The sequence below is a fragment of the Herbaspirillum sp. ST 5-3 genome, from assembly GCF_004804275.1.
Taxonomy (GTDB): domain Bacteria; phylum Pseudomonadota; class Gammaproteobacteria; order Burkholderiales; family Burkholderiaceae_D; genus Noviherbaspirillum.
Window position 1 is genome coordinate 1 of sequence record NZ_STGI01000014.1, and the last position, 114,873, is coordinate 114,873.

General features: G+C 51.3%; 105 protein-coding genes, 3 tRNA genes and 1 pseudogene. 35 read left to right on the forward strand and 74 right to left on the reverse strand.

Going from position 1 to position 114,873, the window contains the following annotated elements:
- Positions 1–20: 20 nt before the first annotated feature.
- From E6W33_RS21760 to E6W33_RS21790, 7 genes are all read right to left on the reverse strand, one after another.
- Complete coding sequence (locus E6W33_RS21760) at positions 21–1,322, reverse strand: branched-chain amino acid ABC transporter permease (protein WP_136419474.1); 1,302 nt, start codon at positions 1,320–1,322, stop codon at positions 21–23.
- A 4-nt stretch (positions 1,323–1,326) separates the two neighbouring features.
- Positions 1,327–2,274 carry a branched-chain amino acid ABC transporter permease gene (locus E6W33_RS21765; protein WP_136419475.1) on the reverse strand — a complete coding sequence of 316 codons (948 nt, stop codon included), beginning with the start codon at positions 2,272–2,274 and terminating at the stop codon, positions 1,327–1,329.
- Between the two features lie 101 nt (positions 2,275–2,375).
- A complete protein-coding gene (locus E6W33_RS21770) occupies positions 2,376–3,620 on the reverse strand; it encodes a branched-chain amino acid ABC transporter substrate-binding protein (RefSeq protein ID WP_136419476.1) in 1,245 nt (414 codons plus the stop codon).
- Positions 3,621–3,938: 318 nt separating this feature from the next.
- Positions 3,939–5,183: a branched-chain amino acid ABC transporter substrate-binding protein gene (locus E6W33_RS21775; RefSeq protein WP_136419602.1), complete on the reverse strand. Its 1,245-nt coding sequence runs from the start codon at positions 5,181–5,183 to the stop codon at positions 3,939–3,941.
- Positions 5,184–5,263: 80 nt separating this feature from the next.
- On the reverse strand, positions 5,264–6,916 hold the full coding sequence (locus E6W33_RS21780; RefSeq protein WP_136419477.1) for a 3-(methylthio)propionyl-CoA ligase: 1,653 nt from the start codon (positions 6,914–6,916) through the stop codon (positions 5,264–5,266).
- A 122-nt stretch (positions 6,917–7,038) separates the two neighbouring features.
- Positions 7,039–7,614: a phosphohydrolase gene (locus E6W33_RS21785; RefSeq protein WP_136419478.1), complete on the reverse strand. Its 576-nt coding sequence runs from the start codon at positions 7,612–7,614 to the stop codon at positions 7,039–7,041.
- A gap of 27 nt (positions 7,615–7,641) precedes the next feature.
- Positions 7,642–8,418 (reverse strand): class II aldolase/adducin family protein, encoded by a 777-nt coding sequence (locus E6W33_RS21790; protein ID WP_136419603.1) that lies wholly within the window; start codon positions 8,416–8,418, stop codon positions 7,642–7,644.
- Positions 8,419–8,544: 126 nt separating this feature from the next.
- On the opposite strand from E6W33_RS21790, the gene E6W33_RS21795 reads away from it, so the two are divergent.
- From E6W33_RS21795 to E6W33_RS21820, 6 genes are read left to right on the forward strand one after another with little or no spacing between them, the layout of a single operon-like run.
- Positions 8,545–9,309 carry a Crp/Fnr family transcriptional regulator gene (locus E6W33_RS21795; RefSeq protein ID WP_168798715.1) on the forward strand — a complete coding sequence of 255 codons (765 nt, stop codon included), beginning with the start codon at positions 8,545–8,547 and terminating at the stop codon, positions 9,307–9,309.
- Positions 9,310–9,324: 15 nt separating this feature from the next.
- A complete protein-coding gene (locus E6W33_RS21800; protein WP_136419480.1) occupies positions 9,325–10,839 on the forward strand; it encodes a protein adenylyltransferase SelO in 1,515 nt (504 codons plus the stop codon).
- The gene (msrB, locus tag E6W33_RS21805; protein ID WP_136419481.1) at positions 10,836–11,234 is read left to right on the forward strand and encodes a peptide-methionine (R)-S-oxide reductase MsrB; all 399 of its coding nucleotides are present in this window, start codon (positions 10,836–10,838) and stop codon (positions 11,232–11,234) included. The genes E6W33_RS21800 and msrB overlap by 4 nt, the downstream gene beginning before the upstream one ends.
- Before the next feature lie 19 nt (positions 11,235–11,253).
- Positions 11,254–11,874 carry a septation protein A gene (locus E6W33_RS21810; protein ID WP_136419482.1) on the forward strand — a complete coding sequence of 207 codons (621 nt, stop codon included), beginning with the start codon at positions 11,254–11,256 and terminating at the stop codon, positions 11,872–11,874.
- Positions 11,871–12,155 (forward strand): BolA family protein, encoded by a 285-nt coding sequence (locus E6W33_RS21815; RefSeq protein ID WP_136419483.1) that lies wholly within the window; start codon positions 11,871–11,873, stop codon positions 12,153–12,155. Before E6W33_RS21810 ends, E6W33_RS21815 begins: the two co-directional genes overlap by 4 nt.
- A 53-nt stretch (positions 12,156–12,208) precedes the next feature.
- Complete coding sequence (locus E6W33_RS21820) at positions 12,209–12,985, forward strand: peptidylprolyl isomerase (RefSeq protein ID WP_136419484.1); 777 nt, start codon at positions 12,209–12,211, stop codon at positions 12,983–12,985.
- A gap of 90 nt (positions 12,986–13,075) precedes the next feature.
- Here the strand turns inward: E6W33_RS21820 and purL are convergent, their stop codons facing one another.
- Entirely contained in the window at positions 13,076–17,095 is a 4,020-nt protein-coding gene (purL, locus tag E6W33_RS21825) for a phosphoribosylformylglycinamidine synthase (RefSeq protein ID WP_136419485.1), read from the reverse strand.
- A gap of 214 nt (positions 17,096–17,309) precedes the next feature.
- Between purL and E6W33_RS21830 the strand changes: the two genes are divergently transcribed.
- The 4 genes from E6W33_RS21830 (at position 17,310) to E6W33_RS21845 (ending at position 22,027) form a co-directional block, all read left to right on the forward strand.
- Complete coding sequence (locus E6W33_RS21830) at positions 17,310–18,644, forward strand: amidase (protein ID WP_247869737.1); 1,335 nt, start codon at positions 17,310–17,312, stop codon at positions 18,642–18,644.
- A gap of 78 nt (positions 18,645–18,722) precedes the next feature.
- Complete coding sequence (locus tag E6W33_RS21835) at positions 18,723–19,448, forward strand: ParB/Srx family N-terminal domain-containing protein (RefSeq protein ID WP_136419486.1); 726 nt, start codon at positions 18,723–18,725, stop codon at positions 19,446–19,448.
- A gap of 217 nt (positions 19,449–19,665) precedes the next feature.
- A complete protein-coding gene (locus E6W33_RS21840; protein WP_136419487.1) occupies positions 19,666–20,919 on the forward strand; it encodes a D-amino acid dehydrogenase in 1,254 nt (417 codons plus the stop codon).
- Positions 20,912–22,027 (forward strand): NAD(P)/FAD-dependent oxidoreductase, encoded by a 1,116-nt coding sequence (locus E6W33_RS21845; protein ID WP_136419488.1) that lies wholly within the window; start codon positions 20,912–20,914, stop codon positions 22,025–22,027. The genes E6W33_RS21840 and E6W33_RS21845 overlap by 8 nt, the downstream gene beginning before the upstream one ends.
- Positions 22,028–22,081: 54 nt before the next feature.
- Here E6W33_RS21845 and E6W33_RS21850 read toward each other — a convergent pair whose 3' ends face one another.
- Both E6W33_RS21850 and E6W33_RS21855 read right to left on the reverse strand, forming a co-directional pair.
- On the reverse strand, positions 22,082–22,348 hold the full coding sequence (locus E6W33_RS21850; RefSeq protein WP_136419489.1) for a DUF2249 domain-containing protein: 267 nt from the start codon (positions 22,346–22,348) through the stop codon (positions 22,082–22,084).
- 67 nt (positions 22,349–22,415) lie between these two features.
- Complete coding sequence (locus tag E6W33_RS21855; RefSeq protein ID WP_136419490.1) at positions 22,416–24,692, reverse strand: nitric-oxide reductase large subunit; 2,277 nt, start codon at positions 24,690–24,692, stop codon at positions 22,416–22,418.
- Positions 24,693–24,908: 216 nt separating this feature from the next.
- Between E6W33_RS21855 and E6W33_RS21860 the strand changes: the two genes are divergently transcribed.
- Positions 24,909–26,438 (forward strand): NAD(P)H-hydrate dehydratase, encoded by a 1,530-nt coding sequence (locus E6W33_RS21860; protein ID WP_136419491.1) that lies wholly within the window; start codon positions 24,909–24,911, stop codon positions 26,436–26,438.
- The gene (locus tag E6W33_RS21865; protein ID WP_136419492.1) at positions 26,413–27,324 is read left to right on the forward strand and encodes a DMT family transporter; all 912 of its coding nucleotides are present in this window, start codon (positions 26,413–26,415) and stop codon (positions 27,322–27,324) included. The genes E6W33_RS21860 and E6W33_RS21865 overlap by 26 nt, the downstream gene beginning before the upstream one ends.
- 24 nt (positions 27,325–27,348) lie before the next feature.
- On the opposite strand, the gene E6W33_RS21870 is transcribed toward E6W33_RS21865, so the two are convergent.
- Positions 27,349–28,032 (reverse strand): ATP-binding cassette domain-containing protein, encoded by a 684-nt coding sequence (locus E6W33_RS21870; protein ID WP_136419493.1) that lies wholly within the window; start codon positions 28,030–28,032, stop codon positions 27,349–27,351.
- On the opposite strand from E6W33_RS21870, the gene E6W33_RS21875 reads away from it, so the two are divergent.
- Positions 28,031–28,684: an arylesterase gene (locus E6W33_RS21875; protein ID WP_136419494.1), complete on the forward strand. Its 654-nt coding sequence runs from the start codon at positions 28,031–28,033 to the stop codon at positions 28,682–28,684. The genes E6W33_RS21870 and E6W33_RS21875 overlap by 2 nt on opposite strands.
- Positions 28,685–28,858: 174 nt before the next feature.
- On the opposite strand, the gene E6W33_RS21880 is transcribed toward E6W33_RS21875, so the two are convergent.
- The 8 genes from E6W33_RS21880 to tig form a co-directional block, all read right to left on the reverse strand.
- Positions 28,859–30,790, reverse strand: a complete 1,932-nt coding sequence (locus tag E6W33_RS21880) for a SurA N-terminal domain-containing protein (RefSeq protein ID WP_136419495.1) — start codon at positions 30,788–30,790, stop codon at positions 28,859–28,861.
- A gap of 146 nt (positions 30,791–30,936) precedes the next feature.
- Positions 30,937–31,013: transfer RNA gene (locus E6W33_RS21885), tRNA-Asp, on the reverse strand.
- A gap of 34 nt (positions 31,014–31,047) precedes the next feature.
- Positions 31,048–31,123, reverse strand: a tRNA-Val gene (locus tag E6W33_RS21890).
- Between the two features lie 100 nt (positions 31,124–31,223).
- The gene (locus E6W33_RS21895; RefSeq protein WP_136419496.1) at positions 31,224–31,496 is read right to left on the reverse strand and encodes an HU family DNA-binding protein; all 273 of its coding nucleotides are present in this window, start codon (positions 31,494–31,496) and stop codon (positions 31,224–31,226) included.
- Positions 31,497–31,755: 259 nt separating this feature from the next.
- Positions 31,756–34,176: an endopeptidase La gene (lon, locus tag E6W33_RS21900; protein WP_136419497.1), complete on the reverse strand. Its 2,421-nt coding sequence runs from the start codon at positions 34,174–34,176 to the stop codon at positions 31,756–31,758.
- A gap of 280 nt (positions 34,177–34,456) precedes the next feature.
- Positions 34,457–35,725 (reverse strand): ATP-dependent Clp protease ATP-binding subunit ClpX, encoded by a 1,269-nt coding sequence (gene clpX, locus E6W33_RS21905; protein WP_136419498.1) that lies wholly within the window; start codon positions 35,723–35,725, stop codon positions 34,457–34,459.
- A gap of 160 nt (positions 35,726–35,885) precedes the next feature.
- The gene (clpP, locus tag E6W33_RS21910) at positions 35,886–36,512 is read right to left on the reverse strand and encodes an ATP-dependent Clp endopeptidase proteolytic subunit ClpP (RefSeq protein WP_136419499.1); all 627 of its coding nucleotides are present in this window, start codon (positions 36,510–36,512) and stop codon (positions 35,886–35,888) included.
- A 40-nt stretch (positions 36,513–36,552) separates the two neighbouring features.
- Positions 36,553–37,902 carry a trigger factor gene (gene tig / locus E6W33_RS21915; RefSeq protein ID WP_136419500.1) on the reverse strand — a complete coding sequence of 450 codons (1,350 nt, stop codon included), beginning with the start codon at positions 37,900–37,902 and terminating at the stop codon, positions 36,553–36,555.
- A 324-nt stretch (positions 37,903–38,226) separates the two neighbouring features.
- Between tig and E6W33_RS21920 the strand changes: the two genes are divergently transcribed.
- Complete coding sequence (locus E6W33_RS21920; RefSeq protein WP_136419501.1) at positions 38,227–39,606, forward strand: site-specific integrase; 1,380 nt, start codon at positions 38,227–38,229, stop codon at positions 39,604–39,606.
- Positions 39,607–39,656: 50 nt separating this feature from the next.
- On the opposite strand, the gene E6W33_RS21925 is transcribed toward E6W33_RS21920, so the two are convergent.
- The 8 genes from E6W33_RS21925 to E6W33_RS21960 all read right to left on the reverse strand — a co-directional run bounded on the left by E6W33_RS21925 (position 39,657) and on the right by E6W33_RS21960 (position 46,406).
- Positions 39,657–39,869, reverse strand: a complete 213-nt coding sequence (locus E6W33_RS21925; protein WP_136419502.1) for a hypothetical protein — start codon at positions 39,867–39,869, stop codon at positions 39,657–39,659.
- Complete coding sequence (locus E6W33_RS21930; RefSeq protein ID WP_136419503.1) at positions 39,862–40,134, reverse strand: hypothetical protein; 273 nt, start codon at positions 40,132–40,134, stop codon at positions 39,862–39,864. Before E6W33_RS21930 ends, E6W33_RS21925 begins: the two co-directional genes overlap by 8 nt.
- Positions 40,135–40,312: 178 nt before the next feature.
- A complete protein-coding gene (locus E6W33_RS21935; protein ID WP_136419504.1) occupies positions 40,313–41,029 on the reverse strand; it encodes a hypothetical protein in 717 nt (238 codons plus the stop codon).
- Positions 41,030–41,040: 11 nt separating this feature from the next.
- Entirely contained in the window at positions 41,041–41,730 is a 690-nt protein-coding gene (locus E6W33_RS21940) for a hypothetical protein (protein WP_136419505.1), read from the reverse strand.
- Between the two features lie 169 nt (positions 41,731–41,899).
- Positions 41,900–45,481: an AAA family ATPase gene (locus E6W33_RS21945; protein ID WP_136419506.1), complete on the reverse strand. Its 3,582-nt coding sequence runs from the start codon at positions 45,479–45,481 to the stop codon at positions 41,900–41,902.
- A 3-nt stretch (positions 45,482–45,484) separates the two neighbouring features.
- Positions 45,485–45,712, reverse strand: coding sequence for a hypothetical protein (locus E6W33_RS21950; protein ID WP_136419507.1), 228 nt, complete (start codon positions 45,710–45,712; stop codon positions 45,485–45,487).
- Positions 45,705–46,028 carry a hypothetical protein gene (locus E6W33_RS21955; protein ID WP_136419508.1) on the reverse strand — a complete coding sequence of 108 codons (324 nt, stop codon included), beginning with the start codon at positions 46,026–46,028 and terminating at the stop codon, positions 45,705–45,707. Before E6W33_RS21955 ends, E6W33_RS21950 begins: the two co-directional genes overlap by 8 nt.
- A 9-nt stretch (positions 46,029–46,037) precedes the next feature.
- A complete protein-coding gene (locus tag E6W33_RS21960; RefSeq protein WP_136419509.1) occupies positions 46,038–46,406 on the reverse strand; it encodes a hypothetical protein in 369 nt (122 codons plus the stop codon).
- A 412-nt stretch (positions 46,407–46,818) separates the two neighbouring features.
- Here E6W33_RS21960 and E6W33_RS21965 point away from each other — a divergent pair, with 412 nt between their 5' ends.
- Both E6W33_RS21965 and E6W33_RS21970 read left to right on the forward strand, forming a co-directional pair.
- Positions 46,819–47,082: a hypothetical protein gene (locus E6W33_RS21965; protein ID WP_136419510.1), complete on the forward strand. Its 264-nt coding sequence runs from the start codon at positions 46,819–46,821 to the stop codon at positions 47,080–47,082.
- Between the two features lie 16 nt (positions 47,083–47,098).
- The gene (locus tag E6W33_RS21970; protein WP_136419511.1) at positions 47,099–47,827 is read left to right on the forward strand and encodes a hypothetical protein; all 729 of its coding nucleotides are present in this window, start codon (positions 47,099–47,101) and stop codon (positions 47,825–47,827) included.
- Between the two features lie 100 nt (positions 47,828–47,927).
- Here E6W33_RS21970 and E6W33_RS21975 read toward each other — a convergent pair whose 3' ends face one another.
- The 4 genes from E6W33_RS21975 to E6W33_RS21990 are packed head-to-tail and all read right to left on the reverse strand — an operon-like array spanning position 47,928 to position 49,759.
- Positions 47,928–48,119: a hypothetical protein gene (locus E6W33_RS21975; protein WP_136419512.1), complete on the reverse strand. Its 192-nt coding sequence runs from the start codon at positions 48,117–48,119 to the stop codon at positions 47,928–47,930.
- Between the two features lie 7 nt (positions 48,120–48,126).
- Positions 48,127–49,059: a hypothetical protein gene (locus E6W33_RS21980; protein WP_136419513.1), complete on the reverse strand. Its 933-nt coding sequence runs from the start codon at positions 49,057–49,059 to the stop codon at positions 48,127–48,129.
- 35 nt (positions 49,060–49,094) lie between these two features.
- Positions 49,095–49,382, reverse strand: a complete 288-nt coding sequence (locus E6W33_RS21985) for a hypothetical protein (RefSeq protein WP_136419514.1) — start codon at positions 49,380–49,382, stop codon at positions 49,095–49,097.
- Positions 49,382–49,759, reverse strand: a complete 378-nt coding sequence (locus E6W33_RS21990) for a hypothetical protein (protein WP_136419515.1) — start codon at positions 49,757–49,759, stop codon at positions 49,382–49,384. The genes E6W33_RS21985 and E6W33_RS21990 overlap by 1 nt, the downstream gene beginning before the upstream one ends.
- A gap of 269 nt (positions 49,760–50,028) precedes the next feature.
- On the opposite strand from E6W33_RS21990, the gene E6W33_RS21995 reads away from it, so the two are divergent.
- A complete protein-coding gene (locus E6W33_RS21995) occupies positions 50,029–50,910 on the forward strand; it encodes a hypothetical protein (RefSeq protein ID WP_136419516.1) in 882 nt (293 codons plus the stop codon).
- Positions 50,911–50,936: 26 nt separating this feature from the next.
- On the opposite strand, the gene E6W33_RS22000 is transcribed toward E6W33_RS21995, so the two are convergent.
- The 3 genes from E6W33_RS22000 to E6W33_RS22010 all read right to left on the reverse strand — a co-directional run bounded on the left by E6W33_RS22000 (position 50,937) and on the right by E6W33_RS22010 (position 55,616).
- Positions 50,937–53,240 (reverse strand): type IV secretion system DNA-binding domain-containing protein, encoded by a 2,304-nt coding sequence (locus E6W33_RS22000; RefSeq protein ID WP_136419517.1) that lies wholly within the window; start codon positions 53,238–53,240, stop codon positions 50,937–50,939.
- Positions 53,241–53,261: 21 nt separating this feature from the next.
- The gene (locus E6W33_RS22005) at positions 53,262–53,615 is read right to left on the reverse strand and encodes a hypothetical protein (RefSeq protein ID WP_136419518.1); all 354 of its coding nucleotides are present in this window, start codon (positions 53,613–53,615) and stop codon (positions 53,262–53,264) included.
- Positions 53,616–53,753: 138 nt separating this feature from the next.
- Positions 53,754–55,616 (reverse strand): AAA family ATPase, encoded by a 1,863-nt coding sequence (locus tag E6W33_RS22010; protein ID WP_136419519.1) that lies wholly within the window; start codon positions 55,614–55,616, stop codon positions 53,754–53,756.
- 156 nt (positions 55,617–55,772) lie between these two features.
- Between E6W33_RS22010 and E6W33_RS22015 the strand changes: the two genes are divergently transcribed.
- Positions 55,773–56,144: a hypothetical protein gene (locus E6W33_RS22015; protein ID WP_136419520.1), complete on the forward strand. Its 372-nt coding sequence runs from the start codon at positions 55,773–55,775 to the stop codon at positions 56,142–56,144.
- 37 nt (positions 56,145–56,181) lie between these two features.
- Here the strand turns inward: E6W33_RS22015 and E6W33_RS22020 are convergent, their stop codons facing one another.
- A complete protein-coding gene (locus tag E6W33_RS22020) occupies positions 56,182–56,613 on the reverse strand; it encodes a hypothetical protein (RefSeq protein WP_136419521.1) in 432 nt (143 codons plus the stop codon).
- Between the two features lie 183 nt (positions 56,614–56,796).
- Between E6W33_RS22020 and E6W33_RS22025 the strand changes: the two genes are divergently transcribed.
- The 4 genes from E6W33_RS22025 (at position 56,797) to E6W33_RS22040 (ending at position 59,956) form a co-directional block, all read left to right on the forward strand.
- Entirely contained in the window at positions 56,797–57,792 is a 996-nt protein-coding gene (locus E6W33_RS22025; protein ID WP_136419522.1) for an ABC transporter substrate-binding protein, read from the forward strand.
- Between the two features lie 4 nt (positions 57,793–57,796).
- Positions 57,797–58,549 (forward strand): ABC transporter ATP-binding protein, encoded by a 753-nt coding sequence (locus E6W33_RS22030; protein WP_136419523.1) that lies wholly within the window; start codon positions 57,797–57,799, stop codon positions 58,547–58,549.
- Positions 58,550–58,553: 4 nt separating this feature from the next.
- Entirely contained in the window at positions 58,554–59,411 is an 858-nt protein-coding gene (locus E6W33_RS22035) for an ABC transporter permease subunit (RefSeq protein WP_136419524.1), read from the forward strand.
- Positions 59,412–59,710: 299 nt separating this feature from the next.
- Entirely contained in the window at positions 59,711–59,956 is a 246-nt protein-coding gene (locus tag E6W33_RS22040; RefSeq protein WP_136419525.1) for a hypothetical protein, read from the forward strand.
- Between the two features lie 46 nt (positions 59,957–60,002).
- On the opposite strand, the gene E6W33_RS22045 is transcribed toward E6W33_RS22040, so the two are convergent.
- Both E6W33_RS22045 and E6W33_RS22050 read right to left on the reverse strand, forming a co-directional pair.
- Positions 60,003–60,362 (reverse strand): hypothetical protein, encoded by a 360-nt coding sequence (locus tag E6W33_RS22045; protein ID WP_136419526.1) that lies wholly within the window; start codon positions 60,360–60,362, stop codon positions 60,003–60,005.
- 346 nt (positions 60,363–60,708) lie between these two features.
- Positions 60,709–61,197, reverse strand: a complete 489-nt coding sequence (locus E6W33_RS22050) for a hypothetical protein (RefSeq protein ID WP_136419527.1) — start codon at positions 61,195–61,197, stop codon at positions 60,709–60,711.
- Between the two features lie 170 nt (positions 61,198–61,367).
- On the opposite strand from E6W33_RS22050, the gene E6W33_RS22055 reads away from it, so the two are divergent.
- Entirely contained in the window at positions 61,368–61,583 is a 216-nt protein-coding gene (locus E6W33_RS22055) for a hypothetical protein (RefSeq protein WP_136419528.1), read from the forward strand.
- A gap of 42 nt (positions 61,584–61,625) precedes the next feature.
- On the opposite strand, the gene E6W33_RS22060 is transcribed toward E6W33_RS22055, so the two are convergent.
- The 21 genes and pseudogenes from E6W33_RS22060 to E6W33_RS22150 form a co-directional block, all read right to left on the reverse strand.
- Positions 61,626–61,916, reverse strand: a complete 291-nt coding sequence (locus tag E6W33_RS22060) for a hypothetical protein (RefSeq protein ID WP_136419529.1) — start codon at positions 61,914–61,916, stop codon at positions 61,626–61,628.
- A 134-nt stretch (positions 61,917–62,050) separates the two neighbouring features.
- Entirely contained in the window at positions 62,051–64,801 is a 2,751-nt protein-coding gene (locus E6W33_RS22065) for a DotA/TraY family protein (protein WP_136419530.1), read from the reverse strand.
- A gap of 371 nt (positions 64,802–65,172) precedes the next feature.
- A complete protein-coding gene (locus tag E6W33_RS22070; protein WP_136419531.1) occupies positions 65,173–65,490 on the reverse strand; it encodes a hypothetical protein in 318 nt (105 codons plus the stop codon).
- Entirely contained in the window at positions 65,487–65,915 is a 429-nt protein-coding gene (locus tag E6W33_RS22075) for a hypothetical protein (RefSeq protein ID WP_136419532.1), read from the reverse strand. The genes E6W33_RS22070 and E6W33_RS22075 overlap by 4 nt, the downstream gene beginning before the upstream one ends.
- A gap of 50 nt (positions 65,916–65,965) precedes the next feature.
- Positions 65,966–66,109, reverse strand: a complete 144-nt coding sequence (locus E6W33_RS27140) for a hypothetical protein (protein WP_168798716.1) — start codon at positions 66,107–66,109, stop codon at positions 65,966–65,968.
- A gap of 211 nt (positions 66,110–66,320) precedes the next feature.
- The gene (locus E6W33_RS22080; protein WP_136419533.1) at positions 66,321–67,916 is read right to left on the reverse strand and encodes a DUF5906 domain-containing protein; all 1,596 of its coding nucleotides are present in this window, start codon (positions 67,914–67,916) and stop codon (positions 66,321–66,323) included.
- 75 nt (positions 67,917–67,991) lie between these two features.
- A complete protein-coding gene (locus E6W33_RS22085; RefSeq protein ID WP_136419534.1) occupies positions 67,992–68,240 on the reverse strand; it encodes a hypothetical protein in 249 nt (82 codons plus the stop codon).
- Positions 68,241–68,928: 688 nt separating this feature from the next.
- Positions 68,929–69,582: a hypothetical protein gene (locus E6W33_RS22090; protein WP_136419535.1), complete on the reverse strand. Its 654-nt coding sequence runs from the start codon at positions 69,580–69,582 to the stop codon at positions 68,929–68,931.
- Positions 69,583–69,824: 242 nt separating this feature from the next.
- Positions 69,825–71,591: a zincin-like metallopeptidase domain-containing protein gene (locus E6W33_RS22095; RefSeq protein ID WP_136419536.1), complete on the reverse strand. Its 1,767-nt coding sequence runs from the start codon at positions 71,589–71,591 to the stop codon at positions 69,825–69,827.
- A gap of 111 nt (positions 71,592–71,702) precedes the next feature.
- Positions 71,703–72,098 carry an STY0301 family protein gene (locus E6W33_RS22100; RefSeq protein WP_136419537.1) on the reverse strand — a complete coding sequence of 132 codons (396 nt, stop codon included), beginning with the start codon at positions 72,096–72,098 and terminating at the stop codon, positions 71,703–71,705.
- Positions 72,095–72,526, reverse strand: coding sequence for a BPSL0067 family protein (locus E6W33_RS22105; RefSeq protein ID WP_136419538.1), 432 nt, complete (start codon positions 72,524–72,526; stop codon positions 72,095–72,097). Before E6W33_RS22105 ends, E6W33_RS22100 begins: the two co-directional genes overlap by 4 nt.
- An 8-nt stretch (positions 72,527–72,534) precedes the next feature.
- Complete coding sequence (locus E6W33_RS22110) at positions 72,535–73,026, reverse strand: type VI secretion system tube protein Hcp (RefSeq protein ID WP_136419539.1); 492 nt, start codon at positions 73,024–73,026, stop codon at positions 72,535–72,537.
- A 180-nt stretch (positions 73,027–73,206) separates the two neighbouring features.
- Positions 73,207–73,611, reverse strand: coding sequence for a hypothetical protein (locus E6W33_RS22115; RefSeq protein ID WP_136419540.1), 405 nt, complete (start codon positions 73,609–73,611; stop codon positions 73,207–73,209).
- Positions 73,612–73,682: 71 nt separating this feature from the next.
- A complete protein-coding gene (locus tag E6W33_RS22120) occupies positions 73,683–76,298 on the reverse strand; it encodes a DEAD/DEAH box helicase family protein (RefSeq protein ID WP_136419541.1) in 2,616 nt (871 codons plus the stop codon).
- A 7-nt stretch (positions 76,299–76,305) separates the two neighbouring features.
- Positions 76,306–78,189, reverse strand: a complete 1,884-nt coding sequence (locus E6W33_RS22125) for a site-specific DNA-methyltransferase (protein ID WP_136419542.1) — start codon at positions 78,187–78,189, stop codon at positions 76,306–76,308.
- A 130-nt stretch (positions 78,190–78,319) separates the two neighbouring features.
- Positions 78,320–78,961 (reverse strand): pentapeptide repeat-containing protein, encoded by a 642-nt coding sequence (locus tag E6W33_RS22130; protein WP_136419543.1) that lies wholly within the window; start codon positions 78,959–78,961, stop codon positions 78,320–78,322.
- A gap of 17 nt (positions 78,962–78,978) precedes the next feature.
- Positions 78,979–79,319, reverse strand: a pseudogene (locus tag E6W33_RS27650) (recombination factor protein RarA); the annotation flags it as partial.
- Complete coding sequence (locus E6W33_RS27655; RefSeq protein ID WP_247869743.1) at positions 79,308–79,892, reverse strand: hypothetical protein; 585 nt, start codon at positions 79,890–79,892, stop codon at positions 79,308–79,310. The pseudogene E6W33_RS27650 and the gene E6W33_RS27655, both read right to left, overlap by 12 nt.
- A 59-nt stretch (positions 79,893–79,951) precedes the next feature.
- A tRNA-Leu gene (locus E6W33_RS22140) sits at positions 79,952–80,038 on the reverse strand.
- 517 nt (positions 80,039–80,555) lie between these two features.
- Positions 80,556–83,660: an efflux RND transporter permease subunit gene (locus tag E6W33_RS22145; protein ID WP_136419544.1), complete on the reverse strand. Its 3,105-nt coding sequence runs from the start codon at positions 83,658–83,660 to the stop codon at positions 80,556–80,558.
- Entirely contained in the window at positions 83,657–84,844 is a 1,188-nt protein-coding gene (locus tag E6W33_RS22150; protein WP_247869742.1) for an efflux RND transporter periplasmic adaptor subunit, read from the reverse strand. Before E6W33_RS22150 ends, E6W33_RS22145 begins: the two co-directional genes overlap by 4 nt.
- Before the next feature lie 152 nt (positions 84,845–84,996).
- On the opposite strand from E6W33_RS22150, the gene hpnC reads away from it, so the two are divergent.
- From hpnC to hpnE, 3 genes are read left to right on the forward strand one after another with little or no spacing between them, the layout of a single operon-like run.
- On the forward strand, positions 84,997–85,839 hold the full coding sequence (hpnC, locus tag E6W33_RS22155) for a squalene synthase HpnC (protein WP_136419546.1): 843 nt from the start codon (positions 84,997–84,999) through the stop codon (positions 85,837–85,839).
- 36 nt (positions 85,840–85,875) lie between these two features.
- Positions 85,876–86,709 carry a presqualene diphosphate synthase HpnD gene (gene hpnD, locus E6W33_RS22160; protein WP_136419547.1) on the forward strand — a complete coding sequence of 278 codons (834 nt, stop codon included), beginning with the start codon at positions 85,876–85,878 and terminating at the stop codon, positions 86,707–86,709.
- Positions 86,710–86,736: 27 nt separating this feature from the next.
- Positions 86,737–88,050, forward strand: coding sequence for a hydroxysqualene dehydroxylase HpnE (gene hpnE / locus E6W33_RS22165; protein ID WP_136419548.1), 1,314 nt, complete (start codon positions 86,737–86,739; stop codon positions 88,048–88,050).
- 3 nt (positions 88,051–88,053) lie between these two features.
- On the opposite strand, the gene radA is transcribed toward hpnE, so the two are convergent.
- Both radA and alr read right to left on the reverse strand, forming a co-directional pair.
- A complete protein-coding gene (gene radA, locus E6W33_RS22170) occupies positions 88,054–89,424 on the reverse strand; it encodes a DNA repair protein RadA (protein ID WP_136419549.1) in 1,371 nt (456 codons plus the stop codon).
- A 13-nt stretch (positions 89,425–89,437) separates the two neighbouring features.
- The gene (alr, locus tag E6W33_RS22175) at positions 89,438–90,514 is read right to left on the reverse strand and encodes an alanine racemase (RefSeq protein WP_136419550.1); all 1,077 of its coding nucleotides are present in this window, start codon (positions 90,512–90,514) and stop codon (positions 89,438–89,440) included.
- A gap of 157 nt (positions 90,515–90,671) precedes the next feature.
- Here alr and lplT point away from each other — a divergent pair, with 157 nt between their 5' ends.
- Positions 90,672–91,934 (forward strand): lysophospholipid transporter LplT, encoded by a 1,263-nt coding sequence (lplT, locus tag E6W33_RS22180; RefSeq protein ID WP_136419605.1) that lies wholly within the window; start codon positions 90,672–90,674, stop codon positions 91,932–91,934.
- 31 nt (positions 91,935–91,965) lie between these two features.
- On the opposite strand, the gene E6W33_RS22185 is transcribed toward lplT, so the two are convergent.
- From E6W33_RS22185 to tsaB, 4 genes are read right to left on the reverse strand one after another with little or no spacing between them, the layout of a single operon-like run.
- Positions 91,966–92,931 carry a DUF1853 family protein gene (locus E6W33_RS22185; protein ID WP_136419551.1) on the reverse strand — a complete coding sequence of 322 codons (966 nt, stop codon included), beginning with the start codon at positions 92,929–92,931 and terminating at the stop codon, positions 91,966–91,968.
- The gene (locus E6W33_RS22190; protein ID WP_136419552.1) at positions 92,915–93,718 is read right to left on the reverse strand and encodes a uracil-DNA glycosylase; all 804 of its coding nucleotides are present in this window, start codon (positions 93,716–93,718) and stop codon (positions 92,915–92,917) included. Before E6W33_RS22190 ends, E6W33_RS22185 begins: the two co-directional genes overlap by 17 nt.
- Positions 93,715–94,206 carry a ribosomal protein S18-alanine N-acetyltransferase gene (gene rimI, locus E6W33_RS22195; RefSeq protein ID WP_247869739.1) on the reverse strand — a complete coding sequence of 164 codons (492 nt, stop codon included), beginning with the start codon at positions 94,204–94,206 and terminating at the stop codon, positions 93,715–93,717. The genes E6W33_RS22190 and rimI overlap by 4 nt, the downstream gene beginning before the upstream one ends.
- On the reverse strand, positions 94,203–94,892 hold the full coding sequence (tsaB, locus tag E6W33_RS22200; RefSeq protein WP_136419553.1) for a tRNA (adenosine(37)-N6)-threonylcarbamoyltransferase complex dimerization subunit type 1 TsaB: 690 nt from the start codon (positions 94,890–94,892) through the stop codon (positions 94,203–94,205). Before tsaB ends, rimI begins: the two co-directional genes overlap by 4 nt.
- 147 nt (positions 94,893–95,039) lie before the next feature.
- Between tsaB and E6W33_RS22205 the strand changes: the two genes are divergently transcribed.
- Both E6W33_RS22205 and E6W33_RS22210 read left to right on the forward strand, forming a co-directional pair.
- A complete protein-coding gene (locus E6W33_RS22205) occupies positions 95,040–95,237 on the forward strand; it encodes a YjfB family protein (protein ID WP_136419554.1) in 198 nt (65 codons plus the stop codon).
- Positions 95,238–95,360: 123 nt separating this feature from the next.
- On the forward strand, positions 95,361–95,792 hold the full coding sequence (locus tag E6W33_RS22210; RefSeq protein ID WP_136419555.1) for a thioredoxin family protein: 432 nt from the start codon (positions 95,361–95,363) through the stop codon (positions 95,790–95,792).
- Here the strand turns inward: E6W33_RS22210 and E6W33_RS22215 are convergent.
- Positions 95,789–98,047, reverse strand: a complete 2,259-nt coding sequence (locus tag E6W33_RS22215) for a xanthine dehydrogenase family protein molybdopterin-binding subunit (RefSeq protein ID WP_136419556.1) — start codon at positions 98,045–98,047, stop codon at positions 95,789–95,791. The two genes, E6W33_RS22210 and E6W33_RS22215, sit on opposite strands and share 4 nt — an antisense overlap.
- Positions 98,048–98,157: 110 nt before the next feature.
- On the opposite strand from E6W33_RS22215, the gene E6W33_RS22220 reads away from it, so the two are divergent.
- Positions 98,158–98,760 (forward strand): MarC family protein, encoded by a 603-nt coding sequence (locus E6W33_RS22220; RefSeq protein WP_136419557.1) that lies wholly within the window; start codon positions 98,158–98,160, stop codon positions 98,758–98,760.
- 127 nt (positions 98,761–98,887) lie between these two features.
- Here E6W33_RS22220 and E6W33_RS22225 read toward each other — a convergent pair whose 3' ends face one another.
- From E6W33_RS22225 to E6W33_RS22240, 4 genes are all read right to left on the reverse strand, one after another.
- Positions 98,888–99,262, reverse strand: coding sequence for a type II toxin-antitoxin system death-on-curing family toxin (locus E6W33_RS22225; protein WP_136419558.1), 375 nt, complete (start codon positions 99,260–99,262; stop codon positions 98,888–98,890).
- Positions 99,259–99,483: an AbrB/MazE/SpoVT family DNA-binding domain-containing protein gene (locus tag E6W33_RS22230; protein WP_136419559.1), complete on the reverse strand. Its 225-nt coding sequence runs from the start codon at positions 99,481–99,483 to the stop codon at positions 99,259–99,261. Before E6W33_RS22230 ends, E6W33_RS22225 begins: the two co-directional genes overlap by 4 nt.
- Before the next feature lie 224 nt (positions 99,484–99,707).
- Positions 99,708–100,466: a sulfite exporter TauE/SafE family protein gene (locus E6W33_RS22235; RefSeq protein ID WP_136419560.1), complete on the reverse strand. Its 759-nt coding sequence runs from the start codon at positions 100,464–100,466 to the stop codon at positions 99,708–99,710.
- Positions 100,463–101,155: a haloacid dehalogenase type II gene (locus E6W33_RS22240; protein ID WP_136419607.1), complete on the reverse strand. Its 693-nt coding sequence runs from the start codon at positions 101,153–101,155 to the stop codon at positions 100,463–100,465. Before E6W33_RS22240 ends, E6W33_RS22235 begins: the two co-directional genes overlap by 4 nt.
- A gap of 116 nt (positions 101,156–101,271) precedes the next feature.
- Between E6W33_RS22240 and E6W33_RS22245 the strand changes: the two genes are divergently transcribed.
- Positions 101,272–102,177: a LysR family transcriptional regulator gene (locus E6W33_RS22245; RefSeq protein WP_136419561.1), complete on the forward strand. Its 906-nt coding sequence runs from the start codon at positions 101,272–101,274 to the stop codon at positions 102,175–102,177.
- Positions 102,178–102,456: 279 nt separating this feature from the next.
- Positions 102,457–102,924 (forward strand): cache domain-containing protein, encoded by a 468-nt coding sequence (locus E6W33_RS22250; protein WP_136419562.1) that lies wholly within the window; start codon positions 102,457–102,459, stop codon positions 102,922–102,924.
- Positions 102,925–102,984: 60 nt separating this feature from the next.
- On the opposite strand, the gene E6W33_RS22255 is transcribed toward E6W33_RS22250, so the two are convergent.
- Entirely contained in the window at positions 102,985–104,334 is a 1,350-nt protein-coding gene (locus E6W33_RS22255) for a methyl-accepting chemotaxis protein (RefSeq protein ID WP_136419563.1), read from the reverse strand.
- Positions 104,335–104,491: 157 nt separating this feature from the next.
- On the opposite strand from E6W33_RS22255, the gene E6W33_RS22260 reads away from it, so the two are divergent.
- On the forward strand, positions 104,492–105,478 hold the full coding sequence (locus E6W33_RS22260; protein ID WP_136419608.1) for a zinc-dependent alcohol dehydrogenase family protein: 987 nt from the start codon (positions 104,492–104,494) through the stop codon (positions 105,476–105,478).
- 110 nt (positions 105,479–105,588) lie between these two features.
- On the opposite strand, the gene E6W33_RS22265 is transcribed toward E6W33_RS22260, so the two are convergent.
- On the reverse strand, positions 105,589–105,792 hold the full coding sequence (locus E6W33_RS22265) for a cold-shock protein (protein ID WP_088707577.1): 204 nt from the start codon (positions 105,790–105,792) through the stop codon (positions 105,589–105,591).
- A 331-nt stretch (positions 105,793–106,123) separates the two neighbouring features.
- Here E6W33_RS22265 and E6W33_RS22270 point away from each other — a divergent pair, with 331 nt between their 5' ends.
- Positions 106,124–107,791, forward strand: a complete 1,668-nt coding sequence (locus tag E6W33_RS22270) for an ATP-dependent DNA helicase RecQ (RefSeq protein WP_168798717.1) — start codon at positions 106,124–106,126, stop codon at positions 107,789–107,791.
- A 3-nt stretch (positions 107,792–107,794) separates the two neighbouring features.
- On the opposite strand, the gene E6W33_RS22275 is transcribed toward E6W33_RS22270, so the two are convergent.
- Both E6W33_RS22275 and E6W33_RS22280 read right to left on the reverse strand, forming a co-directional pair.
- Entirely contained in the window at positions 107,795–110,851 is a 3,057-nt protein-coding gene (locus E6W33_RS22275; RefSeq protein ID WP_168798718.1) for an EAL domain-containing protein, read from the reverse strand.
- Between the two features lie 216 nt (positions 110,852–111,067).
- Complete coding sequence (locus E6W33_RS22280) at positions 111,068–112,777, reverse strand: diguanylate cyclase (protein ID WP_168798719.1); 1,710 nt, start codon at positions 112,775–112,777, stop codon at positions 111,068–111,070.
- Positions 112,778–113,055: 278 nt separating this feature from the next.
- Between E6W33_RS22280 and E6W33_RS22285 the strand changes: the two genes are divergently transcribed.
- Positions 113,056–113,544: a hypothetical protein gene (locus E6W33_RS22285; protein ID WP_136419567.1), complete on the forward strand. Its 489-nt coding sequence runs from the start codon at positions 113,056–113,058 to the stop codon at positions 113,542–113,544.
- Positions 113,545–113,612: 68 nt separating this feature from the next.
- On the opposite strand, the gene E6W33_RS22290 is transcribed toward E6W33_RS22285, so the two are convergent.
- On the reverse strand, positions 113,613–114,536 hold the full coding sequence (locus tag E6W33_RS22290; protein ID WP_136419568.1) for a GIY-YIG nuclease family protein: 924 nt from the start codon (positions 114,534–114,536) through the stop codon (positions 113,613–113,615).
- Positions 114,537–114,873: the final 337 nt, after the last annotated feature.

Consider the following 114,873-nt stretch of genomic DNA (forward strand, 5'->3'; position numbering starts at 1 on the left):
CAATTCGAGGGCCAGCGCGTTCATGCTTCTGCCCTCCGGATCAGTTCTTCAATTTCGGTACTCACTTCGCCCCACGCCTGTTGAAATGCCTTCCTTGCATGCCATACGCCAAATCCGCCGATTGCCACCAGCACCAGCGCCGCAAACCAGCCGGACGGCGCAGCAGTGTCAACGATAAAACCGAATAGCTTCATCTCAGTCCCGTTGACCGATTCAAGTGTCAAGTGGTACAGCATCTCGATCATCATCACCACGCCAAGCAGCGCAACCGCTCCCATTGCGCATACTGCCCACAAATGCGGCCACACGCGCTTGAACTTGCCGTATTTTGCAAGTCGCAGATTGAGCATGAGAATGCTCGCGACGCCGCCCGGTGCATACATCACGATGATGATGAAGAACACGCCGACATACAATTGCCACGCATTGGTGTAGTCGGACAGCATCACAGTCAGGAACACGCCGATGATCGCGCCCAGGATCGGTCCGAAGAAAAAGCCGATGCCCCCGATGAAGGTAAACAGCAAAACGGCGCCGGAACGGATCGCACTGACGTTCTCCGCCGTGACGATTTCAAAATTGATCGCCGACAGGCCGCCCGAGATGCCCGCAAAGAACGCGGACAGGATCAAGGTCAGGTAGCGCGCCCATTGCGTGTCGTAACCGATGAACTCGACGCGTTCCGGGTTGTCCCGCACCGCATTGATGATGCGTCCCAACGGCGTCTGCGTGAACGCATACATGCCCACGGTTGCCAGGAACAGCCAGAACGCAATCAGGTAATACACCTGAATCTGCGGACCATAAGTGATGCCGAGGAATGGCTCGCCATAAACCCGGTTGGTGGAAATGCCGCCTTCGCCGCCAAAGAATTCAGGGAACATCAATGAACAGGCGAACACCAGCTCCACGATCCCCAAGGTAATCATCGCAAAGGTTGTGCCGGACTTCTTGGTGGTGACGTACCCGAACAGGATGCCGAAGACCATCCCGGCCAGCCCGCCGATCAGCGGGATCATGCTCACCGGCATCCAGATCTTGCCGGCCGTCGCCAGGTTCATCGCATGGATGGCGAAGAACGCACCCAGGCCGGAATACACCGCATGGCCAAAGGAGAGCATGCCGCCCTGCCCCAGCAACATGTTGTAGGACAAGCCGAAAATCATCAGCGTGCCCATTTGCGACAGGATGGAAAGCGAGGCGCCCTTGTTGAAAATCAGGGGCGCCACGATCAGGATCACAGCGAACATGCCCCAGATGATCCAGCGCGCCAGATTCATCGGTTTGTAGGTCAGGCTGTTTGTCATTGCTAAAGTATTCATTGGTTCAGCCCTCACGCGTGCCCATCAAGCCACGCGGCCTGAAGATCAGAATCAGTACAAGCAGCAAGTACGGCAGGATTGCAGCGACCTGAGAAATTGTCAGTTTCCATAGTGGATATCCGAACGTGTCGCTGGTGATTTGCGCACCGACCAACGAAAACAGATTGATAAACGAATAGTCGAGAGCCACGGCAAATGTCTGCAGGACGCCGATCAGCAGCGAGGCGAGCAAGGCACCGACGAGCGAGCCCATGCCGCCAACCACCACCACCACGAAAATGATGCTGCCCACCGTGGCCGCCATCGCCGGCTCGGTTACGAACGCATTGCCGCCAATGACACCGGCCAGGCCAGCGAGAGCACAACCGCCGCCGAACACCAGCATGAACACGCGCGGAACGTTATGCCCCAGCGCCTCGACCATGTCGGGATGCGTCAGCGCAGCCTGGATCACCAATCCGATACGGGTCTTGGTCAGCACCAGGTAGATCGACAGTAGCATCAGCAGGGCGATCAGCATCATGAATCCGCGATAAGTCGGGAACGTGGTCGTGTAGAGAGTAAACAGCGGGCCGTCCAGTTCCGCGGGAATCGGATACGGTACGGCAGCGCGGCCCCATACCAGTTGCACCAGTTCGACCATCACATAGGACAGGCCGAAGGTGAACAGCAACTCGGAAATCGGGCCGTACTTGTGTACCGAACGCAACCCGTAGCGTTCGACTAGCGCGCCGATCAGTCCGACCGCCAACGGCGCAATCACCAGTGCCGGCCAGAAGCCGACCACCGAGCTGATCGCATAGGCGAAGTAAGCGCCGAGCATGTAAAAACTGGCGTGCGCGAAATTAAGCACGCCCATCATGCTCAGAATCAAAGTCAGACCTGCAGACAACATGAACAGCAAGAGCCCGTAGCTCAAGCCGTTAAGTAAGGTAATTAAAGTGAACTCCACGAAGCAACCCCTATTTCAAAATTCTTGTACGGCCGTACTATTTTCAACCCGCAAAAAAGCAGCGTGACGACGCATGCCGGCACGCTGCCCCAACAAAAAAATCAGGACGGACGTTTCATCTGGCAGGAGGTCGGCTGTGTCGCGACATAAGAGTCGAGTTTCACATCCGTCTTCCAGCCGTAGCCGGTGTTTTCCTGATCGTATTTCACATCCTTGCCATTCACCTTGGTCCATGTAGCGATATAAAGAGGCTGCTGCAACTGGTGATCCGACTTGCGCATTTCGACTTCACCATTCAGGCTTTGAACCTTCATGCCTTCCAGTGCGAACGCGACTTTCACCGGGTCGGTCGACTTGGTTTCCTTGATAGCCTTGCCCATCATCAGCAAGCCGGTGTAAGTCGCCATGACATAGTAATCGTCGTTGTACTTCTTCTTGTACGCTTCGACCAGGTCCTTGCCGACAAACTTCTCGTTGTTCACGTTCCAGTAGCCTGTATATTTCACGCGCTCGGCGCCTGCGGCACCCATCGCGGTCGGCACACCGGTGGTACTGGCATAGTAGGTGTAGAAGTTCGTCTTCAGGTCGGCTTCTTTCGCTGCCTTGATCAGCAACGCCAGATCGGCCCCCCAGTTGCCGGTGATGACCGTATCCGCACCCGACGCCTTGATTTTCGCCACGTATGGCGAGAAATCCTTCACCTGTCCGATGGGATGAAGGTCATCGCCCACGATCTGGATGTCGGGGCGCTTGCGTTTCAGGTATTCCTTCGCGGCGCGGGTCACCTGGTGGCCGAACGAATAGTTCTGGCCGATGATGTACACCTTCTTGATATTCGGATCCTTGGCCATGAAAGAGGTCATGGCCTCCATCTTCATGTCCGAATTGGCATCAATGCGAAAGTGCCAGAAACTGCATTTGCTGTTGGTCAGATCGGGATCGACCGCCGCATAGTTGAGGAACAGAACCTCCTTGCCGGGATTGCGCTCATTGTGCTTGTTGATAGCATCAACCAGCGCTAAAGCGACACCCGAGCCATTGCCCTGGATGATGTAACGATAGCCTTGGTCGATCGCCGACTTGAGCTGGCTGAGCGATTCCTGCGGGCTGCCTTTATTGTCGAAGCCAACAATTTCAAACGTGTTCGGGCCTGCCCACTTTTCGGCGTTGGCCTTCTCCGCAATGAACTGCCAACTCTTGAGGATGCCTTGCCCGACCGGCGCGAAGGCACCGGACAGCGGATCGATGAACGCCATCTTCACTACATCGGCACTGGCTGTCGCGGGGATGGCAAACGCGGCAGCCAATGAGACCGGAAAGATCAGGGATTTGAAGTGAGTAGCCATTTGTCTCTTCCTTATAGGTTTTGTGCGTACAGCTTATCGATGGATATACCCCGTGTAAAGCATTGAACTTTCGAGGTTTCAGCTAGTGTCTGTCATGGTCTTTTCCCTTCACGCGTACATCAGTATGGTGTGGTCTGAAAGGCCGTGAGCCGACCGCCGTATCGCTCCTCCCCGACGGCTGCATCGCTTGCATCGCAGTACCTCCTGAATATCAAGCGGCACTACGCGATAAGGTATGGCTATATTTTTTTGTCCGCTGCTAGACAGCGGAGATCGGCATGGACTGCTTCAGTACCATGCCGATTTTGATGTGAGAATTTAGGACGGACGGGCCGGACGCTTCATCTGGCATGAAGTCGGCTGAGTGGCAACATAGCTCTCGACCTTCTGATCCATGCTCCAACCGTAGCCGGTATTTTCCTGGTCGTACTTGACTTTCTTGCCGTCGACCTTGGCCCAAGTGGAGATGTAGAGCGGCTGCTGCAACTGATGGTCCACTGCGCGCATTTCAACGTCACCGTTGACCGCCTTGACCTTCATGCCCTCCATTGCAAATGCAACTTTCACCGGATCGACGGAATTGGTTTCCTTGGCTGCCTTCGCGACCATCTCGATAACCGTGTAGAGGTCGGAGACGTAGAAGTCGTCGTTGTACTTCTTCTTGAATGCTTCGACGATTTCCTTGCCGGAGAAGGATTCGTTATTCGGAATCCAGTAGGCGACCTGCTTCACCATGCCCGCAGTAGCACCACCCATCGCGGTCGGCACGCCCGAGGTGCCAGCATAGTAGGTGTAGAACTTGGCGGTCAGGCCTGCATCCTTCGCGGCTTTGACGAGCAAAGCGAGGTCAGCGCCCCAGTTACCGGTAATGACCGTATCGGCGCCGGATGCCTTGATCTTTGCGATGTACGGTGAGAAGTCCTTCACTGTCGCAATCGGATGGAGATCGTCGCCGACAATCTGCACATCCGGACGCTTGCGCTTGAGATATTCCTTCGCCGCACGCGTGACCTGGTGGCCGTGCGCATAGTTCTGGCCGATGATGTAGACCTTCTTGATGCTTTGATCTTTCGCCATGTAGGAAGTCAGTGCTTCCATCTTCATGTCGGAGTTCGCATCAAAGCGGAAATGCCAGAAGCTGCACTTGCTGTTGGTAAGGTCAGGATCAATCGCGGAGTAATTGAGGAAAACGATTTCCTTGCCCGGGTTACGCTCGTTATGCTTGTTGACTGCATCGATCAGCGCCAGCGCGACACCTGAACCGTTGCCTTGCGCAATATAACGATAGCCTTGATCAATCACCGTCTTGAGCTGGTTCAGCGACTCCTGCGGGCTACCCTTGCCATCGAACGCATTCACCTCGATGGTATGGTTGCCACCCCACTTCTGCTGATTGGCCATCTCGGTAAACATACGGAAGGTATTGAACTGATTTTGACCGATTGGAGCAAATGCGCCAGACATCGTTTCGATCATTGCGATCTTGATGGTGTCTGCATGGACGGACGGCGCAAATGCAGCTGCCACGGAAAACGCCAGTGCGAGGGGACGAATCTTTTTCATCATTTGTCTCTTTTCCTTACGAAGGTGCTTTTAGTTATGGAACGATGGCTGATTGGCTTCTGCTTTTCTACTTCATCATCTCAGGTAGTGGGTAGTTTGTACTCCTTGAATTGCTCGCGAATCCGGTTCTTCAAGACTTTGCCGGTGGCGCCGATTGGCAGAGCATCGACAAACGCGACGTCGTCGGGTGTCCACCATTTAGCGATCTTGCCGTCATAGAATTTGATCAGCTCTTCCTTGGTGACTTCCGCGCCGGGTTTCTTCACCACGACGAGCAGGGGGCGCTCGTCCCATTTTGGATGGAAGACGCCGATGCACGCAGCCTGTTGCACCGATGGGTGCGCCATTGCGATATTTTCCAGGTCGATCGAGCCTATCCACTCTCCCCCCGACTTGATCACATCCTTGCTGCGGTCGGTGATTTGCATGTAACCGTCAGGGCTGATCGTCGCGACGTCGCCCGTCGGGAACCAACCATCCTGCAGTACGTCACCGCCCTCCCCCTTGAAATAGCTGCTGATGATCCATGGCCCCTTTACCAGCAGGTTGCCGTAGGTCGTGCCATCCCAAGGCAGTTCCTTGCCTTCGTCGTCGACAATCTTCATGTCCACGCCGAAGATCGCATGCCCTTGCTTCTCAAGGATAGCCTGCTTCTGCTCTTCCGGCAAATCGTAATGATGTCCTTGTAATGTGCATGCAGTCCCGAGTGGAGACATCTCGGTCATGCCCCATGCGTGAACCACCTCAACCCCGTACTGATGACGGAAGGTTTTCATCATCGCAGGAGGACAGGCGGAGCCACCAATGACAGTACGCGTGAAGGTAGAAAACTTGAGGTTATTTTGTCCTACATGATTCAGCAAGCCAAGCCATACAGTCGGTACGCCCGCGGAGAACGTGACCTTCTCCTGCTCGAACAATTCATAAATCGATTTGCCGTCCAGAGCCGCTCCCGGAAACACCATCTTCGCTCCGGTCAACGGTACGGAATATGGCAGACCCCACGCGTTCACGTGGAACATCGGAACAACCGGCAGCACCGAATCCCGCGCCGAGACGTTCAGCGCGTCCGGCATGCAAGAGGCATAGGAATGCAACACGGTCGAGCGGTGCGAATAGAGTGCCCCCTTCGGATTTCCGGTGGTGCCCGAGGTGTAGCACAGGCTGGACGCGGAATTCTCGTCGAATACCGGCCATGCATACTGATCGGAGTTGTCGTTGATCAGATCCTCGTAGCACATCAGATTCGCGATCCTGGATTCCTTTGGCATGCGATCCCTGTCGCACATCATCACGAAGCCCTTGGTCGTCTTGCAGCTTGCGGCAAACGCCTCGACCAGCGGCAGGAAAGTCATATCGAAGAACAGGTACTGATCTTCTGCGTGATTGACGATATAGGCAATCTGTTCGGGATGCAGACGCGGATTGATGGTGTGCATGACAGCGCCGGAACCGGAGATCGCGTAATACAACTCCATGTGGCGATAGCCGTTCCACGCCAATGTCGCAACACGATCTCCCATCTTCACGCCAAGTCCGGTGAGTGCGTTCGCCATTTGGCGTGCACGCTTGTGGCAGTCGCGATATGTGTATCGATGAATATCACCTTCAACACGGCGAGACACGATTTCATTGCCACCGAAGTAGCGGTCCGCGTGCTGAATGATGCTGGAGATGAGCAACGGCTGGCTCATCATTTGGCCCATCAAGGGGCTCTTTACATACTGCGACATGCTGCCTCCTGCTTCTAGTTAGAGTGTTGCCACTAAATTTATAGCGTGATTTTTGAACGACCGTACTAATATCGTCAATGACTTTCGATGGTGCATCGCATCAATGTCCCTCACGCGACGTTTCATTCGGCAACTTTCTTGTAGATGGTATTTTTCGGGCGGGCCATTACGCGGCGCAGCATGGGCTCGAAAAAGTCCAACGGCAAGGTGTCGTATGCCGGGTCAAAAGCCGGTGCATCATACTTTTCACAAAACTCCAGCGTCGTGTCGTAAAGCGACTGGCCGGCGAATTGATCGCGAAGATTGCGATTCATACCGAGATGATGGAAGAAATAATAGCCCTGGAAAATGCCGTGCTTTTCCACCATCGCATGATTTTCCGGGCTCACAAAGGGCTTCAGGATCGCGGCCGCGATATCGGGATGATTAAAGCTGCCAAGGGTGTCCCCGATGTCGTGAAGCAATGCGCAGACGACGTATTCCTCGTCTCTGCCGTCGCGCCAGGCACGAGTGGCGGTCTGCAGGCTGTGCGTCAAGCGATCGACCGGGAAGCCGCCGCAGTCTCCATCCAGCAGGCGCAGGTGCGCAAGCACACGGTCGGGCAGCGCAGCTGCATAGGGTTTGAATTCGTCGGAAATGATTTTCCAGTCTTCCGCGGTACTCTCCTGCATGTCCCGGAATGCGGCGCGAGCGTGCATGTCTGTCTCCATGTTTTGTTTTCCTGTTCAAGTGCGATACGAAGGATCGATGCGATCCAGCCGTCGGAGCAAACCGGGCCAGGCCAGCATGCCTCCCTGGGATTTCGTCACAGTCTTTGCCTGCTGTTTTGCGCCGTTGATGATCTCCGCAGGGATGGGGATGAGGTCTCCTCCGCCGGACTGCGCGCGTATCTGGATCATGCAGGCCGCCTCGAACACATACATGTTGACAAAGGCATCAGCAACCGTTTTGCCCAATGTCAACAATCCATGATTGCGAAGCATTAAATAATTTTTCTCGCCCAGGTCGGCGACAAGGCGAGGCTTTTCCTCGGCGTTCAGCGCTACGCCTTCATAGTCGTGATAGGCGAGACTGGACAAAACAAAAATGGACTGCTGCGAGATCGGCAGCAATCCATTCTTCTGCGCGGACACAGCGACGCCGTTGATGCTGTGAACGTGCAGCACACACTGTGCGTCGTGCCTTGCCGAGTGAATCGCCGAGTGGATAGTAAAACCGGCCGGATTGACCGGAAATGGCGACTCGTCGAGTTTGTTGCCATCAAGATCGATCTTCACCAGCGAAGATGCGGTAATTTCGTCGAACATCAATCCGTAAGGGTTGATCAGGAACTGGCCCTCCGTTCCCGGAACACGCGCGGTGATATGAGTGAAAATCAAATCACTCCAGCCAAAATTCGCGACGAGCCGATAGCAGGCTGCCAGATCGACACGGGCCTGCCATTCTTCGGCGGAGACCCTGTCCTTGACCGACGGGATGGTAAGCGTTTCAGGTGCGTTCATATGGGTCGTGCCCTTCTCTGTCAAAATAACGTAAGGTGCCCTGGCTTGTTGACGACCAAGCCAAGGCGCTGAATGCAGTATCAACAGATAGCGCTACCCAACACTGTCAACTTTTTAACATTTCTCATGCCAATCAGAACCGTCGATGACATCGATAAGGCCGCCCTGCTGCGCAAGTCATGGCTCGCCGGCTTGCCTGAACAGGCCATCGCCGAAGCGGCGGATTGCGGGAGGCTTCGTGCAGTCGAGGACGGCACGCTCGTCCTCGCCCGCGGTGCTGCCGCCGACGGCCTGTACACGATCGCGCGCGGTTCGGTACGTTTTACCCGCACGACCGCTGACGGCCACGCCACGACAATTGCGGTATTCGATGCGCCCAACTGGTTTGGCGAAATGTCGCTGTTCGATGGCATGCCGCGTTCCCACGACGGACACGCTTTCGGACCGACGGTCCTCCTGTTTCATTCAAAGGCTGATTTCAAGCGCCTTGTGGCGCGCTACCCGGCAATCTGCGAGCGGTTTGCGAAGATTCTCAGCATGCGTCTGCGCGCAACATTTGACCTCGTGGAGGAAGCCTCGATCGCGCCCTTGCAGCAGCGCCTTGCCCGACGCTTGCTGGAACTGGCGCATATCAAGCCGTCGCCGATGAACGTGGCTACCATTCCGGGGGGACGCGAGGTGCCATTGACGCAGGAAGAGCTGGGACATCTTTTGGGAAAGTCGCGACAAAGCATTTCCAAATTGCTTCACATATGGGAGCAGAAAGGCCTGGTGCAGACGCAATATGGCCGCATCTCCATCAAACAACCGGAGGCCCTGAACAAAGTTGCCTATCCGGACCACGCTGCATCGGCCACCGCCAGGAAGCAAGCGGCGCACAAACGCGCCTGAGGACATGGAATCGCTATGAATGCACCTGAATGTAATATCGGCCTCCATCGCGTGGACACCTTGCCGATTGAAAACTCTTTCGCGCGATTGCCGCCGGCGTTTTATACGCAGCTGCGGCCCACCCCGGTTTCTTCGCCCTATTTGGTTGGAGCAAGTGCCCGCGCAGCCGAACTGATTGGATTGGACCCTGCCGAGTTCGCCAAAGAGAATTTTATCGAGGTGTTTGCCGGCAATCGACTGATACCCGGCTCCGCTCCGCTCTCGGCCGTCTATTCGGGCCATCAGTTTGGCGTGTGGGCTGGGCAGCTTGGAGACGGCCGCGCAATTCTCCTGGGCGACGTCCCAGTCTGCGACACGGACGAATCGGGCACATCGGGCCGCATGGAGTTGCAGCTCAAGGGTTCCGGGTTGACCCCCTACTCCCGAATGGGCGACGGCCGTGCTGTGCTGCGCTCGTCTATCCGCGAATTCCTGTGTTCGGAAGCGATGGCGGCGCTTGGCATCCCGACCTCGCGCGCGCTCTGCGTGGTCGGTTCGGACATGCTCGTGATGCGCGAACTGCCGGAATCCAGCGCGGTTGCGACTCGCATGGCGCCGAGTTTCGTTCGATTCGGCTCATTCGAGCATTGGTATTACACGGATCGCCACGCAGAATTGAAGACGCTCGCGGATTACGTGATAGACCGGTTTTATTCCGACCTGCGTGACGCGCCGAATCCTTATCAAGCCCTGCTCGCAGAAGTGACGCGTCGTACCGCCGAGTTGATCGCGCAATGGCAGGCAGTAGGCTTCATGCATGGCGTGATGAATACGGACAATATGTCGATCCTCGGTCTCACCATCGATTACGGGCCGTTCGGTTTCATGGAAGCCTTCGACTCGCGCCATATCTGCAATCACAGCGACCAGCAAGGTCGGTACGCCTATCACATGCAGCCGCAAATCGGACAGTGGAACTGCTTCGCCCTGGCCCAGGCGCTGCTGCCGCTGATCGGCGAACCCGACGACGCGCACGCAGTGCTGGAAAACTACAAACCAGCCTTCGACGCCAAACTGGATGATCTGTTGCACGCAAAACTCGGTCTGCAGACCCTGGAGCCGGACGACAGCGCTTTGGTCGGAGGCATGTTCTCGCTGCTGCAGAACACACATGCCGATTTCACCCTGTTCTTCCGCCGCCTCGGCGACCTGCAAGTCGACAATCCATCCGCCGACGAGCCATTGCGCGATCTGTTCATTGATCGCCCCGCATTCGATGCGTGGGCAATCCAGTACCGGGCGCGCCTGCGCAAGGAAAACAGCAAGGACACCGAGCGTCGCCAGCGCATGCATTCGGTCAATCCGAAATACGTGCTGCGCAACTATCTCGCCCAAATCGCGATAGAAAAGGCGCAAAATAAGGACTTTTCCGAAGTTGCAAAATTGTTCGCAGTGCTGGAAAAGCCCTTCGACGAGCAGCCGGAAAACGAAAAATACGCCGATCTCCCGCCCGACTGGGCCAGCGAACTTGAAGTGAGTTGTTCATCATGACCGACAAGAAAGTCGTCAAGACCGATGCGGAATGGCGCGCGACGCTCGATCCGCATGAATACGAGGTCACCCGACATGCCGCGACCGAACGCGCATTCACCGGCCGATACTGGGATCATCATGAGCACGGCATTTACACCTGCGTCTGCTGCGGCACGCCTCTCTTTGAATCGGATACCAAGTTTGATTCCGGCTGTGGCTGGCCCAGCTATTTCAAGCCGCTCAACCCGGAACATGTTTCCGAGCGCGTCGACCGCAGTCATGGCATGATACGCACCGAAATTCTGTGCAATGTCTGCGACGCCCACCTCGGGCACGTATTTCCGGACGGCCCTCCGCCAACCGGATTACGCTATTGCATCAATTCCGCATCCTTGCGTTTCGAACCCAAATGATGAAAGACCCTAACCCGACATGAAGTTTCTGTTCGATCTCTTCCCGGTCATCCTGTTTTTCTCCATGTTCAAATGGGGTGAAAGCAACCCGGATGCGGCCCAGGCGCTGGCGCAGCAATACTTGTCCGGCCTCGTGAACGGCGGCGTCGCCAGTGCAACGCAGGCGCCGATCATGCTGGCCACCGCCATTGCGATACTCGCCACGCTTGCGCAAATTCTCTATCTGCTACTCCGCGGCAAGAAAGTCGACACCATGCTGTGGGTGTCGCTCGCCATCATCACGGTGTTCGGCGGCGCCACGATTTACTTTCACAACGAAACCTTCATCAAGTGGAAGCCGACGGTGCTCTACTGGTGCTTCGGTGGCGCGCTCTTGGTGAGCCAGGCATTGGTGGGAAAGAATCTGATTCGCATGATGATGGAAAAGCAGATCAGCCTGCCCGATTCGGTGTGGCAGCGGCTCAGCCTTTCCTGGGCCGGCTTCTTTGGCGTAATGGGTTTGATCAACCTGTATGTCGCCTACAATTTTTCCACCGCCGCCTGGGTCAATTTCAAACTGTTCGGCTTCACCGGCATGATGTTCGCGTTCGTGATTGCTCAGAGTCTGTTTTTGTCGAAATATGTAAAGGATTCACGATGAGCGATCGTATCGAAAAAATGCGGGCCAAGCTGATTGCAACTTTCGCACCCCTCGAATGTCAATTGGAAGACGAATCGTACCTGCACGCCGGCCATGCAGGCGCCGCATCGGGCGCCGGTCACTATAAAGTCAGGATCGTTTCCGAGCGTTTTGATGGGTTAAATCGCGTAGCGCGTCATCGGCTGGTGTATGATTGCCTCCGTGACATGATGCACAGCGATATACACGCTCTCAACATCATCGCATTAGCGCCGTCTGAAGCGTCACAAGCATTAAAATAGACGCGCCCTTATTTCTCAACCTCATTCTTACACTGTAATTTTAGGAACAGATAATGACATTACAACCTGCTCGCTTGCTGATGCTGCTTGTTGCCGCCGTTGCGCTACCCGTCATGGCCCAGAACCTCGCCGTCGTCAATGGCAAGCCTGTCCCCTCTTCGCGTGCTGACACGATGATCAAGCAATTGGCAGCGCAGGGCCAGCCGGATTCCCCGCAACTGCGCGCGATGGTCAAGGAAGAGCTGATCAACCGCGAAGTTCTGATGCAGGAAGCGGACAAGCAAGGCCTGAGCAACAGCCCGGACGTCAAGAACCAGGTTGAGATCGCCCGCCAGTCCATCGCGATTCGCGCTCTGGTCCAGGACTTCCTGAAGAAGAACCCGGTCAAGGACGCCGAGATCCAGGCTGAGTACGACAAGTTCAAGGCACAGGCCGGCGACAAGGAATACCATGCACGCCATATCCTGGTCGAGAAGGAAGACGACGCCAAGGCGATCATCACAAAGCTTAAAGGCGGCGCGAAGTTTGAAGAACTTGCGAAGCAATCGAAGGATCCTGGTTCTGCCAGCAACGGCGGCGACCTGGATTGGGCATCGCCGGCCTCGTTTGTGAAGCCGTTCTCCGATGCGATGGTCGGTCTGCAAAAAGGCCAGATCACCGAAACCCCGGTCAAGACGCAATACGGCTATCACGTGATCAAGCTGGAAGATGTCCGCCCCGCAAAGATCCCGACGCTCGACGAAGTAAAGCCGCAGATCGCGGAATCACTGCAGCAGAAGAAACTGCAGGCATACCAGGAAGGCCTGCGCAAGAAAGCCAAGATTCAATAAGCTGTCCAGCCACGAAAAAAGGCGCTTCATTTGAAGCGCCTTTTTATTATTCTGCGATTAACCGGCAGCGTTCACCGCCGGCCATCAATCTCAACCCACCCACTTGCGCGCGTTGCGGAACATGCGCATCCACGGCGAATACTCGCCCCACGAATCCGGATGCCATGAATGCTGCACCGAGCGGAAAACCCGTTCCGCATGCGGCATCAACACGGTGAAGCGACCATCCGGCGTTGTCACCGAGGTGATGCCCTGCGGCGAGCCGTTCGGATTGTACGGATACGCTTCGGTGACCTGCCCCTTGTTATCGATCCAGCGCATCGCGACGATCGCCTCTTTGACATCGCCGGTCTGCGAGAAGTCGGCAAAACCTTCGCCGTGCGCCACGGCGATCGGGCTTTGCGTTCCCGCCATATCCTGGAAGAAGATGGAAGGCGAATCGGCAACTTCCACCATCGCGAACCGCGCTTCGAACTGCTCGGATTTATTGCGTGTGAATTTCGGCCATGCATGCGCACCGGGGATGATGGACTTCAGGTTGCTCATCATCTGGCAGCCATTGCAGATGCCCAGTGCGAAAGTGTCGTCCCGGTTGAAGAAGCCGGCGAACTGCTCGGCCAGCCTGGCGTGGAACAGGATCGTCTTGGCCCAACCCTCGCCGGCGCCGAGCACGTCGCCATATGAGAAGCCGCCAACCGCAATGAAGCCCTTGAAATCATCCAGTCGTGCACGCCCCGCGATCAGATCGCTCATGTGCACGTCTACTGCCGTGAATCCGGCCTTGTGCATGACGTAGGCGGTTTCGATATGCGAATTGACGCCCTGCTCGCGCAGGATCGCTACCTTGGGCTTGACACCGGTCGCGATAAACGGCGCGGCGACATCGATCTGCGGATCGAAGCTGATCTTCGGTGTAATGCCGGGGTCGGCTGCGTCGAGAATACGGTCGTATTCTGCATCTGCACACGCCGGGTTGTCGCGCAGGCGCGCAATGCGCCAGCTTGTTTCGCTCCACAAGCGCTGCAAATCGATGCGCGGCTGGTTGTAGATGACCTTGGCGTCGCGCGTGAATTCGATGACATCGCGGTTGTTGAGCTTTCCGATGATATGGCTGCAGGCACCGAGATCGTAAGAACGCAGCACGTTCATCACGTCGGATTTTTCCTCGGCGCGCACCTGGATCACTGCGCCGAGTTCTTCGCTGAACAACGCGCGCAGCGTCATGTCATTGCGACGCTCGGCAATCTGACCCGCCCAGTTCTTGGCCTCGCCTGAGTCGGAGGCATGCTCGCCTTCCATTGCGAGGATATCGAGATTGACCGACACGCCGGTGCGGCCCGCAAATGCCATTTCGGACAAGGTCGTGAACAAGCCACCGTCGGAGCGGTCGTGATAGGCGAGCAGCTTGCGCTCCTTGTTGAGCAGCTGAATCGCTTCAAAGAATGCCTTCAGGTCTTCCGCACTGTCGACATCCGGTACCTCATTGCCGATCTGCTGCATGACCTGCGTCAGCGCGGAAGCGCCCATGCGGTTCTTGCCGCGGCCGAGATCGATCAGGATCAAGGCCGTATCGCCAACATCCTTGCGCAATTGCGGGGTCAGCGACAGGCGGACATCGGACACCGGCGCAAAACCCGACACGATCAGCGATACCGGCGAGCTTACCGACTTGCTGCCTTCCGCGTCCTGCCACGTGGTGCGCATCGACAGCGAATCCTTGCCGACCGGGATGCTGATGCCGAGCGCTGGGCACAGTTCCATGCCAACCGCCTTCACGGTATCGAACAAGGCTGCATCCTCTCCCGGCTGGCCGCACGCGGCCATCCAGTTGGCGGACAGCTTGATGTCGGAGATATCGACAATCGGCGCCGCCGCGATATTGGTGATTGCCTCGCCAACCGCCATGCGGCCGGATGCAGCGGCGTTGATCACCGCCAACGGCGTACGTTCGCCCATCGACATCGCCTCGCCGCGATAGCCTTCGAGGCTCATGGTCGTGACCGCGCAGTCTGCCACCGGCACTTGCCACGGCCCGACCATCTGGTCGCGCACCGACATGGCGCCGACCGTGCGGTCGCCAATGGTAATCAGGAAGGATTTGTCAGCCACCGTAGGAAGGCGCAAGACGCGCTGAGCGGCTTCGATCAAGTCTATCCCGGTCAGATCGACCGGCGGATAGGCATTGACGACATGGCTGACATCGCGATGCATCTTGGGCGGCTTGCCGAGCAGCACATCCATCGGCATATCCACCGGGTTGTTGCCGTGTTCGGGGTCGATCACTTTCAACTGGCGTTCTTCCGTTGCCGTGCCGATGACGGCAAACGGGCTGCGCTCACGTTCGCACAAGTATTGGAACAAGGGCAGGCTTTCGGGTGCAATCGCGAGCACATAACGTTCCTGCGATTCGTTACTCCAGATTTCCTTCGGCGCCATGCCGCTCTCTTCCAGCTGCACCTTGCGGAGGTCGAAAATCGCGCCGCGTCTCGCATCGTTGGTCAATTCCGGGAAGGCGTTGGACAAGCCGCCCGCGCCCACGTCATGGATCGACAGGATAGGATTGTCGTCGCCCATCGCCCAGCACGCGTTGATGACTTCCTGCGCGCGGCGTTCCATTTCCGGATTGCCTCGCTGCACCGAATCAAAATCCAGATCGGCCGTATTGGTGCCGGTCGCCATCGATGAAGCCGCGCCGCCACCCATGCCGATACGCATGCCGGGACCGCCGAGCTGAATCAGCAGACTACCCACAGGCAGGTCATTCTTCCTGGTGTGCTTGTCGGAGATATTGCCCATGCCGCCGGCAATCATGATCGGTTTGTGATACCCCTTCACGGATCCAGCCACGTTCTGCTCATAGGTGCGGAAATAGCCACCGAGATTAGGCCGGCCGAATTCATTGTTGAATGCCGCGCCGCCGATCGGGCCGTCGATCATGATCTGCAAGGGCGATGCAATGCGGTCAGGTTTGCCGTAAATGCCGCTCTGGCCGTGCGAAACGCGCTCCGCGAGGGGTTCCGTCACATCGCGCGCGTTCTCCCATGGCTGAACAGAATGGGTCAGCATCAGGTTCGAGACGGTGAAACCGGTCAAGCCTGCCTTCGGCTTGGCACCGCGACCGGTCGCACCTTCATCGCGGATTTCACCTCCGGCGCCAGTCGATGCGCCCGGGAAAGGCGAGATCGCCGTCGGATGGTTGTGGGTTTCGACCTTCATCAGGATATGGGTCAATTCCTCCGATGCTTCGTACACGTTGCCGCTGGCCGCGCCACGCGGATAGAAGCGCGAGACGGTCGCGCCTTCGATGATCGACGAGTTGTCGCTGTAGGCGACGATCGTGCCCTTGGGTTGCAACTGGTGCGTGTTCTTGATCATCGCAAACAGCGACTTGTCCTGCCTCACGCCGTCGATGGTCCAGTCGGCATTGAAGATCTTGTGGCGGCAGTGTTCGCTGTTGGCCTGCGCGAACATCATCAGCTCCACGTCGGTCGGATTGCGCTTGGCTTGAGTGAACGCGTTCAGGAGGTAATCAACCTCATCGTCGGACAAGGCCAGGCCGAGCTCGGTGTTGGCCCGCTCGAGCGCATTGCGACCGCCGGTCAACACATCGATGAATTCCAGCGGCTTGGCGTCGAGCTCGCGGAACAAGGCAGAGGCATCGTTCGCGTTGCGCAGAACTGTTTCAGTCATGCGATCGTGCAGCAGATCGGCCACTTGCTGCGCGGCGGCGTCCGACAATTTCTTGCTTCCACCCAGCAGGCCGGATTTCATCTTCACGTGATAGGACACGCCGCGCTCGATACGCTTGATGTGCACCATGTCGCAGTTGTGCGCGATATCGGTCGCCTTGCTCGCCCATGGCGAGATCGTACCGAAGCGCGGGATCACGACAAACTCCTCGCCCTCGGCAGCGCCGGTGAAAGGTTCGCCATAGGTCAACAACGCATCCAAACGGCCAATATCATCCTGGCTGGGAGCGTTCGCAGCATCGATGAAGTGCAAAAAGCGCCCTGTGACACCAACGATAGCGGGCTCGACTTCTTGCAATTGTGACAAAAGACGCTGGGTACGGAAGGCAGACAGGGCATTGGAGCCCGGCAGAATCAACATGGCGATGAGAAATTTGAGGCAGTGCAAGCGTCCCGAAGCACGGCTTGACCGCGGGTTAAATCAGAAAGCGTGATTATACCGCGACGCTGCTCCATGGCAGCTTGCCAATGTTCGCCCTCGATCGCCATCCGGCACACACTCGGACCGCTTTCACGCCCTGCCCTTCATGCGATACGGTTCGTTATGCTATTGTTCCGCTGCCCCGACATCCTTCATGAGCATTCAGAGCATGGTACCTCCCGTCACCCAACCGATCCTCGCGCTCGCCAGTCAATCACGTCGTGCGTTGGTCGACACCTGCCTGACCGAAGCAGCGAAATCTTCCTCGGTATTCACCACACTTTACCCGGATGCCGCGCGTGCTGCTGCATCATGTGCCGATGCCATGCGCAAGGCCGGCGTGGAGACTTCTCCGCTGGCCGGGCTGCCGATATCGCTGAAGGATCTGTACGACGTTGCTGGCGAGGCAACGCTTGCGGGATCGACCGTCCTCAAGGGCGCCGCTCCAGCCACATCCGACGCGCCGGCTGTAAAACGCTTGCGCATGGCAGGCGCCGCGATTATCGGCAAGACCAACATGACCGAATTCGCCTTTTCGGGTGTCGGCATCAACCCGCATTACGGTACACCGGCAAATCCGGCCGACACCGAGGTGGCACGAATTCCGGGCGGCTCGTCGTCCGGCGCAGCGGTCTCGGTGGCGGCCGGTCTATGCGTTGCCGCATTGGGATCGGATACCGGCGGGTCGATCCGGATTCCGGCCGCGCTCTGCGGCATCGTCGGATTCAAGCCCACTGCCCGCCGTGTTCCCACAACAGGGGCGCTGCCCTTGTCGACCACATTGGACACCGTATGCGCAATGACACGCTCGGTGGACGACTGCATCCTTGTCGATAGCGTTATTGCCGATCAGGCCTTGTCGGTTCCGTCTCTGCCGTCACGCGGCCTGCGCCTCGCGGTTCCCGGCACGCTCATGCTGGACGGGTTGGACCCGCATGTCGCAGCCTCTTTTTCGGCGGCTCTCACGCGCCTGTCGGCATCCGGTGCCAGCGTCATCGAAGCACCGTTCAGCATGCTGGCCGACGCGGCAGGACTGAACAGATTTTCCAGTGCCGAGGCGTTTGCATGGCACCGCTCCTTGCTGGCCGATCATGAATCCGAATACGATTTTCGCGTTGCCAAACGCATCAAGATGGGCGCGGGAATGAGTGCAGCCGACTATATCGATCTGCACCGCAGACGGCGCGATTGGATAACGAGCATGGAAGCAGCGCTGGCTCCTTACGATGCACTCATCATGCCGACCGTACCCATCGTCGCGCCGCCGATTGCGGATTTCGAATCATCCGAAGACGAGTTTTTCAGGGTGAATGGGCAATTGCTTCGCAACCCGTCCACGATCAACCTGCTCGATGGATGCGCAGTGTCCTTGCCTTGCCATGCGTCCGGCACCCTGCCAGTGGGATTGATGATCGCCGGTCCCGCGATGTCGGATAGCAGAATCCTCGCAGTTGCACGCGCAATCGAACACGCCTTGCACGGCGGTTGACAATCGCCGCTTCGCAAAAGGACAAGTTTCGAACGACCTCGGATAATTCCGCACCTGCATAGATTTCAACGCCGCGCCATGCATCGAATTTCAACCCCTCTGCTGATGGCGATGGCCACCTGCGTCGCCAGCAACGTTCTCGCCGAGCCTGTCTGCAGCCGAAGTATTCCCGTTGATGCCAAGTGTGAAATCGCGCTCTCCGCGCTGCATCCCACGCAGCCTGCTGTCGGCATGATTCCGGTGGAAGAACGCGCGGCGCGATTCAAGGGCGATACCGACTTTGTCCGCTACACGAGCAAGCGGCCAATGCCGGTGGTGCAAGCGCCCGATGGCACATTTTATTTGACCGATGGCCATCATCTGGCAAGCGTGCTCTGGCGCGTCGGCGCGGACAAGGTCATGGCCCAGGTCATCGGCCGCATCGACAATCCGGCGACTTTCTGGCAAGAGATGCAAGCGCGGCACTGGGTCTATTTGCATGATCCGAAAGGCAATCCGATTCCGCCGTCGGCACTCCCGCAGAGAATTGCCGACCTCGCCGACGATCCGTACCGCGCACTGGCGACCTATGCGCAGGCAGCCGAGTATTTCAAGCGCACGGACGCCTATTTCATGGAGTTCGAGTGGGCCAGGTATTTCGGCTCGCATATGGGCTGGCAGCCGATCGATCGCATGAACCTGCTGGCAGCTATCCAGACTGCGGAACAGTTGGCCTGCCAGCCGGCGGCGAAGGATCTTCCCGGTTATGCCGGCCCATGCAAACGAGACAAGACCGGCGCGCCCTCCCTCGGTGAACAGCAATAAGCATGTTGCGGGAAAGATGCGATCGTCGCTGAACCGTATACGGAAATCCCCACACTTCCCGCCAAGAAATTAAAATGGTGCCCTCGAACTAGAAATGTGTCCGGCGGTCTACGATTCCTTGCGTTAAGGAAGATGAGTTCGCCGTGCTTTCAACGTATCCTCTCGTTCACAGCACATCGCGTGCTGCAATGGCGTTCCAAAGTAATCAGGTAAATAAGTGACACAAAAACAAGTGGCTGTAATCGGTGGCGGCGTGGTGGGCGTCTGCACCGCCTATTTTCTGGCTGCGGCGGGGCATGACGTCTCCGTGATTGAACGTCATCACAATGTTGCACAGGAAGCCAGCTTCGCAAACGCCGGAATCGTTGCGCCGGGCCATGCCACACCTTGGGCCGCGCCCGGCATGCCAGCGAAAATCCTGTCACATCTGTTCAGCGCCGAAGCGCCGGTAATGCTGAAGCCGACGCTCGACCGCGCACTCTGGCGCTGGGTACGCCGCTGGCTCGATGAATGCGAATTGGATCGTTACAGGATCAACAAGAATCGCATGCAACGCGTTGCCTTTTACAGTCGCGATATCCTGCGCCAATTGCGCGAGCACTATCAACTCGAGTATGAACAGACTCAGGGCGTGCTGCAGTTGTTTCGCACCGAGAAGGACGCACAGATGGCCGAACCGGCCATTGCCGCACTCGCGGAGAACGACGTGCCGCACCGTCTGCTCGATCCCGAAGGCGTACGTGCCATCGAGCCCGCAATCGCGGCGGATACGTCGTTGGCAGGCGGCCTGTATCTGCCGCAGGACGAAGCAGGCAACTGCCCGCTGTTTGCCAAGCGCATGAAACAAATCGCCGCTTCAATCGGCGTTCAGTTTCACTTCACAAGCGTCGTGCATGCCATCGAGCCGGAAAACGGGGGCGTCGCCTTGCAGATTGACGGTGGAAAATATAATGCCGACGCGGTAGTGCTCGCAGCGGGTGTCGATAGTGTTCAATTGCTCAAGCAGCTTGGCATTCAACTACCGATCTATCCGGTGAAAGGTTATTCGGCGACTGCGCTCATCAAGAATTTCGATCAGGCGCCGCAGGCCGCAGTCCTCGATGAAACCTACAATGCAGCGATCACCCGCATGGGCGGCCGCATTCGCGTGGCCGGCACCGCCGACTTTGCCTCGCGACCGGACGAGCAGCTCGAACGTGCATTGCGCACACTGATTAAAGTCGGTAACGACTGGTTTCCGGATGCCGCCAATTACGCACAGGCTACCTTCTGGACTGGCGCGAGCGCGATGCTGCCGGATGGTGCGCCCCTGCTCGGCGCCACTCCTGTTCGCAATGTCTACCTGAACGTGGGCCACGGATCATCCGGATGGGCCATGGCGGCAGGCGCCGGGAAGGTGCTGGCTGACATCATCTCCGGATACGCTCCGGATATCGACATGGATGGATTGACGCTGGCACGCTATGGATAAGCTCGACTGTGTGGTGATTGGCGCCGGAGCCGTCGGACTGGCGGTTGCAAGATCCCTCGCGATGGCTGGGCGCACGGTTTTCATCCTTGAGAAGCATCTCGCGATCGGCATGGAGACAAGCTCACGCAACAGTGAGGTGATTCATGCCGGGATCTACTATCCGACCGGTAGTCTGAAAGCGCGCTTGTGCGTTGCAGGCCGCGACGCACTGTATGCGTACTGCAATGAGCGCGCCATTCCCCATCGACGCTGCGGCAAACTGATTGTCGCCACCTCCGAGGCGCAAAGCGCCAGGCTCGCTACTCTGCACTCCCAGGCGCATGCGAACGGATGCAATGAAGTCAGCTTTCTCTCGGGACCGGAGGCTATGACGCTTGAGCCGGACTTGTCATGCGTTGCTGCCTTGTCCTCGCCGAATACCGGCATCATCGATAGTCATGCATACATGCTCGCATTGCATGGGGACGCGGAAAACGCGGGCGCCATGATTGCTTTCGGAAGCGAGGTCACGTCCGGTGCCGCGACCGAATCCGGCATCGTATTGCAAGTGACTTCGATCGACGGCACGCAAAGTGAGCTCCAGGCGCAGACCGTCGTGAATTGCGGCGGCCTGTGGGCTCCCCATATTGCCAGGCACATCGCAGGCCTGCAGAAGGAAAGCATTCCCGCCGCCTATTTTGCCAAGGGCAATTACTACTCGCTCGCGGGCAAGGCACCGTTTTCCCGGTTGGTCTATCCCGTGCCCGAACCGGGCGGACTCGGTGTGCATCTGACGCTGGACCTTGGCGCACAGGCGCGCTTCGGGCCCGATGTCGAATGGCTGGAAAACGTCGACGGCAACATTGATTACACCGTCGATCCACGGCGCGCGGAGCGTTTTTACCACGAGATCCGCGCGTATTGGCCCCACCTACCTGACGCATCCCTGCAACCCGCCTACTCAGGCGTACGACCAAAGATCAGCGGACCCGGCGCGCCGGCCGCGGATTTTCTGTTTGCCGCGCACGGCAGCGCACATTATCTCGGCTTGTACGGCATCGAATCGCCCGGCCTGACCGCATCGCTTGCGATTGCAGAATACGCAGCCAGTCTCATCGCGCAAAAATGAAAACGGGCATGCCGGGTTTCCCCGCGCATGCCCGAATCCCCGGCAAAACAGCGATCAGCCTGCGGTCACCAGGAAGTCGATCACGATTTCGCCCGGCTCGCGCTGCACGTAAGAAATCTTGACGCGCGGTCCGAAATAACCGTTGATCTGTGCCAGCAGCGGCAAGGGATCATGGTCGTTGCAGAAGCGCATCGTCTCGCCGGGCTCCAGCGCGTCAAGTGCGCCGAAGATCGCGGCATGGCGAAAACGCTTTGCGATGCCACGCGCATCAAACGGGTAGACGCCTTCGGAAACCATCGGACGGGAACAATCGTGTGCCATGTGAAAACTCCTTGTGTGAAATGAATTTGCCGAAGGGGCAATGCACCCCTTCAGCCTTTTACTGCAATCAAGCCCTGAACGCCTGCGTCACAGGAATGGTCTGACCTGCCTTGCTCTTGCCTTTCAACAGACGCAGCGCAAACAGCATCAGGAACACGGTGCCGGCGGCGAATACGATATCGCCAGGTACACGCAGCCATACCAGCGTCTCCATCAGCGGCGAATGCACCACTTCAGGCGAACGTGCATACCACATGCCGCGTGAAATGCTTGCCCAGGCCTGATAGATGCCAGCCGGGGTCAGCGACATGAACACCATCATCGCCAGGCCGATGTTGAGCAGCCAGAATGCCGGCTTCAGAAGGTTGTCAGCCCATGCCGCACGATCCGACAGCCCGCGCAGGCAGAACAGCATCAGGCCGATACCGAGCATGCCGTACACACCAAACAGCGCTGCATGGCCATGACTTGCCGTCATGTTCAGACCTTGCATGTAGTACAGCGAGATCGGCGGATTGATCGAGAAGCCAAGCAGGCCCGCGCCGATGGTATTCCAGAAGCCGACGGCGATGAAGTAAAGGATCGCCCACTTGTACGTCTGGACCCACGGAGCAACCTTCAGGCGCTGGTAGTTGCGATAGCCTTCAACACCCATCATGGTCAGCGGGACGACTTCTAGTGCCGAGAACATGGCACCCAGCGCGATCACAGAAGTCGGCGTACCGGTGAAGTACAGATGGTGCAAGGTACCCAGGATGCCGCCGAACAGGAACACGATGGTTTCCAGCACGATCGCCGTGTTCGCGGTTGATGCCCGGATCAGGCCAAGACGCGAGAACAGCAAGGCAATGACAGCCGTTGCAAACACTTCGAAGAAGCCTTCCACCCACAGGTGGACCAGCCACCAGCGCCAGTACTCGATCATCGAGTAATGGGTATGACTGCCCCAGGTCAGCGAGGTCGTGTAGAACAATCCGATGCAGGTGGCCGACAGGAATACCATGGACACCAGGCCACGGCTTTCCGACGGACGCTTGAGCGCAGGCATCAACGCGCGGCCCATCAGGAACAGCCAGATCATCAGGCCGACGAACAGCAGGATCTGCCACACGCGCCCCATGCTGGTGAATTCCAGCCCCTGATTGCCGATCCAGAAGCTGAATTCCGTGCCTGCATGCTGCAGGCTGCCCAGCCAGCCGGTCACGGTCGAGCCGACAACGATGAAAATCAAGGCCCAGAACAGCACATCAACGCCCAGTTTCTGGAACTTCGGCTCATGTCCGGACAGCGCGGGCGAAATGTAAAGACCCGTAGCCAGCCACGCCGTAGCGATCCACAACACGGCAAACTGCGTGTGAATCGTGCGGCTGATCTTGAACGGCAGGATATCGCCCAGCGGCAAGCCGAAGAAGCTTGTACCCTCCACGGAATAGTGCGCAGTGATTACGCCCATCGCGACCTGGGCAAGGATCAGGCCGATGACGACGAAGAAGTACTTCTTGGTGGCCTTCATCGAAGGCGTCGCTTTCAGGTCGAACAAGGGATCGGCCTTCGGCGGCGTCGGATCGCCCTCTTCGCCGTGCGTGCTATGGAACAGCACCATCGCGGCAATCGCGGCAATCAGCAGGACCACACTGGCGACCGACCAGATGCCGGTGCCGGCTGTCGGCGTATTGCCGATCAGAGGTTCATGCGGCCAGTTGCTCGTATAGCTCAGGTTTTCTTCTCCCGGGCGATCGGTTGCTGCCGACCACGACGACCAGAAAAAGAATGCTGCCAGCGCCTGACGATCCGCTGCTTCCGGCAAGGAGCCCGGCGTCATTGCATATTGCTCGCGCAGTTTGTTCAGCGAAGCTTCGTCGCCGAACAAGCCGATATAGTGCTGCGCCACTTGCTCAATGGCGGCGGCGCGCTCCGGCGACACGGTAATCGTGCCGGTCTGCGCATCGTAGGTATTGCGCCGCATTTCTTCCTTGAGCAAGCCGGTCAATTGCGCCTGCTGCGGAGCGGGCAGTTGGTCGAACGACTTGCCGAAATCGCGTTGCGCCCAGACGTCACGCAGCGCCACGGCTTCACGGTGTAGCCAGTCGGCGGACCAGTCCGGAGCAACGTAGCTGCCGTGCCCCCATACAGATCCAAGTTGCTGGCCGCCGGCCGAGAGCCACGCCTGCTGCCCTCGATCAACCTGCCCCTCCGAGAAAATGAGCTTTCCTTTCGTGCTGACGACTTGTTTCGGTATCGGCGGTGCCTTGACATAGATTTCAGTCCCGACCCAGCCTAGTACGGCAAAGGAAAGGACACAGATAACAGCCAGCCAAGTCCAGAGTCTTTTTGATGCGTGCATGGCAACAATCCTCCTGCAGGTTGGTATTGATACGCGTTAGTGGAAATTTTGAACTTAAGATTCATTTTAAATCCATCTTTTAAATGATGCAAACGAAATGTATGTTTTGGTGCAAACCGGGGAATCGTGCGCCTCGCACCGATACGTCAGATGGCATAAAATCAAGACACCTGTGAATTCCGCCCCCCCCTCACACAACTCCATGGACCTTCCACCATGCCTTCCCCGACAGCGATCTACTCTGTAGCGGAGATCCGTTCCATTGAACAGGCTGCGATGGCCGCGCTACCGCCGGGCACGCTGATGCAACGCGCCGGACTGGCAGCCGCCCGTCTGGCAATGACCATGATTCCGGAGCCGCATCGCGCGGCGACGGTACTGATACTGGCCGGTCCGGGAAACAATGGCGGCGACGCGCTGGAAGTTGCGCATCTGCTGGCAGACGCAGGCGTGGAGGTGGTGGTCATGTTGTGCGCGCCTGGCGCTTCTCACACGACCGATGCGCAACAGGCTCTGGAACGCGCCAGGCATAGTGCAGTGCAGTTCATCGAGGCGGATGTGACATCGCTTGATCAATCAAGCTGGCACCTCGTCGTCGACGGCCTGTTCGGGATCGGGCTGACAAAGCCGATAACCGGCGAGCTGCGGAGATTGGTCGAAGCAGTCAATGCCTTGCCCTGCCCCATTCTTGCACTCGATGTCCCCAGCGGGCTGGACGCGGACACGGGGAGTATTGTCGGCGATGAGGGCATCGCCATCCGAGCCAGCCATACAATCACCTTCATCGCAGACAAGCCCGGCTTGCATACGCAGTACGGAAGAGACGTCGCGGGCGAGGTTCAGGTCGCCGATCTGGAAATCGACCACGGCCATTATCGCGAATCGCATACACACCTGAATTCCGTCGAAGCGTTTTCAAGCTTTCTTCAACGGCGTCCCCACAATTCCCACAAAGGCAGCTACGGCGATGTGATCATTCTCGGTGGCGCGCACGGCATGGCGGGCGCCGCAATACTCGCTGCCAGGACGGCCGCAAAATGCGGCGCCGGACGCGTGTTCGCGGCGTTTCTCGCCGAGCCCCCCTTGTACGACAGCGGACAGCCGGATTTGATGTGCCGCGCTGCGAGCGAAATCGATTTGTCATCCGCCACAATCGTCGCCGGCCCAGGCCTCGGCATGTCGCGCCAAGCACATGACCTCCTGGCCAAGGCGTTGCACACACCGCAGCCATTGGTGCTCGATGCCGATGCGCTGAATCTCATCGCGGCCGAGGCCGGGCTACAGCAAATACTCTCGCAGCGCCGCGCAGCGACCTTGATGACGCCGCATCCCCTCGAAGCGGCACGACTGCTTCAACAGACAACCCAAGAAATTCAGGCCGACCGCCTGTCGTCCGCACGGCGACTTGCCCGGCAATTCAACGCCACAGTCATATTGAAGGGCACAGGTAGCGTCGTCGCCAGAGCCGACGGAGAAGTCATGATCAACACCACCGGCAATCCCGCGTTGGCGACCGCTGGCACCGGGGACGTCCTTGCGGGAATCTGCGGTGCATTGTTGGCGCAGCATTTTCCTGCCTGGAACGGCGCGCTTGCTGCTTGCTGGCTGCATGGGATGGCAGCCGACAATCTCGTCAACGAGGAAGTCGGCCCTATCGGGCTCACCGCCACCGAGCTGATTCACTCTGTACGCATTCTCCTGAACCGACTGACCGAACAGCATGCGCCACGTCACACCGCGCGCTAGTCTCTGGCTCGGCATCGCCTTTCTGGTATCCGGACAATGGACCTTGTCCTTGCTCGACACAGCCGGCAAGCTGTTGGTGCAGGCGGGTTATCACGTGGTGATGATCTCGTGGATGCGTTATACGATCAATACGCTCTTCATGGCCGTCACGCTCGCGCCCTATTACCACAAGCGTTATGGGAAAAGCATCCTCCACGCACGGCAGCCCGGCCTGCAGATATTCCGTGCAGCGCTGCTGCTCTTATCGACGATCGTATTTTTTTCGGTGCTCAAGATCGTTCCGCTGGCCGAAGGAACGGCGATGAATTTTTGTGCCCCGCTGATTGTTCTGGCGACCTCGCCCTGGTTGCTCAAGGAAAAGGCTTACCCTTCGCGCTGGGTCGCCGTTGCAATTGGCTTTTGCGGAATGCTGATCGTCATTCGACCCGGAGGCAGTATTGTTCCGGCCGGCGTCATGCTCGGGATTGCATCAGCGCTTGTCTTTGCCTTGGTCGTGGTATTGACCCGCAAGATAAACCAGTCCGATCACCCGATGGTGACCTTGTTCTATGGCGGCGTGGTGGGCATGGCCCTTAGCAGCCTGATAGTGCCTTTCTTCTGGTCTTCTCACATGCCCAGCCCGCGCGAATGGCTGATTCTGGCATCGACCGGTGTCACGAGCACAATCGGCCACTTTTTTGTCAACAGCGCCTACAAGCATGCCGAAGCATCGCTGCTAGCGCCATTCGCCTACTTGCAAATCATCTCGGCTACCACGATGGGTTGGCTCGTGTTCAATCAACTGCCCGACAGCCTGACTGCACTCGGCATCGCGGTCATCTGTGCCAGCGGCATGGGCATCGGCTATATCGAACATCGTCGGACCCACCCTGGTGGAACTGAATGAATTCGCTTCTGCGGCAGCCTTGGCTCAACGCAAGCGCCCCGCTGCGATCGTAATCGTCCGACCGCAGCGCGCTGCGATCAGCGGATCGTGCGTGACAAGCACCAACGTGGATCCGCGCTCCTCGTTCAGTTCGAACATCAGCTTGATCACCGCCTCACCCGTGGCGGCGTCAAGACTTCCGGTGGGCTCGTCTGCAAATAGAAGCGGAGGTTCCGTGACGAAGGCGCGAGCCAGCGCAACACGCTGCTGCTCACCGCCGGACAGAAATTTCGGATAGTGTCGCAAGCGGCTGGAAAGGCCAACTCGCCCAAGCATTGCCTCCGCCTTCTCCCTGGCGTCTTCATCGCGCCGCAATTCCAGCGGCAACATGACATTCTCCACTGCCGTCAGGTGCGCGAGCAATTGAAACGACTGGAACACGAATCCGAGCTTTGCTTGCCGCAGTACGGCACGCTGATCCTCGCTCAAGGCAAAGATATCGACGCCGTCGAGCTTGACAGTTCCATCGGACGGCACATCCAGCCCGGCGAGCAGCCCGAGCAAAGTCGACTTGCCGGATCCGGATGCGCCGACGATCGCCAACGTCTCTCCCGCCCGCACTGTAAAATCGATATCACTCAAAATGGTCAACTCACCCGTTGCATCCGCAACGCGCTTGCTCAGGTGGACTACTTCAATAGCGGCAGAAATCGAGGAAGGCTCAGGCATGCAGAATTATTGGAAGAAATATGGAAAAGAGATGCGCCTGTTCAGGTCGGTGTTGGCACTCTTGCTCGTCTCCTATGCAACGTGCGCCTATTCTGCATCAAAAACCGTGCTTGTGCTCGGAGACAGTCTCTCGGCGGAGTATGGCATTGCGCGCAGCACCGGCTGGGTCGCATTGCTTGGGAAGCGCCTGCAAGCCGACAAAATCGACGCAAACATTATCAACGCAAGCATCAGCGGCGAAACGACAAGCGGAGGGAAGGCGCGTCTGCCCGCGCTGCTCGAACAACATCATCCAGATGTCCTGATCCTGGAACTGGGCGGTAACGACGGCCTGCGCGGCTTGCCTCTCGCCAGCACGGAAGCGAATCTCCGAGCCATGATCAAGGACGCACAGAAAGCGAAAGCGAGGGTTCTTCTGGTCGGCATGCAGATTCCTCCGAATTACGGGCGCGACTATGCCGAGAAATTCTTCGGGCTGTACGCAAAGCTTTCCAGGGAAACGAAAGTTTCACTTGCCCCTTTCCTGCTCGATGGCGTCGCCGACTCGCCACAACTGCTTCAGCCCGACCGGATTCACCCACTCGCAGAAGCAGAGCCGATCATGCTCAACAACATCTGGCCACACCTGAAACCACTGCTGACATCGAAATAGTGCGGTCGGAAAATTCTGTGGCCCACGAGCGAACATGTATGCCGTTGCCTCCGACCAGGGCGCCGCAAGAATCCGCACGTTGAATCGAGCCCGATCCATGCTGGATACTGAAAAAAGCCCGAAAGAAAAAAGCCGCTCATTGAGCGGCTTTTTTCGTGCGGTCATCAGACGCAGCTATTTCTTCTCATTCGCCTCAGCGTCGCCCTTCTCGACGATCGGCTTGGTTACCTGCACCTTCGCCTTCTTCTTCAATACTTCAAGATAAGCCAGCGTTTCCTGCTGAGCCAACGCATTGGCAACTTGTTGTTGCTCCGCCTGACGACGCGCGGAATCGGGAGTGGCAGGCTGTGCAATCCTGTTGATCCGGAACACGCTATACCCCTGACCCGGCACTTCCACTCCGACATAGCTCGGCAGCTTGGATACATCGGCCTTCATCACCGCGCCAAGTGCAACGGCGTTCAAGCTCGCATTCTTCACGCGCGATACCGTCTTCGCTTCCGAAAAACTGCCTGCGTCACCGCCTGACTTCAATGCCGCAAGTTTGGCTTCCCCAGCCTTCCTGGCGAGATTTTCCGCCTCCGCCTGCGTGACGCGTTCGCGGATGACGCCCTTGACCTCTTCAAACGGGCGTTTGGTCACAGGCTTGTATTCAATCACATGTCCGGCAATCAGTGTGTTCGGTGCGACTTCAATCGCATCTGTATTGCGTTTGTTCTTGATGGCATCGTCTGCAAACAACGCTGCCAGAAACTTCGGCTGATTGAATGGCGCGTTCGGCGAGGCCGCCGGATTCGGTACGCGTGTCAGGTCGCTTGCTGTTTCGATCTTCAGCTTCAGCTTTTCCGCAACCGGCTTCAGACTCTCCGACTGCTCATACACCGTGTTGGTGAACTGCTCCGCCATTTCCGTGAATTTCTTGGCTGCCAGCTGCTTCTTGATGTCCGCAGCGATCTGGCCTTTCACCTCATCGAGACTCTTCGCAGCCGCCGGCTTGACCGCCGTCAGTTGAATAATGTGGTAGCCAAAGTCCGACTCAACAACATCGCTGATCTCACCCTGCTTCAGCTTGAAGACAACATCCTCGAACGGCTTGACCATCATTCCTCGACCGAAGAAATCGAGATCGCCGCCGCGCTCTGCCGATCCGGGATCCTGCGAGTACTCTTTTGCCAGCTTGGCAAAATCGCCCGGATTCTTGCGAACTTGCGCGAGCAGTTTTTCGGCCTTTTCCCTGGCAGCAGTCTTCGCAGCAGCCGACGCATTCTTGTCCGCCTTGATCAGGATGTGGCTCGCGCGGCGCTGTTCCTCCTCGGTGTACCGCTTCGCATTCTGCTCGTAGTAGGACTTGATATCTGCGTCGCTGACAGAAATCTGTGAAGCGACCGCGTCGCTGTTCAACACAACGTACTCGGCCTTGACCTGCTCGGGAATTTCAAACTGGCTGCCGTTCTTCTCGTAATAGGCTTTCAGCATCTCGTCCGTAACCTTGGTCTGCGCGGCAAAGTCTGAGGCCTTGAACAGCATTTCCTGCACTTCGCGCTCTTGATCATTCAGATCGGACAAGCGGCCAGCCACGGTCTTCGGCGCAAATGCGGTTGACTGAACCGCAGCATTGACTTGCTGCAGCGTCAGGTCATGACGCAGGCGTGCCTCGTACATCGCGGGCGTCATGCCTTGTGCGGCAAGCAGCGACTTGTAGCGTTCCACATCAAACTTGCCGTCGGCGCCGGTCAGGCCAGGCACTGCAAGGATCGTTTGCTGCAAGGTCTGATCGCTGACCGAAAGGAGATTGCGGGACGCTTCCGCTTCCATCACGCGCTGCGCGATCAAGCCTTCAAGAATGTTTTTTCTGGCTTCGGGCGTATCGAGCATTTTGGGATCGAACTTCCCCCCGAACATCTGGCGAAAGCGCTCCATCTGCTCGCGCTGGGCTGCATCAAACTCTTGCTGGGTGATTGAGCGGCCCGCCACTTTCGCAATTGAATTGTCGCCTTCGCGAAATCGCGAGTAGCCCTCAATCCCGAAGAACGTGAACGAAGGCAGGATTAACAGCATCAGCAGCAATTGCATCAAGCGCTGGTGCGTGCGAATAAATTCAAACATGGTCAATCACAGTTCCACAGATACGAAAACGCAGACCCAACGCGACACAAGTTGCAATGCACGGATTGTGAGCGTCGGCTGCAACCGAAGCAAAAGCGCCACCACATATGAAAAAAGGCGAACTCACGTTCGCCTTTTTCGTTTTTTGGCGGAGTGGACGGGACTCGAACCCGCGACCCCCGGCGTGACAGGCCGGTATTCTAACCGACTGAACTACCACTCCTGAAACTTCTGCTGCATCATAAGTCTGGCTGCTCTGGTGGGTGCTGAGAGGCTCGAACTCCCGACCTACGCCTTGTAAGGGCGCCGCTCTACCAACTGAGCTAAGCACCCTGTTCCACACTTAGTCAGCCAAACTCTTCAGGCGTTTGTCACCACGCCCTGAAAAAACAAAATTATATAGCATCTTTTATTGAGATGCACTATCTAATCACTAGTTGACGGCATCCTTGAGTGCTTTACCCGGACGGAACTTGGGTACCTTGGCCGCCTTGATCTTGATAGCATCGCCGGTGCGGGGATTGCGACCGGTACGTGCGGCGCGCTTGCCTACGGAGAAAGTGCCGAAGCCCACCAGGGTAACGCTTCCATTCTTCTTCAACGTGGTCTTGACTGCGCCGATCAACGCATCAAGTGCGCGAGTAGCTGCTGCTTTGGAAATGTCTGCTGTTCCGGCAATGTGATCAATTAGTTCGGTCTTATTCACTGACGCCCCCTCAAAAAAGTTGGATTCTGCGAAGCTTGCTTATTGCTCTTCTTGGTAGCACAAGCGACACAAAATGCAGAGAAGAAATTTTCTGCAGCCCGTATTAAACAAGTCGCAAAGCCTTGTGTCAAGCGGTTTCCCGGCCCGTCGGCTATTCGCAATCAACTTTTACAAATTAAATCCTTCGCATATTTTCATGTCTCGACGGAAATAAAAAAGCGCTCCGCAGAGCGCTTTTTCAGCCTGCGATTTGCTGCGTTTAATGTTTCACGACATTGGGATCGGTCTGACCCGTTGCCTGCGCAACTGCAGTATCAACCGGCGTATCAACATCCGTCAGTGCAACGGGGTGACGCTCCAGAGCGACTTCCAATACCTTGTCGATCCAACGAACCGGCACGATCTCAAGCTTGTTCTTCACGTTGTCAGGAATGTCCGCAAGGTCCTTCACATTCTGTTCAGGGATCAGCACGGTCTTGATACCGCCGCGATGCGCCGCCAGCAGTTTTTCCTTCAAGCCGCCGATCGGCAGCACTTCGCCTCGCAAGGTGATTTCACCGGTCATCGCAACGTCCGCGCGAACGGGAATCCCGGTCAACACCGAAACCAGCGCCGTCGTCATCGCAATGCCTGCGGATGGACCATCCTTCGGCGTCGCGCCTTCCGGCACGTGAATATGTATATCGCTCTTTCCAAACAACTCGCTCTTGATGCCGAGGCGTTTTGCGCGGCTGCGCACCACGGTGCGTGCCGCCTCAATCGACTCTTTCATCACGTCGCCGAGCGTACCGGTGCGGATGATGTCACCCTTGCCAGGCATCGTCATCGCCTCGATCGTCAGCAAGTCGCCGCCGACCTCGGTCCACGCCAATCCGACTACCTGCCCGACCTGGTTCTCTTTCTCGGCCATGCCGAAATCGTAGCGACGAACGCCGAGGAACTTGTCCAAGTTCTTCGCGCTGACAGTTATCTTGCGCTCTTTGTCCTGCTTCTTCAGCAGCAGCATCTTCACAACCTTGCGGCAGATCTTGGAGATCTCGCGCTCGAGAGAGCGGACACCGGCCTCGCGTGTGTAGTAGCGAATGATGTCGCGAATCGCGGACTCTGACACCGCGATTTCGTCGTCTTTCAATCCATTGTTGGAGATCTGCTTCGGCAGCAGATAACGCTGCGCGATGTTGGTTTTCTCATCTTCTGTGTAGCCTGAGAGACGAATAACCTCCATGCGATCCAGCAGTGCCGGCGGAATGTTGTACGAGTTCGAAGTGGCGACAAACATCACGTCGGACAAGTCGAAATCAACTTCAACGTAATGATCCGAGAACGTATGGTTCTGTTCCGGATCGAGCACCTCAAGCAGAGCGGAAGCCGGATCGCCACGGAAATCCTGGCCAAGCTTGTCCACTTCGTCGAGCAGGAAGAGCGGATTGCGCACGCCGGTCTTCGCAAGGCTCTGCAGAATCTTTCCGGGCATTGAACCGATATAAGTCCGACGATGGCCGCGGATTTCCGCTTCATCGCGCACGCCGCCGAGCGCCATGCGCACGAACTTGCGATTGGTCGCGCGTGCAATCGATTGACCAAGCGAGGTCTTGCCGACACCAGGAGGCCCAACGAGGCAAAGAATGGGGGCCTTCACCTTGTCGACGCGCTGTTGCACGGCGAGATATTCCAGAATGCGTTCCTTCACCTTATCGAGGCCGTAATGATCGCCTTCGAGCACTTTCTCCGCATTCGTCAGGTCGTTATTGATCTTGGACTTCTTCCTCCAAGGCAGGCTCAAGAGCGTGTCGATATAGTTGCGCACGACCGTTGCTTCAGCAGACATCGGCGACATCAGCTTGAGCTTTTTCAATTCGGACTGAGCCTTCTCGCGCGCCTCCTTCGGCATGCGCGCGGCAACGATCTTCTTCTCGAGCTCTTCGAGATCCGCGCCCTCTTCGCCTTCGCCAAGTTCCTTCTGAATGGCTTTGACCTGCTCGTTCAGGTAATACTCGCGCTGCGACTTTTCCATCTGACGCTTGACGCGGCCGCGGATGCGCTTCTCTACCTGAAGGATATCGAGCTCAGCCTCGAGTTGCCCGAGCAAGTGCTCGTGGCGCTTCGCGACGTTGAAGATTTCAAGAATGATCTGTTTTTGCTCAAGCTTCAACGGGAGGTGCGCTGCTATGGTGTCTGCTAGGCGGCCTGCGTCATCGATCCCTGCTAACGACGTAAGAATTTCCGGCGGAATTTTCTTGTTCAGTTTGACGTATTGATCAAATTGCTGAACGATCGCGCGGCGCATTGCTTCCACTTCCGATTCATCGCCCGGCTCGGATTCGATTGGGGTCAGTTCCGCAATGAAGTGCGTCTCCAGTTCGCTGATGTGATGAATGCGTGCTCGTTGTGCGCCTTCCACCAGGACTTTGACGGTGCCGTCCGGCAGCTTCAACATCTGGAGGATATTGGCGACACAGCCAATTTCATAAATGTCGTCGGCCGATGGTTCGTCCTTGGCTGCTGCTTTCTGGGCGGCGAGCATAATGCTCTTGCCTTGTTCCATCGCTGCTTCGAGAGCCTTGATCGACTTGGGGCGGCCAACGAAAAGCGGGATCACCATATGCGGGAAGACAACAACGTCCCGCAACGGCAATAGCGGCAGTTGGGTGTGTTCAGTTAGTGTTGTAGAAGTCGTCATGGCGAACCTTATTTAAGAGCTTGTTAATGATGTAGGCACGGCAGCCTAAAACTCAAGTCCAAGCAGCAACAAAAATCACTCCTCTTCAAAATACGTAATAAAAAAAGCCACACACGAAGTCGCCCTCGGGTGGCTTTGCGATGGTTACCTGAAGTGATTCCCGTATTTCAAATTGTACTGCTTCTAGGAAAAGAGCGGACTCGACAGGACAGCCATCTGACACATTTGCAGGCCTGGGGCGGTATCGCTTTCGCATCGTCCGCATCTTGAATACAGTTATCTACTTTGCTCCGGATACCTTTGGCTGCTCGTGATAAATCAACAAAGGCTTCGCTCCATTCAGGATGGTATTTTCATCAATTACCACCTTTGCGACATTTTGCTGGTTCGGCAACTCAAACATTACCTCCAGCAAAGCATGCTCAAGAATAGAGCGCAACCCACGTGCACCAGTCTTGCGTTCAAGGGCTTTTTTCGCAATTGCGTGCAATGCTGCTGGCCGAACTTCCAATTCTGCCCCTTCCATCTGCAGCAGCTTTGCATACTGCTTAATGAGAGCATTCTTGGGTTCAAGCAATATTTGGATTAGAGCTTCCTCGTTTAGTTCACTGAGGGTGGCAACAACCGGCAGACGGCCGACAAGCTCCGGAATCAAACCAAACTTGATCAAATCTTCCGGCTCTGCATCCAGCAGCATTTCACTTGCATTGCGCTCCTGCTGGCTCTTGACGCTCGCGGAAAAACCGATCCCACTCTTCTCCGAACGATTGGAAATGATCTTGGCAAGCCCGTCAAAAGCACCGCCGCAGATGAACATGATGTTGGTGGTGTCGATCTGCACGAAATCCTGATTGGGATGCTTGCGCCCGCCTTGCGGAGGTACCGACGCCATCGTGCCCTCGATCAGCTTCAGAAGCGCCTGCTGCACGCCTTCGCCCGAGACGTCACGCGTGATGGACGGGTTATCCGACTTGCGCGAAATCTTGTCGATCTCGTCGATATAGACGATGCCCTTTTGCGCCTTCTCGACTTCGTAGTTGCAGTTCTGCAAAAGTTTCTGAATGATGTTCTCGACGTCTTCACCCACATAGCCCGCTTCGGTTAACGTGGTGGCATCCGCAATAACGAAGGGCACATTGAGCATGCGCGCCAGGGTTTGCGCCAGCAGGGTCTTGCCGGAACCGGTTGGGCCAATCAGCAAAATATTGCTCTTGGCCAATTCAACATCGTCTTTCTTGCCGAGATGCTTCAGGCGCTTGTAGTGATTGTAAACAGCCACTGACAGGATGCGTTTTGCAGTTTCCTGGCCAATGACATACTGTCCGAGCAGCTCGAAGATTTCCTGCGGCGTAGGCAGATCCGACTTGGGTCCAGCAACAGATTCAATACTGGATGCCTCGTCACGAATGATGTCATTGCAGAGGTCGATGCATTCGTCACAAATGAATACGGACGGACCCGCGATGAGCTTCTTTACCTCGTGTTGGCTCTTACCGCAGAAGGAGCAGTAAAGCAATTTTTCGCCGCTGGAGGATTTTTTGTCAGACATAGAGCAATGTGTGGATGGAGATTGATCCGATATTACCTGCGAATTCCGAATTCGTCACGACGCCGCTCAAGAAATTGGGCAAACTGACAAAAATTCGTCGCCATAAAACAAAACGCCCGAACGGGCCTGCGTCCGGGCGTTTTCCGATTGGATAACCGTCTCAGACGCGGGTGGTCAGCACCTTGTCAATCATGCCATACTCTGCCGCTTCGGCAGCAGACATGAAATTATCTCTGTCTGTATCCTTGCTGATTTGTTCCACGGTTTTGCCGGTTTTTTCAGCAAGAATGTGGTTCAGCCGGTCTCGCAGATACAGGATCTCGCGCGCCTGGATTTCGATATCCGTTGCCTGGCCTTGTGCACCACCCAAAGGCTGATGAATCATGATACGCGAATTCGGTAAAGAGAAACGCTTGCCCTTCGCGCCTGCGGCCAGCAAGAAGGCGCCCATCGAAGCGGCCAACCCGGTGCACAGTGTCGAAACGTCCGGCTTGATGAACTGCATGGTGTCATAGATTGCCATTCCTGCAGACACCGAACCGCCCGGCGAGTTGATATAGAGCGAAATATCCTTGTCCGGATTTTCGCTTTCCAGGAACAGCATCTGCGCAACGATCAGATTTGCGGTCTGATCGGTGACCGGGCCGACCAGAAAAATAACGCGTTCCTTCAACAGGCGCGAGTAGATATCGTACGCGCGCTCGCCGCGGCCGCTCTGTTCAATCACTATCGGCACCATACCGAGCATTTCGGTATCAAGCGCTGAATTTTTCATCATGCGTGACATGTGCTTTCCTCATGGAGTGCGCACCGGCCGATCAAGCTGATCAGGCCTGCGCGTTGTTGCCCATCAATTCGTCGAATGCGACCGGCTTTTCAGCTACCTTTGCCTTGCCCAGCACGTAGTTAACGACGTTTTCTTCCAAAACAAGGGCTTCCACTTCCGCCAGGCGACGACGGTCGCTGTAGTAGAACTTGAGCACTTGCTGCGGATCTTCGTAGCTCTGCGCGAATTCTTCAACCTGACTCTTCACCTGCTCGGGCGTTGCATCCAGCTTGTTGGCCTTGACGACTTCAGCGAGGATCAATCCGAGGCGCACGCGACGTTCAGCCTGCGCCGTGAACAGCTCCGGCGGGAACGGCATGTCGTTGACCTTCATACCGCGTTGCGCCATGTCCTGGCGAGCCATTTCAATCAAGCGCTCAACATCCTGGTCGACCAGCGCCTTCGGCACGTCCAGTTCCGAAGCCTTGATCAAGGCGTTCATCACGCTGTCCTTGGTCTTCGACTTGACGCGGCCGTTCACTTCGCGTTCCAGGTTGACCTTGATATCTTCGCGCATCTTTTGCAGATCGCCATCTGCGATTCCCAGCGACTTGGCGAACTCCGCATCCACCTCCGGCAGATGCGCCCATTCGATCTTCTTCATGGTGATCGTGAACTCGGCGGTTTTGCCAGCTACATCCTTGCCATGGTAATCAGCGGGGAAATTGAGCGGGAAAGTCTTCGACTCGCCAACCTTCAGACCAATTGCAGCATTTTCGAACTCCGACAGCATGCGGCCTTCGCCGAGAACGAACGGATAGTCTTCCGCCTTGCCACCCTGGAATTCGACACCGTCGATCTTGCCGACGAAGTCGACGGTGACGCGGTCGCCGTTCTGTGCGGTTTGATCGGCACCGCCATCGCCATGCGCACCCTGCTCGCCTTTGACGTGGTAGTGCACACGCTGTTTGCGCAAGATGTCGATGGTCTTGTCGATTTCTGCGTCGGTAACCTGACTTGTGACCTTCTCAACCTCAACCTGGGACAGATCGCCAATCTTCACTTCCGGGTAGACTTCGAAGGTTGCATCGAAGGCGACAACGCCTTCGGGAGCTCCGTCGCCGGACTTCGGCTCGATCTTCGGGTAACCGGCTACCTTGAGGTTGTTTTCGCTGGCTGCCTCGTTGAACGCGCGTCCTACCTTGTCGTTCAGCACTTCGGTCTCGACCTGGTAACCATACTGCTGGGCGACCATTTTCATCGGGACCTTGCCCGGGCGGAAACCCGGAGCCTTTGCGCTACGGGCGCGAATCTTCAAGCGCTTTTCAACTTCTGCCTGTACATCCGCCAGCGGCACGGTAATGGTGATGCGGCGCTCGAGTTTGTCCAAAGTTTCGACTGCAGTTGCCATGTGAATCGTCCAAAAAATTAACTATTTTGTGGTGCGAGGAGGGGGACTCGAACCCCCACACCATTGCTGGCGTCAGGACCTAAACCAAAAGTGTTGAAAAATATAGTAGATGAAAAATCCCTTATTTTTCAACGGCTTACATCACATTTCCCAATTTTTCAAACCATTTTCCCAGACAAAATACCAAACTGGGACTAAAATTTGCCAATGGGACAAGTGGTGTAAACAGGTTCAGGGAGTCCCCTGACTCGTCGGCTCCCAAACTCCCTTCAGGGTTCAGTTTGGGAAAAGCTCGCAATTTTAACACATGATACCTAACGCACAATGGCAAACATAGCAAACCGATCACCTTGGCTCGTCACCTGCCCTGGATTGCCCGACAGCAAGATCCGGCTCAAGTCCAAAGCCCAAGCCTACCTTGACGGTCTCAAGAACCCATCAGCCAAGATGGTGCAGCTAGAGACAGCCTTTGAAGTTCAGATCAAGTTGAAAGACAAGCTTGGCAATGTGGTCCAGGACAGCAAAACCTGTAGCACTAAAGCTGAAGCCGAAGCATGGGCTAAAAAACGAGAAGATGAAATTCTTGCCTATAAAAAAACAAACGGTCACTTTGACATAGGCTATGAAACCATCTCGCTTGAAGAAGCGCTAAATAAATTAATGGAAGAACACTATAAGGGGAAATCTTCATACGAAGAGAATTCTTATCGTGTGCCTCACATTGTTCAATTTTTTGGCAAGAAAAAACTATTAAAAGATGTAACAACAAGAGATTGCCTGGACTACCGAAAATATTTAGAGACTGAAAAATATTCAGCCTCAAGCATCCGAAATTATTTTGTCGTGATTAATGTATTGTTCAAGCATGCCGTTAGCGAATGGCTCTACGCCATTCCTAACCCTGCGGCCGGCATCAAGTTGCCAAAGGTTTCCAATGCTGTGCAAAGATATTGGAAGGAAGAAGAAGAAAGAAAACTGGTTCTTGAAGCGGTTAAAAAATACCGTCCAAACATTTTAGATGCTGTTGAACTAGCCTTGCTGGTGTCGTTTCGCAAAGGTGAACTTGTCCCGAAAACGCTACTTGAGAAGCATGATGGGACAGGCTTGATGTGGGAAGGTGTCAATTTTAAAAATAATACGATCACCCTCTTCCAAGAAAAAAACGATCACAAGAAAAGAAATACAGAATACAAAGGTCGCACGGTTCCCATGCCCAAGAGAGCAAGGGAAATTCTTTTACGAAGGTATGAGGAAAGCCCAACTAAGAAAGGCAGGGTTTTTGAGTTTTCGGGAAATACTCTTTACCATGCTTTTAAATGGTGCTGCCGAAAGATTGGCATTGAAGACTTGAATGTGCATTCTTTGCGGAAGATTGCAACAGTAGATTTAGGGCACAAGGTTCAAAATGTTTTGCAACTGTCAAAAATGACAGGACATAAAAGCCTGCAAGTTCTAAATGATCGCTACTACAATCCTAGCATTGAAGAATTACAATCCCTATTGGTGGAAATTGACACCAATAATCCCATCTTAAAATGTATTTTAATTCTAGAAAAGCATGTTGGAAAAACAAATGCTCAGGAATTTTTGAAGTTTGTTCGCGAAGCTCCAATCAATGAACCAATAGATGAAAGCGAAGACTTATACGAGCAATTAAAATTAATTTCGGACAGCCTTGAGGAAGCTGAGGCTGAAGAAATCTAACCTCCAAAAAAACTAAAGCCCCGATGATGGGGCTTTTTTTATATCTTCAATCATGATGGCTTCTCAGTCATTCGCTCAAATACAAATTGGTTTATAAAATTTAGCTTGCCAATTTCCGTGAACATCTGCCCTTCTTTTTGAAGTCTTCTTATCTCCTTCCTGGCTTCAAGCTTTAACTTCTTCTTCGTATCAAGAAATGCTTGCACCTTATCAAAGGTATTTTTTTGCGGGCTTCGCATTGCCTCCATTTTTGTTTTATGCATTTTTAACGATCCTCATTCTTCTTTCAATCATCGCAAGCGACAAGGTCGTATTTGCCAACAACAAAATCTCTTTATAGTGCTGCTCGTTGTCACACTTTGATTTATCAATTAAAAGCTTATTAATGACAGGCACAGTATCAAGACATTTTGCAAACTGCTCATCCGTTTGATTGGCAAAATCAGCAGCAAGCATTGATTCAATAGTTATGAAATTATTTCCAAAATTATTCTTTTTAAACTGCGCTGGCGTAAAATTCTTTTTCATGTATATTTCCTTTTCTAATTATATAAATATTAGCATAAATTAATTTAAAAGGCCACCAATTATTGACATCAAATTTTAATTTTGCTACTTAATATATAAAGTTAATTTCAGCGGCCAGGCGATATGGACTCAACGACTTAAACAAGCCTCCTTACGGGGGCTTTTTTTATGTATTTAATTATGAAAACAACTTCATGAAACATAAACCACACATAACAACCGATCCACCTAATAAGAAATAAGCAAAGTTATGAAGCTTGTTCACGACAATCTTCTTGTTTTCAAATTCATTGTAGTAAGCCTTCTTCCTGAAATCGGAAAAATTTAGCTCACAAATTGACCTTAAAATCTTGTGTGTTTTTTCTTCAAATTCCTTGGTTTCCTTCGTAATGCTGTTGTCGCCTTTATTCCTGATTTCATTGCCCTGAACACTGACACGCTTTGCTTGATTCAATACACTCTCCAAGAGTTGAATAACTTCATCGTGCTTTGCAAGTGTCTTATTTTTAGCTTCCAATGATTCGCTTTTAAAATTTTCGTCAATGTCTGAACAAACATTTTTCACGGCATATGAGAAATCGTTCTCAACGCCCTGGATGAGCTTTTTATTCTTCACCAAGGCATCATTCATTAGCTCGTTAATCAGCATGATTTCGGCTATGTATAGAGCCTTCATCTTCATTGATGATGTGGCGAGTTGGGATAGTTCAGGAAGCGAATTCAGCCCCCTGCTTCCGAAAAGTTCGTTCACCACGCTTGCACCAAACACCTTTTCAAGCTCGTCCTTAACACCCTTGGAAAGCTGAATAGCCTGGTCGTTGCCAATGTGGTTGATTGACTCGTTCAATTTTGAGTGAATGATTTCTTCAATTTGCTTTGCATTTTCTAGTTTCATATATCTATCCATTAAAATAAGTGTTTAAGTGACATACCCATCAGGAACAAAGAAACACCGGCAATAACAAATAGATATTTGAACCCATCAAGTATTTTCTTATTCCTTTTATCCTGCTCCCTGTCAAGAAATTCCTCAAGATGCTCATCAAGATTCTTCTTAAAGCTCTTCTCCACCTGTCCATAGATATTTTTGGCTATCTTTAATTGCGCAGAATCCGAATCAATTAAAAGGTTTTCAGCCTTCTTCACAACATCAAGAATTTCTCCTTGCAGCCTTTTTATTTCCGCAATTTTTTTATCTAGGTCGGTATTGTTTGCGGAACCAAGTGACTGCCTTATATCCTCTGTGGCGCCACGGCTTTTTTCAATAATGCTAGACAATAAATTGTTATATTCCTTTTTCAAGCCTTCAAGATTATTTGCAATGATTTCTTTGGTTGCTTTGTCCAGAACCACGGCATGAAAATTCCTGGCTTTTATGATTTTCTGATTGATATTGAAAATTTTTAATTCATCGTCATCAAGTCTTCTTTTCGCCAAAGCATCAATGAATTCCGTGCCGCGCTCATCGGAAAAATCTTTTAAATTCTCTCCTGTGAATTCAATGTTACTTTTCTTTTCTGGACTCATCACACCATCAAACAAATCAAATTCGTTTTCAAAATCAAAATTGCTTTCATCGTTTGCTTCGTCGTTCATTTTCTTCCTCTCTTTTTATACTTATATTTATTTATAGCAAAAGGAAAGTCGTTGTCAATACGAAAGAGGGGAAAATTAAATATTTTTAGATCATGAATTCTTAAGCCTCAAAGAGTTTTTTGAACTATTAGGAAATGAGGAAATAAAAAAAGCCCCGAAGGGCTTTTTTTTAGATGGTCAGTGATTTTTTATTGTTTTGTGCTTCTTTTTGCTTATCTGTTAGCTTATCATCTTCAAATAAACTATCAACATTTGACAGATTTCCAATAGAGTCAAAACCGCTCGTCATCGCTAAACTAGCTTCACCATTGATGACAATGGATTGTTTCAACCTGATTTGCTGCTCTTCCTGCTTGGCTTCAAAGTTCCCAATTTTCTCCATCATGGCTGCAACACGCCTATCAAGAACCTTATAGTCAAATGTCGTTTTCTTGACCTCCAAGACTGTTGAGGCGATTAACAAGTTTTCATACTCGTCCATAGGATGCGATTCAATTTGGAAAAGCTCTTTCACTGCATATTTCTTGATAAAGTTCTTCGCTCTTGCATAGGACCAGTCTTCAACATTTGTGCCTGAATTCTTGAACTCAAAATTTTGATACTCAACATATTTTTTGATTAGTGCTATGTCTTCGGGTAGTGCTACAAGCTTCTTCCTTGCTGTGTCGTTAAGATCGCCTTTCAATCCATCGTGCAAGAAAAGCCCCATGTCCTTCTTGTGCCTGGATAGAGCAACCAACATTGGATTAAGGTTCTGAACCTTGGAGATCACAACCCCAACATAGTCTAAGCTCGCCCCTTGGCTCTTGTGGATGGAGTACGCATAGGCATGTGACATATCTAGCTTCTGATCGGTCGCTATGGTTCTCTCGGCGCCATCGCTCGTTTTGATGGTCATCTTATTGTTTTCAGGATCAACGGCTATCACTTCAGCTTGCTCACCATTCTTCAATCCAAATACCGTGTTCTTTCTCTGCTTGTGGTTTTTGATCACATTACCGAACTTATCAAAAGAGGTTGTTCCTGTTCCCAAGAACATGACCTTATCCCCCTTCATAAATTCTTTCTTACCAAAATCCACGGTTTCAACAGAGACTTCAACAGGCTTTTCTTTTAATTCAGATTTAATTTTCTCCCTGATCGCAATGTTCAACTTGTCAGCAACTTCATTGGTGTCAGTGATGACAACCCTACTTTCCTTGTATTGGGTATCAAAATATTCTTGAACGGCATTGGAAATAGCTCCGTCAATGTCCTTAGCCTTGTAGAACACTTTGCCTTCATCACAATATCTTTTGATTGCAATGTCTCCTTTTTTATCAGAAAGGTCTTGTGTCATCTGTCGTTGCCAATTCTCTTCCTGGCGGTTCACGATGGTTAATTTAGATGTGTTGTAGTTCTTACGGCTTAATGTAGTGAACCCCTGCCCTACCCCGACAGGAGTTAATTGCTCTGTCTGACCCATTGCAATTAGCTTTGGTCGTTGACCTTCGGGAAGCTCGTTGATGTGGTCGCTTAACCTAATCCACATTCTTAAATCGCACATGCCCATTTCATCGGCAATGATTACATCATTTGCAGTGAGCTTTCTCTTACCGCTATCCAAGTCAGTAAGAAGTTTTGCAATGTTTGCCGATTCGTTGGTATCAATGCTTTGTCTTAAATTCTCAGTATTTAATGCGCTTGTGCCAACTGCAATGATGTTGAAACCCTTCTGCTGATAGGCTTCTTTGATGACCTTGCTTGCAAAAGATTTACCTGTGCCTGGTAGCCCTTCAATGATTGCCAAAGCACCTTCCTTGGTGGTTGCATTCACTATTGCATTCACCTGTTCATGTGAAAGCTTCGGAAGCGCTGACTTCTCATCTTGTCTAAGGAAGGTGATTCTTTCCAATGCCTTCATTTTTTCATCTTGAGGAATGTCTTTCTTAATTTGTTCTTCAAGATGTTTGAGTTCATTGATGGCATCAACTTTTGCTGTTAAATCCTCAAAGTCCCTAATTGCTTTTGCCTGCTTCTTCTCATCAAGGGTAGCCAAGTATTCAGGTGTTAAGCGTGCTTTTGTTTTCTCAAACTTCTTCAAGGTGTCTTCAATAATTCCATCATTGAAGGACCTGATAAGCTTCCTAACATCGCTATCGGCAAGTAAGAAATCTTTAGCAAATCGTCTGCTTTCCCATGCTGCAATCATTCTCTTTTCGTTTTCAACCAAGACCTTATCCATAAAAAGAAGATCCTTTTTATATTTTAGCTGTGCATCTTCCTGCTCATCCAAAGAGAGTTTTTTATCTAGCAGCCTTTCATAGTGCTTATCTGCTTCATGAGTTAAGCAACCTGTGAAGTGTCTATCAAAGATTTCTTCAGCTAGTTTTTCAGCATCTATTCTATTGGTATAGGTGATCAGCTTTCTAACGAAGAAACCAACAGCGGCTTCTTCCCTGGTTGCTGCCTGTTTAGAATAGTCATGGAAGCTTTCAATCAATTCTCTTTCGAAGACCTCCATAGACTTGTTTTCATTAGCAAGAGCATCAATCAACCCTTGTCTATTTTTGTTGGTGTCCGCAAATGTCTGAAGTGATTTAAGGTCGTCAGCGGTAACGCCGTGTTCCTTACCAACCTCTCTCCAAAGCTTCTGAAGCTCGCTTAATGACATTTCTGTTTTGCCGTTCTTGGTCTTTAGTTGTGCCAATGCCTTAGCATCAATGCTATCGGTATCTCCGCGAAGTTCGGGACCGTCATCAACAATTGACCCATTCTCTTCCAGGTATTTAGCAACACCTTCATTAGCTTCAGCTTGGATTTCTTTTGATCTTTGACTGAAGGTTTCCACCAATTTTTTTAACTTATCTGGAATCTTGATGGTGTGGGTTAGAACACCTCTCTCAGTCTCTTTTTTGTGGGGGTTCTTCTCAACCTGGTCAGCTTTCACATATACAGCCTCAGTTTCAAACCCAAGCTCTTCCCTGTCCATTTCAGTAACCAATGAACAAAATAATTGGTTGTAGTAAGCCTTTCTTTTCGCAATAAGAGAATTATCTAAGGAATAGTAATTTCCATCCTTATCAATGGCTGTGTTCATCACAATTAAATGGTCGTGGTCAAAGGGCTCAGGAAGTCCACCTTTTGGCCCGCGATTTTCACCATGAGAATTTTGAACGGCGATGATTCCCGCGCCTCTCTGTTCTTTCGTAATCCCGTTCTCAGTTATTCGAACAATCGCATCCTTCTCCATTTCCTTGACAACCATAGCCAAAGCACGGCTCTTGATGGTCATCATCTTCTTGTAAAGCTCAGGATCAAGAATGGCGGCCTGGGAGGAAATAACTGAGCGTTCTTTGGTGGTGGTAAATAAAATTTCTAGTCCAACTCTTCTGTCGTCCTTCGGATCTGTCGGGAACTGAATTTCACCATTAACAACATCAAAAGCTTTATCGTTTAATTTTTTTGGATTGTTGCTTAGGTCTGCATTTGCCTCATAACCGGCACATAGCTTTCTAAAGCTTTCAGGATCGACAATCGCTCCCTCCAATCCAAGGTTTTCGGCAATCCTCCCGATGTAAGTAGGAGCAAGAGGATTCTTGGAAACCTTCTCTTGAACTTCAGGAAGCTTCATTAGCTCATCATCTGCCAGGCTGGCATGTTCAGGGAAAAGCTTCCTAGCATCTGCTATGAATTGTTTTTGGTAGTAGTCAATTTGGTCCATAAAATACTGACCTGACTTTATATTTTGATAGCCTTGAATAGTTGACATGATTTAGCCCCTTAAATGAATTTCCATAAGAAGGTTTAGAACCTTGTCTTGTTTTTCGTGCAAGCCCTCTAGCAGTCCCATTTGTTTAGAATACTTCTTATAAAACTTGAGTGCTCTTCTGATCGCCTCGGTTTGATTGGACATATCTTCTTTCTCCAACACAAAATCTAAAAGCTTGTCATCCTCTTTTGAGAATTTGATGTGGATGCTTCTTGTATTGTTGTTATTCATCTTCTGCTCCTGCTAATAAAAGTCCCTTAAGGATCTCGTTGTTTAATTTTTTTTCTGAACGGGTAAGCCTTACCTTTTGAACGCCTCGTATGTAAGCCCAAATTACATCATCAATGTTTGATGCTAACTCAGGGTATTTCTTAACTTCCCCGTTTGTTTCAAAGCATAGCTCTCCATTTTCCACAAGTATCTTTGCCGCCTCTAGCATGTCGCGGACCTGTTTTTCAGAGTAGTTCTTGGCTCCAAAATATCTGTCTAGACCGTCTATTGATTTTCGTAGCTCCCTAATCCTGGTTGGTGATGTTTCCTTCTTCATAGCCGTTCCTTACAGTTTTATTCTTTTTGTGATGGCTGCTTGCTTCACTGCCAACTCACTATCCAATTTATTCTTCAATCTCACTGATTCAAGAGAGTTAAGAAATTCTTCAGTGGTGCATTTCAATGCGCACTCAAAAAAAATCGGCAACTCATCATCCTCAAGCAAAGCGACGATTCTTGTTGCAAGTCTCGGCTCGATATCATCGAAGGCAGAAATGAAAATGTTATTTAATTTTTCCCTTAAAGTTCGGCCGGTATCTTCTTCAATTCTATTTTGAGCCACTGAGCATGTTAAATATATGTAGTCATGCACGAATGGTGTGCGCAATTTTTCAAGCTCTGACAAGGTAGTTAAAATTTCATTCAATTCATTCATCTTCATTCCTTTTTTTATTGTTCTTATTAAATTAATACCGGATTTAAAACAAAAATCAAGGTGTACACCTAAACATTTTTTAAAAAGAAGGTGTTCAGATAGGTTTTACGGGGCTTCGCAGAAGCACAATACGAGACACGAAGTGTATTGAGTAGGGTGCTGAGAAAAACAAATTGCCGTTGGAGCCGTTGGAAATTAATCCAAATGAAGTGGAATGAAACCAAATAAATTGAAATGAATATGAAATGAACTATAGATGAAGATGGAATGAACACAAAACTAAACCGAATGAACCAAAAATTAATTGCTATGAAGCGGCAATGAAGAAGAAATTAATCCAAATGAATTGACAATGAAAAAAAATCCAATATATTGATATAGAGAACAACTATAACAATAAAGGTGGGTAAAGATGAACGAATTGAAAACAAAGGTGGTAGGTGATGCGCTAAAAATAAGAAGTGCAAGCATCACTAAAATAATAAGGGATAACAAAATTTATTTGATTACACTGATTGAAGTGTATAAAGAAAACAGGCTCAAGCCTGGCTACTCAGGAAGTGTCTATAAATTGATTAGTGATGCCTTGGCTTATCGTGGCATCTATAAAAGAAGTGGTGAAAAAATCGGAGCGGAAGAACTTACAACGATATTCGCTAGACTTCGCAAAGAATAAAAAAGGAGAAACAAACATGAACTTCACTGACATAATTAATGAGGTCAAAGACCGAACAAAAATTGATGGTAGCCAAATCACTATCACAGAATTCTTCAATAAGCATTACGATGACCTGTCATGGCTGATCGAGGCGAGCCGTGCTGACAAGAGCATCTTGGTCATCGGTGACAAGCAACTGAAGGCATATGAGTTCATTGCACTGAAGTGTGAGGAAGCTGAAGACTTCCCCATGAAGAGGAAGGGTAAGCCCTTAACTGAGAGTGAGATATGCAAGTATCTGAACATCGCTCGTAGCAAACGAGGATTGGCAAAAAAACGAGGTGTGGCGGCTCCCCCTGCTCGTCATAGTGTGGTTGCACCTATGCCAAAGGCTCTAAACGAGGCTATACGGGCTTCAAATCCTGTTCCTGTCGTACCTGGAGCAACCTCCACAAAAACGGCTGTAGAGCCTTCTATGTCGTCCGTAATCGTGGCTAAGACAGTGGACCAGATCAGAGCGGAGGGAATGACAGATGTGGTGTGGGCTAAGCTGCTTGATGCGAAATACAACATTCATAAATCAACAAGCATCCCTTGGACACAAGAGCTAGCGGACTTCGAAACGATCCTCTATCACCATGCCCCGAAAAAATTCTTAGACATTTCTGATTCAACGGTAGGAAAAAATAAGGTTGGAGAATTTAGTTTCGCTGACATTTATAGATTTATCTGTAGAGTAAAAAAATTCAACGAAATTATATAAAAAAGATAAACCCCAGCTAAAACCAAGAAACCCTCCAATTGAGGGATTTCTTTTTAGGTAGAATTCATTTAAAAAAACCAAAGCCCCTTTCGGGGCTTTTTTATTTTAGTAGTCGTTTTTTCATGTCCTCCTTATCTATTGAACCGTCATCAAGCATCTTTAATAAAAGCCCTACCAATAACGATTTTGAAATGTACATCTCTTTTGAATATTTTTCCAAGACAGGATCAAAACGATCATCAACCTTAAGTGAAACAAACTTTCTTGGAGCATCTAGAATTGGTGTGCGCATAATAATTTCACTCCCAATTCAAGATTTCTTTTACGATGTGTGGGAAGCCATTAGGTCCAACAAATAATTTTCTAATTTTTGCTGAAAAAATGTCCTCTTTTCCATTCGCATATTCTTTAGGAATGTTTGCTTCAATCGGCTCATCTTCCTCCACATCGTAATAATGGGAAAACGGAATATTGTCATCTTGAATGGCTGTCAAAACCTTCGCATCAATGTATGCAGTTTTGAGCAATTTAAATCTATTTCCTAAAGCCGCTAATCTTTCATACTCTTCAGTCTGCAAGAATGCTTCATAGCTCAAAGATGGTGTGTCAGTCTTAGGGTTGTAGATGATGACGAACTTAAATCTTTCGTTTAGGCTTTCGTAGGTTCCTGTGAATGTGAAAGTGTCCAATGCGAGATTGATGCTCGTTAAGCTTTTCTCTTCGTTTACAGGAATCACAATCACATAGTCTTTTTTAGAACGCTTTAAAAAGAACGCCTTCTCATCATCAACAACTTCACCATCTACACTTTCCCCCTTCTCATAGAGATTGTTGAAGATAGTGATGCCCTGTCCTGGGAAGTCAAACCAAGATACAGGAACCTTCTTTTTTAGGCTTGCAATGAATTGCTCTTTGATCTCGGCGTGCTGCTCTTTTGAATAGCCGTTTTGGTTAAGAATGTCGAACTGTTGAACACCAAGCAAAGCATCTTGTTTTGATGGATTTTGCTCAGGTTTTCCAAAGCTATCTTTCTGCCCCATTCTATTTAATGTTGCGGTCGCTTTGGTATCCATTAGATAGGCAGCAGTTTCAATCGCTAACTTTCTTGATTGGTCAATGCCGTTCGTTGTTATGTGACTTTTTCCGCTTCCGCCCTGCTCAGAAAGAACAAGAACATTCACATTTCTTTCAGATAGCTTGTCCATCAGTTTGCTTAATAATTTTTTTTCCATTTCGTTTCTCCTATTTAGTTATTGTATGGATCGTCTTAATATTTAATTTTTTCTATGTTTTCTGGAATGAATGTTGGGTTTCCAATGCACATAGGAACATTTGTTTTTGTTTCATCCCAAGACCATTTCAAAGTTCGTTGGCAATAAATTTTGCCCTTGTCGCCAATGATCATTGGGGTCGCATCGCGGCATGTAGCACAAGCATTCAATTTAGGATTTGGCAAAGAATTCTTGAACAGTTCAAAGATCGGCAGAACCTTCTTTTCTAGTTCGTCCTGGATCTCTACCTGGTCTGTAGCCTTCTTCTCAGTGTTTTTATTCATTACTTATCTCCCCAATCGCTTTCAATCGCTTGCAAAACTGCTTCTTCAATCAAATACATTTGGTTGATACCAGTTGAACGCTTTTTATTTTTCAAGTGCTGTCTAATATCGTCGGGAAGATTCAGGCTGTGCCTATAGACCTTTGAGGTTCCAAAGTCTCTCTTCCCGTTGAACAGCTTCCAATCGTTTTCAATTGCAATGTCAAGAGCCGTGGTAATCAAAACTTTCATCGTTACACCCGACTTTTTGCACTTCTCTCGCAAACCATTTATAGCAGTCTCATGGAAAGAAAGATTATGGGTATATCTTGGGCTGTTATTTCGTTTGTATTTTTTCTCAACCAATTTATTCTCCTTTTTATCGTTGATTTTCTTCATCCTTTTTTAGTTATATTAAATTAAAATTATTTGTCAATACTTTAAAGGAGAAAATTAAATATTTTTTTGGTCGATAAAAATACCGCATTTGACAACTGATTTTATTCTGCTAATTTGTTCTTGCTATCACGGTTATTGTTATAAATCGTTTTTCCTTGTGTTCATGCTGATAGTAAAAGCCCCTTAATCGGGGCTTTTTTTATTTCGGGTTGAAATCAATTATTTATACGCTATAAGAAAAGAGTGTATTTAATAAAAAGGAGAACGACATGAATACATTTGATACTATAAATTTTGGAAAGAAAGATGGTGTTGAAGTCTTCCACGACGAACAAAAGAATGAAGTGGTCGTTGTGGCGCCGAACCAATACGACTTGATATGGCAATTGAAGGGAAAGACTGAAGACGGAACGCCCTATTCCGATCAGGTCGCTTGGAACAATACAGACAGGCTCACTGAGCTTTCATTCTTGGCTAAGAAGTCCGTAGATGAACTTCAGAAAAAAGCCGTGCTAGTCATCCCTGCGGGCAACCTTGAATCATCTGACAAGCAGAAATTCTTTAACAGTAAGGTCAACAAGACTAGGGAAAGGGTTCTAGAGGCTGCTACTGAATACAACAGCTTCTTCTATAGGAAGGACCAGGACGGAACCTATAGGAGCAAAACCACTTCGGATAAGGTCGAAGAATTTCTATATAAAGCAGCGTTTGAACAACCTGGTGAAAGGCAACCGTCCTTCCACTTCGCAAAAAATGACAAAGACAATCCTATTCTTTCAGGTGAAGTCGCTCATGTCGGAAAATATTATGTTGTTCTTTACAGTGGCTTTGGTGAAGACAAGATAAATTTTGATGTGGTGAATACGGGAAAATTTTTGAAGGGTGATCAACTAAAAGAACAAAACAGAGAAAAGGAAATGCAAAAAATTCTTTCTGTCGGTGAGAAAGTTTTCATTGATCGCGACAAGATGGGCAATGTCATTGAGGTTTCAAAAGAGCCTATCCCATTAGAAAAGAATCATCCTGAACTTGCGGCAGCCGCCAAAGTTGAAAAACAGACTGAGGAAATAAAGTTGAAAGAAGAAAAAGCTAAACAAGATCCCCCAAAAAAGGAGCAGAAGCAAAAGAAATCAACACGATTGAAGATTTAAAAAATAAAGCCCCTTTCGGGGCTTATTTATATAATTCTTCGTTCATTTATTCCCTGCCATTGATTCATCATGTTGGGCAAACTCGGCACTCTGTAAGTTTCGTTCAACCAATCCGCGCGTACTGGCTCACTTCGTTTCGGATAAGTCAGAAGTGGTATTTCCAAGAGAAAGACAGGATTTAATCCGCCGGCAATGTAGCAGTATTTGATTGTCTTGGTTGGCAAGTCCACCCCTAAATAATTGAACTCATCGGGCGTCATAACCTTATTTTGGAGTTCCTTGGGGCTCTCACTTGTGGACTTGCCCCCTGCTCCCCAAGATGTTGTGCGATCAGGTCGTTTGATTGTGGCTTCGCCAACTAACCTTGAATACTTCTCATTGGTTTCACCGTCATTTGTTCCTAACAAAAATATTGAGCCGACATTTGAAGTTAAGAAGTTTGTCCACTCTTTTTTGTAGGTATCTTCAAGTTGGGCCAAGTCCTGGAAGGCAAGGCTAACTGACACTCCGCGGCTACGGAAAAGAGCCAAAGCTTTAGAAGTGAACTTCTTGATGTTCCCGTAAGATTGGAATTCGTCAATGATCAAAAGAAATTGTCTTTTATCGCTGTCTTCCAACTCACCTAAAATAATACTTGAAGAATAGTCCAAGATACCTCTGATGAAGCTATCAGTAAGTGTCGGGAATGCTTCGGATGGCTTCAACACTAGAATCTTTTTTGATGGTTTTTCATCCAAAATCCAATCTCTAATGGACAACCTTTTTTGATTTTCAATTTCGTCCCATTGTTTAGCATAGTGGACGACATTCGCGCACAGATCAGCCCATGCCCTTACTACTTCACTGTTTGAGGCCACACCTTGAAATATTTCTTGTTCATCCTTATCCAATGTGTGTGCGGAGATGATTTTTTTAATTTGCTTCTCAACGGGCATTTCCAGATACTGAGCCAAGTGCTTCCATGCCCAAACCTTTTCTTTGCCAGCTTTGTTATTCAATGCCTTCACTAGACCTTTGAACATATTAGCTTTGAACTGTGCTTCGTTCTTGGATGGATTTCCTTTACCTTTGTTCTCTTCCGCTTCATCGTTATCATTTCTCATTTCATCAACGATAAAATTCAAATACAGATCACTTCTCAATGCTCGTGCTGTGGCTTGGTAGATAGCTCCTTTAATATTAAAGCCATCAAATACCCTTGAGATTTGAATTAAATCCTTAGTGTATGTTCCGATGTTGAACATGACACTTGATAGCGTTTCTTCGTGAGCATTAAGAATTTGCATTGATTCAGGGTAGAACTTTGTCAGTATCGGTTCTAGTTCTTCGCCTGACTTCATCAGCATGTAAGCAAGCATTCCTGCATTCCAGGCTTTAGGGGCAACACCTTGGAGGAACACGGTTGCACCTGTTCCCACTGCAATGGCAGCTTCCGGCCAAATATCAGCATTTTCACTGACAGGGATTTTTCCCCTCCAAAAAGATTCAGCGACTAGGTTGTTATAAATGTCCGCTGGCATATCCCAAGCAATAGAGCCCTTTTCATGGGGCGCCCATCTCCACATGTCTTCCTCAGCAAACAGGGTAGCGTAATCGCCTTTGGGCGTATCCGCGATGAACATCTTGACATTTTCCCCATTGCGAATTTTTTGGTATTCCTGGGAGACAAGAATATATTTGATGGATTGAGATTTACCTCTACCTGTTCCCCCTGTGAAGATGTGATGTTTTGTTCTTACATCTTCGGGAATTTCGATAACATCGCCTCTATCAACCTCATCAATGCTTGTCTCATTGGGGTTAAATTTTCCGCTACGGCTCGCAAGAATTAGCCTTGAACTAAATTGCTTTTTTTTCCCGATCATGCGGTCAAACGCTTGTTTGAGGAATTCAAAAGCCTCTAAGCCTTCTAGCTTTTTCTTACCTCTAATAACCTGAATTCCGGTTCTTACTTTGAATGCTGATTTGAAGACAAAGTAACCGCATATAAAGCCAAGAACCAAGGGAGTGAATACAAGGACCTGGTATGTCCCTGCGACCCCTGCAATCATCGCTTGCTTGTCCAGGGCGTTATAGACCCTGAAACCATCAGAGACAAAGCCGCTGCGCAGTAAGCCAAAGAAGAAATTCCAATAATGAAAAGCCATCAAAAAAGGATGTTCAGGGATTTGAACGGGATACATTCTTAATGTCAGCAACAAGGTAATTGAAACGACAAAAAAGAAAGTGGTTGACGAAAGATAGATTGCTGCCTTCAGGCTTCTAAATTTAATCGTTGGATCGCTCGGATCGTTTTCTAATGGATATACTATTTTTATTTGCTCTTTCATAGAGTCTCCTTATTATTTTTCTTAAATCTTAACTGCTAACTGTTTTTTACTTTCGCTTATGAGAAAATTTTCAAAACTAAATTTTATTAATGCTCGCTGAAGGTCTTGAAATATATCCAACCTTCTTAGCCCAATATCACATTCTTCTATTTTTTTATCAAGGGCATCAATTAAGAATTCCGTCAAACCCTGCTGACTTTGAATTGCTTTATTCACCTCAACGACATTTGAGTTGACCAAAATTTCTGTGATCAGTGAGAGGCATGATAAGAAAGGATTTTCATAAGCAACATCACTATCAATCACCCCGTAATGAGAAACTATGTTTTTTATTATTATTGTGTTATGCATGCCAGTCTGTCCAAATTCTTTCATAGCCCTTCCCTTTTTAATTTTATTGTTGCTAATATATTTATAGTAAATTAAAATTTATTGTCAATACTTTTTAGGGAAAAATTAAATATTTTTTACGGCACGGCGAAATAAAAAAGCCCCATCGTCGGGGCTTTGCTGTTAGAAACCAATTTTGTTTTTTGTTGGCTCTTTTGCTTTGTCAAAGTGGGACAGACTTACTTCTATTTTTTTATTTTCTTCTTGAAGCTTATCTAGTTCTTCCTTTGAGTGTTCAAGCAATACTTTTGACACTGCACTTGAGATTTTTCCTTTCGCAACCCTTGGAGCATCATCCAAGAGCCAAGAAACAACCTCTTCATTGAGGGTGTCCATGAACACTGAGCAATCACAGATTTCATTCTTGTAGATGTTCTGAATGATCTTCTTCTGTTCGTCCTGGTTGGGCCTCTGAATGTGGAAGATGCGGAATCTTGTTTGCAATGGATCAGGAAGGCTATCTAAGCCGTTTGCACAAGCGATGAAGATCATCGGGGATATGTCGACAGGACACTCTACAAACTCATCAACAAAGGCTTTAGCACTGCCCTCTTCTAGAAGCTGATAGAGAGCGTTTAAGGGGTTGTCGGCCGCGTCCTGTGATGACTTGTCCACCTCATCCAACAAAACGATTGGAGACGCTGTAGGGCTGTCTAACATCGCTTCAAATATCTTTCCTGGCTTGGCGCCCTTCCAAGATGAATTCAAGCCGTTTAAAACCCAATATGTTGATGTTGATGCCATGTCAACATAACTAAACCCTGTGTTCAGCTTGCTTGCTAAAGTTCTAGCAAACATGGTCTTGCCTATACCTGGTTCGCCGGTTAGCAAGATCGGTTGAAAGCGGTTCTTGTCTGCTAGGGCATTGAAGCGAAACTGAGACTTATAGAACTGAATGACTTCTCTGAAGTTTGGGAACTGATTCTCCAACTCATCAAATACTAATTCGTTTTGAGCAAATAACTTTTCCTTGACAGGATCGCTCTCTAAAATTCTTCTGTAGTGCCTTGATGAGTCTCCGTCCTCGTTATTCTTTGGAACCTTTGCAAGAATTCTTTTATCAAACCATTTATGGTAATTCTTCCCGACTCTAAAGTCTGCGATCGGAAGGCTAACTTCCATTCCTTGTGTCTCTTTTATATAGCACTCGGTTAAATACTCGGTTGCAATGCGATGCTGGTCTGGACTGTCTTCTTTAAAGGACTGTATGGCAGAAACATTTAGAAGGTGAAGACTCCTTGCCTTAGAAACCTGATATTTTTCTTCCAACCTGGCTTCCACCTGGTCAAGATAACGAATTATTTTATTCCTCAAAAAGTCGGGTGCGCTGCTATTGCCTTTGTAGAAGTCAACTATCTCATCCACATCTTTAAAGTCGAAATCATCCTCAAGGTAGGACTGAATATAATTTTTAATGCAGAACAAGCCGTTATCATCAGGATATAGGCGTGGCGGTTTGGCTGAATATTTCAATGCGAGTTCATCTACAGTCTTTTCCACATCATTAAATATTTTTTCCTCATCCTCAAGGATGCTTTCCAGCTTCACGCCAGCATTAGCGTTGTTTTCTTCTTTTTCTTCAGCCTCCATAAAGACATTTATTTCACTGTCTTCGCCATCATCATCATCATCATCGTCAGTTCTTTCCACTCTTTTTATAGCTTCTAATCTATACTCTTCAGCCACCATTTCTTCAGTTGTTTTATTTAAATCACCTGTCGTAGTGCTTTCGGTTTGATTTGCGAAGGTGTTAGTTTCTTGTTCTTGCACCTGGTTGAACAGATTGACACTGTTGCTACCTTCGATTTCTTTGTCCCTCTCATCATTCAAGCGGCGAAATTCTCTGTTCACATCATTGATGAAGGATACGATTAGGAAGAACCAAAAAAAGACGGTGTAACCTATCAAGTGAAGTATTACGGCATACAGTTTTTTAGATAAGTATTTTCTGTTGAGGCTTTCTAACTCAGTCGGCTTTGAAAACATATTTGCTCCTTTTGTTATTGTTTTGAATACCTATAGCAGATAGATTCAACATGTCAATACTTTTAAGGGGCAAATTAAATATTTTTGAAAAAATATTGATTTTGTTTTTTGAATTACTAATATAAGTATCGAGCACAACTACAATAAGGAGAAACGATGCTTAATAACGAAATTAAAAACGAAAAGATAGCCAAATATGTTGGTGAAAGAGATTTTGGGAGGGCGAACGAATTTCAAACCTATCTAAATTTCTTTATAGAAAACCATGATAAGTTTGAAGAGGTCTTGCTAGATAAAGAAAAGTTCTCGTTTGGGAATGGATTGAAGAAGTATGAAAGGCTCTCAGCTTATATTGCGGAAGAACATAATATTTGCTGGAAGGATGGCGAAAACATCCCTTCTTCCCTGGTTAGCAACCTACATAAATTGGCCCGAAGAGAAAAGGAAGCGAACATGCCTAAGAAAGTGAAGCTACCTGAGCATGATACGGTTTTCAGGATCTACCATCCCGACGATGATTGGGAATAAAAAAGAGCCCCTTTCGGGGCTTTTTCTTTTTCATATATCACCCTGCACAAACTTGATAACTTACATAGTATGGAATGCTCCATCCATAAACTGTGCAATCGCTAGACTGGAAATTTCTCACAGTTCCGGCTGGCATAGATGAAGTGTTATTCGCATAGCAGCTACTCCAAGTTTTCATTTCTGTAGTAGTGGCATATCTATATCTCATCTCATTCACAGTTTGATAGCTTGAGCATTGAACGGTTCCATTTTGGGTTACATAGGTTGTTTGAGTCGGCTGTGTTATATAAACAGTCTGATTAGGGATAGCTACAGCATGAGATACACCATTTGATCCTGTGCTTGATCTTTGTTGCATAGCCTGGTTAATACGAGCAAAATTTGGTGATGTGCTATCACCGGCTACAGGTGATGCCAAAACATTAGCTGATAATGCTAATGCGACCAACACGATAAATCTCTTCTTCATAACATTCTCCTTATTATTGTTGTTATATATATTATTTAATAAATTTTAATGGCAAAGTCAATATTATTTGGTTAAATATTTGCATATTTTGTCGTTTAGATTTTTTAATCAAATAATATTGACTTTCAAAAATCTTTTTCTTATAACTTAAAATGTTCATATAACAACTATAAGGAGAACAATATGAAAAGAACTAACAAATTAAAAAAAATCGCTTTATCTTTAGCATTGACAGGTTCATTCGTCGCGATGGGTTCAGCGCATGCTGAGACAGGCAAGGTTGTCTTTGCGTATCAAACAGGTTGGGCATACTTACCTATCCATGTGATGAATGAATTGAAATTGGTTGAGAAACATGCAAAAGCTCTTGGTGTGAATGTCACTACTGAATATAAAGCACTTGGCACACCTGGCATGATTAACGATGCGATGAATGCAAACCAAGTGGACTTCGGGACAGTTGGCATCCCTTCCTTAGTGACCCTCAACGACAAGACTAAGGGGCAATACAAGGCTGTAGGAGCAATCGTTGACTTACCTATGTACCTAAACACTACTGCGTCATACAAAAGCATCTGTGAGTTCAAAGAAGGCGACAAGATTGCTCTCCCAACTGTGAAAGTATCTGTCCAGGCAGTGACCCTACAAATGGCAGCAAAGCAGCAATGCGGCGACCCATACAAGTTGGACAAGTTCACCATCTCTTCTACCCATCCAGACGGTTTCACTTCTCTAATGTCAGGCAATGTGATTGGACACTTCACCAGCCCTCCATTCCAGTATTCAGAATTGAAAGACAAAAAAGTTAAAACATTGGTGAGTTCTTACGATGTTCTAGGAGGTAAGTCCTCATTCATCTCTTTAGTCGGAAAGCAGACTTTTGCAGATGCTAATCCAAAGGTCCAGAAAGCAGTATATGAAGCCTTAGTAGAAGCCCAAGAGTGGATCAACAAGAGCAAGATCGATGCAGCAAAACTCTACTTTAAAGTGGAACAGCCAAAGAATCAGACAATGGACGAAGTTCTAGGTCAGCTTACTGACAAAGAAATTGAATTCACAGCAGTTCCACACGGAATTGAGAAGTATTCAAAGTTTATGAATGAAATCGGCACTGCAAAGAGCAACGCAACTTGGAAAGACTTGACCTTCCCAGCAGTTCATAACAAGAAAGGTTCTTAATATCATGGATAAACGACTATCAACAGAAATACAAGAAAAATCACCTCTACTTCAGGTAGTTGGGGCGACAGTCGTTTATTCCACCAAGACTTCAAGAAATACGGCTAACTACCGTGTTTCCTTTGAAGTGGAGGAAGGGAATATTGTGATGTTTCTAGGTCATTCAGGTTGTGGAAAGACCACTTTACTCAATGCAATCGGTGGCTACCTTCCAACGGCAGAGGGCGAAATTCTTTTGGACGGTAAAAAGGTTGTTGGTCCTGGACCTGATCGCATGGTTGTATGGCAGGACACTAACCAACTCTTCAATTGGTTGACTGTTCTTCAGAATGTGGTGTTTCCTCAAGTTAGTAACGGCATATCAAAAGCCGAAGCGACGGAAAGAGCTGTCCATTTTTTGCGCAAGGTAAAGCTTATGGACCATCTGAAAAAGTATCCACATCAACTTTCAGGTGGTATGAAGATGAGAGTTGCGATTGCAAGAGCCTTGGCAATGAAACCGAAGATGCTTCTTATGGATGAGCCATTCGCTGCCCTGGATGCTCTAGCAAGAGAACAACTACAAGACGAAGTATTGAAAATTTCCAAGGAAGAAGGAACAACGATTGTATTTGTGACCCATGATATTAAGGAGGCCGTGAAAATGGCAGACAAAATTATTGTACTATCCAAGAATCATGGTCAGGTCAAAGCAATCTTCCGTGGCAAGCAAGAAGGACTAGAACAGAAAATAGAAGAACTAATAAAAGGAGAATAATAAAATGGATAAAGATTTAATATTTGACACTGAATCGGTAAGGATTGAAGACACAAGCAGAGAACTTAATTTTGTTGAAAAACTAAAAGAAAACCAAGTCTTCAGGAAGATGATGATTCTCGTTGTACTAGCAGGACTATGGGAGCTTGTAGCAAGATATGTGAACAATCCAATGATGCTCCCTACCTTTGTGGACATTACTAAAGCCCTAGTGGAGAGTCTCATGACAAAAAATCCTGAGAACGCCTTAGCGGGTTATTTCGCCAACTCAATGACAAGTTTATTTAGTGGTTTCGGTCTAGGGGTCTTAGTAGCAGTCATTGCTACAATTTTTGCAGTGAACTCTAGGATTGGCGAAGACATTTTGCACACCATAACAGCATTGGGAACACCACTGCCGGCCGTAGGGGTTCTGCCTGTTGCGATGTTGATGTTTGGCTTGACCTTCAAGATGGTTCTCTTTGTCGGTGCATGGGCGACCATGTTCCCTGTAGCACAGAACATGTTCATGGGCTTCAAGACCTCTTCAAAGACCATCTTGAATGTTGGGAGGAACATCGGCCTGACTGGTATCGCCTACACACTGAAGGTTCGCATCCCTGACACCCTTCCCTCCATCCTCACAGGCTTGAGAACAGGCTTCTCCAACGGTTTTAGAGCCCTGGTAGCCCTAGAGATGGTGATCGGCGCAGCAACAGGCTCAGGAGGCTTAGGATGGTTCATAATGAACGGAAAAAATCAAATGGATGCACCGACAGTCTTTGCAGGATTGTTCGCAACAATGTTCGTGGGTATTGCCATTGAAGCGTTGTTTGGATTCGTTGAAAAACACACCACAAAGAAATATGGAATGATGAACTAATCAAAGAAGCTAGAACGAATAGAACAGAGCCGACTTAAATAGTTGGCTTTTTTATTTCTCAAATATATTTAAATTTTTAACCAAATGATATTGACTTTGACTTTTTAAAGCGCTATAAGTATATTATAAAAACAACATAAGGAGTTAAAATGAAAAATTCATCACAGAACAAAATCAAATTCTATACTTTCGTTCTCTACGGACTCGCAACATTTGTTTGTGGCGTCGCTGGAACTGTGGCAGTTGAAATGATCCATAGAATTTAAAATAATCCATAACAAAAATAAAAGGAGATTAATATGTCAGAAAGAAAGGAAAAACCTAACGGGCTTCTATGGAACAACTACTACAATTCCCCATCAAACTTCAATGTGCTTATCGTTTCGGTTCTCGCTGGATTAGTGGTAATGGTGGGAACAATTGGAGCAGCCCGTTTTGCAGCTAATTATCATAGTGAGCAGGTAGCAAAGAAGTGGGAAGCGGAATATCGTGTTAAGGTGCAAAAAGAAGCCAAAGAAAAGGCTGATTTGCCTGCTAAGTATTAAGAACTAATTTTATTCCAATGAAAAAGCCCCGTTTGGGGCTTTGTTTTTATGTGTTCAACACCAGAGATAATTCTTTGACTCTAGTATGATCGATCTCTAGGTTCTCAAGCATAGAAATTAGAACCGAAGCGATTTTGTATGCTGGCTTCTTTAAATCTGCGGATAACCTAGCAAGCTTTTCCGCATCTTTTCGATTGGCGCCAATCCTGGTGTCCACCTGGTTCCTCATCTCAGGCAAAAGCTTCTTCACTCGCTCAACATCGATTTCACCACTCTCTACCATTGCCAACAAAACTGATATAACCTTATAAGCTGGAATATTCAACGCGACAGCCAATTTTGAAAGTGCGTCTTTGTCGTGGCTAGTCGCTCCAATCAGGGTATTTTTTTTATTATCCTTTCTCATCGTCTGCTCATCCCCTCTTATTTTGTTTGTGGCTACGCACATTCGTAAGCTGAAGGTCCAGGCATTGACAAATAATTGTGTTGACTGATAGCCCCGTTGATTTGGCAACATCTTGTAGTGTTTGTTTTTGCATCGGAGTGACACGAAGATTTAATTGAGCACTTCGCACCTCGCTTGGATTCTTATAGTTAGACATTTAATCTCCTTTTTTATTTTACTGTCTGAATAACTTATAAGAAAATGCCTTTTTAAAGTCAATAGTATTTGATTAAAAAAATGATAGGTTTTGCAGACAGCAAAAAGTAAAAAAGCCACCTCGCGGCGGCTCTTGTTGTTCCTTAAGAATTTACTTTGCGAACAATGGTATCCACTCGCTTTTTCTTTGCATGAAATCCGACACCGCACACAATGATCTGTGTTTGATTTGGAATGCTCTAAAAGAAAATTTAAAGGCATTTGCAAGGCATACCGTCGTAATCGTTAATGCACTTACGGCGCCCAATAAATTTCCATCAAATACATAGCCTAATCCTACCCCGGCACATGCAAGCGCAAAAACAACAGATACATAAAAAGTGATAACAAAATTATTGTAGTTCTTTTTTAAGTCCTCATCGGTTACGCCGTGTCTTTGAACAGCTTGCTCAAATGTCTCTTTACGGGCGTTCTCAATGTATTTTTTTGGGGTTAATACAAGTGATGCCATCTGCTTAAAATAGTTGTGATTCTGTTTGATTGCTTCTACACCGGCCGTATTTTTAACTGTGCCGACAATGCTTCTAATTTCATTGCGAACTGCATTTTTGGTAGTCTGAAAGATTTTTTTAAATATCATAATAATTCTCCTATAGTTATTATTATTTTCATATAACTAATATATTAAAATAAAATTTAAAGTCAATACTTTCTTGGGAAAAAAATAATACTTATTTGCACCATCTTCGTATTGACATTTTTTTTAAATCTAATATAAGTTATAAGCAATAACAAAAAAAGGAGATTAAAATGCATGACATTATTGAAGATGACGATATGATTGAGGACGAAAGCCCTGAAAGCGATCCTGATTTCGCAATCGCAGCAATTTATGTGGATATCGCTCTTTGCTTGAGTGATTTGAAGAATTCTGTTGATGGCGAGACTAGAAGAACGGCGAGAGAACTTGCTGAGTTGCTTGCAAAGCTAAGAACCTACATAGATGCGAAATCAAAAAACCAATAAAAAAAGCCCCTTTCGGGGCTTTACAATTTTCAACGAATTTTTTTACAGTGTTACGGTCGGCTGATTTTCACAAAGTTCTTTCATGACTTTTCTTGAATGCTGTGATTTCTCAGTAAATTGTGATTTACAGGCAGGATTTTCTATTGTGGTTTTCTGCTTCATGATTTCATCCACCATATGACCATTGTGGATTTTTTGGGCAACACAATAGAAAAGCACAAGACACAAGATAGAAAATAACAACCACTTTACTGTGGTGAAAGCGATCTCTATCATCTTGCCAATGCCAACTAGAATAAAATTCGGCTTATTCTTTATTGCTGCTGTGCTCATGTTATTGCCCTCCTTACTTGTACCCTAGCAAAAATCTATGTGCGCGTCAATACTTTTTAGAATGAAAATCACATATTTCTTGACTTCAAAGACAAGTAAAAAAGCCCCTTGCGGGGCTTCCTTAATTGATGCTTTTATTTCTTAAGCATTTTTTCTAAAGCTGTGTCCATCGCCTCACTCACACCAACATTGTTCTTCTCTGCATAACCTTTCACGATATTCAAAGAGTCACCGATTTTGTCCTTGATTTGTAGTGGTGATAAACCTTTCGCCTGGTAGAAGCCATGAACAGATTTAAGCTGTTCAACACCTTTTGTGAAGTCTGAACCGGCCAAGCTGCCATCTGATGCTTGTGATAAGTAATCCGCTGAACCTGCTCCAAATTTTTCATCTAGCGCGCCTGAGAATGCTTTTTGATGTGCTTCACCGAAAGACATGCCTTCGTCCAGGTTGCTGACTAGATTCTCCCTATAAGCTTCCGCATCAGAAGTATCTTTACCACCCAAAGTGTGATTTGCCTTGTCTAGTGTCGACTGTATCTGCTGGCCTTCTAGTGAATTGAAAAGCTGAGGATTAGGACCCGTAAATTTTCCAATGTTAGCTAAAGCTTTCCCCACTATGTTAGAACCGTTTGAACCAAGATTTTTGTTGATAGCGCTGGAAGTCGCGTCATGCTTTTCACCAACTCGTTCTAGCTCTTTGGCACTTCCTTCCATATTCTTTTGCTCATTCTTCTTCATCTCGTTATGCTCACCAAATTTCTTATTGGAGAGATTTTTCAAGCCACCACTTAAAGTGTTTCCAATATTATTGGTTGCCATGCCTATTGCACCTGAAGCAAGCGCACTTGCTCCGGCAGCACCATTCATTTGACTAGCTGAAGAACTGAAATCACTGCCTGAGTTAGTTACCCACTTCAAGACGCTATCAGGAATTTCATGAATGAGATTGAATATTCTCTTAATTACAGAGTATGTAACTATGCCGTATAGCACGCTTGCAAAGATTGTGCTTGTCAACATTACGAATATGTTTGAATCTTCAGATAGTGAAATGAATGTGTCGTTAAAGATTGCGGCAACATAATTCCCCATGATTGGCAATAGAATAATGCTCACCGCGGTTCCGAAAACAAGCAAGGTTGGTTTCAAAATTAAGTTTAACAACAAGCGGTAGCCTTGAGCTCCACTGCCAACCATGTCATCACCTTTTCCCGCAAGGTGCATAACTGCCCAAACAGGTGCGATTATGATTGCTTCGACACACATGACAATCCATCCGATGATTGCGGAAATCAATAAAATTGTCGGGGTGAACGGTATGAGGAATGAGCAAATAAAACCGCCCATACTCAGCATAGGAACAAACAACATTATTGTTGAGCCAATAGCAGCAGTAACCCCGCCTCCGATACCTGGTATAGCATTACCTGCCACCATAGCAACAACACCACTAGCATAGCCTGCCCCTGCCCAAGACAACATGCTGTTACCGATTCTCTTCAATGCCATCAAAGGATGCTCATTTGGCTGGAATAGCATTGGTGTTTCACCGCCTGTGAACAGTGATTTCACTGCTAAATTCCAATTGAAGTTTGGATTAATCATGTCAGTGACTGAAAAACCTGATCCCTGGTTGTTTGAACCTCCGCTTTCAAAAGATATTCCGTAAGCCTGTCCACGCTGGCTTTTGGTAATCACCGCCATCATGTTGTTATAAGACTGAATATATTGGTCTTTGAATACACCGCCATTGATGGTTGGTGCAGTTGTGGTTGGGACTTTTGCCATACTTCTTTGGATGAGATCGTTGAGTGAAGCCATCTTGACATAGAAATTTGCCATCCCAACAAATCCATCTTGGCTGGCGTTTTCTGAGACTTGTTTGAACTCGTCAATAGCAAGAATTTCGCTTGTTGCTTTGTCTCTTACTGCCAACTCATATTTATTGATAACCGCGTCTATAGCTGCTGGATCAACTGCACCACCATTCACAATCGATTGTGCCTGTGACTGCATTGAACCCATCATTATTGATAATTGGTTTAATTGTTCAGCATTAATGTTCGCTAATCTTTGCTTGCTTTCTGCAAAAGAGGTTGGAGAGGACCAAATTCCTGTTTTGACAGGGTATTCAAGTACATCTTTATCTTGCTGTGCCAAGACTGTGATTGTTCCGCAAGCGTCCTCTTTGAACCCTGCTCTTGCCTGGTCGCCAAATTGATAAACTGTGTTGCCTCCAACGGTAGTTTTGTTGATACTGAAACTGCTTCCACCGTTTACCCAAGTTGCGTCTGGATCTTTCAAAGCTTTTTTCATCGCTTCTACACAAACATAATTCTTTAGGATGCCATAGCCTAGCTGACTTGAATCCTGGCGAACTAATCCAACAGAAAGACTTTTGCCTATATTGTCGGCAGAAACGAAGGTTGCCCAAGCTTTGTCTGCCATACCAATAGACATTGCAATAACCCATCCAACGATAAGTTGCATTGTGCAATAACCCCCTCCCACGACAGGAAGAACTAATGCAGAACCGACTGCTGTTCTGATCGGAAACCATGCACTATGTAGTTTCTTGCCTAGAACCTCTCCATCATGAGCGGTTCCAATTATTCCGATGATTAGAGAATATGATGTTAGTAACCCACCAATAATTAGCACGGCAGAATTGAAATATTTGATGATAGCTTCCATCGGATCGCCGGCCGACGGTCCGAAGGTGCCTAGATTTCCGAATATGCTTGCAAGCAAGACCATCGCTTTTGAGCCTGCTGCGGGGGTGAATTGACTCATATCCCCTGCTTGAGCTTGAGCCATCATCGGCATTAGGCTAACTACTAAGCCTAGCGCGATAAGGGACATAACTTTTTTAAGATTTTTCATTGTTTCTCCTTTTATTATTATTGTTATACTTTTACTTATAGCAAAAGCAATATTAATGTCAATATTAAAAGGAGGAAAATTAAATATTTTTTTGATTTTGAATTAAAAAAGCCACCCCGAAGGATGGCTTAAAAAGGTATATGCTATTTAAATTTATTTTGATTGTTCTACCTCCTTTGTAAAGTTGAGTTTGCCTACGAAGTGATAAGCCATTAAACCTAAAAATAGGTATAGACCTAACACATAGAAATTTACAACCTCCTTCGGATAGAATTTTATCAGTGCCATTGCTGAGACAAGCACTAATGCCCTTCCTGGCGCCGACATATTTTTAAGTTTAGAAATTAAGTTCTTCATCATTTTAGATCTCCTTATTGTTTCTTGTTGTTTGTTTTTATTTTTAATTCTAGCTCTTCAAGCGAACATAGAATATCTATTGCGTCTCGCAATGTTGCGGGGTCGTTCAGGTCGTGTCCTTCCATTTCCATAATTACCGCTTTCATGTCGACGATTGATTTAGACAAATCTCGCTTGAACCGAAAGGCTCTTTGAACTTCTGCTTTCAGAATCATTTCGGGATCGACATTAAAGATTAGGTAAGCAAACGCTTGTTTAAAGCATTTCCAACGAACGGCGAACGGTGCTTTTCGCGTTTTGTCGTTTCTTTTACTTGTATAACTTGAACTCATATTTTTCTCCTTGTAGTTATTGTTTTTACTTGTTCTTTTCTTGACAGTGCTTCGTTCAGCATGTGTGCAAGCAATAATTTCTTATACTCTTCGTTGAGTGAACCTTTCACTCTAGCCTTGACCCCTAACTTTATCTTTTCAATTACATCAGCCATCAGGTACATTTTCATCATGTATTTTGGGTTGGCCTTTTGAAAGGATTTTGTAAGGTGAGGATTGAACCTTGTATATGATGGTTTGGGAAAGTGTTCCCGAATGACTCCATCGGTAAATATCTCTTTCAACTCTGTCAGAGTGATCGCTTCTTCTTTTTGAAGCCCAAGACTGTTCAGATAACTCAACCTAGCTTGGCTCTGCCTTCTCGCCTCTTCAATCCTTTTTTCCTTGTCTAATCGTTTTTGTTCTTTCTTAGTTATCTTCTTCATGGTTTGCCTCTATTTTTTTCTTATGTTAGCAATTCATGAGTGAAAAGCAATTACATGATTGATTCTTTGATTTCAGCAACTCTATCAATTGCAGCCTGAAGGCAATCAAAAAATACATTGGTCAATGCCTTGTTGCGATAGATGATGTAACCCAAGATTGTTGCTGTGGATAGAATTAAATATGAAGTAGTCATTTTGATTTCCTTTTTTATTATTGTTTATATAACTATTAAAGCAAAATAAATTTTAATGTCAATACTTTTTTGGCTCAAATTAAATATTTTTTACATAAAGAGAATTCTGAAGACCCTTAAAGAGTTCTTTGAGGGTTTTTCGCGTACATATTTACAGTGTTTGGACGAAAAAAAGCCCCAAACTTGGGGCTTAGTGTCTTCTAAAATTTAATTACCACTCATATTTTAGATTTACAAAGAGAATTTTTTGATTACGAATGGTTCTTCTTTGCTCATCGAGATCCCTCAGCTTGTTTCTTACCTTCTTCCAAAAATTCACTGAATTGTTTGCGTGGAAGCCATTCACTTCACAATATTCTGTATAGTCGGTGTAAACATCGCCTTTTTCTTTTTGATAGATAGGCTGTGAGGTATCTACCGCCAATCCAACATGCTTGATGAACTGAAGAACATTGTCACTTGCAACCTTCTTTTCTTCTTTTTGTGCATCAATCGCGCTTGTATCAAACCCCTCCCTTTCAAGCAGTCTCATCAAGCCGGTCAAACACCAATCCAACACAATACGAAGTTCACTCTTGATGATCTTCTTCTCAAGGTCACGGATGATTTCTTTTCCTGCAAACTCAACCTCCCATTTGAAGATTTGCAACCTTCTCCAAATGCCGTTGGTGTCATCCTGAAGGATTGGGAACTGATTACAGCTAATAATCCATTTAGCTGTAGGTCTGTAGTCAACAGAGTTCTCAAACAATGCTCTAACACTCAATAAATCGCCTGAGATGCATTTCTTTAGTGTTTGCTCATTGATCGCTTTCTTCGGTGTCTCAGGTGAGATAACAAGACTTGCTCCAATGAGCTTATTAAGTTCGGTCGGGGTCAGGTTGTCCAAGTCAACTGAACGAGAGTTCTTGTGAAGTGCTTCCATGATGGCGATGAGCACTGACTTGCCGTTTGAGCCATTGCCCTCCCAAACCTGGGCAACCTGGAACGGCAAGCCCTTCATCAAGGTATAGCCACAATATTCCTGTAGAAGTTCTCTTATCTGTGCATTGGGCATTGATGTCTCAATGAACTGCTTGAATAGCGATCCTTCGGGTAGCTGTGATGGTTTATAAATCTCAACGAACTTCTTTTTGCCGTTCTCGATCCTTTCTTCCATGCGTTCCGGCATGCTGAAGTATTCAAGTATTTCGTCATTGGCAGTAATGTCTAACACTTCGCATCTTTCAATGCTAATGTCTAAGGAATAATCAACAAAATAGTCCTTGGTGGGGTTGATCACCTCAATCTTGTAAGTGTCGGGATTCACTCTTAGCCAAGCATTTTTCAATGGAATGATGGTTTCAGTTGGCTCATCAGGAACTTCAGGAATCTCGTATTTCAAACAGGCCATGCAGCTTTTTGCATTTTTTTCGTTTGCATATGCCTTTTCTTTGCGCTTCAACCAATCCCAAGCGAAACCTTCCCCAGCCACTTCCTGAAGTCTGTTCCAAGAACTTCCTTGCCATTTATATAGTAGGGAATGCTTTTCAAAGGACTGTTTTCTCAAGTCCTCGCTATCTTTATGTGCTTCAACAAATTTGATTTGAACACTATCTTCTTTAGTGAACTTTTTGGCAGCAACTTTAGTTTTCTCTTTTTTAGCGTCGCTTTTTGTATTCGCATCTTTTTTGATCCCGAAACGAACTTTTGTCACTGTTCCAGCTTCAGGAGATTTTTCTTTTTTGACGGAAGAGCGAGTTTTTTTTGCTTTTGCTTTTCCAGTGTCGATATTGACAACAACATTTTTATTTGCTACATTTTCCATGTAATGCCTCTTTGCGTTCTATTTATATTTGTTCTTAAAAATGCGATCTGTCCAGGGTCGCATTTTTTTGCCTATTTACTTGTGAAGCTTTGCAAGAAGTTCCTTGGTCAACTCTTCTTTATGTTTTTCAACATAGGAGGTTACAAAATCTCCTGCTATCAACCCATCTTCGTTGTTTTCCAAAATTGCATCGATGAATAAGTTAAAAAGCGGCTGAATCTTTATCTTGCTGCTCTTTAGTTTTCTGTGCTTTTCTGGCTCAACCAAAACTTGAATGATTTTTTTTCCATCAGGTCGTATAAATCCGTTTTTATTTTCTTCCATATTAATTTCCTTCTATTTTATTTATTTAAATAATACGCCTTTATATATAAAAGTCAATATTTTATATAAAAATATATATTTTTAACTTTAAAATTTCTTTTGAAATTAATTAAGAAAAATTTTTGATTGAATGTCGGACAGGGTGGACAGGGTAAAGACAGGGTGAAAAAAATTTACCCTGTCCGGCAAAACCCTTATATTTATTGGTTCTTTTAGGGATGGACAGGGTAGACAGGGTAAATTCATCAAAAAAGGCTAAAGGAAGCAATTTTTTTAGAGTTTCGGTTGTTTGTAATTTTTATATGTTTACAGAGTAGTTAGGAGCATTTTACCCTGTCCACTCTGTCCGAAGGGCAACAAAGCCTGTAAGCATGCGGGTTTTCAGCGGACAGGGTGCCAAAAATTCACCCTGTCTTTACCCTGTCCGTGATGGATTTACCCTGTCCGAAGGATCGGTTCTCCATGTCCTGGTGCTCGATCCTCATCTGTCCGAAGGATTAGACCGTGAGGAACGATAGGAAGGCGTACAGCCTTCTCAAGTCGGGTCATGAAGTGCTGATAGGTCTTGAGCAAAAAAACGGCTTAAAACCCCGTTTAACGAGCCTGGGCTCTATTACTGCTATGCAGTCCAAAGACTTTAGGCGAAAAAAAACCACTCCGAAGAGTGGTTGGTTTGGCTTTTATTGCTTTAGGCCTGGGGCTGGTGTTGTTCTGCCTTCTTATTTTGGGGTTTGTGCTTGTTGTCGGTTTTTGCATGTCCCATCTTCTCGGCTTCGTCCTTGATCCAGTTGAGGAAGACAACAAATTTCATGTCGTTGTCCTTCAGATATTGGTCAACCGCTGCACCATCAGCCTTGTATTTCATCAGGTTGTCTTTCAGGTCGCCATCCATGAGGAACACTTTGAGAAGGCTTTCTTGAAGTTTCGGAGGGGTCTTGAAACCTTCGTGAATTTGGGTTGCCCTGCCGCGCTTGCCCTCTTCCTTGACTTCAAACAGGAGCAAGCCTTTGTCCGATGCTGGCGCAGTGGAACCTGCTTTTTTGGTGGAGGTCTTCTTGCCTGCCGTGTGCTTGATCAAGCCTGTCTCTTCCACATAGTGAGCCACTTCGCTCGGTGTGAAGAGGGATTCACCTTCAATCTTCAACCCCATGAATTCGGGGAAGCTGATGCCATACGATTTGACGGTCTGCAATGCCTTGGCGATGTCTGCATTTTTCTTGGCATTGGCTTTCTCTTCTTCGTCAACGATCTTGGACAGTTCAGCGAACAGTTCAGGGCTCACCTTGTTCTGTGCGAAAAGGTCCAGGATTTCCTGCTTACGGTTAGGCGATTTGGTGATCATTTTAATCCTCTAGATTTGTTAAATTGGAAGTTGAGCCAAGAAAAACAATCAACTTAGTTAGATATGTTGCGAGTTGATGAGATCATTTTAGCTAGAAGAATTTGGTGCGTCTATATATTTTTTGAATTTTTTAGGTATAAAAATTAAATTTTACCGGCATTTTTACATATAAAAGAACAAACATTCTTCTAAAAAAAGAAAAGCCAACATTTTTGTTGGCTTCGTGGGGGTGGTCCAGGCAGTTAAATTTTTATTCTTTTTGCTTGTTGCTGCTGCTGTTGGTCTTTGACAGCTAAATTTTTGTCCAAACTCTCTTTAAGTTGTCGTGCCTGGTTAAACTTCAAATACTCTTCATTTTCAAACTTATCGCCTTTGAACCTACCACCAATGAGGGTTGGCGCCCCTTCTAGGGAAGTTATCTTGTAGTTGTCCTGGCAAACGAAATCACCACTCACAGACTGAGGACCATCCTTCAACGAATCAAGGACATTGTATGCACAGTAAAAATGTCCGTTAATTTCTTTTGGACTTCCTTTCAATGAAGAGAGTTGGTTATACATGCAATAATAATCCTTGCTGACATTTTGCGGACCACCCTCCAAGCTGGTTATATGGTTCTCATTGCAAATGAATTCTCCAACTTTCTGAGGGCAAGCCTCTAGAGATTTAAGGATATTGTTAGAGCAATTGAATGTTCCCTCAATCGTCTTTGGGCAACCCTCAAGCGATCTAATCATATTTTTCTCAAGACAGTAATCACCTCCGACTTTTTCGGGGCTCCACTTTAGAGTGGAAATCTTGTTGTCTGCGCAGTAGAAATTCTCTCCAACCTCTCTTGGACAACCCTTCAATGATGTGAGGCTGTTTCCTGAACAGTCAAAATCACCTGAGACTTTGCCAAATTGGACAGGAATATTCATCAAGTCCTTGTTAGCCAAATTAACAGAACCATTTACATCAACGGTTAAGTCCTGGTTGATGGTGTAACCTTCAATGCCGTTTGACTCTAACCAAAATTTAATATCTTCCATGCCTTCTCCTTGTGTTTGTTTTTGTTTTAAATCCTGTTTGTATGCTTCTACATGACTTGTGACATGCTTGGTTGCTTCGGCTGCTAGACTAGATGCATTAAAAAGAAATTTCTTGTCATTCTTGAGAGCACTAATCCAGCTTTTCAGATAGAACTTCTGATTGTCATGTATAGCAGAAGTATAGGGAACTGAGAGCTCTTGACCTAAATACGCTGCTGACATTTCCGCAACCAATTCTTCAAAAGCATAGTCTGCACTTCCAAAGCGTCCTGTCTGATCCCTACCTAATGCCTTCCCCGTTGCATGCCCAAGTTCGTGAAGTTTAGTCATCGCATAGTCTTCTGAACTTCTGAAATATTCCTTTAATGGCATGTGGATTTTATCTTGCGATGGTGAATAGTAAGCCTCGGTCCTGGCTGAGTGCTCAATGTTCAAACCTGTTCTTGCCATCATCGCTTCACATGCGAACTCTACCGCCTCAAAGGTCTTTACTTCTTTATTTTCTTGAACTAGGGGGTCAATGCCGACAATTTGGGATGCGTTATAAACAGCATAAGGTTTCAGTCCAAATTTATCCTTGCCGTTTTCATCTTTAAGGATGATTGCCTTCCCATCTGCATCTTTTATAATTTCGCCGTCTTCGTTTTTGGCGTATGCGGGGATGACTCGTTGAATGAAGGTAGCTTCACTTCCCTTTTTTAGATACAGAGGCTTGTCCAACTTTTCGGACAATTCCTTTATCTGAACAAAGGTGAGCCAACGAGGATCAGCATAATTTTCTATGGCTAAGGCTAGTGAATTTGTGTTTTTATAAGGTTCGCCTGTTACGGCGTTGTATGGTCTTTGACTGAGTTTTTGAAATGGGCTCTGCCATTGCCCTGTTTGCTCGGAACTTTCAAGGAACTCAATAAATTTGTTGGTCAACTCCTGCTGATAGTCTCTTTTTTCTTTTTGTTCGTATTGTTTTTTCCATGCCATATTAGAGCTCCTTATTATTATTGTTATATATGGTAATTATATACTATTAATTTATAAAAACAAAATATTGGGATAAATAGGCAATAAAAAAACCCCTTTCGGGGCTTTTTTTTATTTGCAGACTAATTTTGCATCCATCGGAAGCTTCTTACTTTGTCTGACTTGCATTGTGCAGCTTGTAATCTTCGGGTTAAGTTTTAACTCTTCCCACCACTGAACATCATTACCATATTCACAAACGAACCACCTGGCGTTCAATGGCAGTTCCACATCATAGCCACCTTTGACATCTTTTCTTGCACCTTGTAGTTCGCCACCACCGTTAATTTCACCGATGAATGCGCTTGCATCCTTTAGTTCGGCTCGTCTTACGATTCCCTTCCCACTATGGTTGTAAGGTGTTTCTGTTAGGTGTGTGTCTTCTGATGGATAGAATTTTGGGCATTCTATCGTCTGAGCGCTTAAAGAAGACGCTAAAAAAATGCATGACAATACGATAGCTTTCATGTCACCACCACATAGAATTCATTGGCATTATCGCAGGGATGAACACCTTTTCGCTTCGCCTCTTCGGGTGCATAGGCAAGCTTGTATCTTTTGTCCACCGATTTTCCGCGCCATTGATCGATCATCCAAATTCTTACATAGCCACCCGACATATTTTTTTCGCCAAATTCGTAAAAGAGGCCGGCATGAAAAAAGTGTTCGTTGGGATATTTTAAAACCCCATTGACCAACTTGAAGTTTGCGATGACGGTTCCAGGGTTTAAGTATGCAAGGTCAACAACCCTGGGACCTGGCTTCCATTTTCCTGTCCAACCTACATCAGTCAAAGCTTGAGGAAGTTTGGCACATTCCCCATCCATATAGCTCTGTGGGGCATCTTTGGCTAGAAGGCTGTCTATGTCACCTTGATATATAGAGAAGTGAGGCATGGTTCACCTCATACGGGTTTGTTTGCCGCAGCATCCCAACCTCCCGAAGTGTTACCTTCCGATCCACCCCGAACACTTTGTTTTGTATAAGTGCTTTTGATCTTAGAGTAAGCTAAAGAAACCCTTTCAGTAAGAATTCCACCGTCATTGCTGTTTGGGCTGACAGTGGAAATCATCACATTCTCTAGCTCTAAAATAAAATATTTGATCGGTTCGCCATTGCCATCGGCGCGCATAAATTCAAACTTCACCTTAGGAATTGTTTTGCCCATTGCGCAGGTTTGAAAAAGGACTGGTGAAGCAAGGTCAGCCAATTTTTTAAACGATACTTCCGATAGTTCAGCTTTGCCGTTGGTGTGGCCGCCGGCAGTAGACACGGAAGATGAACGGGGCTGATGGACATTCCAATTTACAGCAAAGATTTCAATCCAATCTTTATGTTTGGAGTCGGAGGATTCCCCCTTGATTCCTTCAATTTGCATGTATGCGTCAATCGCCATAATGGGTCCTTAAAGAATAGTGGTAAGGACTTCACATATTGCTCTCACGGTAACTGAGGGGATTGGTTAGCATCAACCTGCACAGGTGTAATTGAGCCTGGTCATGTTTTGTTTAATTTGTGACGATGTGTTCAATCATAAAAAAATAGGCAATAAAAAACCCCCTTTCGGGGGTTGGTGTCATGCCTCAAGAATTTCTTTTACGGCCTGAAGTATTTTAGTCTCGGATTGGCGATAAGCTAGGCGGCCGTTCAGCAACATCTGTTCTTCTTCTAGATCTCTGATGCGCCTTTTGAGTTCACGAAGAGTTGACTCTACTTCTTTGGACCTGTCTTCGCATTCTCTTGCCTTCTCGTTTACTTCCGCAAATTTTTTCGCAAAGGTGGCCGGCTTGTCGCTCAGGAATTTAGTAAACTTATGAAGAATCTCACCAAAATCTTTTAGTTGGTCCAGAGCCTCATCAGAATCCGTGGCATCGATGGCGTCAGAAATTTTATCCATCAATTTATCTTTTGCCTGTTCCTGCTCATCTTTGGGCAAGTGTTTTATCTTGATGCATTCGGCTTTAAAATATTCTTTGTCCATCACTAAACTTTCTTGACTCTTGGTTTCTCTATAGTTCGCTCTGTGAACCAGCGAAGGAACTGCGACTGGCTTTAACTCACGATCTCTTCGAATGCGGCTTCGAACTCAGGCATCCTCTCCGTACTGTTATAGAACGGCAGTCCCCACACTACATGCTTCTTGTTTGAGAAAAGCTGTTCAACTTCAAAGCTATCCTTGATACTCATGAGGAATTTCTCTTTCCACTCGTCGGCCTTCAATAGATGCCCACCTTTCGGCTCAATGAAGACTTGATAGTGCATCGTGTTTGTCTTCTCTTTGCCTACCAGGTAAAGGACAAAGTCCGGCTCAAGAGGCCTTCCGTCTTCAAATGCATAAAGCTTAAAGTGCTTTTCGTTTCGGATCAGATAGGCTTCTGAATAAACCTTTGCAAGTTCGCTATACTTCTTATCAATATATTGAATCAATAGCTTTTCTTCTGAGGTTCCGAAGCAATCGTCAAAAGCAAACCAGGCTTTAGTGCTGAGATCCAAGTGATAAGCGGTCTCGGCTGGGTCGTTCATGGACCGGCCGAATTCCTTGTCGCCACCGTCATCCACCATGAAGTTCAGTGTCTTATCGCTGAACACATCTCGGATCATACGAGGCGAAAATTTCTTACTCCCCTTGTACTCAATCTTATCAGATGCGATTACTTCAGAAATGACCGTCAGCACCTGAGTGGTGGCATCTAATTTTTCGTCAGGGGTCAGATTTTTAATCTGATCGGGCAGTCCAGAGACTTCTACCTTGACACGGCCAAGATATTTGTCAGAGGTTATGAATTCCTGAACTGAAGTCAGCTTCGGCAGATAACCTTTCAGGTTAGAAAACTCATAAAATTCCAATCGTTGGATTGCCTTGCGAACGATAGCAATTCCGAAGTCCTTTAAAGCGTAGTCCATACTGGACTTGTCGGCTCCCTTGTCTCGATCAGGAGCATCAAACGCAACAATACTCTTCGTGTAACCGGTACGAAGCGAAACTTTGTGTGTCTGATTGATAATACTGCTGTCCAGTCCCTGAATGTCTTCACGGCTGTATTTATCGCGCTCATTTAAAAAAATGTGTCCTGCCTTATACAGGGAAGTATCTTTGAACGACTTTTTAAGATGAATCTTTCGTTCCCTTGTTTCTTTCGGCTTCAGACCTATTTCTTGCAGAGCAGTATTTAGCTCCTGAATATATTTGGGATTGTATGCGCTGTGGTAGAACAACTCTTCGCAAATGCGTAGCTCATTGTCTAAGTCTGAATCATATTTTCGACCAAATACAGGCTGATCGCCACTCAGTTGGAACGGACAGTAACGAGCACCACGCCCGATCAGCTGGGCTTCACTCATCGTTGTCTTACCGATGTTCCCCCCTTTGCTATCCCGTGTGTCATACAGACGAACGATATCAAAGAGGTTGAGGACATCCCAACCTTCGTTTAGCTTATCTACCGCAAAGACAGCCCTGAACTCATTGGTTTCCAGGGAGTTAACTGCCATCTGCTTGACTTCACTTTCTTCCTTGCTATTGACAGAAATTAGCTTCTCTTCCGAAAAGTCTTCCTTCAGTTCTGCAATTAGATTTTCAAGACTTATCTTGTTGGAATCCAGGTAGTCAAAAATCTTAAGAACAACCGGCTCGCTACTGCGATTTTTGATTGCCTCTAGGGACTCTGGCCGCAGTCTCTTCACGGCTTCCTTGAACTCTTCCAAGAAGGCTTGGCTGTCCTTGATAGTCTTTGATTTGAACAGGATCACAGGCTTAATGTGCTGCTTGTTCTTTTCGAAAATCTTACGCCGATATTGGCTCAACAAGATTGCCTGAAGGGCTCTATCAATGGGCGACAGGTCGGCTTGTAGAACTTTGACCTCTTTGGAGTATCCATCCTTTCGGAATTCTTTTAGTGGATAATCAAAAATTAGCTTAGGTCGATACTTGGCATTCAAGTTTTCGTCGGTAAAATCCACTGTCGCTGTGAACTCAAGCAAGACATTAGCGGGATTCGCTTTGAAGATTCGCTCAACCGTTCCTTCCCAAGAGACGATTTCGAATAGCTCGTCCTGATCTACTTCCTTACCTTTTTTTGTATCAGCATTGATATGATGCGCCTCGTCTGAGATCAGAACAATCTTTTGATCTTCAAAGTCTTCATAGGTGAGACTGTTTTCTCGCGGCATATTCAAGGCCATGTGCAAGCCTTGAATGGTTGAGAAAACGATGTTTATGTCATCATCATTTGCGCCTTGAAAGTTATCCACCTCCTTGACGGCGACTCGTCGGTCGCCGAAGCTGATCGTATCGGAAAATAGATACTTCTTTGAAGTGGCGTTCAGGAAGTTGTCTCTAGTCTTCTCAATGATGTTGCTGTTATTAACGAAGAATAGGAAGTTGCGGTAGCCCTTCTCATATAAATAAGAGATGAGTCCGGCCATCATCAAAGTCTTACCACTCCCCGTTGCCATATGGAACAGCAGTTGGTGGTTTTTGCGAGGTTTACCATCAAAAGCTTCTTGCCAGTAGTTCACAAAGAACTTAAAGGCCCGCTCTTGATAAGGACGCATAGGGAATCCAGGGTTTAAGTTGCCAGTGATAGACTCCGGCAACTTCGTTCCCTCAATTGTTCTTTTTCCAAGTTCCTCTATGAGAACTTGGAAGAGAGTTTTTTTCTCTACCATGTTGTCCTCACCCGAAGAATTTTTTGTTTACTGCCTTATCCGCTTCAGGGATCGCATATGCCCTGTCATCAATTTCAGAATGCGGAACATAGAGCATATTTTTATCTAAGACTTCCACAAGAAATCGCTTCTGGTCCGCCTGGCTCAACTTCGCGAAATCATCCTTCGATTCATCAATAATCTTTGGATTAACGCGGTAGGACAAGAAAGCCTTCTCCTGCATGTCTGCCCAGATTTTTGCAAGCTCTTCGGTTGTTTCCGCCGCTTCAATGGCGTCAACAAATGCTTGATTGGCTCGCGCAAGTTCACAGTAGATGAACCCGCTACCACCTTTCCAACCAACATCCTTAGACACTCCACCCTGCTCCCCTTTGGTCACTTCAACTAAACGAGGAAGAGTGAAGGTTTCAATGTAGTCCATTTGTTCAACGGCGATGAACTGCCGCTTCATTTTCATCGCTACGGCCGCAGTTGTGCCACTTCCGCTAAAGAAGTCAACGACAAGATCGCCTTCATGAGTTGCGATATCAAGGATCTTTTTGATTACCCTCTCAGGTTTCGGGGTCTTGAAAAGTTCACTCGTAGCCATTCCCTTGAAGAGTTTCTTTTGTTCATTCTTGGCTTGCCGAGTATGTCCTGTCTCATCAAGATCGAACCAAGAGCTTTCTTCTGGCAAATCCCAAAGTGTGGAGGGTGGCAGTGCCTTCTGCTCCCACAAGTAGGTAATTCTTTTGATCCCTGTTTGTTTTTCGTTGAAAAATATTTCGCCACTCTTCATCTTTTCTGCAAGAGTGTCGGGGTCCCATCTCCAGCCGTTTGGCGGAGGTTTAATAAAATTCCCGTTAGGTGTGGGAATTTCATACATCAAATTTTTACGAGGATTGGGTGAGTTGACAGGGTTTCCATCAAACCAAGGGCCGCGAGGATCATTGTCGGGGTTCTTAAAGTGGCCTGCATTTGCATCGCCGCGTTCTAGCTTTATGCTTTCCCAATTTTCATTATTAGAAAAAACAAGAATGTAGTTGTGGTCAGTGGAGAACTTCTTTGCATCGTTGTTGCTGTTGTCACTATGTTTCCAAACGACAGTCGCAATGAAAGATTTACGGCCGAACAACTCGTCACATAAAACCCTTAAATAAGCCTGTTCATTGTCATCGCAGAAGACAAAGATAGTGCCGTTCCGATCTAATAAGGTCTTGGCGACTTCGAGCCTGTTCCGCATGAAGGTTAGCCAAGTGGAATGCGTGAAGGTGTCGTTGTAATTAAAATCATCCCCTCCCGTGTTATAGGGAGGGTCAATGCAAATCAACTTGGCCTTGCCACGGTATTTTTTCAGTGTGTGCAGAACAAGTAGGTTGTTCCCTTTAATGAGAAGATTGTCTTGCTCAGCAATTTCATTAGGAAAGCTTTCCGCTTCGCCTTCAAATTTCTTGAATCTAACTAGTGCTTTCGGAGACAGAAGACGGTCAATCTGGTCGGGAGCTAGAGTCTCGTTCCAGAAGACCTCGTTCCTTCTTGCATCATCTCCGTCCTGGCCGCCTTCTAATACACAGTCCTTATATGGCCAGGCAAGAACAACTTCATTATTATCTGAGATGAAGTCGTCGCCGTTACTAAAGCCGATCTTGTTCTTGTATGCAGTAAAACTATCAGGCAAAAACTTCTTGTTGCTAACAAACCTTTGAAATTTTAATTTATCAAAAACCAGAACATTTTCCACTTCAGAAAAGAAATGGCTCTTCATGGATTCGCTTTTAAGAAGATGTCGAATCAATAAAGGATCAAGGCCCAGCGCAAGCTCAACTACTTTGTTTTTCATGAGTCGACCTTCGGAGACCAGGCGATCATCCGACGAAAGCAGTTCTGTTAGTTCTTGAAGTAGGTTTTGCATTTATGTTTCGTTTCCGTCTTTAGTTGTTTCTTTTCTTCATCACTGGACATTTTTAGAGTGGCGACTTCTTGCCAAGCTTCATCTACAAATATCCTGATGCTATTCAATACAGAATGAGTTCTTCAATCTCTCAGGGAGAAAGGATGACGGCTTTTTTTGTTGTCCCGTCTTGAGCAGACTCCACCGTATTGAAATTTTGAATGCTAGATCCCGGCATATTTAGAAATTCATAACCGGATTTGAGAGTAACTACGATGGAGCCACCTCGTTCACGCTCATCTTCGATTTTCTCGACCCACGGCTTCTTGGTGATTAAATCTATCGTTTTCTTTTGATATTCTGGTGAGTTCTTTCGTTCTTCCAAGTCTTTTGAAGTTACTTCACGCTGTGCCTTCTTGGCTTGCTCCAACTGTTCCACTTGCTCGTCGGATAGCTTAAGCTTCTTGCACATTTTTATAGAAGCGCCGATAAAATTAGCGCCCTCAATCAATGCGTTCTCAAAGTTCACATGATGAAGAATTGCTGACTTGAAGTTGACTCCGCGAAGGTCAGCACCCCCGAAATTTGCACCGTAGAGATTGGCACCAGTGAAATTCGATCCTGCGAGGTTAGCTCTGATGAAGCAACATTGCTTGGCAGATACGGCGGAAAAATCTGAGTTCGGAAAGTTGCTAAATTCGAACCTCGCCATGTATAGTTTGTACTTACGGAAGTCGGCGCCGACCTTAGATTGGTTCCTAAAATCGTCTTTGCTGTGTTCTGGTCTTGCCATCCCTGAGGTCCCCTTTTTTAATTTTTAGCTTCGTCATCCCATTTCTTCAACAGAGCAAGCTTCTCACCTTATCTAGCCCTCTCGCCACCGGCTGACACTAGCTAGGCTCTTCTACGACATAAGGAAGGTAAGTTCCACGGGCGACATAGGCATTGAGTTCGTCATGAGCATATCGGTATTCATGCCCATAGCCAAGTTCTTTCATGAGTTTGGAAGGTGCGTTGCGAAGGTGAACGGGAACCTCACGGCTCTTGCTAGTCAGCCAGTAGAGGGTAGCACCAGGATGGGAACCGCAAACAGACCTGAGCAGTGCAGAGACTTGGTCATAGAAGTTGTCCCCACCTTGTCACACCTTCCTTATTGTGGCGTTGTCCTTCTTGTTGTTGGAAAGCTCAATCTCTAAAATCGACCGAAGCATGTGGCTTCTTGTTTTTTTGATGGACTCCGAAAAACTAGATTTAACTCCTGCCACTTTTTCCGAACAGGATTGTTCGTTATCCTCAAATTCTATTGAATCAACTTGTGCTTGAAGTTCTTTGACTGATTCTTCGAACTCATGCCGAATGATGGCTAAAGTAAGTTGAGATTGGAATGCAACTTGTTTTCTGCTTACAGATCCCCTTGGTCGCCCACGCTTTTTAATAAGCTGTGGGATTGGGGTTTCCTGAACCTCTTCGTTTTTTTCTGGCTCTAGCTTCTTGTCTAGATAGCGAGCCATCTCAATAATAGAAACTAGAATTCTCTGCTTCTTTCCCTTTTCTTTTTTCTTTTCTTCATGAAGCTTGATCTTCTTTTGAAGCTCGCCATCTGAAGCAAGGTTATAGATATGACCTGCTGAGACTCGCATACACTTTGCAATGTCATCAGCATCAAGAAGAACTTGACCAGGGAACATACCAATTAAAATTGGCAAATGGCTTTCTTGATTCATTTTTCTAATTTTGAATAGAAAAAAAGCACACTGTTTTAGAGTGTGCTTTCTTAAATTTTTGGTGCGGCTGACTGGACTCGAACCAGCACAAGATTGCTCTCGACAGGACCTAAACCTGTTGCGTCTACCAATTTCGCCACAGCCGCGAAGCCCGTGATTTTAGTGCCTTTTGCTACTTTTTTCCACCCAAAATTCAGGTCAAATCCTGATGTGCATGCAGCTACGGTGAGTTCCCAAACCTTCCCAAACTCTTCCCAAACTGCTCATCTGAAATCGGATGATTTTTGATGAAATAAGATGAGATAGGATGATAAATTGTTTGGGATCGTTCCGCTTGCAAGTCGTTGATTTTAAGACGGTTTTAGCTAAAAACCCCTTAAAATCAATGACTTATAACGTTGCTTGCAATGCACGAAAAAACGCTATAATTTAGAACCTAAACCTGGTGCGTCTACCAATTTCGCCATCCTCGCCGGGATTTGTATTGATTATGCACAAAAGCAAAGGGCGACCATGAAGTGAAAATTTGGTCGCCCCACAAAGCTCTTGTTAGTAGCTCTTCAACTTCAACCCGGCATTTTACTGCATTTTTTCCCTTGCCTGTCCCGATTTTTCATGGCTTGGGAGGACTTGAAATGCGGCAGGTCCGTTTGCGAACAACTCTTAAGGAATGATCGCGACCTCGGGCTCCGGTTTCTTCACCCTGAACCATGCTGCATAGAGGGCGGGCAGGAACAGCAGCGTCAATGCCGTTGCGATGATCAAACCGCCCATGATCGCCACGGCCATCGGCCCCCAGAACACTGAGCGTGACAACGGAATCATCGCGAGTACCGCAGCAGCCGCCGTCAGGATGATCGGACGGAAGCGCCGCACCGCTGCTTCGACAATGGCGTTCCAGGGCGCGGCACCTTGGGCAATATCCGATTCGATCTGGTCGATCAGGATCACCGAATTGCGAATGATCATGCCGAACAAGGCGATCACGCCAAGTTGCGCAACAAATCCGAAGGGCCTGTGCAGAATGAGCAATGCCATGGCTGCGCCCGCAACCCCCAGCGGACCGGTCAGGAATACCAGCAAGGAGCGCGAGAAGCTGTGCAATTGCAGCATCAACAGCGTGAAGATGATGAAGATTACCAGTGGCACATTGGCGGCAATGGACTCCTGCGCTTTCCCGCTATCGGCGGCGGCCCCCGCAAGTTCGATGCGATAGCCAGCCGGAAGCTGTGCCCGCAACGCGTCCAGCTTGGGGTTGAGCTGGCTCGACACAGTCGGACCCTGGACGCCGTCGACGACATCCGACTGTACCGTGATCGCCCATTCGCGCCCTTCGCGCCAGATCACACCCGGCTCCCATACAAAATGCGGGCGCGCCACCTGCAATAGCGGCACGGCTTTTCCGCTCGCCGTCTGAATGTTGGCTTCATTCAGAGCGGAAATCGTCGAGCGCTCTTCGACCGGCTGGCGAGCCACGATATCGATCAGTTTATTGCTGTCGCGATATTGGCCAATGGCCGTTCCGGTCAGGATCGTGTTTGCCGTACGCATGACGGTTTGCGAACTGATACCGAGCGCGCGCAACTTATCCTGATCGAGGTCAAGCCGCAAGACTTTCACCGATTCGTTCCAGTTGTCGTTGACGCCAACCGCGTTCGGATTGGCGCGCATGATTTCCTTCACCTGGTCGGCAATCGCGCGCACCTTGGGAACATCCAGTCCACTGACCCGAAACTGCACCGGATACGGAACGGGCGGGCCGTTCGGCAACAATTTCACGCGGCCGCGCACTCCGGGAAAATCATTCTTGAATGCGTCGATGATTTTCAGGCGCAGCGCTTCCCGCGCTTTCAGATCCTTGGGCAGAACCACCAGCTGCGTAACATTACTTTGCGGGAAAATCTGATCCAGCGGGAGATAAAAGCGAGGGCTGCCGGTACCGACATAAGCGGTAATGCTTTCGACGCCTTCTTGCTTGCGGATGAAACTTTCGAACTTCTTCGTTTGCGCTTCCGTTGCTGCAAAAGCGGTCCCTTCCGGCATCCAGAGTTCGACCATCAGTTCAGGCCGGCTCGAATCCGGGAAGAATTGCTGCTCGATGAAGCGAAAGCCGAATACACCGAGCACAAAAACACCGAGTGTCAGCAGGATGGTGGTCTTGCGCCACTCCACGCACCAGCTCACGAGGCCACGGAAGCGCTTGTAGAACTGGCCATCGAACAGTTCATGGTGACCATCTGCATTCGTCGCGGGCTTCACCTTGAGCAACATATAACCGATGTAGGGCGTAAACAGCACGGCGACCACCCAGGAGATGAGCAGCGCGAGCGCATTGACCGAGAACATCGAGAATGTGTATTCGCCAGCTGCGGATTTTGCCAAGCCGATCGGAAGAAAACCGGCGGCAGTTATCAGCGTCCCTGTCAACATCGGCATGGCGGTCGAGGTATAGGCGAAGGTCGCGGCATCGAAGCGCGAGTAACCCTCTTCCAGTTTGCGCACCATCATTTCGACTGCGATGATGGCATCGTCAACCAGCAGGCCGAGTGCAATGATCAGCGCACCGAGAGAAATCTTGTGCAAATCAATGCTGAAAATCCGCATGAAAAGAAAGGTGACCGCCAGCACCATCGGAATGGTCAGGGCCACTACCAGTCCCGGCCAGATGTCGAGACGGAATGGCTTCGTGTGCAGGCCGAGGGACAGGAAACTGACCCCGAGGACGATCAACACGGCTTCGGTCAGTGTACGCAAGAACTCATTGACCGAGGACGAGACGGCTTTTGGCTGATTCGATACATGCTCCAGTTCGATACCGACTGGCAGCTTGTTCTTGATGTCGCTGACGGTCTTTTCCAGATTGTGCCCGAGCTGAATGATGTCGCCACCCTTCTCCATCGAGATGCCCAGCCCGATGACTTCCTTGCCGTTGAAGCGCATCTTGTCTTGCGGCGGATCCTTGTATTCACGCTTGATGGTCGCAAAGTCGCCAAGCCGGAAGGTGGTGCCGCCAGCGCGCAATTCGAGGTCTTCCAGGTCCTTGACGCTTTTCATTGCGCCCGTTACACGCACCTGGAGATTATCCGTCGGTGTCACCAAGACACCGGTCGATTCGACGGTATTCTGCGCGTTGAGTTGAGCAACGATCGCATCGAACGGAATGCCGAGCTGAGCGAATTTCTTGTGCGAGAACTCGATGTTGAGCTTCTCATCCTGCACGCCGAACATTTCGACCTTGGCGACGGACGGCACTTTCAACAATTGCTGTCGCACGAAATCGGCGTAGTCCTTCACTTCGGCGTAACTGAAACCATCGCCAGAGATCGCAAAAATGGAACCGTAGGTATCGCCAAATTCATCGTTGAAAAACGGACCAACCACGCCGCCCGGCAAAGTCGGACGGATATCGCCGATCTTCTTACGCACCTGGTACCAGGCGGAGGGTACATCCTTGGGTGGCGTTGATTCGCGCAGTTGCAGGATGATGACGGTTTCGCCCGGCTTCGAATAGCTGCGGATCTTGTCGATGTAAGGCGTTTCCTGCAGCTTCTTTTCTAGCTTGTCGGTCACCTGCTCGGCCATCTGCAGCGCGGTGGCGCCAGGCCAGACGGCGCGCACAACCATTGCGCGGAAAGTAAACGGCGGGTCTTCGTCCTGGCCGAGGCGGGTATAGCTCAGGATGCCGCCGATTAGGAGGGCAACGATGAGGTAACGCGTCAGTGGAATGTGCTCGAGCGCCCAGCGGGAAAGGTTGAAACCGCCCTTCATTTGGCGACTCCGTCAGCGATGCCGGAGTTTGCGGTTTGGGTGCTGGTGCTTGTGGTCGCTACCGCACTATCGGGCTTGGCAATCGATTCATCGCCAAGGATTTTGACCTTTTGGCCAGGCTTGAGGAGATTCACGCCGGCAGTCACGATCGTCTGGCCAGGCGCGACACCGCCAGCGACCAGGATGTCGTTGCCAGAAGTGCCGCCGACTTGAATCGGAGCGAGCTTGACGCTGCCGTTTTCCACAACCCAGACTGCAGTTGAAGATTTGTCCTGAAACAGCGCCGTCAAGGGCAGCTTGATCATCTCATTTGCCGTCTTTCCTGCGAAGGCGACGTAGGCCGTCATGCCGAGCTTGATGCCGTCAGGTGCATTCGGGATCGATATTTTTGCCGTGTATGTACGTGTTGCAGGATCGGCAACCGGCGACAATTCGCGCAAGGTTCCGGGAATGATTTGATTGGGGTTGGCCCACGTGCGTACCCGAACGTCGGAAACACGACGCAATGCATCCACCTTGTCTTCCGGGATGCCGATCACGATTTCCTTGTCGCCCGTCTTTGCCACGCGTACCACCGGGCTGCCTGCGGCGACCACCTGCCCGACTTCTGCGTCGACGCCGGTGACGACACCGTCCACGTCAGAGACCAGAGTGGTATAACCCGCCTGGTTGGTCTGGTTACGGTAGCCCGCCTGTGCTTGTTCAAAGCTTGCCTGTGCGGCCTTGTATGCCGTTTCCTTGGCATCGAGCACCGCCTGGCTGACGAAATTCTTGGCTCGCAATTCCTGATAGCGCTTCAGTTCGGCCCTGGCAAGATCGCGATTGCTTTCTGCCGCCCTCAGGCCCGCGTTGGCCTGGGCTTGCGCGAGCTCGAAGTCTTGCGGATCGAGTTGCATCAATACCTGACCGCGCTTGACGGTTGATCCGACATCGACTTTGCGCGAAACGATCTTTCCGCCGACCCGAAAACCCAGGCGCGACTCAACCCGTGCACGAACGTCGCCGGAGAACTCAGCAATGACGTCGACATTGTCGGCGGACAGCTGCATCGCGCGAACCGGGCGAATTTCCTCTACCTTTTCAACCGGCTTCGAGCATCCCGCAAGGAGAAGACCGGAGAGGACGAAAGCTGCAACAGGGCTTGGCCGAGGGCGGCCTTGCGACGGTTCAGTTTGATTTATCAGAGCGGCCACGTTCTTTTCCTTTACTATTCGGGCTGAATGCTGGCCCGGAAAACGTTATTCAATGTGCACGGATATTAATGACTGACTGGTTAGTAATTATAAGCACGAGACTCTCACTTTGCATATGACTTTTTAGTCAGTTACCCCTAAAAATGTCAATTGACCATTACGAAAACTTCCCGGTCGCCTCGCTTTTGATGCCGGCCCGCCTGCGTCCCGCGGTTGAAACAATTTATGCATTTGCGCGCAGTGCCGATGACTTGGCCGATGAAGGAGATGCCGCGCCAGACACGCGGCTTGCGGCGCTGACACGTTATGAACTGGCGCTGGACGCGATTGAGCGTGGCACTCCACCTGACACTCCACTGTTTCAACGCCTTGCCAAAACAATAATGGATTTCGGCCTGCCGGTTCAGCCGTTTCGTGATTTGCTGTCGGCATTCAAGCAAGATGTCGTCACCACTCGCTATGCCAATTTCGAGTCCCTGATCGACTATTGCCGGCGTTCGGCCAACCCGGTTGGACATTTGATGCTGCATTTGTACGACGCCGCGAATCCGGCGAACCTGCGGGAGTCGGATGCGATTTGTAGCGCTTTGCAATTGATTAACTTTTGGCAAGATGCCGCCATCGACTGGGCCAAGAAACGCATCTATCTTCCCCAACAGGATCGTGAACGCTTCGGCGTTTCCGAAGGACACCTGGCTGATGGCAATGTGGACGATTGCTGGCGGAATCTGATGCGATATGAGGTGGATCGAGCGCGCGCCATGATGCTTTCGGGCGCCCCGCTCGCCCTGAGGCTGCCGGGACGTATCGGCTGGGAATTACGGTTGGTGATACAGGGTGGCTTGCGCATTCTCGAGCGCATCGAAGCCGTCGACTACGACGTCTTCCGCCATCGCCCGCAACTGAAGGCTGCGGATTGGCTTCGCATGGCATGGCGGGCAGTCGGAATGAAATTCAGTTTGGCGCAGACCGCCCGCGTCGGCTAGCATAGCGGGTTTCGATCAGCATCCGAGCAAGGCCACATGTCGCCCGACGAATATTGCCAACAAAAAGCCGTGCAAAGCGGCTCCAGCTTTTATTACAGCTTCCTGTTTCTGCCGGCTGAGCGCCGTCGTGCGATTACGGCGTTGTACGCGTTTTGTCGGGAAGTTGACGACACCGTCGACGAGTGCAACGACGTCACGGTTGCCCGCAACAAGTTGATGTGGTGGCGCAAGGAAGTCCAGGACATGCTGGGCGGGACGCCGTCGCATCCGGTCATGAAGGCACTGCAACCGCACATGGCAGATTACGCGCTGGATGGAAAGCACTTGCAAGCGATTATCGACGGCATGGAAATGGATCTCGATCAGACGCGCTATCTGGATTTCGCGGGACTGAAAAGATATTGCTGGCATGTCGCCAGTGCGGTCGGAATCCTGTCGGCGCGCATCTTTGGCGTTACGCACGCCGAAACCTTGCAGTATGCGGAAAAGCTGGGCCTCGCTTTCCAGCTCACCAATATCATCCGCGATGTCGGTGAAGACGCACGCAAAGGGCGAATTTATCTCCCTGTCAATGAACTGCAGCAGTTCAATGTGACCGCCGCGGATATCCTGAATGCCCGTCACAATGAAAATTTTGAAAACTTGATGCGTTTTCAGGCAGAGCGCGCGCAGGCGACGTATGAAGAAGCCTTTGCACTGCTTCCGAACGCTGATCGTCGTTCGCAACGACCAGGGCTGATGATGGCTGCGATCTACCGTGCACTCCTGAATGAAATTCAGCGTGACGGTTTCCACGTATTAAACCAGAAGATTTCCCTCACGCCGATCCGCAAGCTTTGGCTGGCATGGAAAACCTATGTGCGCGGGTAAGCTCGGCGCAACTGCAACGTATTGATCATGCGTCGCATTGCGGTCATAGGCGGAGGGTGGGCAGGCTGTGCGGCAGCGGTCGAGCTTGCGCACCGAGGGTATCCGGTTTGCCTGTTCGAATCAGCCCGATCGCTGGGCGGTCGGGCGCGCGCCGTCGAGATCAATGGACTGCCCCTCGACAACGGCCAGCATATCCTGCTTGGAGCCTATAGCGAAACCTTGAGGCTGATGTGCGTCACGGGCATCGACCCGGCAGATGTATTACTGCGCTTGCCGCTTCAGATGCGCTATCCCGCCAACAGTGGTGGAATGGACTTCGTCACGCCACGCCTTCCAGCTCCCTTGCATGTACTGATCGCTCTGCTGCGGGCGCGCGGTTTGGCAAGGGAAGACAAGCTTGCGCTGGCGCGCTTTTCGACAACGGCGCGCTGGATGGACTGGCAATTGCATACGGATTGCAGCGTTGCCGAATTGCTGGAGCGTTTCGATCAAACCGATCGCTTGATCCGTCTGATGTGGCGTCCGCTGTGTATTGCCGCCTTGAATACGCCGCCGGAACGAGCCTCGGCGCAAGTCTTCCTCAATGTGCTGCGCGACAGTCTTGGCGCGCGCCGGGCCGCATCCGACATGCTCATCCCGCGTGTCGACCTGACTGGCGTCTTTCCAAAGCACGCGGGCACATTCGTCGAGCAGAAAGGCGGCAAGGTGCTCTGCGGAACAACTATCGCGAGGGTCGACAACGATGGAACTGGCTGGCAGCTTCAAATCACAAGCGCATCCGGCGCGGAACAGGCGCAATTCGATGGCGTTGTGATTGCCACGCAGGCAACTCATGCGACCGGCCTGCTCGAAGGGCTTGTCGAAACTCCGCTGCCGACATTTGAGTACGAGCCGATCAGCACCTGCTATCTGCAATACGCGCGGGATTTCAGGCTGGCACAACCCTTCTACGCATTGCTTGATAATGCCGCCGGCGAACAATGGGGACAATTCGTTTTCGATCGCGGACAGCTTGATCCGAATCATGCCGGTCTGCTGTCGGTGGTCGTGAGCGCATCGAGCGAGGCAATCGCTGCCGGACACGACGCGCTTGCAACGGCGATCGCCACGCAGCTTGCGACAGTCTTTCAGGAACCCGCATTGACGCGCCCGCAATGGACGAAAGTCATCAGCGAGAAGCGCGCCACCTTTTCATGTACGCCGGCACTCGCCCGGCCGATGAATCTCACCGGCCTCAAGGGATTGGTGATCGCAGGCGACTATACCGAGAGCGATTACCCGGCAACGCTGGAATCCGCAGTGCGTAGCGGCGTGCAGGCGGCGAACTGCCTGATCGGCTGAAAATCAGTCCTGTTCACGGGCGCGATTAAGCGCTTCATCGATGCGCTCGACGCCGATAACGGTAAGTCCTTCGATCTTTTGCTTGGGTGCGTTAGCCTTCGGAATCAATGCGATCGAAAAGCCGAGCTTGGCGGCTTCGCGCAAGCGCTCCTGTCCGCGCGGCGCTGGGCGAATTTCCCCCGCAAGTCCTACTTCGCCAAAAGCGACCAGGCCGCGTGGTAATGGCTTGTTGCGCATGGATGAATGAATGGCAAGCAAAACGGCGAGATCCGCCGCCGGCTCCGTGATTTTCACGCCCCCGACCGCATTGATGAACACGTCCTGATCGAAGGCTGCGACGGCGGCATGTCGATGCAGCACTGCAAGCAACATTGCCAGACGATTCTGCTCCAGGCCGACGGACAGCCTGCGCGCATTGGGCACGTGCGAGGTATCCACCAGCGCCTGGATTTCCACCAGCAAGGGACGCGTTCCTTCCTGCGTCACCATCACGCAAGACCCGGGAACCTGATTGTCGTGTTGCGACAAGAACAAGGCTGATGGATTGGACACGCCCTTCAGGCCTTTTTCGGTCATTGCGAACACGCCCAGTTCGTTGACCGCACCGAAACGGTTCTTGAAAGCGCGCACGAGACGGAAGCTGGAGTGTGTGTCACCTTCAAAATACAGTACGGTATCGACAATATGCTCCAGCACGCGCGGTCCGGCCAGCGCCCCCTCTTTCGTCACGTGGCCGACCATGATGATGGTGATGCCGGATTGCTTCGCCACGCGGGTCAATTGCGCGGCGCATTCGCGCACCTGCGCCACCGAACCGGGCGCGGATGTCAATGCATCGGAATAGATGGTCTGGATCGAGTCGATTACCGCAACCTGCGGCTTGTGGTCAGCCAGCGTATTGAGGATTTTCTCGAGCTGGATTTCCGCCTGCAATTGCAATTCTTTCGCATCTACGGCGAGGCGTTTTGCACGCAGTGCAATCTGCGAACCGGATTCCTCGCCGCTGACATATAAGGTCTTCTTGATACGCGACATATTGGCCAATGCCTGCAGCAGTAATGTCGATTTGCCAATGCCGGGATCGCCGCCGATCAGAACCACACCGCCGGCCACCAGTCCACCACCAAGTACGCGGTCGAACTCTTCGATCCCTGTGCCAAAGCGCGGAACGTCGATTGCCTCGATATCGGCGAGGCTGAGCACCGGCGAAGTCTGCGCCAAACCTTGATGCTGACCCGAGAAACGATTTCCGGCCGCCTCAATGACGGTCTCGACCAGCGTGTTCCATTGGCCGCACGATGCGCACTGCCCTGCCCATTTGCTGGAAACACCGCCGCACTCGGTACAGGTGTAATTGGTTTTCTGTTTTGCCATGGATATTGATTCGTTATTCCTCGACCACCTGCACGCGCGGCGCCAATGCGCACATCAACTCATACCCGAGCGTGCCGGCAGCCTCGGCTACCTCATCGATCGGCAAGTCGTTCCCCCACAGAATCACCTTGCTGCCGATGCCGGCCCCGGGAATGCCCGTCAGATCAACCGTGATCATGTCCATGGAGACACGCCCGATCAGCTTGGTTCTCTGTCCTTCGACAACGATCGGCGTTCCGTTGGGCGCATGACGCGGATACCCATCCGCATAACCGCATGCCACCACACCGATTGTCATCGGCCTGTCCGCCACGAAGCGACTGCCGTAGCCGACAGCCTCACCTACGCCGACCTGCTGCACGCCGATGATCTCGCTGGCAAGCGTCATCGCCGGTTGCAATCCAAAGGCTTCGGCCGTCTTGCCGCCGGGCGTGCCGCCATAAAGCATGATGCCGGGACGCACCCAGTTGCTGCGCAGATCCGGGCGTGTCAGCACTGCTGCCGAATTGGAGACGCTGCGCTCGCCGGGCAATCCCTCGGTGCCGCTCTCGAAACGGCGGATTTGTTCGCTCAATGGAAGCTTGGCGTTGACCGCATCGTCAGCATTCGCAAAGTGGGTCATCAAGGTGATGTGGCGAATGGCGGGAATCGCACGAAGCCTTGCGTGCGCGGCGCGATATGCATCCGGTTGAAATCCGAGGCGATTCATGCCGCTGTTCATTTTCAAATGCACATCGATCTGCGACGTCAGCGCGGCGCGCTCAAGCATGTCGATTTGTTCATTGCAATGAATGGCGGTCTGCAGGTGGTATGCCGCGAGGACGGGCAGATCCGTTTCGTCGAAAAATCCTTCCAGCAACAGGATAGGCTTTTGCCAACCCAGTTCCCGCAAGCGCACGGCGGCGTCGACCTCAATCAGTGCCAAACCATCGGCGGCGGCAAACGCTCGCATGCCGCGCGCGAGTCCGTGCCCGTAGGCGTTGGCCTTGACGACGCCCCATACTTTGGCATTCGGCGTGCACTGTCTGGCAAGGGCGAGGTTGTGCTGCATGGCAGCGAGATGGATGGTTGCGACAAGCGGTCTGGGCATGAAAAGAAAACAATCTTGAAGAGTCAACAACAATGAATCGGCGCAGTGATTCATTTTACCGGATGGGCCTTGCCCACCGTTCAGGAATTCCACTGTAGGCACCTGTTTTCATGGTATAAAGCTTGCCGGAGACATACTGGCACACCTCAACATGCGGATGAATCGCGGTTTTTTCACTATCATGGCAGCGCAGTTTTTCTCGTCGCTTGCCGATAATGCACTCCTGATCGCGGCCATCGCCCTGTTGACCACCATGAAATCGCCGGCGTGGATGACGCCGCTGCTCAAGCTGTTCTTCGTTCTATCCTATGTTTTGCTCGCGGCCTTTGTCGGCGCCTTTGCCGACTCTCTGCCGAAAGGCCGCGTGATGTTCATTACCAATCTCATCAAGATCGGCGGCTGTGCGATGATGTTCTGCAACGTGCATCCCCTGCTCGCCTACGCGGTGGTGGGATTCGGCGCAGCAGCCTACTCTCCCGCCAAATACGGCATCCTGACCGAACTGCTGCCGCCCGAAAAACTCGTCGCAGCCAATGGCTGGATCGAGGGTTTGACAGTGGTCTCAATCATATTGGGCACCGTCATGGGCGGTGCGCTGGTCAATCCCCAGATTTCCGCGGACCTCCTGAGCATCGATTTCCCGGTGGTCGACACCGGCGTCAACACGCCTGCCGAGGCCGCCTTGTCGGTCATCATGACGGCCTATTTCGTGGCGGCCGTTTTCAACTTGCGGATTCCGGATACCGGCGCCCGTTATCCACACCAAGAGCGCAACCCGATTCGGCTGGTTGCCGATTTCGCAGGTTGCTTTATCACTTTATGGAAAGACAAGCTGGGGCAGATTTCCCTTGCGGTCACCACATTGTTCTGGGGTGCTGGCGCGACGCTGCAATTCATCATGCTGAAATGGGCGGAGCAATCGCTTCACATGCCGCTCGACCAGGCGGCGACATTTCAAGGAATATTTGCATTGGGGATTGCAATCGGCGCGGCGGCAGCCGCACGCTTTGTCCCCTTGAAGAAATCGCTCAGCGTCATGCCGCTCGGCGTCGTCATGGGTTTTATCGTGATGGCAATGACCCTGGTGCACAGCGCCTGGATGGCATATGTCCTGCTGGTCCTGGTTGGCGGACTGTCGGGATATTTCGTGGTTCCGATGAATGCCCTGCTTCAGCATCGCGGCCATGTCCTGTTGAGCGCCGGACACTCGATCGCCGTGCAAAACTTCAATGAGAATCTGTCGGTACTGACGATGCTCATGCTCTACGCAATGATGGTGAAGCTGAACCTGAACATCAATGTCGTCATCGTGTTGTTCGGGCTGTTCGTCGCGGGCACCATGAGCCTCGCCATGAGGAGGCATGCGGCGAACCAGCGTGAACATGATTCTCTGGCACTGATCGGAGAGCACAAGCACTAAGATTGCAGAAATGGCAATCCTGCTGCCCGCATCATGCCCCGCGCCTGATGTGCACTTCAGCCCGGGTACGCCAGTCATTGGGCACGATGAAGCCCCGGTCCACTTCGAGCATGTGACCGCCACGCGGCTCCAGCACTGCCACCAGTGCTGGTGTTGAACTTCCATCAAAGTGGCGCATCAATTCTTCCCTGAGTGCGTCTCGCTTCAATGTGCCGCTCATTTCAGTCTTGCCCGGCACCAGCCAGCTCAGCCTCGGCAAGACGAGGAAATATTCGCCGGCAACCCGATCCAGTTCCTCCAAGGCACACCAGAAACCACGGCAATGCGCGCGTGAAATCCCCGGCGGCAATGCCGGTGGCGGAGTCTGGCCGTGATAGAACAACCAGCCTTTGACCAAGGCCAGGGCGGCGGCGACCGGCTCCGATAACTGCAGCAGCGCAGCAGGATGCTGCGAAAGCGACAACTGATGCTCCATGATCTTGCGGATCTTGGTGCCCAGCGTGTCAGCCAGGCCGGGGCCAACGAAATAATCGGCCTCGCATCCATGGCCACTCGATTCCAGCAGATACAACTTGGTAGCGAACTCCCAATGAATGAGTGACGCGCCCTGTCGCAGCAGGAAATCGAATTCGCCGATGGTGTCGTTCTTGCCGGCACGCACCTGCACGCCATGCGCCACCAGCAGCCCCTGATGCTCGAGATAGAAGGCCATCAACTTTTCCGCATAACGTCCGAGTCGGGCGAACGGTTGCAGGTCGAGGTAGGCATGCAGTTCACCCGGCGCGCGGTCAAGTTCTGCAAGCCAGTTGCGCGTGTTCTCGTCGATGACGCCGATACTCGCTACGCGTCCCTGCCATTGGGAAGCGCTGGAATCCAGCAAATCGGGGGCATCCAGCAGCCATGCCAATGTCCTTACATGCGGATCGTTCAGGTGGTTCCAGCGGCGGTGGAACTGGCTTTGAAAATTCTCGCCCGTGGAATCAGCGGACGCCTGCATATGCCGTCATGGCGAGACAAATGTCGGCCCATGCCTTTTTCTTGTCGGCCATGTTGCGCAACAAATAAGCGGGGTGATAGGTGACCACAAGTGGGCGGTCGGCGTAGCGGTGGACGGTGCCGCGCAGTTTGGAAACGGGTGTTTCCGCGTCGAGTCCGAGCAAGGAAATTGCTGCGGTCTTTCCGAGCGCAACGATGACTGTCGGCTGAATCAGCGCAATCTGTCTTTCGAGGTAAGGCATGCACGCAGCCGTTTCAACGGCTGTCGGCGCGCGGTCGCGGCCGGTTTCGTCTGTCGGACGGCATTTGACGATATTGGCGATGTAAGCGTTTTCGCCGCGTTTCAGGCCCATCGCGAGCAGCATGTTATCGAGCAATTTGCCAGCCTGTCCGACGAAAGGTTCGCCGCGCAGGTCTTCATTCCTTCCCGGACCTTCCCCGACAAACAGCCATTTTGCCTTTTCGTCGCCAACGCCGAAAACGGTCTTGGTGCGCCCAGTGCACAAACCGCACTTGGTGCATGCGGCAACCGTTGACTGGAGCTGTCCCCAGTCCATCGACGACACTTCAGGCACCAATGCATCGCGTGCCGCAGGCTTGTCCGTTTCCGGCAGATCCAGCGGTGGCATATCAATTGGCATGTCATCGAACGCGGCCGGTTGACTCATCTCCACAGCAAATTCCGTCGACGGTTGCTGTTGCGGCGGCACCGCGGCGCGACGCTGCCACACGGGACCCACACCGATTTCCCGCAAAAAAACCGCGCGGCGTTCTGCTGAACCGGTCATAACTGAAATCTCATGACAATGGCGTCCTCGCGAGTATTTCCCTGCGCCGGATAGTATCCCTTGCGCTGTCCGATCTGGACAAAGCCATAATGCTGGTAGACGGACAGCGCGCGCTGATTGGATGGCCGGACCTCAAGAAGAACGGAGGACATCCCCTTTTCTCTCGCCACAGCGACCACCTTGTCAAGCTGCATGCGGCCGATGCCACGACCATGCAAATCGCGGCGCACGCTGATATTCAGCAGATGCGCTTCGTCCACTGCCAGCATCAGCAGAAAATAGCCGACCAGCACACCGGAAGCATCGCGCAATACCCATGTTTCATATCCGCTGTAGAGCGAATCGAGGAAATTGCCGCGCGTCCAGGGATATGGATAGACGTCATTTTCGATTGCCAGCACGTCCGGCAGATCGTTGACCTGCATGGGCGCGAAATGCAAGGATGGCAAGGATGGTGACTCGCCGACTGCTTTATAAACGGCACTCATGCGGCCGTCCTTGCCAGACGTTCTGCTGTCGTCATGGCGACTTTGTTGCGCAAGTAAACAGGTTGTGCGTCGCGTGCATTGACGGCGCGCCCGGCGGTAAGTTCAAGCTGCGCCAAGCAAGCAATCTGCGCCGCATGCGGCATGATGTCGCGTTGCGCGCCGCCGGCAAACGGCAATCCTTCGAAGGCGGACGCAAACGCAACCAAACCATTGCCGCAAGCGACGACATCGCCAACGGCGGTCACAGCCGAGGGTGCGGACAATGCCGGGGCAGTAACAGTTTGCCATCCATCCTGATAACGATATTGTGCCCAGTAGACCTCTTCCATGCGCGCATCGAGCACGACCAGCACATCCGTTGCGCCGCAAGCTTCGCGGCAGGCTTGCGCCATTGCCAGCAAGGTGACCACCGGCACAATCGGCAAATCCGCCCCGAAGGCCAGTCCTTGCGCCACGCCACAGGCCGTCCGCACGCCGGTAAACGACCCGGGGCCGGCACCAAAGGCGATGGCATCGCACTGTTTCAATGTCACGCCGGCCTGCGCCAGCAAGACCTGCACCATCGGCAACACGGTTTGTGAATGGGTCTGCACGCCGGACGCTTCATGTGCCAGGACTTTCCCTTGGTGAAGCAAGGCGACTGAGGCAAGGTCGGAAGACGTTTCAATGGCAAGAATGGTTCGCATCGGCGTATTTTACCGTGACAGGCTCTGACAGGGCTGTTGAATTAAATGGCGCAAACAAGCCAAAAGGCCGCTCAGCAGTTTTTCCAACAGCCTGCTAAAGAATAGCGCGCGGCTGCCGTTAATAATAGAACAGCAGCGGAGGACTCCATGGAAGTCAATAACATCGCGAATCTGGCCACAACCATCGCCAATACCGCAACGAATCAGGCAGTCGGTGTCGCTGTGCTGAAGAAAGCCATCGACGTGCAGGCCAGCAGCGCCGCAGCATTGCTGGAGGCACTACCGCCTGCCACCGCGCCAAATCTTCCGCCCCATCTTGGGCAGAACGTCAATACCACCGCCTGACTGATTCGATGCTTCTGCCGGAAGCGGTCCATTCGGCAACACATCCGCTTTCCGAGCGACCGCACAACGGCGTTCCTTGCCTTGTCTTACAATATCGGCCTACCCCCGACTGATCAGCCGCTCATGCACTCACCTTGCCTCACTCTGGAAAATCACAATCGTGGACAACTGGCCGAATGGCTGGATGGCGACGCGTGGGTGGTTGCCTGCCTGTGCGCTGGATGGTGCGACACCTGCCGCAGTTACCGAGGCGGCTTCGAGCAACTGGCAGCACAGCATCCGGACAAGCATTTCGTCTGGATCGACATCGAGGATCAGGCGGATTTCATCGGCGATATCGATGTGGAAAACTTTCCGACACTGCTGATTCAGCGTGGAGATATGGTCACGTTTTTCGGCACCGTGCTGCCGGATCCGAAACTGGCCGACAGATTGATCCTGGCGCAGGCCGAGCAAAGCGACAGCGAATTGCGCAGGCAGGCGGCAAGCTCTCCCGAACGCGCGGAGTGGCAGCGTGTCTGCAATCTGCGTGCGCGACTCAAGGAAACACTTTAGGCGAGTCGTAGTGGCAAACTGCGCAAGCGTTTCCCGGTCAGTTTGAAGACGGCATTCGCCACGGCCGGTGCAATCGGCGGCGTTCCCGGTTCCCCGACGCCTTCTGGCGGCTCTGCGCTCCTGATCACGATCGTCTCGACAATTGGTGCCTGGTTCATGCGCAGGACCGGATAGTCATGGAAATTCTGCTGCTGCACCTTGCCGTCCTTGATCGTAATCTCCCCAGACAAGGCAGCGCTCAAGCCGAAAATCACCCCCGACTCCATCTGTTGCGCGATGATGTTCGGGTTGACGGCCAAACCGCAGTCAATTGCGCAGCTCACTTTATGGACGCGTATTTCCGTTCCCTCAATTGATACTTCCGCAACCTCTGCGACGATGGAACCAAACGACTGGTGCAGCGCGACGCCGTGCGCGCGTCCGGCTCCCGGCCGACCTGCTCGCTCCAGTGCGGCATCGAGCACGGCGAGATGGCGAGGATGCTTCGTCAACAAGCCGCGACGAAATTCGACCGGGTCCTTGCCGACAGCGTGCGCCAGTTCATCGACAAAGCTTTCCTTGAAAAACGCATTGTGCGAGTGGCCGACCGATCGCCAGTAGCCAATCGGCACCGGCGTCGGCACCGTGACATGCGCAATATGCTGATGCGGAAATTCATAGGGCATATCGAAAGCGCCCTCGACTGTCGTCTTGTCGGGGCCGGCACCAATTAATCCGAAGGTGCGATCCATGACCTGATGCAGGATCGCGCCGGACGCAAGCTTGTTGTTGTACGCAAGGACATTGCCGGCCGCATCGAGTGTGGCCGAGAAACGCGCCAGGGCCGCCGGCCGGTAGAAGTCGTGCGTCATGTCGTCTTCGCGGCTCCAGATCACCTGGACAGGCATGCCGCCGGCTTCCTTCGCGATTGCGACAGCCTGCGCCACCATGTCCACTTCCAGGCGACGGCCGAAGCCGCCACCGATATAGGTGACGGTGAGGGTAACGTCCTCGGGCCTGACCCGCGCGACCCGGGCCGCCATATCGACAGCGATGCTGGGAACTTGCGTCGATGCCCATAGGCTCACCTTGCCGTCTTTTAGCTGGGCGGTGCAATTGATCGGCTCCATGGTCGCATGCGCCAGAAACGGCGCGCGGTATTCTGCCTCCAGCGTCTTCATTGCTGCCCCAGCCGCAACTGGTTCACCTTGCTGGTAATAAGTGAAGCCGGATTCGCTGTCGAGCTTCGCCGACAATTCCTGAAATACCGTATCCGTCGACAGATTGGCGTGCGTTCCGTCATTCCAGATCACCGGCAACGCGGCAGCAGCCTGCTTCGCCTGCCACCAGGACTTCGCGATAACAGCGACGCCTGACATTCCAGAGGCCGCACCCGTAAAATCGACCACGTGCAGCACGCCCGGCATGACGCGAACCTTGTCGGCGACGACGCTCCGGATACTGCCTCCAATGGTCGGACACATCCGGACCGCGGCATACAGTAAGCCTGCTGGACGAACATCCAGGCCGAACACGGCAGTACCGTTGACCTTGACATGCGTATCGCGGCGTGGCTGCGGCGTGCCGATCAGGGTGAATTCGGAGGGATTCTTGAGTCGAATCCGGCCCGGCTCGCTGGCGACGGCCCTTGCCGCCAGCTCGGCATAGCTTGCACGCTTGTCGTCGGAATGCGTGACCAACCCGCCTTCCGTTCTGCATTCCGAGACGGGCACGCCCCAATCCCTGGCCGCGGCTTCGACCAGCATTGCTCGGGCAGTCGCCCCGGCCTCGCGCATTGGAAGCCACATGTCCTTCACCGAAGACGACCCACCGGTAATCATCAGGCCGAGCTCACGCCCCGCCTTTCCGGTGAGCCAGCGCACGGTATCCTTCAGCGTTCCACTGCTATCCGGATGAAACGGCAAGCCATCCTGCAACACCGCGATATTGCCAAAAATCTTGTCGATCGGCGCCTGCTCGATCCTGACCATGTTCAGCGGGACATCCAGTTCTTCCGCCACCAGCATCGGCAATGCGGTATGCACACCCTGCCCCATTTCCGACTGCGGCATAGCCAGAGTGACCGCGCCATCTCCGGAGATCCGAATCCAGCCGTTCAACGCCACTTCGCCGTTGACAGCGGGGATGGGATTGGCAACACGCAGGCGCTGGCGCGCCGGCATCACGCCCCAGCCGACGATCAATGCGCCTGCGACTCCCAAGCCACCGAGGAGAAAGCGGCGTCGCGACTTTTTTACAGGCTTCGGGGAAATCATGCGGTCTTCAAATTTTCTCTTGTCGTGTTTATGGCATGCTTCGGGCATGCTCCTTGCCAGACTTGCAAGGCCGCGAGTATACCTTTCACGCACTTTCAAGAATTGACAGCATGAGCCAAAACTTTTTCCAGTCCTTCATCATTCTGCTGCTGGTGACCGATCCCTTCGGAAACGTGCCGCTGTTTGTCAGCGCCCTCGCACACGTGCCCGACGAAAGGCGCGGCCGGGTCATTATTCGGGAATGCGCAATTGCCTTCCTAATCCTGCTGATTTTCATGTTTTTCGGGCGGCATTTCCTCGCTGCCTTGCAGCTCACCGATATTTCCCTGCGCATCGGCGGCGGCGTGATCCTGTTCCTGATTGCTCTGCGCATGGTGTTTCCACAGCCTGGCGGTGTATTCGGCGATGGAGAAACGACAGACCATGAGCCATTCATTGTGCCCTTGGCCATTCCCGCCCTTGCCGGTCCGTCGGCACTGGTCACCGTGCTACTGTTTTCTTCCAACAGCACGGTCGAGAGCCTGCTACATGTGGCGATCCTGTCGCTGGTAGCGATCGTCTGGCTGGCCGTATTGTTAAGCGCGGAACGCATGCAGCGGGCTCTCGGGCCACGTGTCATGACGGCGTTCGAACGCTTGATGGGACTGATACTGACGGCGATGGCCGTCGAGATGCTGCTGGCCGGAATACGCGCTTATGTGAAGTCGCTGTAGAGAAAGTTTCCTGTTATCAGTTACTTGCAAGACTTTTCTAATGCAATTTCTTGAAATATGCGAATATATTTAAATACAATAGCTTACGCTGCATTTTTAAAGTGATTTCTGATGTTTCGCCTGAATATCAGAGATAGGCGCGAATCCAGTCTGCAAGCGATTCTTCGTCCAGTTCCGCCGCACTTGCCCGCAGGATGACGTGCACTGCCTCCTCCTGTGGCGCATTCAAGCGCCAGTCGTTCAGATACAAGAACATTCCCAGCGCCAGGAGCGCGGCGCGCTCGTTGCCGACCACGAATGGCCTGTATTTCAACATGCCGACTGCATAGGCGGCGGCAATCGCGGCGACATCAGCCACTTGCAGCACTGCCAGATGCAGCGGATAGGCCAGTGCCGCATCAAGGAGAACCTCGTCGTACGGTCCGACCTCCTCCCCGATTTCGGCGAGACTTTCCTCATGCAGCAGAAGCAGCGCGGCGGGATCGATCGAGCTCAGGTTCATTCGGTCAAGGCGCGCAGCGCACGGGAATAGTCGTCAATGAACTCTCGACCGGCATCGAGCTGATTTTGCAGGGCGGGGTTGTGCGGAGATAGAAGAAGACCCTCGATGGTTTCGGCGAGGAATACCGTATCCCCGGCGCCACGCTTGAGTTTGGCCAGCACTTCCTTTGGCAGAATCAATCCCACACTGTCATCTATTCGTATCAGTTTGAGCGCATGCATGCGGGCCTCGCGGGCATCTGGACATCTGGACAGGTCCAATCTTATCGACACGGAACAAAAAATCAATGCGCATAAACAAACCGGCCGCAGCCCGTTTGTTCGTAGGCGCACATGGACGGCGCGGCGATCGCGACCTTGGACCGGCCGACCAGGCGGCAGAATGAGCCGGAGGCTCAAACGTGCGAAACAGCGTGGGGATCAACGCCCCCGGAGAAGACCAGATCTCAGAACGTCTTGTAGAAGTAGAAAACGGTAAGGGTAAAGCCAACAACGATGATGAACCGGCGTAACCATTGCGCCGGAATCTTGCGCGCAATGGTCGCTCCCCAATAGCCGCCCAGCGTTGCCGTTGCAAGCATGATGAGCGTGTAAGGCCAGCTGACGGCGCCTGCGATGACAAAGGTCAGTACCGTCACGCTGTAGATGATGGCCGACAGCAGATTCTTGATGGCGTTGATCTCGTGTACATCGTCATGGCCGGACATGGCCAGGCTGGCGAGCATAAGGATGCCCATGCCGGCGCCGAAGAAACCACCGTAGACCGACACCACTGCCTGACCGGCCAATGCAATCGAACTGTTACCGGGTTTTGCGGCATCATGGCCGCGCAACAGGATCGATAGGTGACTGGAAAACGCAAACAGAACGGTGGCAAACAGCAGCAGCCAAGGGATCAGCTTGGAAAACGTTGCATCCTTGGTCGCCAGCAAGGCCAAGCCGCCACCGATTCCGCCAATAAACGAGACTATACCCATCGGGATCAGATAACGCTTGTAGCGCGCCAGCTCCGTGCGATAGGCCCAGGCGCCCGACAGACTCGCCGGCCACAAGGCAACGGAATTGCTGGCATTGGCCATTACCGGCGGCACGCCGACGGCAAGCAATGCTGGGAACGAAAGAAAGGTGCCGCCGCCGGCGACCGAGTTCATCGCGCCGGCGCAGAAAGCCGCAATGCCGACCAGTGCGATTTGCCAGGCGCTCATTGGGTACCGCCGATCTGCTTCTGCACAAACTGCAGCAGCGCATTCATGTCCGGGCCGGTGGCATCCGGCGTTACACCCAGCTCTTCCAGCGGGGCGCCGGCACGGTTCACCCAGAACGTGGTGTAGCCAAACCAGGTGGCGCCGCAGACGTCCCAGCAATTGCTGGACACGAACAGGATGCTCTTCGGCGAAAGGCCGAACACGTCCGGCGCCAGCTGGTAAGCCTCCGGCGCAGTCTTGAATTTTCTGACCGCGTCGACCGACAGGATGTGATTGAAAATGCCACGCATGCCGGCGGCTTCCACCGCCGATTCGAGCATCTGCGGATTGCCGTTGGAAAGAATCGCCAGCTTGAGACCCATGCCCTGCAACTTCTGCAGAACGGCGAGGTTTTCCGGAAAGGCTTGCAGCTTGGCGTACTGGCCCATCAGCATGCTCTGCGCTTCCAGCGTCAGATTGAGTTGAAGCTTCTTGCAGGCGAAAACCAATGCGTCCTGCGTCACTTCCCAGAACGGCTTGTACATGGAGCACATGGTGCGCAGGCGGGTGTACTCGATCTGCTTGTCGCGCCACAGCTCGGCCAAGGCAGTACCGCGTTTGGGGAACAGCCTTTCCGCAAGCGCGCCGATGGAATACACATCGAACAGTGTCCCGTAGGCGTCGAAGGCAATGGCGTGGATGGTCATCAATGACAGTGAGGACAGGTTATGGATGACTCGAAGTATATTCAATAAAAATCCATATAAACTAAACGATTAGTCACTTTATTCTTGCGTTTCAGTATCGAATCGCATAACTTGAGGGCATGGATCAGTTCAAGCAAATTTCTACGTTTGTCGAGGTAGCAACCAAGGGCAGCCTCTCCGCCGCTGCACGCGCCGAGGGCATTGCGCCGGCCATGATCGGGCGACGCCTGGATGCGCTGGAGGAGCGGCTCGGCGTGAAATTGCTTCAAAGAACGACCCGCAAGCTGGCGCTGACCAATGAAGGCTTGGCCTTTCTGGAGGATTGTCAGCGCATTCTTGTCGATCTGGAGAATGCGGAATCGGCTGTGTCCGAACGCAGCGCGCGGGCTAGCGGCCATCTGTCGATTTCCGCTCCGGCCGGCTTCGGTCGCCAGCACGTCGCACCGCTCGTTCCGTCATTTCTAGCGCAGCATCGTGATGTAACGGTCACCCTCAACCTGAACGATCGCGTTGTGGACCTGATCGGAGAAGGCATTGACGTAGCGATCCGCATCGCCACCCTGTCCGACTCCAGCCTGATCGGCGTGAAGCTAGCTGACAACAAGCGTGTCGTGGTGGCATCTCCGGCCTACATCAACAAGCACGGCGCGCCCGCTTCCCTCGACGATCTTGCCAAACACAACTGCCTGGCCATGAGCAGCGAAGGCAGCCAGCGCGGATGGACCTTTCGCCAGGCAGGAAAGAACGTCACGCTGAAAGTCAGCGGCAATATGGTGTGCAACGACGGCGCGGTCTTGCATGACTGGGCCTTGTCCGGCAAGGGGCTGGCCTGGCGTTCGATGTGGGAAGTCGGAAACGCGATTGAGGCAGGACAGCTGGTGACCGTACTGGATGAATTTGCCGCTCCCGGCAACGATATCTATGCCGTGTTCGCGCAACGACGCCACCTGCCTTTGCGCATCCGCGCATTTGTCGATTTCCTCCGTCACACCTACGCCGAGCCGGATTACTGGCGCAAGACCTGAGCGTGCGTTGCACGTCTTTCACTTCAGACGTGCAAGCTTTTCATCCATTGCGCGGATTTTGCGTGCCAAAATGCATCACCAATTTCCATTGAGAAATTTGAGTTGCATCAACCAGCCTCAAGAAATACCAAACAGGTGCACCGATCAGGTATATTTCCGTATGGAAATAACTAAAATCGTTAACGCCCTCTCGCTTTGTGGATTACTTGCTATTCACCGCTTGGGAAATGACGAAGCCACGAGAATTCGAGCACCAAAACACAACCAAGGAGATGACCAATGAAAATCCTACTCAAAACACTGAGCTTGCTGCTGATTGCCGGTTTTCTCAGCGCCACCGCATGTGCCGCGGAACGGGGCACGGCGGAAGAAGCCAGCGCGCTCGTCAAGAAAGCCGTCGCTTATTTGAAAGCAAACGGCAAGGAAAAGGCATTTGCCGCCTTCAATGACCCGAAGGGAGAATTCGTCGATCGTGATCTGTATATCTTCGTCTACGACATGCAGGGGACCAACCTCTCGATCGGCAACGGTAATGCGTCCAAGATGGTCGGCAAGAATCTGATGGACATGCGTGACGCCGATGGCAAGTACATCATCCGGAGCTTCGTGGAGGTCCTGAACGCGAAAGGCAAGGGCTGGGTCGACTACAAGTGGCCGAATCCGATGACCAAGAATGTGGAAGCCAAGTCAAGCTATGTCGAAAAAGTGGAAAACATGATTGTCGGGGCCGGTTTTTTCAAACCCTGATGTCCCGATTGCAAAACAAAAGCGGCCATTTGCTGGCCGCTTTTTTTTGCCTGCATCCGGTTAAAACTGGATGCCGATTCGCAATGCACCCCAATGCTTTCCGCCAACCACAATCGGCACCGACAGGTCCTTCATGACCACATGCTTCCCACCCCCCATGTCGCGCCGGTAGGTCTGGAGCAGGAATCTCTTGCGGTTATTGATTGCGGCTGTTTCCGTGCGGCCGATGAAGAAGCGGCGGTTGCGGGAATTTGCCTGGTTCCAGACCGGATCGCTGCCCTGCGGCTTGGAAAACTTGCGGTTGTGCGTCGGAATATAGCCTTTGCGGTCAGTTACCACGCCGAACACGATCTTGGGCGACCAGGTCAGGATGTCTTCCAGCACCTCCGGCAGCACCTTTTCGCAATATGGCGTAAAGCGCGCCATGAATTGTTCGGGGTTGGTGCCGGGAATGGGCTTGTGCTTGCCGTCGAACAGGTCGGCTTCCGACAAGGCGCCGCTGCGCAGGCCATCTTCGAGCAGCGCGCAGATTTTCGCGGCCGCCTCCACCGCGCCTTCGATCAATGGAGTGTCTTCGGTTTGAGCGCCGCTTTCCGCCGTCATTTCGATCAGGGACTCCGACAAGGACAGAAATCCCTCCGTTCGCTGGCGAGCGGTCTGCAGCGCGGTGGCGGTGCTGGCGACTTGTTCTGACAGACCACTGACCGAATCCAGAACGCCTGCACAGCCCTGGAGATTTTTTTGCGCAGTATCCGCAATATCGGCTACGCCGCGCTCGACCTCCGATACCGCTGCGTGGAAGGAATCGTGTTTGCCCGAGTCGGTGTGTCCTACTTCCCTGGACTGAATGTTGTCCGCAAGAAGTTTGATACGCTCATCCAGCTGCGTGACCGTCCTCATGATCAGCTTGGACGACTGCTCCACCTTGGCCGCCAATTCCCTGACTGCATCGGCCACGACGGCAAATCCGCGCCCGGCCTCGCCCGCTCTTTTTGCCTCGACCGAGGCATTGAAAGCGACCAAGCGGGTCTGCAAGGCAATCTGCGTGATCTCATTGGCTGCATCGGCAACTTCGGACAGGTTGTTCGTCACGGCAATGACACCGTTTCCGATCTGTTCGACGGTATGACGCGCATGCTGCACCGAGGCTTTACTGGCCTTGGTCACCTCCTCGATGGCGAGGTTGGCGCGGACCATGGCATCAATCTCGCTCGCCAGAACCTTGAAGGTCTCTGCCTGCTTGCTGCTCATGACCGCCAGATCGTCGATGAGGCCATTCAAATCGGCAGAGCTTTTTCCCAGTCCTGACGCCTGCCGTGCGACATCGCTGAGAATGTGTTCCATTCCTGACGAGGATGACACGACCACCGATTCGGGGTCTTTCTCCGCCTTGCCAAATTTGAAAATCATTTTTGTCCCCAGATTAATTTTTATTTCACATCGTAAATCCCGATTTCATGGAGGTCAATGAAATGTCATGCTCCAGATCGCGCAATATCATGAATAAAATGCTTGCTATATTGAGATCATGAGCAATTCTTTACTCAATACGAAACATGACGGAACCATGCGGGCCATGCTGCTGGACGCACCGCACACGCCATTGCGCCTGGCACGCGTGGCGATCCCCTTCCCCTCCGACTATGAAGTGCTGATCCGCGTGACGGCCTGCGGGGTATGCCGCACCGATCTGCATATCGCGGACGGAGAACTGGCGCCGCACAAAACGCCCCTGATCATGGGGCATGAAATCGTCGGCGAAGTCGTCCACGTCGGCCCGTTCGCGCATCAGTTCACGGTGGGCGATCACGTCGGTATTCCCTGGCTCGGCGGAAGCTGTCGTCACTGCGGCTATTGCCATGCGCACCGCGAAAACCTGTGCGACGACGCGCACTTTACCGGCTACGACCGCGACGGCGGCTATGCGGAATACGCGACAGCCGATGCCCGTTATTGCTTCCGGATTCCCGACCGTTACGACGACCTGCATGCCGCGCCCCTGCTCTGCGCCGGACTGATCGGCTACCGTGCCTACAGCATGGCGGGCGACGGTCGACGGCTCGGGTTATATGGCTTCGGGGCGGCCGCGCATATCATCGCGCAGGTCGCGTGCCAGCAAGGCAAGGAGGTCTATGCATTTACACGGCCTGGCGACAGCCGTTCGCAGGAGTTCGCACGCGCACTCGGCGCGGTGTGGGCTGGCGATTCCGATACCGCGCCGCCGGTCCCGCTCGACGCGACAATCATTTTCGCGCCGCTCGGCGCACTCGTGCCGCTGGCCCTCGCGGCGACCCGCAAGGGAGGAAGCGTGGTTTGCGCCGGGATACACATGAGCGATATTCCAGCCTTTCCGTATTCGCTGCTGTGGGGGGAGCGCACGCTGCGCTCGGTGGCGAACCTGACGCGTGCCGATGGCGAGGCGTTTTTCGCATTGGCGGACGCCATTGACATACGCACGACGCCGGTCGCGTTTCCGCTGGAACAGGCCAATGAAGCCTTGGCCGCCTTGCGGGCAGGACAATTCGATGGTGCGGCGGTCTTGCTGCCGCGCTGAGTGAAAGGGAAATTAATACCGGGGGTGACGCGCTTTTACACACAAGGAAAGCGCGCAGGCATAAAAAAATCCCCGGCATGCCGGGGATTTTTCATTCTGCTGGATTCAACTTACAGCGGCTGAATCGCGGAAGCTTGCTTGCCCTTCGGGCCAGTCGTCACTTCGAAAGAAACGCGTTGGTTTTCTTTCAGCGACTTGAAACCATTGGATTGGATCGCGGAGAAGTGCGCGAACAAATCTTCGCCGCCTTCGTCCGGAGTAATGAAGCCAAAGCCTTTAGCGTCGTTGAACCACTTGACAGTACCTGTTGCCATTTTCAATTCCTATTACAGTTAATGGGCTTTCACCCGGTAGATCCTTTGAAGCAAGAAAAGGTATGACAGACAAATACTGCACCACTAGCTCAAACTTCAATCGGTGGCGCATTGTACCCCATATGCCGGAGGGGATGTAAACATATTTCACTGCGGTTTCCCAGAGGAATAGCAGCTATTTTTTGTCGGAAATTGAAGCAGTGAGGGACCATTAGGCATGTTTGCTGCTTGAACGCAGATCATGCCACTTCCTCAACATAACACTATGCAACGTATTTTCCCTGCTGTCGATTCCATCGACGCAAATGTCCCTGCACACGGAGTCCGGCGAATGAGATCGCCGCCCGAAGACAAGGCGCTGCGCGATGCCTTGCATGACACATTTGGCATCAATCACCTGCGCCCGGGCCAACACGAAGTGATCGAGAGTGTATTGCAGGGGCATGACACGCTTGCCATCATGCCAAGCGGCGCCGGCAAATCGCTGTGCTACCAGCTCCCCGCACTGGAAATGCCCGGTACGACGATCGTCGTATCGCCGCTGATTTCGCTGATGAAGGACCAGGCCGGCAAGCTGGAAAGCGCCGGCGTCGGCGCGCGCGAGGTGAACAGTACCTTGAGCAGCCGGGAAGAAGAGTCGGTTATGGACGGCATCAAGCGGGCTGACAGAGAATTTGTATTTGCCACACCCGAACGCATGTCCGATCCGGATTTTCTGGCCGCCGTCGGGCAGAACGAGGTCAGCCTGTTCGTCATCGACGAAGCGCATTGCATCTCGCAATGGGGTCATGATTTTCGCCCTACTTATCTGCAGCTTGGCGCGGCGATCCAGGCGCTCGGGCATCCCACGGTCCTGGCATTGACGGCGACCGCGACCGACAGCGTGATCGAAGACATCGGCAGGCAATTGGGGCTGGGTGATCTGAATGTCATCAATACCGGTATTTACCGTCCCAACCTGCACTACCGTGTGATCGTGACGACCGGCGAATCGGAAAAACTCGAGGAGACCGTACGTCTCGTGCGCAAGAGTCATGGTTCCGGCATCGTGTATGCGGCCACGGTGAAAGCGGCGGAGCAGGTCTACCTGTTGTTGCGACAGGCCGGCGAAAGCGTCACCTGTTATCACGGCCAGTTGCCGGCGAAAACGCGCACGCAGAATCAGGACAGTTTCATGACCGGTGCCAGCCGGGTCATGGTGGCAACGAATGCCTTCGGCATGGGCATCGACAAGCACGATATCCGCTTTGTCATCCACTGCCAGATCCCCGCCAGTCTGGAAGCGTATTACCAGGAGTCCGGCCGGGCCGGGCGAGACGGTGAAGCGGCCGAATGCACGCTGCTCTACTACGCGAAAGACAAGCAGGTGCAGCAATTCTTCCTCGCGCGCCGCTATCCCGGCATCGATGACTTGAACACGGTGTACGCCGCCGTGCAGACGTTGACTGCGGAACACAAGCGCACGTCGTTCGCGCATCTGCGCGACACCCTTGAGCAGGTGCCGGAAAACCGTTTGCAGGTCACGCTCAAGCTGCTCAAGGACGGCGGTCTGGTCGAGCAGGACGACAATCTCGACTACAGCGTGACGAGGCAGCGCGTAAAGGCGAAGGAACTCAATCAGCTGGTGGAGAACTATCGAGAGAAAAGCGCGCGCGACCACGAAGCCCTGGAGCGCATGGTGTTTTATGCGCAGACCGGCTTCTGCCGCTGGAAGGTAATGCTCGACTATTTTGGCGAGGAAGTCGAATGGACGCACTGCGGCGTATGCGACAACTGCAGGCAGCCGCCGGAACAGGCGCTCAGTCCGGCGCATGTCCGCGAGCATATTCCGCCAGAGACGCAAAAATCAAAATCGCCGCTGCCTGAAGTCGGCAGCACGGTGAAAGTGCCGAAGTATGGCGAAGGACGCGTCATGTCGCTGGCGGACGACAAGGTTACGATCACCTTCCCGGACAGCCAGACCAGGACCTTTCTGCGCGAATATGTAACGCCGGCCTGATTGTCACGCCAACGGGCCGGCATCCCATGCCGGATGCATGAGGCGATCCTGGCTCAACATGGCTTCGAGCATTTCGGCAGGCAGCGGCCTGCTGAAGTAATAACCCTGCATGTGATTGCAACCATAGCGCAGAAGGTAATTAAGCTGGTCGCGGGTTTCGACGCCTTCGGCAATCACGTGGCGTTTCAGATTGTGCGCCAGCGAAATGATCGACGCAACGATGGCCTCGCCGTCGTGTTCTTTCGTGATGTCTCGCACGAAGGATTGATCGATCTTGAGCGAGTCGAACGGCAGGCGCTTCAGGTAGGACAGGCTCGAATAGCCGGTGCCGAAATCGTCGAGCGACAGGTGCACGCCCAAGGCCTTGAGGCTGACAAGGATCTCGATCGCGCGATCGATGTCCGTCATCACCAGGCTCTCGGTCAGCTCAAGTTCGAGACAATCTGCGGGGAGGCCGGTTTCCGCAAGAATGTTGGCAATGGATTGCACCAGATCGTGTTGCATGAACTGGCGCGCGGAGAGATTCACGGCGATTCGCAGGTCGCCGAATCCGGCATCGTGCCATGTCTTCGCCTGCGCGCAGGCCGTGCGCAAAACCCAGCTGCCGATTTGCACGATCATGCCGGTTTCCTCGGCAAGACTGATGAAACGCAGCGGCATCACCATGCCGAGCGTCGGATGCTGCCAGCGGATCAAGACCTCGGCGCCAATGGTGCGCCCGCTGCTCAGATCGACCTGCGGCTGATAGTGCAGCACGAACTCCTGACGCTCGATCGCGTTGCGCAGATCGCCCTCGATACGCAAGCGCTCGAGCAGGCGTTCATTCATCGTCGCGGTATAAAACTGGAAATTGTTGCGTCCGGTTTCCTTGGCGCGGTACATCGCGATGTCGGCGTTCCTGATCAGGGTTTCGGGGTCGTTGCCGTCATTCGGATAGGCGGCGACGCCGATGCTGCACCCGAGAACGAATTCATGCCCGTCGACCTTCAGGGGCTTGGCAACGGCATCCATGATGCGCTGAACGACCGCGGTCGTCAGGCATTCGTCATCGCGCTCCGGCAATACGACAAGGAATTCGTCGCCGCCCATGCGTGCAACGGTATCGGTCTCACGCACGGCGAATTGCAGACGGGTTGCGATAGCGTTCAGCACGGTATCGCCGGCGTTGTGCCCCAGGCTGTCATTGACGAACTTGAAGCGGTCGAGATCAATGAACAGAACCCAGATCGGATAGCAATAACGCGCGGCGTAGGCGATGGCCTGGCTCAGGCGATCCTGCAGCAATGCCCGGTTCGGCAGGCCGGTCAGTATGTCGTGGCCGGCATGGTATTCGAGCTGCTGCGCATACTTGCGGCGCGCTTTCTCCGCGCGCAGCGCCATGATGCCGTAGGCCAGGTTGTCTGCCAGTTCTTCCGCCACCTGGACTTCATCCGGCCTGAAGGTGTCCTGCTCGTGCGAATAGACAGTGAGTGCGCCGAGGATCTTGTCGCCGGTTTTCAAGGGCAGCGACATGGCGGAGACGATCGCATGGCTGACCATGAACTCGCGCCATGGCGCATGGAGAGAACTGGTCTGGATATCCCTGACAACCACGACATTGCCACGCCGGATGGCGGTGCCGGTCGCGCCGCGCCCCGTTTGCGAATCGTCCCAGCTGACATGGTTGATGGCGGCCATCAGCGCGCCCTTGTGCGCTTCGGCCAGCGCCGCCGGATAGACTTTCTTGCCCGCGCCCTCTTCCACGTAGCCGACCCAGACAAACGGATAGCCGCTGATCTCGTGGATACTGCGACAGACTTCGTGAAGCAGGGCCGCTTCGTCGCTCGCGCGCACCAGCGCCTGGTTGCATGCGCTCAGGACGCGCAAGGCGAGGTCGAGCCGCTTGCGCTCGGAGATGTCGAGCATGATGCCGATGGTGGCGGGCTCGCCATCGATCTTCATCAGCGAACCGTACACTTCAACATCGAACAGCGAGCCGTCTTTGCGGCGCGCCTGGCGCTCGTAGTGCACTTCCTTGCTTTCGCCGGTCAAACGCTTGCGGATGTTTTCTTCCACGGTGAAGCGGTCATGCTCTGAAACCAGGTCATACACGCTGATGGACGAAATCATTTCTTTCTGGCTGTAGGCAAACATCTCTGCCATTTTCGGATTGACGAAGCGGAAGCGCCCGTCCTGCGCGATATACACGCCGACGACGGAATTTTCCGCGAAGCCGCGGAACATGGCCTCGGCTTGCTTGAGGTTCTGCCGGTCGTGATCGATACGCGCGATCAGATTACCGATGCGTTGCGCGGACTCGTTGAAGCTTTCGGCCAGCAAACCGATTTCGTCCAGCGACGGACTTTCGATGCGAGCCATGTAGTTGCCGTCAGCAAGCTCTCTGCTGTGCTGTGCCAGCTCGCGCAGGGGGAACACGATCTGGCGGCGCACCGTGACGAACACAATCGCCAGGATGACCGCATCCAGCAGCAGCAAGGCATACATTTCCATGAGGGCGCGCTTTTGCGCATGCTGCGCTTCGCCGGTCAGCGAATTCACGAGCTTGTCCGAGCTGGACAACAGACTTGCCGCATCTGCAGTGATACGCCCGAATTCGACACGGAAGTCGCCGCCCTGCGACGCCTTCAGGAGTGCCTCCTCGACGTGGTTGCGGTACGTGACCCAGTCCGCGTGGGCCGCGTCGAACAGTGCTTGGTGATGCACGGAAAGCGGCTTGACGTCGTAGCCGAATGCCTTTCCGCCGCGCGCGAGCGCCATCAATGCGGTATCGAAATCATTGAGATTGGCGGATATTGCGCCTTTGTCCTGATCGCGCTGGTGCAGCACTTTCGTCACCTCGAAGGCGATCTTCTGACTCAGCATGCGCAACTTGCCGGCCACATTCACGGTCTCGGCCACGCCGTTGACGTCAGCCAGCATGTGGTGCACCACCAATACGTTCCCGGTGGCGGCCAGCAGAATGATCAGGAATGCGGTCGCGATGGTCTTGCTGATAGTCGTGCGCGGCAAACGCAGTGTTTTCCCTGCCTGCGGCACGTGCGGAACCAACTCCTCGGCCATGGGCCTCCCAAGCAATGAGTACTTGATCTTATTGTTGTCAGCCTGGACCGCTTGGCATCCATCGCGCGCCGCCATCGCCATGTACGCGCTCATCTCGACATGCGATTGCAAACGCGATCGAATTCAAACCTTTGCGGCTTGCTTCAAGGCAAAACGATAATCTCATTCTGCTCTCGCACCTGTCGAAATGAAATTGATTCAGATCAATTAAATAAATCAGCGTGCCGCCTTGCGGATCTTCTTGGTATCGAACATGCGTGTATCGGCGATTTTCAGCAGCGCGTCCACGTCTTCGCCGTCCTCCGGGAACATGGCCCAGCCGATTGATACGCCGACGCTGGCCGTGCCGTGATCGAGCGGCACCGGCTCCTCGACGATGCCGCGGATCTTTTCTTCAGTGGCGATGACATCGTCGACGGCAGTCACTCCCTTGAGCAGGACGACAAACTCGTCACCCCCGTAGCGCGCGACCACATCAGTGATGCGCACGGATTCCTTCAGGCGGGTCGCCACCGTCGCCAGTACCTTGTCCCCGGCGCTATGGCCGTAATGATCATTGACCGTCTTGAAATGGTCGAGGTCGATGAACAATAGCGCGAAGTTGGGACGTTCGACGTTGTTCTGTGCGAGCTGGCGCCGCAGGAAGCCGATCTGCGCAATCAGCGACGCGCGGTTGAATACCGCGGTCAGCTTGTCGATGCGCAGGTTGTGCTCCATTTCGCGGAAGCTCGTCGCGAGCTGTCCGATTTCATCACTGCGGCGGATATTCAGCGATGGCATCGGCTCGCCGTCACCGATTCTTTTCGCGGCTTCGGTCAGGTTGCGGATGTCGCGCAGCACCCGGTCAAGGAAGAACAAGCCAAGCACCAGCGCGGCGATCACGCACAGCAAGGCGATCAGCAGGCCGTGTATGAAACTGCGCGTCACGCCGCCCATGAAATCGACGCGCGGCACGGCGACTACGGTGACCCAGTTCACACCGTATTTTTCGCCGAGCCTGGCGGCGGCCACTTCAAGATAGCCGGCGGGAGCGGCCAGCTCCGGCGAGGTGGCAGTGTCTCCCGTCTTTGCGTTCTTCCATTCGCGCACCTTGGCATAGGCATCCCTGATAAGCGGGGTCTGCATCTCGTCGATGCGCATCCTCTCCGGCGCGCCGTTGACCATCTTGAAGGGTAATTCCGTGCCGGAGGTGGCGATCATGAAGCCATCGCTGTCGAGCACGAAGGCAATGCCGCTCTGGCTGACTTTCAGGCTGCGCAGGAAATCGGTCAGTGCCTTGAGCGTCACATCCGTCGCCATCACGCCTGCAAATGTCTTGTCCTCGCGATAGACCGGCTTGGCCAGGGTAATGGTCGGCTCTTTCGAAGTGAAATCGCTGTACACCGGCGACCACACGGGTTTCTTGCTGCGGGCGGCGATGTCATACCAGGGGCGGGTGCGAGGGTCATATTGATCGCTGCGCAGCAGGCGTGCGCGATCGCCCGGCCGGGTGACCGCATAGACATGCCGTTTCGGGGCGCCGGGCTCGCGCAGGTAGAGCTCGACAAAATCCTTGTTGACGCGGTTGACGCCGATGAAGCGGCCATCCTCGCCGCCGAAATAGACATAGTTGTTGACGTCCATGAACAGTCCGCTCGCGACCCAGAGGCGCGGCTCCAGCGCGGCGAGGCTGTCGGAGAACGGCTGTGCCTGGGGCAGTGTTTGCGGATCCGGGTCGATCGCATGCAGCGCAGTCAGCGCACCGGCCAGATGCTGTTCGGTCGCAGTATTGATGCGGTTGACCATATCCGCCATGACCCGGTGTCCGAGCGTACTGACGGCCTTTTCCCCGGCCTGGTAAGACACCCAGCCGATGGTGGCGGAAACGAATACCACAAGCAGAACGTACGGCAGCACAAGCTGCCGCCGTAATGAGGATTTGTTCATATGTCCCCTCAAAAACGAAAAAGGCCATGTGCATGGCCTTGTCTTTTTTTTATTCTTGCGGGGCATTATATATCGGCAGAAAAGAAAATTGCCGATTAACAACATTAAAGACCGGGAAACAGCCCTCTCACTGCGGCGATAGTTGATGCGCTCCATTTATTGAAAAAATCATATCGTCACTGATATTTATCAATGTTTGGACAGGCACTTAACGCCCCTCGATTTCTCCAATTAGCCGTGCACTTATTTACAACTATATTTTCTTGAGAGGAACCAGCATGAAATATTCAGTATTGCTCGCGGCGCTTGTCGCTACGTTGACACTAGGCGCGTGCGAAAAGAAAGGCGCGGACACTGCTGGCGCTGGCACGGGTGCGACCAGTTCGGGCAGCACCGCCGGGACCTCCAGCGGAACCGCAGGCTCTACCGGATCGACGGGCAGCACGACGGGCAGCACCGCCGCCGGCGGCACGGGTACACCCGGAAGCACCAGCGAGAGCACGCCAGGTGCAGCTGGCGCCACAGGAAGCACTCCGGGCGGCGCTGCGGGTTCGACCAGCACTACGCCGGGTTCAAGCAGCGGCGAAACGGGTGGCGCGGCCGGAGGCTCGACCGGCGGAACGAGCGGCACGAGCGGAACGGCGGGAAGCACAACCGGCGGCACGAGTGGCGCGACCGGTACCATGGGCGGCCCCAGTGGCACTAGCGAAAGCACGACGGGTGGAACGAGCGGCAGCACGACCACGCCGGGCGGCACATCCAAGTAATCGGTCGACCTGACCAGCGCAGCGCAGCGCAACTGCGGTATAGCCCGGTTGCGCTGCCTTTATTCCTTTCACCCTTCAGCTGGCCGCTTGTCGCGTTTGTCGCGCCTGGCAAGCGTGACCGGCTCGATGCGCAACTCGCCACGCAGCATCGGCTTGACAAGAATCTTGTAGGTATCGACATCGAAAGTGCGTTGTGCGGCACGGCTGATTTTCTGCGCCCCTTTGGCCTGGTCGATGGAGCCGACATAGAACCAGTGATCGATGACGTGGGTCTGCTTCCAGCCATCGCATTCTTCCACGATGCCCATGGGCCCGTCATAGGGCCAGATCACGATACGCATTTCCTCCAGCGCCGTCCTCAGGCGCAGATAGTGCGCATCAGTGGATTCCGCGCCGACGCACGCGCCGAGGCAGCGTGAAATCTGGCGCGCAAAGCAGGCCCGCCCATGCGTTGCGGTTTCCAGTCCCGTCATCGCGGGACACAACATCTCCGCATCCACAATCTCCCGCAGTTTTTCCAGCGCGGCCTTGCGTGTCGCAAACAATCCGTACAGGTCGGCCGTTTTCGCGAAGTCGTGGTCGCGTGCATAAACGACTTCGGGCGCCGACGTCACGTCCTGTCCCAGGTGCAGCGTGCACATCTCGCGCGTGCGGCGCAGCTTCTTGTTGTGCAAGGGCTGCAGTTCCTTGATCAGGCGCGACTCCAGCAGGAGTGCGCCGATATCGCCGGCAGTGCGGCGAAATTCCACGTAGCGGCTTGCCCGCAGCATGCGCGCTTCTTCCGGTGTGCGCAGGTGCGATAGCACGCGGCTGCGAATGTTGACACTCTTGCCAACATACAGAGGCCTGTCCTGCTCATCGCGAAAAATGTAGATGCCCGGTTTTGACGGCAAAGCATCGAGGCTGGCGCGGTCGATGTGATGCGGGTAGGCGAAGGCGTCGGCGGGATCGGGCTTGATCACCAGGCCGACGGAAGTGATGCGCGCTTGCATGAAATCTGTTCTTTACATTACGAATTTGTACTAAGAGGCATCCTTGCAATACTGTATATTTATACAGTATAAATAACAGAATACATCTCAGAACCTGTTTAGTGTCTTTTTGGCAGGCGCGCAGCCGCCTGAGCCGGCCGAATACTAGGCGCGGCGACGCGACGTAGCGGTGCTACGGCAAGGAGCCGCAACAACGTAGGCGGCCAGCTCAGGAGGCTGCCCGGAGGGTTCTGCCGGAAGGGCGCATTGCGGCGTTGCGCCGCTTGCACAGACGCCCAGTCTGAGCCGCGCGGCGCGCCTTGCACTGCATCCCTTCCCGGTAGAACGCGCCTGCCAA

Excerpts from the sequence above, each read along its gene's own strand:
- E6W33_RS21760 (WP_136419474.1), bottom strand. The coding sequence starts at position 1,322 with ATGAATACTTTAGCAATGACAAACAGCCTGACCTACAAACCGATGAAT.
- E6W33_RS21770 (WP_136419476.1), bottom strand. The coding sequence starts at position 3,620 with ATGGCTACTCACTTCAAATCCCTGATCTTTCCGGTCTCATTGGCTGCC.
- E6W33_RS21775 (WP_136419602.1), bottom strand. The coding sequence starts at position 5,183 with ATGAAAAAGATTCGTCCCCTCGCACTGGCGTTTTCCGTGGCAGCTGCA.
- E6W33_RS21780 (WP_136419477.1), bottom strand. The coding sequence starts at position 6,916 with ATGTCGCAGTATGTAAAGAGCCCCTTGATGGGCCAAATGATGAGCCAG.
- E6W33_RS21785 (WP_136419478.1), bottom strand. The coding sequence starts at position 7,614 with ATGCACGCTCGCGCCGCATTCCGGGACATGCAGGAGAGTACCGCGGAA.
- E6W33_RS21790 (WP_136419603.1), bottom strand. The coding sequence starts at position 8,418 with ATGAACGCACCTGAAACGCTTACCATCCCGTCGGTCAAGGACAGGGTC.
- E6W33_RS21795 (WP_168798715.1), top strand. The coding sequence starts at position 8,545 with ATGCCAATCAGAACCGTCGATGACATCGATAAGGCCGCCCTGCTGCGC.
- E6W33_RS21800 (WP_136419480.1), top strand. The coding sequence starts at position 9,325 with ATGAATGCACCTGAATGTAATATCGGCCTCCATCGCGTGGACACCTTG.
- msrB (WP_136419481.1), top strand. The coding sequence starts at position 10,836 with ATGACCGACAAGAAAGTCGTCAAGACCGATGCGGAATGGCGCGCGACG.
- E6W33_RS21810 (WP_136419482.1), top strand. The coding sequence starts at position 11,254 with ATGAAGTTTCTGTTCGATCTCTTCCCGGTCATCCTGTTTTTCTCCATG.
- E6W33_RS21815 (WP_136419483.1), top strand. The coding sequence starts at position 11,871 with ATGAGCGATCGTATCGAAAAAATGCGGGCCAAGCTGATTGCAACTTTC.
- E6W33_RS21820 (WP_136419484.1), top strand. The coding sequence starts at position 12,209 with ATGACATTACAACCTGCTCGCTTGCTGATGCTGCTTGTTGCCGCCGTT.
- purL (WP_136419485.1), bottom strand. The coding sequence starts at position 17,095 with ATGTTGATTCTGCCGGGCTCCAATGCCCTGTCTGCCTTCCGTACCCAG.
- E6W33_RS21830 (WP_247869737.1), top strand. The coding sequence starts at position 17,310 with ATGAGCATTCAGAGCATGGTACCTCCCGTCACCCAACCGATCCTCGCG.
- E6W33_RS21835 (WP_136419486.1), top strand. The coding sequence starts at position 18,723 with ATGCATCGAATTTCAACCCCTCTGCTGATGGCGATGGCCACCTGCGTC.
- E6W33_RS21845 (WP_136419488.1), top strand. The coding sequence starts at position 20,912 with ATGGATAAGCTCGACTGTGTGGTGATTGGCGCCGGAGCCGTCGGACTG.
- E6W33_RS21850 (WP_136419489.1), bottom strand. The coding sequence starts at position 22,348 with ATGGCACACGATTGTTCCCGTCCGATGGTTTCCGAAGGCGTCTACCCG.
- E6W33_RS21855 (WP_136419490.1), bottom strand. The coding sequence starts at position 24,692 with ATGCACGCATCAAAAAGACTCTGGACTTGGCTGGCTGTTATCTGTGTC.
- E6W33_RS21860 (WP_136419491.1), top strand. The coding sequence starts at position 24,909 with ATGCCTTCCCCGACAGCGATCTACTCTGTAGCGGAGATCCGTTCCATT.
- E6W33_RS21865 (WP_136419492.1), top strand. The coding sequence starts at position 26,413 with ATGCGCCACGTCACACCGCGCGCTAGTCTCTGGCTCGGCATCGCCTTT.
- E6W33_RS21875 (WP_136419494.1), top strand. The coding sequence starts at position 28,031 with ATGCAGAATTATTGGAAGAAATATGGAAAAGAGATGCGCCTGTTCAGG.
- E6W33_RS21870 (WP_136419493.1), bottom strand. The coding sequence starts at position 28,032 with ATGCCTGAGCCTTCCTCGATTTCTGCCGCTATTGAAGTAGTCCACCTG.
- E6W33_RS21880 (WP_136419495.1), bottom strand. The coding sequence starts at position 30,790 with ATGTTTGAATTTATTCGCACGCACCAGCGCTTGATGCAATTGCTGCTG.
- lon (WP_136419497.1), bottom strand. The coding sequence starts at position 34,176 with ATGACGACTTCTACAACACTAACTGAACACACCCAACTGCCGCTATTG.
- clpX (WP_136419498.1), bottom strand. The coding sequence starts at position 35,725 with ATGTCTGACAAAAAATCCTCCAGCGGCGAAAAATTGCTTTACTGCTCC.
- clpP (WP_136419499.1), bottom strand. The coding sequence starts at position 36,512 with ATGTCACGCATGATGAAAAATTCAGCGCTTGATACCGAAATGCTCGGT.
- tig (WP_136419500.1), bottom strand. The coding sequence starts at position 37,902 with ATGGCAACTGCAGTCGAAACTTTGGACAAACTCGAGCGCCGCATCACC.
- E6W33_RS21920 (WP_136419501.1), top strand. The coding sequence starts at position 38,227 with ATGGCAAACATAGCAAACCGATCACCTTGGCTCGTCACCTGCCCTGGA.
- E6W33_RS21925 (WP_136419502.1), bottom strand. The coding sequence starts at position 39,869 with ATGCATAAAACAAAAATGGAGGCAATGCGAAGCCCGCAAAAAAATACC.
- E6W33_RS21930 (WP_136419503.1), bottom strand. The coding sequence starts at position 40,134 with ATGAAAAAGAATTTTACGCCAGCGCAGTTTAAAAAGAATAATTTTGGA.
- E6W33_RS21935 (WP_136419504.1), bottom strand. The coding sequence starts at position 41,029 with ATGAAACTAGAAAATGCAAAGCAAATTGAAGAAATCATTCACTCAAAA.
- E6W33_RS21940 (WP_136419505.1), bottom strand. The coding sequence starts at position 41,730 with ATGAACGACGAAGCAAACGATGAAAGCAATTTTGATTTTGAAAACGAA.
- E6W33_RS21945 (WP_136419506.1), bottom strand. The coding sequence starts at position 45,481 with ATGTCAACTATTCAAGGCTATCAAAATATAAAGTCAGGTCAGTATTTT.
- E6W33_RS21950 (WP_136419507.1), bottom strand. The coding sequence starts at position 45,712 with ATGAATAACAACAATACAAGAAGCATCCACATCAAATTCTCAAAAGAG.
- E6W33_RS21955 (WP_136419508.1), bottom strand. The coding sequence starts at position 46,028 with ATGAAGAAGGAAACATCACCAACCAGGATTAGGGAGCTACGAAAATCA.
- E6W33_RS21960 (WP_136419509.1), bottom strand. The coding sequence starts at position 46,406 with ATGAATGAATTGAATGAAATTTTAACTACCTTGTCAGAGCTTGAAAAA.
- E6W33_RS21965 (WP_136419510.1), top strand. The coding sequence starts at position 46,819 with ATGAACGAATTGAAAACAAAGGTGGTAGGTGATGCGCTAAAAATAAGA.
- E6W33_RS21970 (WP_136419511.1), top strand. The coding sequence starts at position 47,099 with ATGAACTTCACTGACATAATTAATGAGGTCAAAGACCGAACAAAAATT.
- E6W33_RS21975 (WP_136419512.1), bottom strand. The coding sequence starts at position 48,119 with ATGCGCACACCAATTCTAGATGCTCCAAGAAAGTTTGTTTCACTTAAG.
- E6W33_RS21980 (WP_136419513.1), bottom strand. The coding sequence starts at position 49,059 with ATGGAAAAAAAATTATTAAGCAAACTGATGGACAAGCTATCTGAAAGA.
- E6W33_RS21985 (WP_136419514.1), bottom strand. The coding sequence starts at position 49,382 with ATGAATAAAAACACTGAGAAGAAGGCTACAGACCAGGTAGAGATCCAG.
- E6W33_RS21990 (WP_136419515.1), bottom strand. The coding sequence starts at position 49,759 with ATGAAGAAAATCAACGATAAAAAGGAGAATAAATTGGTTGAGAAAAAA.
- E6W33_RS21995 (WP_136419516.1), top strand. The coding sequence starts at position 50,029 with ATGAATACATTTGATACTATAAATTTTGGAAAGAAAGATGGTGTTGAA.
- E6W33_RS22000 (WP_136419517.1), bottom strand. The coding sequence starts at position 53,240 with ATGAAAGAGCAAATAAAAATAGTATATCCATTAGAAAACGATCCGAGC.
- E6W33_RS22005 (WP_136419518.1), bottom strand. The coding sequence starts at position 53,615 with ATGAAAGAATTTGGACAGACTGGCATGCATAACACAATAATAATAAAA.
- E6W33_RS22010 (WP_136419519.1), bottom strand. The coding sequence starts at position 55,616 with ATGTTTTCAAAGCCGACTGAGTTAGAAAGCCTCAACAGAAAATACTTA.
- E6W33_RS22015 (WP_136419520.1), top strand. The coding sequence starts at position 55,773 with ATGCTTAATAACGAAATTAAAAACGAAAAGATAGCCAAATATGTTGGT.
- E6W33_RS22020 (WP_136419521.1), bottom strand. The coding sequence starts at position 56,613 with ATGAAGAAGAGATTTATCGTGTTGGTCGCATTAGCATTATCAGCTAAT.
- E6W33_RS22025 (WP_136419522.1), top strand. The coding sequence starts at position 56,797 with ATGAAAAGAACTAACAAATTAAAAAAAATCGCTTTATCTTTAGCATTG.
- E6W33_RS22030 (WP_136419523.1), top strand. The coding sequence starts at position 57,797 with ATGGATAAACGACTATCAACAGAAATACAAGAAAAATCACCTCTACTT.
- E6W33_RS22035 (WP_136419524.1), top strand. The coding sequence starts at position 58,554 with ATGGATAAAGATTTAATATTTGACACTGAATCGGTAAGGATTGAAGAC.
- E6W33_RS22040 (WP_136419525.1), top strand. The coding sequence starts at position 59,711 with ATGTCAGAAAGAAAGGAAAAACCTAACGGGCTTCTATGGAACAACTAC.
- E6W33_RS22045 (WP_136419526.1), bottom strand. The coding sequence starts at position 60,362 with ATGAGAAAGGATAATAAAAAAAATACCCTGATTGGAGCGACTAGCCAC.
- E6W33_RS22050 (WP_136419527.1), bottom strand. The coding sequence starts at position 61,197 with ATGATATTTAAAAAAATCTTTCAGACTACCAAAAATGCAGTTCGCAAT.
- E6W33_RS22055 (WP_136419528.1), top strand. The coding sequence starts at position 61,368 with ATGCATGACATTATTGAAGATGACGATATGATTGAGGACGAAAGCCCT.
- E6W33_RS22060 (WP_136419529.1), bottom strand. The coding sequence starts at position 61,916 with ATGAGCACAGCAGCAATAAAGAATAAGCCGAATTTTATTCTAGTTGGC.
- E6W33_RS22065 (WP_136419530.1), bottom strand. The coding sequence starts at position 64,801 with ATGAAAAATCTTAAAAAAGTTATGTCCCTTATCGCGCTAGGCTTAGTA.
- E6W33_RS22070 (WP_136419531.1), bottom strand. The coding sequence starts at position 65,490 with ATGAGTTCAAGTTATACAAGTAAAAGAAACGACAAAACGCGAAAAGCA.
- E6W33_RS22075 (WP_136419532.1), bottom strand. The coding sequence starts at position 65,915 with ATGAAGAAGATAACTAAGAAAGAACAAAAACGATTAGACAAGGAAAAA.
- E6W33_RS27140 (WP_168798716.1), bottom strand. The coding sequence starts at position 66,109 with ATGACTACTTCATATTTAATTCTATCCACAGCAACAATCTTGGGTTAC.
- E6W33_RS22080 (WP_136419533.1), bottom strand. The coding sequence starts at position 67,916 with ATGGAAAATGTAGCAAATAAAAATGTTGTTGTCAATATCGACACTGGA.
- E6W33_RS22085 (WP_136419534.1), bottom strand. The coding sequence starts at position 68,240 with ATGGAAGAAAATAAAAACGGATTTATACGACCTGATGGAAAAAAAATC.
- E6W33_RS22090 (WP_136419535.1), bottom strand. The coding sequence starts at position 69,582 with ATGATCACCAAATCGCCTAACCGTAAGCAGGAAATCCTGGACCTTTTC.
- E6W33_RS22095 (WP_136419536.1), bottom strand. The coding sequence starts at position 71,591 with ATGGCATGGAAAAAACAATACGAACAAAAAGAAAAAAGAGACTATCAG.
- E6W33_RS22100 (WP_136419537.1), bottom strand. The coding sequence starts at position 72,098 with ATGAAAGCTATCGTATTGTCATGCATTTTTTTAGCGTCTTCTTTAAGC.
- E6W33_RS22105 (WP_136419538.1), bottom strand. The coding sequence starts at position 72,526 with ATGCCTCACTTCTCTATATATCAAGGTGACATAGACAGCCTTCTAGCC.
- E6W33_RS22110 (WP_136419539.1), bottom strand. The coding sequence starts at position 73,026 with ATGGCGATTGACGCATACATGCAAATTGAAGGAATCAAGGGGGAATCC.
- E6W33_RS22115 (WP_136419540.1), bottom strand. The coding sequence starts at position 73,611 with ATGGACAAAGAATATTTTAAAGCCGAATGCATCAAGATAAAACACTTG.
- E6W33_RS22120 (WP_136419541.1), bottom strand. The coding sequence starts at position 76,298 with ATGGTAGAGAAAAAAACTCTCTTCCAAGTTCTCATAGAGGAACTTGGA.
- E6W33_RS22125 (WP_136419542.1), bottom strand. The coding sequence starts at position 78,189 with ATGCAAAACCTACTTCAAGAACTAACAGAACTGCTTTCGTCGGATGAT.
- E6W33_RS22130 (WP_136419543.1), bottom strand. The coding sequence starts at position 78,961 with ATGGCAAGACCAGAACACAGCAAAGACGATTTTAGGAACCAATCTAAG.
- E6W33_RS27655 (WP_247869743.1), bottom strand. The coding sequence starts at position 79,892 with ATGAATCAAGAAAGCCATTTGCCAATTTTAATTGGTATGTTCCCTGGT.
- E6W33_RS22145 (WP_136419544.1), bottom strand. The coding sequence starts at position 83,660 with ATGAAGGGCGGTTTCAACCTTTCCCGCTGGGCGCTCGAGCACATTCCA.
- hpnC (WP_136419546.1), top strand. The coding sequence starts at position 84,997 with ATGTCAATTGACCATTACGAAAACTTCCCGGTCGCCTCGCTTTTGATG.
- hpnD (WP_136419547.1), top strand. The coding sequence starts at position 85,876 with ATGTCGCCCGACGAATATTGCCAACAAAAAGCCGTGCAAAGCGGCTCC.
- hpnE (WP_136419548.1), top strand. The coding sequence starts at position 86,737 with ATGCGTCGCATTGCGGTCATAGGCGGAGGGTGGGCAGGCTGTGCGGCA.
- radA (WP_136419549.1), bottom strand. The coding sequence starts at position 89,424 with ATGGCAAAACAGAAAACCAATTACACCTGTACCGAGTGCGGCGGTGTT.
- alr (WP_136419550.1), bottom strand. The coding sequence starts at position 90,514 with ATGCCCAGACCGCTTGTCGCAACCATCCATCTCGCTGCCATGCAGCAC.
- lplT (WP_136419605.1), top strand. The coding sequence starts at position 90,672 with ATGAATCGCGGTTTTTTCACTATCATGGCAGCGCAGTTTTTCTCGTCG.
- E6W33_RS22185 (WP_136419551.1), bottom strand. The coding sequence starts at position 92,931 with ATGCAGGCGTCCGCTGATTCCACGGGCGAGAATTTTCAAAGCCAGTTC.
- E6W33_RS22190 (WP_136419552.1), bottom strand. The coding sequence starts at position 93,718 with ATGACCGGTTCAGCAGAACGCCGCGCGGTTTTTTTGCGGGAAATCGGT.
- rimI (WP_247869739.1), bottom strand. The coding sequence starts at position 94,206 with ATGAGTGCCGTTTATAAAGCAGTCGGCGAGTCACCATCCTTGCCATCC.
- tsaB (WP_136419553.1), bottom strand. The coding sequence starts at position 94,892 with ATGCGAACCATTCTTGCCATTGAAACGTCTTCCGACCTTGCCTCAGTC.
- E6W33_RS22205 (WP_136419554.1), top strand. The coding sequence starts at position 95,040 with ATGGAAGTCAATAACATCGCGAATCTGGCCACAACCATCGCCAATACC.
- E6W33_RS22210 (WP_136419555.1), top strand. The coding sequence starts at position 95,361 with ATGCACTCACCTTGCCTCACTCTGGAAAATCACAATCGTGGACAACTG.
- E6W33_RS22215 (WP_136419556.1), bottom strand. The coding sequence starts at position 98,047 with ATGATTTCCCCGAAGCCTGTAAAAAAGTCGCGACGCCGCTTTCTCCTC.
- E6W33_RS22220 (WP_136419557.1), top strand. The coding sequence starts at position 98,158 with ATGAGCCAAAACTTTTTCCAGTCCTTCATCATTCTGCTGCTGGTGACC.
- E6W33_RS22225 (WP_136419558.1), bottom strand. The coding sequence starts at position 99,262 with ATGAACCTGAGCTCGATCGATCCCGCCGCGCTGCTTCTGCTGCATGAG.
- E6W33_RS22230 (WP_136419559.1), bottom strand. The coding sequence starts at position 99,483 with ATGCATGCGCTCAAACTGATACGAATAGATGACAGTGTGGGATTGATT.
- E6W33_RS22235 (WP_136419560.1), bottom strand. The coding sequence starts at position 100,466 with ATGAGCGCCTGGCAAATCGCACTGGTCGGCATTGCGGCTTTCTGCGCC.
- E6W33_RS22245 (WP_136419561.1), top strand. The coding sequence starts at position 101,272 with ATGGATCAGTTCAAGCAAATTTCTACGTTTGTCGAGGTAGCAACCAAG.
- E6W33_RS22250 (WP_136419562.1), top strand. The coding sequence starts at position 102,457 with ATGAAAATCCTACTCAAAACACTGAGCTTGCTGCTGATTGCCGGTTTT.
- E6W33_RS22255 (WP_136419563.1), bottom strand. The coding sequence starts at position 104,334 with ATGATTTTCAAATTTGGCAAGGCGGAGAAAGACCCCGAATCGGTGGTC.
- E6W33_RS22260 (WP_136419608.1), top strand. The coding sequence starts at position 104,492 with ATGCGGGCCATGCTGCTGGACGCACCGCACACGCCATTGCGCCTGGCA.
- E6W33_RS22265 (WP_088707577.1), bottom strand. The coding sequence starts at position 105,792 with ATGGCAACAGGTACTGTCAAGTGGTTCAACGACGCTAAAGGCTTTGGC.
- E6W33_RS22270 (WP_168798717.1), top strand. The coding sequence starts at position 106,124 with ATGAGATCGCCGCCCGAAGACAAGGCGCTGCGCGATGCCTTGCATGAC.
- E6W33_RS22275 (WP_168798718.1), bottom strand. The coding sequence starts at position 110,851 with ATGGCCGAGGAGTTGGTTCCGCACGTGCCGCAGGCAGGGAAAACACTG.
- E6W33_RS22280 (WP_168798719.1), bottom strand. The coding sequence starts at position 112,777 with ATGAACAAATCCTCATTACGGCGGCAGCTTGTGCTGCCGTACGTTCTG.
- E6W33_RS22285 (WP_136419567.1), top strand. The coding sequence starts at position 113,056 with ATGAAATATTCAGTATTGCTCGCGGCGCTTGTCGCTACGTTGACACTA.
- E6W33_RS22290 (WP_136419568.1), bottom strand. The coding sequence starts at position 114,536 with ATGCAAGCGCGCATCACTTCCGTCGGCCTGGTGATCAAGCCCGATCCC.